The organism is Microvirga medicaginis, assembly GCF_052658925.1.
Map to the genome: position 1 here is coordinate 1 of NZ_JBQWEL010000013.1, position 115,343 is coordinate 115,343.

Sequence of the window (115,343 nt, forward strand, 5' to 3'; positions counted from 1 at the left end):
TGGCACTATGATTTTCATGATGATGCGACCTTACGCAAAATATCGGGAATATTTTTCGCGCACTGGAATCCGAAGCCGGTCGAAGCCTCGACCGCATCGAGCGCCCGTTTCAGCATGGCCGGGTCCTGCCGCGAGGCCCAGAACAGCGGTCCTCCACGGGTCGCGGGAAATCCGTACCCATGCACAAGAACCACATCGATGTCCGATGTACGCTGGGCAATGCGATCCTCGACCACAAGCACAGATTCGTTCAACATCGCTGCGAGGGCGCGCTGCCGAATCTCATCGGCGTTGAAAGACCGGCGTTCTATCCTGCGAGATGCGGAAACCTGCTCGATCAGCGCGCGCACGTTGGGATCGGGCTCTCGCCTCCGCTCGGGATCCAGGTAGCGATACCAGCCTGCACCCGTCTTTTGACCGAAACGCCCCCGTTCACACAGCATATCGGCCACAGGAACATAGCGCTCGCGGGGATCGCGAGTGGCCGCGAGGCGCTTACGGCGGCTCCAGGAGATGTCGAGACCAGCGAGATCTGCAACAGCGAAAGGTCCCATGGCGAAACCGAACGATTCTAGTGCGCTATCGATCTCTTCCGGCAGAGCCCCCTCCTCGAGCATGATCTCGCACTGGCGGCGGTAGGCAGAGAAAATCCGGTTGCCAATGAAGCCTTCGCACACGCCGGCGACAATCGGCAGCTTTCCCAACTTTCGTGCCAGCGCAAGGCCAGTCGCCAGAGCTTCGTCAGATGTAACCATCCCGCGCACGACCTCGAGCAAGCGCATAACATGAGCCGGGCTGAAGAAGTGCAGACCTAGAACGCGCTCCGGCGTGGCTGTTGCTGCAGCAATTGCATTGATGTCGAGATACGAGGTGTTGGTCGCGAGAATGGCTTGCGGCGAGACTATTCGGTCGAGTTGCCCGAACAGATCAAGCTTCACATCGAGATCCTCGAATGCTGCCTCGATCACGAGGTCGACCTTGGCGAGCGCCAGCATGTTTGTGGAGGTGACGAGCGCCTGCCGTTGACTTCGCACTGAATCGGCGGACAATCGCCCGGACTTGACGGATCGGTTGAGAATTTCGTCAATCCGACCGAGCCCCTTCTCAAGCGCCTGCGCACTTTGCTCTACCAAGACTACGAAGAGGCCAGCATTCATGAGCGCTACGGCAATCGCCGATCCCATCGTTCCCGCGCCGATCACGCCTACCATCCCGACCGGCAGAGGCGATGCATTCAAACCTGGAACCTTGGGCGCCTCGCGCTCTGCGAAGAATAGATAGCGGAGTGCTGCCGCCTCCTCCCCATCACGCAATCGGACGAAGGCCGCTCTCTCGGCTGCTAGGCCCTTGACGAAGTCAAGATGCGCCGCATTGGCGACAACCTCCACAGCCGTCTTTGCAGCATCTGACGCGTTGCGCTTGTTCTTCAGGACAGACGCGCGCGCTTCCTCAATTTGCGTGTTCATCTCGTCCGGGACAGCCAAAGAGGAGACGCGTCGCTTCGTGTCCCGGAGCTCCTGCAGCTTTTTCAGACAAGCCTCCACGACGTCGTCTTCAACGACATCGTCGATGAGACCAATGCACGCTGCCTCGGACGCCTTGAGGATTTTTCCGCTGGCGATGAGTTCGATGGATTTTGCAATTCCGATTAGCCTCGGCAGGCGCTGCGTTCCGCCGGCACCCGGAATCAATCCGAGCTTCACCTCGGGAAGTCCGAGAACCGCACCTGCAGCCGCTACTCGCCAATCGCAAGCCAGCGTCAGTTCAAGCCCTCCACCGAGGGCCTGTCCTTCAATGGCTGCAGCAATCGGCTTGGCGCACCGGTCCAGAGCCTCCACCACGTCAGGTAGTGTCGGTGAGATGGGCGGCTTGCCGAATTCGCGGATATCGGCGCCCGCGATGAACCGGCCGCCGCTTCCGGTCAGCACGATTCCTGAGATCGAGGCATCTGCTTCAATCTCCTCAAGCACGGTCGTCAACTGGTTGCGCACATGCGCGGACATGGCGTTTACTGGCGGATTGTCGACCTCGATGATGGCCACGCCACCCTGCCGCCGCAGGTTGACGGAAAGGGTCGGCCTATCATCCTTCGATTGAAGAGTTGTCACCGTCGTCAGGCCTTTCAGCGAGATTCGATATTGATAGCTATCTTGCCGAACTGCTCTCCGGCTTCAAGGCGAGACAGAGCTGCATGGGTTTCGTCGAGACCATAGCGGGAATCGATGACAGGCCTGATATCGCCCCGCTTGCAGAACTCGATGAGATCACGAAACTCAGAAAAATTGCCTGCGGTCGAACCAAAAATCTGAAGCTGTCGGATGAAGAGGCGGCGCAGATCGGATGAAGGATTATCGCCCGTCGTTGCGCCGCAGGTGGCGATGCGCCCACCGCGCACGAGAGATCGCAGAGCTGCGGGCCACACGGCCTCGCCCACGTTCTCGATCACCACGTCCACGCCGCGTCCGCCAGTCAGTTCCATGGCTCGCCGGGCTACATCTTCTGTGCGGCCATTGATAGTCTCGTCCGCCCCCAGGGCACGGGCGCGCTCCAACTTTTCATCCTCCCGCGAGGTCACGATGGCCCTGCTGCCGATAGCCTTGACGAGCTGAAGTGCTGCCAGCGACACGCCACCGCCGATACCAAAAATCAGCACGGTCTCCCACGGCTTTACCTGCGTCTTGGTGAACACCATGCGCCATGCGGTAAGATGATTGACGCCGAGAGCGGCAGCTTCCGCGAAGTCAAAATTCTCGGGCATAAGAAAGACGTTTTCCGCCGGAACGCTGACGAACTCCGCCATGGTTCCGTCCCGATGCTCGCCGAGGTATCGGATGCCGACGCAAAGCACCTGATCGCCCCGTTGGCAGAACTCGCAGCGACCGCACACGATGCCGGGATGAAGCACCACGCGGTCACCGGCCTTGATTGTCTTCTCGTCCGGGCCAACCTCCTCGACGATTCCCGCGCCATCGACGCCCATGATCTGAGGCAATTGATGCGTGATGCCCGCGCCGCTGTCGCGCATATAGAGATCGACACGGTTGAGCGTCGCGGCTTTCATTCGCACCAGGATCTCACCGGATGCCCTGACCGGCTCTGGCCTCTGGCCGATCTCGACCACTTCGTTGCCACCATGTCCCGTGATGAAAGCCGCGCGCATGGCCGTTACTCGCCTTTGGAGTTGGAGGACCTGATGTAGCGACGGAAATTCGGCTTCCGCTTCTCCCGGAAGGCGATGCCGCCCTCCTTTGATTCATCCGTATCGTAATAGAGACTCAGCGCATGCATACCGAGGCTCGCGATGCCGCGGATGCTCTCGGTATCTGCGTTGAAGGAGCGTTTTGCGAGCGCAACCGCGGTCGGGCTGCGCTCCAGCAGTTCGGCGCACCAGCGATCCACCTCGGCATCGAGCTCCGTATGAGGAACGACGGTATTGACGAGGCCCATGCGCAACGCCTCTTCTGCACTGTAGCGGCGGCACATGTACCAGATCTCGCGAGCCTTCTTCTCGCCGACGACACGGGCGAGATAAGCAGTGCCGAAACCCGGATCAACGGAGCCAACCTTCGGCCCGACCTGACCGAATTGCGCACGATCTGAGGCGATCGTCAGATCACACACCGTCGCCAGCACGTTTCCGCCGCCGATGGCGAAGCCGTCAACGCGGGCGATCACGGGCTTTGGCACATCGCGGATCAAGCTCTGCAATTCTTCGACGGGAAGACCGATGGTCCCGCGCCCATCATATTGACCGTCATGCGCAGTCTGATCGCCGCCCGTGCAGAAAGCCTTCTCGCCGGCACCTGTGAGCACGATTACGCCGATGGAGCGGTCCCATCCGGCGCGCTGGAACGCATCAATCATTTCTTCAATGGTCCGCCCCCGGAAGGCATTGTAGCGTTCAGGCCGGTTGATCGTGATCCGCGCAATACCTTCAGGGCGCACTTCGTAGAGAATGTCTTCGTACTGGCTCATTATCTTGTCCTCCCTTGCGGCCCCTGCTGTGTCGTCCAGCGGAGGCCCGTGTCCTGTGATCAAAAATTAGAAAGCCCTCCAATATATGTCAACTCATTGATATATTTCGACGCAGCATGGCAAGAATTATTTTAGCTCTCCGAAAATGAGCCTAAAGCGCGGGCCAAATTCCGCCGGAAACGGGCAGGATATGGCCGGTAATGAAGGATGCCTCGTCGCTCGCCAGGAACAGAGCGGCATTGGCGATGTCGACAGGCTCTCCGAGCCGCTTCAGCAGCGTGCGGTTCGCGTAGTCCCGTCGCTCCACCGCCGACAGGCGCTGCATGACGGACGTGTTGATAAGGCCCGGTGCTATGCAGTTTACGTTCACCGCTGGAGCCAGTTCAATGGCGAGGCTACGGGTCAAAGAGGCGATGGCCGCTTTCGCCGCACCGTAATCGGCAACTCCTGCTTCGCCCGCAAAATTGATAGAGGATACATTGACGATGCGTCCGCGCCTGCGCTCCTGCATGCCAGGCGCGAGCGCCTTTACGAGATGGAAGATGCCCTTGATGTTAAAGGCGAAGGTGTCGTCCCAACGCGCCTCATCCATTTCAGTCATGGGCACCGAAATCTCGGTAGAGCGGATGCCGCCGACTACATTGATCAAAGCGTCCACCTGTCCGAACGATGACAGCGCCAGATCGACAACCTGTAACGCCTCCGCAGCTTGGGTAATGTCGGCACGGAGGGCGACAACTTCAGCTCCGTTCCTCAGGCGAGAAGTCACGGAACCCCGTGCCTCATCAAGACGCCGTCCGGAAATATCGGTAATCACGAGGGTCGCCCCCTCCTCGGCAAACCGCTCCGCTACGCTGCGGCCCATCGGTCCGCCGGCACCGGTGATCAGGGCGACGGTTCCTGACAGTCTCATTCGGCAGCTCCCGTTACAGTACGACGGATCTCATCAACGGCTGATGGGTTGAGAAGCGCGCTTAGATCGCCCAAGGCCTCCCCGGCGAGAACGGCGCGAATGACCCTTCGCATCGTCTTCATGTTACGGGTCTTAGGGAGCTCGGATACGCAATAGACGGCTTTGGGGCGAAACGAACTGCCCAAGCCCTTACTGATGGCTTGTGCAATGGCTGCAGTAACCGAAGCCTCGTTTATGCCGCGGATCGGCACGGCCACGCACACGATGGCAGCGCCCTTGATCTCGTCCTTCACAGCAACGGCGGCGATATCCGCTACAGTGCCTGTTGCCAGGGCCAGCGCTTCGATCTCGGCGGGGCCGACGCGCTTGCCTGCAATCTTGATGGTATCATCGGAGCGCCCGTGGATCGTCCAGACACCATCATTGTCACGCATGGCCCAATCACCCTGCACCCACATGCCGGGGATCTTGCTCCAGTAGCTCTCGATGTAGCGCTCGGGATCGTTCCACAAACCTCGGGTCGTACCGATGCACGGCGCACGCATGACGAGTTCGCCAACCTGGTTGTCGCCGACACTGCGGCCATCCGCATCAACGATATCCGCGCCCGCACCAAGGATGGGCCCCGAAAAACTTGCTGGCTTCAAGGGCTTGAGGATGTTCGTAGAAAGGATGCCGCCCATTTCCGTTCCGCCGGAATAGTTCTGCAGCGGCGCCCTGCGCTTGAGCGCGTGTTCGAAGATCCAGAGCCAGGAGGCCTTGTCCCACGGCTCGCCTGTCGAGGCCGCAACACGGATAGAGGACAGGTCGCGTCCGGACACCAGCGCCTCGCCCGCATTCCGCATGAGGCGGGCAAGCGTCGGGCTCATACCGAGGAAACTGACCTTGTGCGCTTCGACAAGCCGCCATAACCGATCCGCAGCCGGATAATCAGGAACGCCTTCTGCCAGGACCAGAGTCGCGCCTGCAAGCAGCGTCGCCACCAATTGCGCAGGACCCACGAGCCAACCGAAATCGGTCATCCACAGCACCCGATCCTCAGGCTTCATATCGAAATAGATGTGATAATCCTCGCCTGTCTTAACGGTGAAGCCGATATGGGTGTGAACGGTGCCCTTCGGCTTGCCGGTCGTGCCTGAGGTGTAGATCACCATGAGAGCCGCTTCCGCATCGAGCTCTGTGGCGGGAAAATCCACGGACTGGTCGCGGCACAGATCCTCCCAACGGATATCGCGCCCCTCCTCCATCGGCACATCGAGACCAAGCCGCGAAGTGACAACCACGTGCCTCAATGTCGGAATGGATCGCGCGGCTTCGTCGATGATGGACTTCATCGGTACGGTGTTGCCGCGACGCAGGGTACCGTCGGTGGTAATAACGGCCACGGCGTTCACGTCGTTCAGACGAGAGACGATAGCATCAGCCCCATAACCGGAGAACAGCGGAACCACCACGGCTCCCAATCGGGCGAGCGCCAGGAAGGCAACGGCCGTTTCCGGCACCATGGGAAGGTATAAGCCGACCGGAGCGCCTTTCTCGATGCCAAGGCCCTTCAGGCCCGCAGCAAGACGGCAGCTCTCCCGATGAAGCTCGGCATAACTCAGCGTACGCTTTGTCCCGTCTTCGCCTTCCCAAACGATGGCCGCATGTCTGCCCCGCCCCCCCTGTACGTGTCGATCGAGGCAGGCGAGCACGAGATTGGTGGTGCCGCCGACACACCAGTGCGGCCAGGCAATGCCTTCAGACGTATCGAGCACGCGCTCATAGGGCCTCAGAAACGGAATCTTCAGATAACGGATCAGGGCGTTCCAGAACCACTCCGGCTCCGCCACCGTACGCTGGGCCAGCGTTTCATAATCCGGAGCACCCGCAACCTTGAAGAACTCATGCCAGTTCGCTGCGGCACGGAATTCCGGGCTCGGGTGCCAAGCATAGTCCTGAAGGTTTTGATTGTCCTTCATCTTTCAGCGCCTCCCTCCTAGCCGATCATCAGGTGTCGCCGTGCGATCTCCGGATCCTTCAGGAATTCCTGTGCCGATCCTGAGAAGGCGATGGCGCCGCGATCGAGCACATAGACCCGGTCGGCGCAATTCTCGATCAGGCGGATCTGCTGCTCGGACACGAGCATCGCAACGCCCTCCTTCTTCAGCACGTTGATCGCATCGATCACCTGCTCCGAGATAATGGGGGCCAAGCCCTCATGCGGCTCGTCCAAGAGCAGCAGGCGTGGCTGGATCATCAGTGCTCTCGCGATGCTCAGCATCTGCTGCTCTCCGCCGGATAAAACACCCGCTTGGCGTGACATCAGAACTTGAAGCTTGGGAAACAGGCCAAAAACGCGATCGAAATTCCACTCTCGCAACCCTGCTGGTGGCGCGCGGTGTTTGGGGGTTGCAAGATTTTCCGCCACCGTCAGACTGGAGAACACCCGCCGGTCCTCCGGAACATAGCCGATGCCGAGACGAACGATCTCGTGCGGCTTACGGCCGGTAAGTTCCTGACCGAGAAAGCGAATGCTGCCGCGGTGAACCTTAATCTGGTTCTGCACGACGGAGCGCATCGTGCTCGACTTGCCAATGCCGTTGCGGCCGATGAGGCAGACCACCTCGCCTTCCTTGATTTCAAGGGAGATACCATGAAGAACGTTACCCTGATCATAGCCTGCATGGATACCTTCAAGAACAAGCATCAGTGAAGGCTCCTGCCGAGATAAACGTCTTGCACCTGTTTGTTGGCGGCGATTTCCTGCGGCTGCCCCGCTGCCAGAACCTTGCCCTGCGCGAGAACCGTAATGCGGTCCGCAAGCGTGAACACAATGTCGATATCATGCTCAACGAAGAGCAGTGCCACGCTACGCTCCTTGACCACCTGTGTCACCATTCTCATGAGATCCTGGCGCTCGATCAGGCCCATGCCTGCGGTGGGTTCATCAAGGACGAGGAGCTTCGGGTCACCCGCAAGCGCCATTCCGAATTCGAGCCGCTTGCGATCTCCCGGAGAAAGCTTTTCGACGGACAGATGAGTGCAGGTTTCGAGACCTACCGATTGCAAAGCTGCCGTCACCCGATCGCGGTGATCGTCGAGAAGTGACCGGCTCAGGCTGTATCGTCCGGATCCGCTGCCGATAAAGGCGCTCAGCATGTTCTCGTAGACGCTCATGTGACGATAGGTGCGGCTGACCTGAAAGGTGCGTCCGACGCCCTTTCGGGCGATCTGATGGGCAGCAAGACCTGAGATGTCGCGGCTCTCGAACAGGACCTTGCCGCTGTCAGCCGCAATCTGGCCGCACAGCACGTTGACGAGCGTGGACTTGCCCGCGCCATTCGGGCCGATGAGAGCGTGAGACTCCCCTGCAACTACCGAGAAGCTCACATCCGTGAGCGCGCGGAAGCCGCCAAAGCTCTTGCTCACGTTCACAAGTTCGAGGATCGCAGTCATCGCGTTTTTCCTCCTCTGATACCGGGCGAGAGCCGTGACGCGAAGCCCGCTGCGCCTTTCGGCGAGAAAATGATGACGGCGGCAAGGGTGAGACCAATGACGAGCTGCCAATGTGTGAAGTAGTGACTCACGATTGTGTCGAGCAGCTTGTAGATGATTGCGCCATAGATCCCACCGGCAAAGCTGTGGAGACCGCCGATAACGACCATCACGAGCACATCGAGAGAAAAGCCGAGGCCTGCGTAATCCGGGAAGACATTGCCGTGAAACAGCGCGAACAGAGTTCCGGCAATGCCGGCGAAGAAGCCGCTGATGACAAAGGCTGCCCAGAGCGTCATGCGTGGGTCGAAGCCGCTCGCCGCTGCGCGCCGCGGATCCTCGCCAACGGCCCGTAAGGCAATACCGAAGGGCGATTTGACGACGAGCCACAGGAGCGTGAGACAGAGGGTCACGACGGCGAGCACGATCAAGCCGTATTGCGGAGCATCAAACCCGAGACGGGTCGACGTGAAGCTCGCGATGCCCGTATCACCTCCAGTGAAGTCGTACCACTGAAAGATCACCGCGAAGGTGATCTCCGCGCAAGCAAGCGTGAGCATGGAGAAATAGATCCGCGTGAGTCGCACGCAGAGAGCGCCGAATATCGCTGCCGCGAGCGCAGCAATGAGGGGACCGGCCGCAATCGCTATCCAAAGCGGCAGCCCGAACCGGACGACTGACAGGGCCAGACCATAGGCTCCGAGACCGAAATAGGCCGCATGACCGAACGAGATCATGCCGCCGTAGGAAATCAGAAAGTTGAGACTTGTCGCAAACAGCACCCAAATCATGATCTCGGTGATGGCAAAGACCAGCCCTGTCGGCAGGAGGAACAGAGCCACGGCTAGGCCTAGAACGGCTCCCAGAAGAGCAATCATTCCAGCCTGGCGGAGGGTAGTACCGGTGGAGGCAGTAGGAGCGAGACTACGCATGAGCACGTCCGGATGAGCGGAAAATGAGAACGACGGCCATCACGACGAAGATCATCACCATAGAAAGCCGAGGAAACCACAGGAGACCGACTGCCTTGAGCACGCCAATGGCGAGCGCGCTCAGGAGAGCGCCTCTCAGGTTCCCTAGGCCGCCGATGACCACGACGATGAAGGCGGTCACGATCACGGTGGTGTCGAGTAGCGAATTGATGTTTCCGAACGGAGCCGCTAGCCCTCCTGCGAGCCCCGCAAGGAAGCAGCCTACAGCGAAGACGCCGGTGAAGATGCGGGCCTGGTCGATGCCTAGGAGTGCGACCATGCCACGGTCATCGGTGGCCGCCCGCAGGAGAATGCCCGCGCGGGTGTAGCGGATGATCGCCATCATGGCGGCAGATACGGCCATGCCGACCAGAAATACGACGATCAGGTACATGGGAAAGTATTGCCCAGCGATTTCGACCGCACCGCTCAAAGAGTCCGGCAGAGGCGTGGTCAGATCGTTGATGCCCCAGATGGTGCGTACGGCATCGCGGATGATGAGAACGAGAGCAACCGTAATGATAAGTTGAAGAAGCTCGTCACCACCATAGATGCGCCGCAGGATCGCAACCTCGAAAGCCATACCGATCATTGCGACCATGAGGGCAGCGAGAAGAACGGCCAGAAAGAAATTGAGATCGCCGAGCCCGGTCAGAATCGGAATCAACTGATAGGTCAGAAAGGCCCCGAGCATGTAGAAGGAGCCGTGCGCGAAATTGACGATTCGCGACACCCCGAAGATGAGCGTCAGGCCCGAGGCGATGAGGAAGAGCATCATGCCCTCCATCAGACCATTTGCAATTTGAACGAGCATCATGATGATGTTCCCCGCCGCTGCGGCAGGCGAATTTCGCCTGCCGCAGCAAACTGATGTCAGTTGCTGGCCTTGCGCATGGCTTCGACCTCTTCAGGTGTAGGCATAACCTTCTCACCTTCGACTCGCTTGATGTCGACGAGGATGGGGAATGGATACTCGGCGGTTTTCTTGGTGACGCCGACGAAGGTGGGGGCATAGGCATTACCGTCGAGCTTGCGGACTTTAAGCTCTCCGCGCATGACATCCATTCGGATCGACGTCATGGCCGCCATGATCTTGTCGGCATCGACCGAGCCTGCCTCCTTGATGGCAGCGGTGAGGAACTGGATGCCCTCATAGCCCATCACAGCCCAATCATCCGGATAGTCGTTATAGACGGCACGATAAGTCTCACCGAATGCCTTGGCCTTGTCGGTGTTCAGCGCGAACAGGGGAGCGCGCCCGAAGCCGTGAACACCGTCAGGCAAGTCGTTGGCGAGCGCCTTAAGGGTATCAACTGGCAGGAAGGCGAAAAGCTTCGTCTGTTGCAGAAGACCGTAGCTCTTGCCCTGTTTAATCAGGTTGTTCGTCGCACCACCGAAGGTGACCGCAAACACCATGTCTGGCTTTTCGGCCAAGGCTGCCGTGATGTACGACGTCATGTTGGTTTCGCCGAGCTTGGGCCAGAGCGTCTTCACGATCTGCGCATCGGGCTTGAGAGCCTTCAGGCGCTTCTCGAACTGCTCCACCGTCATGTGACCCCACTCATAGTCGAGGCCGATGGTGACGATCTTCTTCCATGGCTGGGTGGCCGCGTATTCAGCGGCAGCAAGCGCCTCCATCAGGGCGTTGGCCTGCAGCTGCACGTAGTAAGGATGCCAGAGTTCGTAATTCGGGCGCTGCGTTGCGCCGATGGTCGTGTAGAATGGAATCTTGTATTCCTTCGCCACCGGTGACACGGCGAGCACGACCGCGCTTGAGCACACGCCCGTCAGAATATTCACCTTATCGGTGACGACGAGATCGCGCGCCACTTTCGCGCCTTCGTCGGGTTTGGTCTTGGAATCACGGATCACAAGCTCGTAAGGACGCCCGAGCACGCCGCCGCCCTTGTTCACCTCCTCGACGGCGAGCTTGATCGCCTTCACCTCGGAATCCGTCAGCGCGCCACAGGGCCCCGACAGATCAGCCACGATGCCGATCTTGATCGGATCCGCAGCCTCGGCAGCGCCTAGCATCCAAGCGCTCACCGTCATCACCGCGGCTGCCGCGACGACGTGGGTTTTCTTCAAGAATTGCTTCATAAGCTTCCTCCCTTTGAAGCGAATGCGAACCACCTCTTTATTTTGTTAGCCAGCGGTCTTCGCCGCTTTTGCTGCAGAGGATTCGTCGACCGATGTCATCCAGACATGGTCAATCCTCCGGAGACACTGAGAACCTGGCCCGTGATGAACCCGGCTTGGTCGCTTGCAAAGAACGCGATGGCGCCCGGCAGATCATCCGGCGTGCCGATGCGTCCGAGCGGGATGGAACGACGGAAAGCCTCCATGAGCTTTTCAGGATTGCCCGCACCTTTTGCATATTCCGCGAAAAGATTGGTGTCGGTCGGCCCCGGGCAGACGACGTTGAGGGTGATGCCGTCGCGTGCGTGCTCGCGCGCCAGGGTCTTCGACAAGGCAACCAGCGCGGCCTTGCAGGCGGCATAGACCGCCTCGCCCGTCGATCCCACCCGTGCCGCATCCGACGCAATGTTGATCACGCGGCCGTACTTCCGCTCAGCCATCCGCGGCAGAACTGCGTGATGCATGTGAAGTGCGCCCACGAGATTGATGGCGATGAGCTTCTCCCATTCCTCGGGCGAGGTCTGGAGAAATGGACGGAAAATGTCCCAGCCGGCATTGTTGACAAGCACGGAGATCGGGCCGAACGCCTCTTCAGTGGCAGCCACCGCGTGATCGATCTGGTCCCGGTTGGTAATGTCGCAGGCGAAGGCCTGAGCAACACCACCTTCCGCCTTGATCGCTGAAACCGTCTTCTCGGCAGCATTCAGATCGCGGTCGTAAACAGCGATCTGGCCGCCGCGCGAGGCGAGGTGGCGCGCTGTGGCAGAGCCTATTCCCCCTCCGCCGCCTGTAATGATAATGGTCTTATCCTGAAAATCGCGCATCGTAGCACTCACCGGCTATATCAACTTATGACAACACTATGATACATTTCCGGTTATGGCAAGCAATTGATATAATTTTGAGGGTTCTTCATGAGTAAAGCAAAGTCCAATCCAGCCGCTGGCGAGCCCTTGAGCGATCCACATTTCGAGGTCGCCAATCGCCTGTTCTTCCGCCTGTATCAATGCTCAAACCTGATGCATAAGAACGGGACGCGCTTCATGGCCGATTACGGCAGCACCACGCAGCAATGGGCGGTGCTCGGCGCTCTCGCGCGCCCCCGGGTTCGGGAACAGGGCATGTCAGTAAAGGACCTGATCGAGTTCCTGCTGCTTAGCCGGCAGAATCTCACCGCTGTGCTGGACAGGCTCGAAACGCGAGGCTGGGTGGAGCGTGTCAAGGATCCGGAGGATGGGCGCAGCCGACTCATCAGGCTCACCACCAAAGGCGAGAAGATCTGGGCGCAGATGCTGAATTCGATCAAGGCGTTCTATGAGGCGGCGCTCGATGGCTTCAGTCTGGAGGACCAAATCCTGCTCTATCGCCTGCTCGATCGCATGAAGGATAAGTTGAGCACGGTATAAGCGCCGCGCAGTCACCTGCTGCGCGGCGGATTACGACTCAGTGCGATGTACCCTTGGCGGCTTCGCGAAGCTTGAACTTCTGAATCTTGCCGCTCGGCGTACGTGGCAGTTCATCCACGATCTCGAGTCGCTCTGGGATATATTGCACCGCCATCTTCTGCTCCTTGAGATAGGATGTCATTTCCTCGAAGGCCAGAGTCGTGCCTTCCTTCAAGGTAACATAGGCGCAAGCACGTTCGCCAAGGCGTTCGTCCGGATAGCCGACAATGGCGACACTGGAGATCTTCGGGTGCTTGAAGAGAATACCTTCGATCTCGACGACGGGAATGTTCTCACCACCCCGAATGATGATGTCCTTCGAGCGGCCGGCGATGCGGATGTATCCGTCCTCATCCATGCGCGCGATATCGCCGGTATCGAACCAGCCGTCGGAATTGATGTTGTTGAGCTCAGACCGCTTGAGATAGCCGACGAAGTTGGAGCAACCTCGCACCTGAAGTTGGCCTTCCTCGCCGCTGGGCAACACGCTCCCGTTGGCATCGACGACACGGACCTCCATTCCCGGCAGCGCCTTGCCATCGGTATTGGTGGTCTTCTCCTCGGGGTCTTCGGGCCTCGTGGTGGTGACGGCTCCGTTCTCCGACATGCCCCAGGCAGAGATGATGGCAGCTCCAAGCGCCTGTCGCGCCTTGGTAACGAGCGCCCGCGGGATAGGAGCACCGGCCGACACGAAGACGCGTAGGGTCGGCGTCGAGGTGCCGGTGCGCTCCACATATTCAGTAAGATCGTTGAGGAAGGGGGTCGCGCCCATCGTGAAGGTCGCCCCTTCCTGCGTGATCTGCGCCGCCATGGTCTGCGCCACAAACACGTCCTGGAGCACAGCCGTCGCCCCAAGCATGATGGGGAGAACAAGCCCGTACATGAACCCAAGCTGGTGAGCCATGGGCGACGGCATATGGATAACGTCGTTTGTGCCCAGATGCAGCCGCTCCGCGAAGGGTACGAGATTGGACAACATCGTATTGGATGTATGCATCACCCCCTTCGGCTCACCCGTGGTGCCGCTGGTATAGAGCAGCTGGATCACATCGTCGGGTGAGAGCTTGCGATCGCGCAGGCGCTTGCGTCCCTCCTCCCCGCCCTTCGGCTTCAGCAAGGTGTCGAAGGATTGCTCCCCTTCCCCACCGACCACGAAGACATGCTGCAGCGAGCGCAGCTGCGCCTGAACGCTTGCGGCCATGGCGGCATAGTCGAAATTCCGGAATTTAGCAGGAACGATAAGCACTTTCGTCTCGGCAAGACCGAGCATGAAATTCAGCTCACGCTCGCGGAAGATCACCATGAGAGGATTACTGATCGCGCCAAGCTTAAGGCAGGCGAGGTGCAGAATCGTGAACTCCCACCAGTTCGGGAGCTGGAATGACACCACATCCCCATGTCCTACGCCGCGCTCTTCGAGGCTGAGCGCAACGAAATCCGACAGACGGTCGATCTCCTCATAGGTAAAGCGGCGCTCCCGCCCCTGTTCGGACTGATTGGCGACCAGGGCCGTCTTGCCTGGCGTCTGCGCGACGGCACGGGCGAGATGATCCAGAAGCGTTATGTCCTGCCAATGACCGCTTTCCCTCATGGCGGCCCGGCGTTTGGGCAGAGAGTCCAGTTCCAGTTTCATGGCGTTTCCTCCTCGCAACAAGCTGGGCGTCTGTCGCACCCATTGAATTCAGGCCGAGAGCGATTTCAGGGTCTCACGAGCAATGATAAGCTTCATGATCTGGGCCGTGCCATCGCCGATCTGCAGGCCGAGCACGTCGCGCAGACGCTGCTCGAACGGCAGTTCGGTGCTATAGCCTGCGTGCCCATGCATCAGCAGGCATTTATGTACCACTTCGAAAGCGAGCTGCGGCGCCCACCATTTACACATAGCCGCCTCGCGGGTGTGTGGCGCATCAGCGTCTTTCGCAGCCAATGTCCGATAACAGAGCAGGCGCGCGGCCTCGACATGCGTCTCACATTCCGCAAGTGGAAAGGTAACACCCTGATTATCCGATAGAGGTTTGCCGAAGGCTTTCCTCTCCGAGACATATTTCCAGGTCTCGGCCAAGCACACACGGGCCACAGAAAGACATTGCAAGCCGATCAGTGCCCGGCTGAAATCGAAACCCTGCATCACCTGCACGAAGCCTTTGCCTTCTCCGCCCAGCAGGCGCGATGCCGGGACGCGCACATTGTCGAAGAAGATCGAGCCACGACCAACGGCATGCTCGCCGAGATCATCGAACCGCGTGCGAATGATACCTGGTGTATCGAGATCGACCAGAAAGGCCGAAACGCCATAGGCCCGTTCCGACTCCGTGCCGGTGCGGGCAAAGACCACGGCGTATTCCGCCTGATCCGCCATGGAGATGGAGGTCTTCTCGCCGTTGAGGACATAGAAATCCCCTTTGCGAGTAGCTTTAAGGCGCAATGCCGCTGCATCCGATCCGCCTTGAGGCTCAGTGAGCGCCAGAGCGATCAGCTTCTCGCCGCTGCACACATCAGGCAGCACCTCCGCCGCAAGCTCCGGCGAGGCATGACGTGCCACGATGGTGCCGCATAGGGACGCAAGCAGCTGAATATAAGCCACGTTAAAATCACCCTCGGCGATGCTCTCGATCACGACGCCGCTGGTAACGTGATCGACACCCAAGCCTCCATATTCAGTGGAAAGCTCCACTCCGATCAGGCCGAGGTCACCCATCTGCTTGCGAAGAGACAACGGAACACGGCCTTCGGACTCAAGACGTCGCGATGCGGGCGCAAGCACGTTCTGCGCAAAACGGAGCGCCGTCTCGCGAAAGCTCCTCTGCTCCGAGGAGAGGCCGAAGAGCGAAGCATTGTCCATGGGTAAGAAGGTAGCGCTCATCGTTGTCAACTCACATTGGCAGCGCGGACGGTGTCTCGCCCGATCTTGAGACGCTGGATCTCCGAAGTACCCTCGTAGATCCGGTAGAGGCGAACGTCCCGATAGTGGCGTTCGGCGGCATAATCCGAAATGTAGCCGGATCCGCCGTGGATCTGCACATTACGGTCGGCAACACGCCCCACCATCTCGGAGGCAAACAGCTTGCAGCAGGAGGCCTCAGTGCCGATATTTAGTCCCCCGTCCTTGGCGCGGGCAGTCTCGAGCACCATGCATCGCGCCGCATAGGCCTCGGTGCGCGAATCCGCAACCATCGCCTGCACGAGCTGGAACTCCGCAATGGGCGAGCCGAACTGCCGGCGGCTTGCTGCATACGCGACCATTTCATCGAGAATACGCTCAGCAAATCCGACGCAGGCGGCCGCGATGCCGACGCGACCGCGGTCTAGAACCTTCATGGCCGTACGAAAGCCCCGTCCCTCCACACCGCCGATCAGATTGGCGGCGGGTACAGGACAATCGTCGAAGATCACGTCGGCTACATGTGAGCCCTGCTGCCCCATCTTGTGTTCAGGCTTGCCGATGGACAAACCCGGGCTGCCAGCCTCAACGATGAAAGCCGAGACGCCGGAGGCTCCCGGCTTGGAGGGATCGGTTCGAGCCATGACGGTGAAGAGGCCGGCGCGGGGTGCGTTGGTAATAAACCTCTTTGTGCCCTTGAGATAATAGACATCCCCTTCCCGCCTGGCGGTGGTCCGCACGGATGCCGCATCCGATCCAACTTCCGGCTCCGTCAGCGCGAAGGACGCGATGATCTCTCCGGAGGCGATCGGCGGCAAGAAACGCTGCTTCTGCTCCTCAGTACCATCGATAACGATCCCCTGAGAACCGATACCCACATTGGTCGCGATCAGAGAGCGGAAAGCAGGTGATGCCCGCCCGAGCTCGAGCATCACTGAGACCTCCTCCTCCATCGACAAACCCAGCCCCCCATAGACTTCGGGGACCGAGAGACCGAAAAGCCCGAGCCGGCGCATCTCCTCAACGGTTGCCTCCGGGATGGCATCTGCCCTGGAAACCCTCATTTCCTCGGGAATCAGCCTTTCATCGACGAAGCGGCGAACCGAAGAGGTGAGAGACTGGAGAAGAATTTTATCTAAAGGCATTGTCATTTCCTCTAGAGGAAGATTATCGAGACCGACATTAATGTCAATACGTTGATATATCTTTTGACGCGTGAGACGGGAGCGAGCCTGCATGCCCAGGCAGAGACCTGAGCGCCCATCACCCAGTGACCTCTTTTCAATGTGATGAAATGGACACTGTCCTAGATGCGGTTTGCAGACGAGCCGGAGAGGATATGTCCGTCTCTACTCGGATGAGCGTAAATTGCCTCTGCACCGAAGCTCTGCTGCAGGCCGGCGACAGCTATACGATTGCCAGATGACTGCCATCCGCAGGCTCGGTTCTTCCTGATGCGTACAGATCCGGCTACGGACCCAAGACTTAGATGTCTCAGCGATTTACGGCCCCTTACAGATCTGCCGGATTGTTTCGAAATTCTCGCGAAAGCCTCGGTATTGCCGTTTGACTGCTCTCGGAGATAAATGCAGCCCGATCAACGAAGCAGAGACTCAGGCACTCTGCATGACAGGTTCCTCATATACCCCCGAAAAGAAGGTATGCTGACCCTTCTGGAGGAGGAGGCCACGGCTTCGTTCGAGACCGCGATCTGCTATGATCAGACGTTGTGCCTACCCCTTCCCGCGCCGCTGCGCCACGTTTTGCTGGGGGGCTGAAATGACCAACGCTTCCGGATCGGATTTGCAGTCTGCTGTATCCCAAATTTTAGAGCGCGAGCAGTCGAAACCCTTACCGTCTCCTTCATCTCTGGACATGAGACTTTGGGACCTTCGTCGCGACCTCAGAAAGCGCCTTCAACCAATGTTTGCCGAGGGAGCATTCGATCTCAACAAAGTCAACGAAGCTCTTACGCACCATCATGACGACGTGACCCGGATTTTGGAGGAGCAAAAGGCACAAGCTGATACTGATTTTGCTGCGCGTATCAGACAGAGCCGAGAGAGCATCGAGAACAGCAGAAGAGTCTATAAATACGTAGGAGGCAAACCGCTCATCATAACTCCGATCGCGGTTGATACGGCTGCTACAATCTGGGTTTCGCCTCTCGAAGTATCCATGGAGCCGCACAGAGAAGCCTTCAATAATTGGGCAAAATTCCTCTACGGCGATAATGTTGATACAGCCTTCAAGACTGTCAGCATCAGCTTCTATTTCGCCTGGAAAAACGACTCGAATTACTACGCCGTCATCAACGCGAAGACCGACTTGATTTCCCAAGGCAATTGCACGGCGCGGGCAGTACCTGGCACAATATTCGGGGGCGCGGTTTCCCTATCCTTAAATGCCTCGCTGACAGTGCATATAGGAGCGACCACGATCAACTACTACGGCAGTCAAACCGCCAGCGTCGCCAGCCTTTATGCAAGCACATGGGGCGATATAGTCGGCGGAGACAGCCAGACCAAGACACAATACGTAGATCGCACATCTAGCCTATCGTGCCCTAACATCTTAGTTAAAGATGGCGAGTGGGTGTTATTCCAAGTCTCTTTGACATCGACCTACTGGATCGACGGCGGGTCAGTTCTGCTTAATTTCGAAGGGGATTATCATGTTAATTGCCCTGTTCTGACTGTCGAACTCCTGACATCTCCAACAGCCACAGGAAACCTCAGCGCAATTAATCCCACGATCCATCCTTGAGAGGTGAAGAACAATAAAGCCTGCCTCTCTACGCAGGAGCGTTTCGCCGGGCTGCTCCAGGAACGCGGCGGTCCCGAAGCCGTTGTCCCGCAGGTTCCATCAGCAGCCGGGGTCATCCATGGTCAGGCTCAAGCTCCTCCCCCTTGCACTCGCGGCAGGCCTGCTCACCTGTGGTCTCGCCGGCAGCGTTTCCGCCCAGCCCCGGATGGATCCGGACCGCGACTGGGAGCGCCGCGACTGGCGCGACCGGGACGGGGACCGCGACTGGGGGCGCGGCCCGCGCTGGCGCGAGCCGGACTGCTATTATGAACGGCGGCGGGAGAGAAACCGCTTCGGCGAGATCGTGATCAGACGCTACCGCGTCTGCGAGGACTGAGGGATCGGCGGGGATCGTTCCCGCCGATCGGCCACCGTTATTGCGGCGCCGGCGGCATCGGTGAGCCGGTGCCCGCGCGAGGCTGCGACTGCACCCGGTCATAGAGCCGTAGCGCTGCATCGACGCAGGCCTGGGTAGACTCCCGATCACCACAGATGACGCGAAGCTGGGTATCGCCGCTGCGCACGAAGAACCGAGCGTTACCGCCCGAACGATCATCACGATCATCATCCTCTCGCATGGCGCGTTCGCGCCGCTCGTCCGGTGCGCCCCTATCTCTGTCCCATCTGTCATAATTATCATGCCAGCGGTCTCGACGATCATCATCGTCCCGCGATGAACTCTGGCTCCATGCTGATGTTCCAACGAGGGCCAGTCCAACTGCCAAAAGAAGGACCTTCCGCATGTCAATCTCCGTTAGGGCGACACCATGGAAAATGTGCGCGAACATTCCCGAGTTTGGGTGGCGTCAAGGGTCGTGCAGTAGTGGCGCCTAGGGGGAACTGAGGGACAGGACCTAGGTTCCAACAGCGAGCATCGCCTGATCAGCGCACCTGGATGCGGCCGAGGTCGTTGACTGTCATCTCATGACGAATGCAGTGGAAGCGTTGCGCTGATCCGGACCTGAAGGCCGTCCGGCGCAAAAGCCATCTCGACACGCCCCCAATTGTCGCCCGAGAGCCCGCTGCAGAAGCCGGCGACCGCCCCCGCTTCGTCACGCACAGGGGGTATAGGAGAAGTGGGCCTCCTCCGGATAACCTCTCCGCTTCAGTACAAAAGAGATGTCGTCCATATGGACCGGCTCGCCCACGCAGGCCTGCTCAACGAGCGGCAGGAGGCTGTCATGGATCTCGGACCACACCTCAAGGATTGGCCGGCCCAAGGCGGCTGGGTGTTTGCGTGCAAGAATCCTGGCATAGGCGTCGTTGTAGAGCTGCGTGCGTTCCGGCCCCCGGCGATGAACATCGGCGGCTTCGAGCTTACCATAACGCCAACAAGAATCTTGAGTGCCTGCGATCAACCCTCGGGTCGGCGGAGCGGCGTCGCGGCCCAGTTGTGGGCGCGGATGCGGGGGCCCGTCTCCCCACTATTCAGGACGAGGTTCAGACTGTCGTTCGGTCCAAAGCCGCCGTGCATAGCATCCTTATCCGTTTCCCGGGGGCTGGGCCTCAGTCCCGACTAACGTCTCGCTCGTTCGTCTCGTTCCGCTCTTTATCACGGTGAGAGGGCGTGGCCTCGCTGCCTGGGCTGCGACGGCACCCGCCGTTGTGGCCTATGAGATTCCTGGCCCGCGTTCCGGACCCGCTCGGGTTGACCCTGTCCGAAAGTCCGCGCTTCACGTGGTCCGGAACGGCAGGCCGAGCCCACCCTGCCCGAAGATGGCATCTGGGCATCGCATTCGTGCGGTTCCGGCGGGATCACTCAGATAGGAAGCATGACCGCCTGATGTGAAGAGGAAGAGGAAGAGCAACAAAACAGCGTCATCGGTCAGGCCTGCGATATCCTCAGGTCTGGTTGCAGGGGTGGCCCGGCTATCAGATCCTGCCGCCAAGCCATGGTGGGGCAAACTCGGCTCTAAACGCGGCCCCGTGACGGTTCGTGATGGAGGGGCTCCTTTACGATGCGGAACAAGGGACGTTGAACACTTCTGTTCGTAGCGCTCAGCGCTGGGAAGATTGATGTCGAGGATCCGGCCGGGAGCTGCGAAGTCTCCGCCTCTACACCCGCAGAGATCTGCAACAGCTCTCCCTCCAAGGCGATCAAGATCACCTATAGTGGGGCCATTCTGGCCCACTCAGCGGTCAATCCTTCTCTCAACGGACGATCGCCATTACCGCCTTCCCCCGCCGCCACCATTTCCGTTGCCGTTCCCGCCCCCATTGCCACCACCGTTGCCGCTGCCGCCGTGGCCACCGCCATTGCCGCCGGAGTTCCCACCGCTTCCACCGGCCGAGTCACCCCGCGAATTGCCGGAATTCCCGGGCGAGTCGTTGCTATCACTGCGCCCGCGACCCGTACCGGATCGGGATTCACCCCGGGGGGACTGAGCAGGACCGAGATCCCGGTCATGCGGTGGGGCTTTGCGCCCTTGTGTGCCGGCGGGCGTGCTGGGGGCACTACGGGTGTTCGGACCTTGTGAAGAGCCGGTTGAACGAACCGGTGGTCCCTCGAGCGAGACCCGCTCAAGGCCCAGTCGTCCTCTCTGATCAGCCACTAGGGTCACCACGGCGGGGGCATAGGATCCCGCCGGAAGCGCCGAGGGGACTTTTCCTGCAACTTCGAGATCCGAACCGAGACGCAGTCCGTTCCGTGTCCGCTCGACGTAAGCCTCAATGGAGAAACGCCGGATCTCGGGTCCCAAAAGATCGCGCTCCTTGGCAGTCCTGATCACATCGAGAACGCCACTCTTGTATGCACCCTCCAGAACAGCCCGGGTACCGACGAGCGCTGGGGCTACTCCGCTGAGCTTTAACTGCCCGATCCCGAGGCTGCCGTCGCGCAGCTTGATCACGCTGCCAATAACCTTCTCTGGCCCCTCGGCCCTGCGTTCGATCAGGCTCGCGACGATGGTTCCATCCGGCCGTCGCAGGCCGAAAACCGCAACACGCTCCCCGCGCCGCCATTGCTGCGTATTGTTCAGGCTCTCGATTGAGACGGATTGGCCAAGCACTCTGAGTGTCTTGCTACCTGTTGCCTCGATGGTGCCGACAACCTCACTGGTCACGTCGATCTGCCTTGTTCGCAGCACGCCGTTCTGAGTCTCGGCAACAACCCGCACCACCTGACCGATCCGGAGATCTGAGACCGCCCGGGGCTGCCCGTCAATCCGCACCGGCACATCTGGCGCGTAAGTCACATGCAAGCCGTTGACGATGATGCTGCCGAACCCACGGATCGTGCCCATCATGCCTGTACCGCCGATGCCTCGATCGCTTTCAGGGTCGCTAGAAACCACTCCGGTGCCGCCAATGCCGCGGTCACGCGGATCTTGGCTCCGCGCCGTCTCCATCGGGACAAGGAGCAGCGCCAGCGCGGCCAGCCAGCAGGCAGTGGTTCGTGCAATCGAAATGGCGCAGCTCCTCACGTCCGCGGCTCCTTGTCGTTGCTGTTGGTGGACGTTCCGGCGGCCGCCGACGGCGCAACCTCTTCGCAATAGACGTAGACGCCGAAGTTCCACCGCCACTCGCCGGGCGTCACTCCATCGCTGGCGGCGTGTGCCTCGCGGTTCAACTTCTGGAGAGCCTGCATCGCAACCTCGCGGGAGCGTTGCTGGAGCTGCTCGGCCACATCCTTCGTCAGGCCGTCGTAGTGCACGGCACGCTCAAGGAATTGAGGCGATTGCGCCTCCACATTCGCGACCGCAGCAGCGATGTGATCGTGCAGGTTGCGCCCGAGATAATAAAGCTGCTGGTCATTCCCTCCCCGCGGAACGTAAGCCGCCTCGACAAGGACGGCGCGATCCTGGTCGTCGATAATCACGAGTTTGCGGTCGAGCCACTCGTCCAGCACAGCGCGGGACCGCACATCGCGGGTGACTGAGGCAACGAGCCGTTCAAAAGACGGCTGCGGCGGCTCCGCAATGCGGGGGAGCGGCAGAGGGAGTCCGTCACTATCGGTGAACTCCGGGTCCGCAAGCCAGCGGGCAAGAATGCGGCTCGTCTGCGAGACGGTCGCTGGAACGACATTGACTGGAGCGCCCGCCCCGCGCAGGCGGCGAACCTCCTTGCGGTGGATGCCCGTGAGGAGACTGACGCGGCTGTCCGTCTGCTCCTTGCCCTGAAGAGCGAAATCATACTCGGCGACGTTCACAAAAAGCTCGCGCAGCAGCTCCGCGAGCATGGGAAACGTGATCCCGCTGCGGATCAGGAGCCGCACGAGCGGACGCAGCAGGCGCGCCAAGGGCGCGTGCAGCCTGGCTGGTTCAAGGGAATGGGGGGCGTCGCCGGACATGCTTACTAGGTAAGCGGATTGTTTGTGGGAAGCAATCCCACATCAAGGTTGACGTGGGAAAATTTCTCACGTAGCCCTTATGAAAGGGATTCGAGAGATCCTAGAATTTGAGATCCCGGAATTTGCTGGAAGGAAACTTTATGACTCGACGTCTTGCTCTCACAGTTTCGGCCTTTGCTTTGGGTCTCGCCGTCAGCCTGCAGCCTCTGTCGCTCGATATGGCTTCGTTCAAGATTGAAAAGTCTCAAGCCTACGCTAAAGGCGGCGACGGCGGAGGAAACGGTGGCGGTAATGGTGGTGGAAATGGCGGTGGAAATGGTGGCGGTGGCGGCAACGGCGGCGGGAACTCCGGCGGCGGTGGAAACGGAGGTGGCTCCGGTGGCGGTTCCCGCGGCGGTGGCGGTGAGAGTTCTCGCGGAGGCGCAAGCGAGCGCAGCGGCCGCAGCTCCGGCGCCAGTGATGCTTCCGCAAAAGGTCAAGCGAGGGCCGAGCAGGCACGCAGCAGCACGCGCGAAACCAAAGAAGCTGGAGTGAAAGTCTCCTCCGAAGCGAAGCAAGCCGCAGCCAGTGCCAAGAGCATCGGCCTGGATACAGCCAAACTCGGTCGCATGAACGCGGTGAATGCCTCAGCGGCGGCCCGGCAGCATGCGGCGCCTCATTCCACAGTCGGCCTGATCGCCACTTACGAGAAGGCCTTGAGCGTCAGTGAGGACACGGAGGATGAAATCACCGATGCCGAAATCACCGAGGCTGCCGAAGCTCTTGCAGCGCTGTCGAAGCAGGGAGTGCCGGAGGAGCCTGTCGAGGCACTCAACGAGAAGCTTGGGCTCGAGATCGAGTCGGACGTGATCGATCGGGTCATAGACGAGGCCCGGGAACTCCAAGCCTCACGTCAGTAAAGACCTGAACGTCCTGCCGCTCACCAGCGGCAGGACGGTTCCCGGAAACCGACAACTCGATCTGTACGAACGGCTCCTGGGATCGAGCGAGGATAGCGTCATTCATTAAGGACATTCGGGCTCACATGCAGGGATCCATACAGCAGGTCGGGAACATCGGGAGAGCGCCTATGCACAATGACCGCAGCCCCCGCGTTCTCATTGTCGAAGATGAGACCATGATCTCGATGCTGATCGAAGACATGGTATGCGATCTCGGGGGACACGTGGTTGGCCCGGCAGCCAAGTTTGAGCAGGCCATGATTCTGGCGCTCCAGGCTGATTTCGACCTCGCCGTTCTCGACGTTAATGTTGATGGCTTAGTGGTCTATCCAATTGCGGACGTTCTGCGGTATCGCGGCATACCGTTCATCTTCGTGACCGGCTACGATTCCAGCGTCGTACCTCAGCGCTACCAGCACAATTGCGTGCTCTCAAAGCCGTTCTCGCACCAGACCTTTAGTGATGCTTTGAGAGAAGTCTTCGCCAACTCGTCCGGTGCACCGGCTGCTTGTTAGGTCCTGGGCGGCACGTCAGCCAGCCTGCCCCGCATCAGTAGCCGATGACAGCCCCTGCAATACGGTGACCGCTCTGCAACACCGAAGATCTCGCCCGCGATTTTCTCTGCGTCGATGTCAATCACGCATCACGTGCAATCAAATATTATGGACCGGAGGCAAATGATGCTCCGGTCCAAAATCGCGGGAAGCGAGATCAGAGACGATCGAGCGAAGGAGTGTCTCCGCCGAACCAATTCTTCTTCATGAGCGCCCTCGCCTCCTCGGCAACCGCATCGTCACCGCGCTTCTCGGCTGCTTGAAGCAGCCCCGCAGCTGCCCAGCCATTGTTGGGCGAGCGCTGCAGCGCGACCCGGAAGGCAGCTTCCGCGTCCTCTACTTTTCCCTCCTGCAGCAAGGCTGCTCCGAGCGACTGGTGCACCGGGTAATACCAGAACGGCGGCTCCATGTAGGGCAGTTGATCCTGGATCTCGGTCGCCTCTGCGAAGTGCGCAGCAGCTTGCGCGTGATCGCCTTTGGCCTGCGCAATCCGCGCCTCAATCACCTTCCCAGCAATGGCGAGCACGCTCGGGCCCGGCACACCGACATCCGGCATTGCCGTAATCTCAGGTGCGCGCGCCAGCTCTGCAATGGCCACTGCTTCTGCGCGGGCATCTTCCTCCCGTCCAAGCCGCGCCAGCGCCACGCCGCGGGCGTAATGCCAGGAGGCCAGCACGAACGGGAAACTCGCATCCGGTGCCGGCAGAGAAAGCACTTTCTCAGGCTCCGAGAAGCGCGCATGGGTCGTATAAGGCGCGGCCGCAATAGGCTGTGTCCAAGGCACTTCGCGCTTGGTGCGGTCCGATACGAGACCGGCGAGCTTCTCAGCCGCCGCGACGGCGGTCCCGCCATCGCCTCCCATGAGGGCCGAGGCCATCACGAAGTGAACGTTATGGGCGTAGTAGCCTTCCGAATAGAGCAGGCTTGCGCCACCTTGCTTGAGCTGCGCTTCGTCGACGGCGGCCGCCTGCACATTCGCGTCCAGGCTCTCGCGCCAGCGACCAAGGCGATACCAGATATGGCTCGGCATATGCACGAGGTGCCCGGCTCCGGGCATCAAGGCCGCCAGTCGGGCCGCATGACTCGCGGCGCGTTCCGGCCTGTCGGAGGCTTCGACGGCATGGATGTAGAGGTGGACAGCCCCGGGGTGGTCTGGATCTGCCTTAAGGGACCCCACCTCTCTGTCACCGAGCACACCTTCGATAAGCTCGATCATGCGTGCGGTCTTTCCCTTCGGCGTACGCCCACCATCCGTCCAGTAATCCCAGGGGCTGAGATTCATGAGCGCGTCGGCGGTCAGGAGCGCGACGTGCGGATCCTCCGGGAAGCGTGCTTGCACGGCCTCCATCGCATCGGCATAGGCCTGATCCAGTGCCTTGCGGTCTGCGTTTGGATCGGAGGAGTGCCGCCGCGAGAGGGCATCGATAAGAGCAATCGGCAATTCGCCGGCGGGAGCAAGACGCCTGGCCTGTTCGAGCACGACAAGCGCACGGGCATTGGCATCGGCATCCATGGGGTAGTTGATGTGCGGTCCAAGCACCCAGGCCTCTCCCCAGAGGCACATGGCGCAATTCGGATCGAGTTCCTGTGCCGCCCGGAATGCACGGGCGGCTTCCGCATGGTTGAAGCCCCAGCCAAGACGATAGCCCTGATCGAAATAGGCTCGCGCATCCTGTTCTGATGGAGCAACGGCAGACCATGTGACCCGGCCAAGGTTTTCATAAATGGGCGGGCGAGCCTCGGCGCTTGGTGCCGCCGCTCCTTTCGGAAGGTCACGACTATAGGCTCCAAGTTCATTGCGTGCTGGAGGCTGAGGATGAGTCTGATGGTCGGCTTGCGCGATCTGCACTCCCGCTACTGCTAACGATTGCCCTGCATGGGTCATTCTGTGGAGGAGTTTCACTCTCGGAGAATTGTGATCGCCAAGAGGGCAAGCCGCGGCCGATGTCGCAACCATAAGCGCTGCCGCTGCGGTGGTGGTCAGGAGACGAATGCGCGCTAGGAGGCGCAGGCGTATCGCAATATGGGTCATGATGGACCTCCCCTGCTGGAGAACCCTTTCAGTATGATCCTGCGGCGAGTGAGGGTCTGTGACCTATCTCACAGTCTCGGAAGGTTCGGGAGCAGGCATGTCGGGGGCAATGCGTAGCCGTCCGAAGGGGGACTTGCAGATGAATATCCCGGCATGTGTCGAAGGCGGCCCTCTAACGCAACCATACAAGGAATATCGTCCGGCTGTTGGATGTGATCAGAACCGCAGCAGTTGCATGTTCGGCGATTTGGGACCACTCTGTCGCAATCGATCGAAACCTGCCGACCTCGAGTTTGCTATGGTGCTTTACTACGCTGACCGAGACCGTGAATTCGGGACACGCGTACGTCTCTTCCCGCAGGCACCTTTTCTCGCTGGGTTTGCCGAACCTGAGATCGTCTGGCTGTCGCCACCTGCCGGGAGCATTGCACCGGGGCCGTCAGATGATCGCATGTATGTCATCGATGCCATCGATAAGGATGAGCCATACGCATTTCCCTATCTCCCCCCCTACGATGGCCCCACGCGTGCGCCAGTCGAGCCGGATGGGAATGGCCACTTCGCCCACTTTGCTCCCGACTCCCGCGAGTTTCTCGCGGTTCACATGTACGGCTCTGTGCGCCGTGTCCTCGACATCTTCGAAAGCTATCTCGGTCGAAGGATCGAATGGCCGTTCCGTCTCGACTATCCGCGCCTTGAGATCATTCCCTTGATCCATTGGGACAACGCTCAATCCGGCTATGGCTATGTCGAGTTTGGCCGCTTCTCCTCGACCGAAGGGGTGATCCACCCCTATGGGCTCAACTTCGATGTCATCGCTCACGAGATAGGGCATACCATTATCTTCTCACTGGTGGGGTTCCCGACAAGCGGCAAGATGCCACTCGCGTTCCGCGCTTTTCATGAGGCCTGCGCCGATGTTACTGCCCTGATTGGCCTCCTGCACTTCGACTCCGTTCTCGACAGGCTGCTGCGTTCCTGCCGAGGCAATATCTATACGCTCAACGAACTCAACCGCCTGGCTGAGATTTCGGAGACGAAGCAGATCCGGATCGCGAGCAATAATGCAAAAATGTGGGAGGTATCTCCGGAACCCCACGACCTGTCGCGTCCTCTCACCGGAGCATGTTTCGATATCATCGTTTATCTGTATGCGGCGGAACTCGAGTACCGTGGGCTCATCCCGCCGGATCTATGGACACGGGCCTTTGATACGAAGACCCATGAACAATGGGCCGATCAGGTCTCAGAAACCTTTGCTCGCCGCTACGAAAACCGCCACTTTGCTTTCAAGGCCGCTCTTATGGAAGCGCGCGATATCTTCGGATACTGCCTCGTCTCAGCCTGGCAGGCGATGTCGCCCGATCAATTGACGTTTGAGACGTTCGGAGCAGCACTCATGAATGCCTGTCGGACAATCGCGGGAGAGCGTCACCTCGACGAAATCCGGGCAATCTTTCAATGGAGAGGAATTGATGTGAGCGGCTGATCTCGCTCACGCCTTTGATGCTGGTTCCTCATCATCAAGAGCAACCAACCCGGTGATGGTCATTCCAGGCTTGAAGTCGTCCTTGAATGTGATGGACACTTTGACGATGAAGCCGACGGACGGAACGGGAGGTTCGATAGGAAGCCGTCGAGAGGCTTCGCCATCCGGGCAGTGCTCGATTTCCGGGAGACATGCATCGAGGGGAACATCAACCTGCTTTACCTCCCCTTCAATAATCTGGTTGGACAGATTTGGATTCTTCAATACATCCCATAGGTCATCGAAGTGCGGATATATATTGCGCGCAAGGATGCCCGGGGCGGTCTGGACAATGGCCGCCACCTTTGCGCTCTGGCCCGTACGGCCCAAGTCAAGAATCCGGACCCGAAAACTCTTCGCGGTCAGCCCGTCCTCGTCGGTTGGAACGAATGCAATGGCCTCCTTGATCTGGAGACTGTCGTCCAGTTCACCGGAGAAGCCGCCGAGAGCCGTCACCATCGCAACCCCTCCTCAGATTATTCCGTCAACTTACCGCCCCGGTGGCTCATCTGGTGCGCAATCGAATAGGCAACCGGCTGTTTGTTGGCATTGATGTTGCGGTTGAGGATGAGTTCCTCAAATGTGTCGCTTTGCGCCTGCAGCTGGATAGTGTGGCTAAGCTTATCGACCTCCCAGCATCGGTAATGAGCAGGATCCCACCCACATCCTTGAGCCTCTACACCTGGTCCATTGACCAGAACAATGACAGGTTCGGGCAGAGAGTAGCAGTGGCCCTGATAACAAAATCCATAGATCAGGGCGAGCCTTCGAGCATTATTCAGCGGAATGCACACGACCGATTCGGTTTGCAGCTGAAGACGAACCAAACGAACGCCGTACAGCATAATTCTCGAGGGGTTATAGGTTCCCGTACTAGGGATAGGCCGTTCCTCGGTAACCTCGACCAGATTGGTCATCGGCGCCTCTCCTGCTGCCAGCTTATGACAGGTGAGGACTATCCTTCAGTCAAGCCATGAGTCCTCGTGGAAATACCTTGTTTCTCGCAGTGTTCGCGGAAGAGATACTCCCGAAGGAGTGCTTTGCTCATATCAGAGACATCAGCGAAACCCATCCTTTGTGCAAGTGCCTCTGACGACATCGTTTGTATCTGTCCGGGATATGCCAGACGCCAGAACCAGCCGACCAAAGCGGCCGGAGAGATATTGCCTGTCTGCGTTGTCGTTGCCTCCTTTCCCATGTCACGGAGAGCGCGCTGCTTGGCCTCGGCACGCTCGATAAGACGAGCTAGCCAGCCATGAGAGCGCAATGTGCCGATGAGCTGGTTCTGTGCAACATCTCCGAACGCTGCGGCAGTCCAGCGAACGAGCACTTCCTCCTCCAGAAATGTATCCAACTCCTCACGACTGATCCGACTTTGTTCAAGAGCCTCCTCCAGACCCATTCCGCACTCGCGAAGCCATGCTCGGAGCACCTTCTCCTTTTCGTCCGGCTCCGCCCCGTTCCTCCGACGTCGCGCTTCGCGAATAGAGAGGAGACGGTTCAATGCCTCCCGCAGCACGCGGGTGTAATCCGTAGGCACCAATCGAAGTTCGTCGAGGATGTCCTGGACGAGAAGCGCATCGGTCCCGCTTCCGATAACTTGCGGCAAGCCGTGCGCCGCCTCGTAATCAAGGTCCCAGACCTCCGTTCGCTCGAATGTGAATCTTGCCTCGAAGGCGGAAGGATCGATTGCGATGAAATCGCGGATTACGGCCAGCATCTCCAGCGCATCACTATGCTTGCGACTGACTCGACCCGTCGGCAGCCACACTTCGAGGGCATCGAGTTCTGTGCTGTCGAGTTCCGAGATTCGAGATCGGCTGATGAGATCTGACCAGCGCCGATCCGCATAGAACAACTGCTTCGCCATATCGTTGAGGTGGTCCTTTGTCTTTTGACCGATGACACCATCATGAAGCGCAGCCTCGAGCGTAGCCCGAATGTCGACCATCGCTTCGCTGAGCGGCAGAAAACCGAGCCCGGCCGGTCCATGCTCCACGGCCACTTCGTCATCATCCTCGATCAGGCCCGAATGGTAGTCAGCGAAGATGGAGCCGATACCCACCATTCCAAGCGCGCAGAGTTCCGCTGCGCGTAAGGCGCCCATGCTGGCGGCACCGAAAACGTGAACGCCCTGATGCAGGGCCCAGAGAATTTCCTTGTGCCGCACGGCCGGAACAGTTCGGAAGGATCCATCGATGATCGCAATCACGCGGGGTTTCGGGGACATTTCGACGGCCCGCAGAATATCGCCATGCTTGGCAGGTGGCAGGCAGATCGCATCAATCTTTTCACGGACCTCAGCAGCGGAGATGGTCGGGCCGCAGAACACAACTACCCTCATGAGACCCGCTCCATCTGAGCACGGGCGCGGCGTCCCAGGGCGACCTCAAGGCCAAGCAGCCCCTCAAGACCCGGCACTACGACGCGGACGACGGCGGCTGGAATGGAATTGTCTGGTTGAAGGTCGGAAACTATCACATCATTGAGCCCTGCTCTCCGGAGGCGCTCCACGATGTGTTCGATGTCCTCGTCCACAGTCGCGTGATAGGCATGGGGAACATCGTCAAATCTGCAGGCTGCCGCATCCGAGCCAAGGCGTTCACGCCAGCGGGCCAGATCCGTCATATCATCAAACCGTTCATAGAGAGCAGGCCCCACGTCGTCCCGGCTACCCGCAATGATCGTGGCGCGGGATTGGACAGCTTCGAGAACCGCTCGCAGGAGCGCGATCCCCTTGTCGGGGTGACACCCATGTCCTTCGGCAGGCAATGGCATGAGGCCTGGGCCACCATGCCGCTCCATGATGTGGCACTTGAAGGCGGCGATGCCGATATCCGAGGTCAGATCCCATACGGCTACGACGAAACCCCTCCCCGCGATCTGCGACAACACAGCCGCTGCGTCCGGATCGTCAACCGATGTGAGATCGAGGCGCCGACTGTCGATACCGTTCAAATCAAGTGAGAAGAGAACCTGTGCATCACGCTCGATCAGCTCGCAGAGGCCATGGACAAGCGCTTCACGGCGATCATTTCCCGATGCGAGGCCATTCGTGCTCGCCACGAAGTAACCACTGCCGGCGGGCGCCGGAAGGGTGAAATTGGTGTGAACGCACTCGAACGGCAGCCAACAGCTCCTTCCACCGGCCAAGTGCTGCCCCTCGAACCAGAGAATGCGGGTTCCCGCCGAGAAGCGTGCCCCCATGCGGAAGCTGAGACGACTGAAATCCACGGTCTGTCGACCTGCCTGCTGCATCTCACTTGCACAGGCCCAGACCAGAGGCCCATGCGTGCGCTCCGCGCAACGGGTCTCAATCGCTTCCATGACCGCGGAGACTTTCGCGGCTGTTCGATCCAATCCCTTGCCCTGGAAGGTGATATTCGAGCGTGAACCAGGACGAATAGCGACGGCGACGGGAAGCCCGATGGAATCGAGGCCCGTGATATCCGCAATGCGGGTGATGCCGAATGCTCCGAAGAAGGGACGCAACCGGTCCAAGGTCTCCCTTGGCTCGACTGCGCGATGTGTTCCTGACCGATAGGCTTTCGACAGCGCCGCCTCGCTCGAAGGACATTCGGTCTCGTTGGCTGTCGCGGCGAAGGTCTTGCTCATGCAATTCTCCGCAGCCGGCCAAGAAGTTCCATCGCCACGGCTTTATCCCGTGTCGCCGTTGCCTCGGGTATTCTCGCAAGAGCAGTTTCTAACTGTGAAACGCCCGGCCCTCTCAGGTCTGTATCTGCGAGAACAGCCGCCCGGCTGGTCGCGGCACGCAGGAGAAGGGCGTTCGCATTCTGGGATTCTGCAGCCGCGATAGCCTCGTCATAACAGCGAAGAGCCTCCTCCCCGCGGCCTAAAGAGGTGAGAAGATCGCCCTTCCGTCGCAGAATTTCCGCGATCCAGTAGCGCAAGCCGGTGTCAGACGCGATGCTGATGGCTTCCTCGATCACCTCAAGTCCGTGAGAAAATTCGCCTGCAAGTTCATAGGCTTCGGCAAGCATCTCCAGGTAGGCGGGGAAATCCTCCTGCGTGCCGATGATCCTCTGGGTCTCGAGACCACGCTCGATCGACGCAATGCCTTCGGTAAGAGCGCCGCTCAGCGATGCCGCCCATCCACCGAAGATCTCTGCCTTCGCAGCAATGTCCCGGAAGCTCAATTTCTCCGCGAAATGATACATGCGCAAAGCCCGGTTCCTCACGGACTCCACGTCACGGCGATAATGAAGGAGATTGATTTCAGCCTCTTCGAAATGGGTCTTGCTGCCAAGATGATCGAGCATTGCAGCGTGGCGGGCACAGGCTTTGATGATGGCCAGAGAACGTCTGGGGAACCCCTGCAGCCAAAGGGACAGCGCCTGTTCGCCTAAACCACAGACCTTCGGATCATGGCCGCCATAGAGAATGGCGTCGTGCCGGTGTTCCACTGCATCATACAGGGCAAGCCCTTCCTTGATATGCTCGCAGCATTTTTCCTGCTCCCCCAGCATGAAGAGCGTCGCCCATTGGCAGTGATGAGCCTGCAGAGCCAGATGAGGATCCGCAAGATCCTGGACGATGGCCGAGAGTTGATCAGCGCGCTCGTGCATGGCTTTGAAATCCGGAGACGTGCGCCACCATCCCCAATATGCCGTGAAGCGACGTTGATCGGTCGGAAGACCGTCTGAAAGAGCAATGGCCTGTCGATAAAGCTCCTGGACCTCATCGGCGCCAGGGCCAACACTGGAAATCAGGAGCGGCCCGAGAGCAAGGCAGATGTCGAGTTCGATCTCGTCCCGTCCCTCTCCCGGCTCAAGATCGGTGCAGAGGGCGAGAGCCCGTCTCAGCAGACTGATGGCCTCGAGATTAGCGGACCGTAACGCGGCACGTTGACCGGCGAGCCGGAGCTGAACGATAGCCTCGCGGGGCATGCCGGCCTCGGTGAAATGACGCGCAAGGATTTCTGGCTCGGCGGCGGCCGCTTCCAGAAGATGGGCCAACCGTCGGTGGATTCTCCGACGAGTAGCCTTCACCATGCTGTCATAGGCGCATTGCTGCAGGAGAGCATGCCTGAAGCTGTAGGAATGCTCTGGCACGTCGTGCTCGGGAGCGATCACACCGCGTTCGTACAACCGGGTGAGACCGGCATTGAGCTCCTCTTCATCGAGCTGCGTCGCCTCCTGGAGCAGATTGCGCGGAAACCTTCGTCCGATCGCGCTTGCCACTTGTGCAAGCTGCTTGCCGGACCCGGACTGATCGAGGCGCGCTGCCAGCACATCCATCAGCGATATGGGCAATTCGCTTGTTTGCCCGGGACCCGGCTGCTGTTCCTTCGCCGCCTGCTGCTCCAAAAACGTTCGTGTCAACTCTTCCAGGAAGAAGGGATTACCCTCGGAGCGGTCGATAATGTGCTTTAGTTCGGCATCCGGAACATGGGATGAACCGGCGATGTACCTGACAAGAGCAGTGGCCTCCTGTTCCGCCAAGGGCGAGAGCTCAATTCTCATCAGATGCCGTGCGTCTGATGGTTCAAGAGCGGTAAAGGTTGGACGCGCTGTCGCGATCAGGAAAACGGGCAGGTCCACGATTCGGGAAATCAGTCGGTCCAGCAGCTCCAGCGAACTCGGATCTATCCACTGCACATCCTCGACGATGATCACGAGAGGGCCTCGAGCGGTCAGGCGCGCGATGATCTCGATCAGAACCGTAAAGGTCTCTTCCTTGATCTGCTCCGCTTTGTCCTGCAGCCCGACCTCCCCCCTCTCCTCCTGAAGCGGGAAAATAACCCCCATGAGGATGGGGGCTGCATTCGACATGGGAGGAACCGGGAGATTAAGAAGGCGGTTCAGCCTCTCCTTTGGAAGATGATGAAGCCGTCCCGTGCGCATCAGCAAGGCCCGTTCGAGAAAGGTCTTAACGGGATGGAGCGGTGTCGACACATGGAGGGGCGAACATTGGAAGCTGAAAACGAAGGTGGCATCGTGGCCCAAGCTCACGCGGACCTCGGCTGCGACACGTGATTTTCCGATGCCAGGATCACCAGCGAGGAGAATAGTCTGCCCCTGCCCGTTCTGCACGCATTGCCATCGTTGCGATATGGCTGCGAGTTCGGCCCCCCTGCCGAGAAAGGGCGTGTCGCCCCGTGAATGAAACCCCTCGAAACGCGTTTGCGGCCGCCGAGCACGCAGGACCGTCCAGGCCTGCTGCAACTGAGAGAAACCGGCCAGCTGCAACTCCTGGCGCTGACCGAAGCGGAACATGGCGCCGACGAGCCGACGCGTCGCTTCGCTGACAAGAACGGAGTTCGGTGCTGCCGCATTCTGAAGGCGGGCGGCAAGATGGGGCGCGATGCCAACGACCTCATCGGTCCCGAAGCCCCGATCCCCCGCCATATCGCCTGCCACGACCCTGCTCGTGGCGATGCCGACACGCACGCTCAATGCGACCCTGCCGCCATCTCCTACAGGGCTGAGATGAGTGCATCTTTCTATGATGGCGAGGCCTGCCTGGATAGCCCGTTCGGCCGCATTCTCATAAGCCGTGGGATAGCCGAAATAGGCCATCCCGCCATCGCCAATGTACCGGTTGACCTTGCCCCCAAACTCCTCAACCGCGGCAGTGCACATTCGGTGGAAGCCCTGGAGGAGTTCGTGCATGTCCTCCGGATCGAGCCGCTCGGCGAGCTGGGTCGAGCCGACGAGATCGTAGGCGAGCGCAGTGACTTGCCGTCTCTCAGCCGTACTTGCCAATTGCGCCGTTGGGACGTGCTGTGGCATCCGCTGCGACCCCGTTGCGGCGCAATATAGCACGATTCATTCAGCAGGTGTCAGGCGGCTCATTCTTAGAGAGCCGTGTCGAACGAGCTTAAGATTTAAGGATGAATTCAGAGGCCGAAGGAGTATCGAGACTGGCTTGGAAGTGCTGTAGCCCTGGAGATCAGAGCTTTTAGAATCCGCCTGAAGCTTCGAGGCCATAGACCTTCAAGCCAAAAAACTAGCGCATTTCGTCTAGGTGATCAGCAGGAATTATTGCCGACCTGGGCCGCCCGCCAGCAGGAAAGTGCGTCCAGGGAACGACTCGGAACGGCGGCAGCGGTGCGGCACAACGCGCTACACCGCTGCCTTGAGGCTTAGATGGATTCCTTGAGATCCTTCGCAGCGCGGAAGGCGATCTTCTTCGAAGCCTTGATCTTCACGGGCTCGCCGGTTTGCGGGTTGCGGCCCATGCGAGCGGCGCGCTTGCGAACCTGCAGGATGCCGAGGCCGGAGAGGCGGATCTTCTCACCCTTCTTTAGGCTCTTGGCGATGAAGTCGATGACCTGGGTCATCATCTCGTTCACCTGGCGCTTCGGAAGCTCGTGGGCTTCGGACAGCGCCTCTGCGATGTGACGCAGCGTCAGGATACCGTTCGTTGTTGCCGGACCCTTGGCAGGCTTCTTCACGGCTGCCTTCGCCGTGGTCTTGGAGGCGGCTGCCTTAGCGGGCTTCTTGGCAACGGCCTTAGCAGCCGTCTTGGCGGTGGTCTTCTTTGCTGCGGTCTTTGTAGCTGCGGCCTTGCGGGCCGGGGCTTTCTTCGTTGCTGCTTTTGCCACTGGAAACTCCTTTCGAGGCCATGCACATACTGAATAGCATTATCTGCATAGTGCTTGGGAACAAAGTTCCAAGTTGTCAGAATCGTGTTTCCACAAGGCAAATGTCGCAAAAACACGTCAACAACCTTAGTTGATGGCATTAGAGGCCGGTAGAGCCCGCCGAGATGCCCATGATCAGGGCTCAAGACCCTTTTCCATCATGATGGGCCCGAGAGCTTTCCCGTCGGAGGTCAGAATCACTGACTGCATCGGACAGGCCAAGCTGAAACGCCCGGTGTGCAACCGCCGTTAAGTGAGCAGGACACGCAATCCGCGATTGGCTTACATGGAGAAGCACCGATGCGTATCAGCATGAAGACCACTCTTGTTGCAGCGACCTTGATATTCCCGACGCTGGCCCTGGCTGAGACTGGAGGTGCCGCAGCGGGAGCGGCGGCCGGAGGCGCGGCTGGCGCCGCAGTTGGAGGCCCCGTTGGAGCAGCGGTCGGCGCCGGCGTCGGCGGTGCCGTTGGCGGCGCGGCTTCCGGCCCGGATCAGCAGAATGTCACGATTGAACATCGGGATGTCGGCACCACAGGAAACGTCGGATGCTCGACGACCACAGAGCAACAGACCGATGTGACGGGCACGACGACAAAGCGGGAGACCAACTGCTGAGCATACGCTAGTGAGGCGGCGCTTATCATAGCGCCGCCCTGCAATCGTCAGCTCGCGATCTTGCCGCCGAGCTCGTCCTCAATGTGCTGGCGGATGATTTCGTCGAAACTCTTCTCTGCCTGGAAGCCAAGGCTCTCGGCGCGACTGGCGTCGAAGCGGCGCGCCCATCCGGACACCATACGCATGATGTCCGGATCAGGCTCACGGCGGATTCGCGCGGCCACTTTCTCACCTGCTATGCGCCGCAGAGCATCGATTTGCTCCGCTACGGTCACCGAGACGCTCGGCATCGTCAGATTGCGCCGGGGACCGATCTTCGCAGTGTCAATGGTGGCCGCATGCATGAGGAAGCCAACGGCGGAGCGCGGCGACGCATGGGCATGTCGCACATCCTCCGGCACTGGCAACACAGCCTCCTGCCCGCTCAAGGGCTCGCGAATGATGCTCGAGAAAAAGCCTGAGGCCGCCTTGTTGGGCCTGCCCGGCCTGACGCAGATCGTCGGCAGACGGATGCTGATGCCATCGAAGAACCCGCGCCTTGTGTAATCAGCCAGAAGCAACTCACCGATGGCCTTTTGCGTGCCGTAGCTCGTGAGCGGCGTAAGGAAGAATTCATCACCAATCGCCTCCGGGAACGGAGCTCCAAAGACGGCGATGGACGATGTGAAAACGAGGCGCGGGCAATAGCCGTCACCAATATGACGAATGGCATCGAACAGATAGCGTGTTCCGTCGAGGTTGATCCGGTAACCCTTCTCCAGATCAGCTTCGGCCTCGCCGGACACGATGGCGGCGAGATGGAAGATGACGTCGGGCCGGCTTGCCACGAGCTTCTCCGCCTCACCCGGTTGGGAGAAATCAGAGGTGAGTGTTGAAATCTCGAAGGGGGCCTTTGGCGCCTGGGGCTCCACCACGTCATGCAGCACCATGTGGGTGATGGCCTGCCCGTTCAGCTGGCCTTCCTTGATGAGCCGCTCGGTGAGCTTGCGGCCAACCATACCGGCCGCCCCGAGAATGAGAATCTGCATCGGTCAAAAACTTCGTTCAAAAACCCCGGCGCAGCGAAGACCGGGAACAGACGGAAAGGACAGGCAAATTGCCCGGGGCGTCAGCACCCCGGGCAGTCTCGTGAGGCTCGGATCAGGATGCCTTACTTTTTGCGCATCTTGTCGAGTTCATCCTGCATCATCTTCACCGTCTCCGGGCCGATGGTGGAGGCGTGCTTTTCCCATACGGACTTGGCCTGCTCGCGCATGCGGTTCGCCTCCTGCTCGTTGAGCTCGTTGACGACGACGCCAGCGCCCTTGATCTTCTCGAGCGAGGCCTGACCCAGCTCGCGGGAGACCTTGCGCTGCTCGTCGCGGCCCACAACGGCGCATTCCTTCAGGGCCGCCTGCTCATCCTTCGACAGCCCGTCCCACAGCTTCTTGGAGTAGAGAACCAGGAACGGCGTATAGGCGTGGCGGGTGACCGACAGATATTTCTGCACCTCGTAGAACTTCGAGGTGTCGATGGTCACGAACGGGTTCTCCTGACCGTCGATGGCCTTGGTCTCGAGAGCCGTGAACACCTCGCCGAAGGCCATCGGCACGGCGTTCGCACCCATGTTCTTGAACGTGTCGAGGAACACGTTGTTCTGCATGACGCGGACTTTCAGACCCTTGAAGTCCTCCCACTTCTCCACCGGGCGGCGGGAGTTCGTGAGATTGCGGAAGCCGTTTTCCCAATAAGCCAGATTGACGAGGCCGACGGTCTCGAGCTTGCCGTTGATGTAGTTTCCGAACGGACCGTCAAGGATGGTGTCGGCCTCCTTCTCGTTGGCGAAAAGGAACGGCAGATCGAAGACGCCGAGATCAGGCAGGATGCCGATGAGCGGCGAACTCGAGGTGACGACCATCTCCTGCGTACCCGAACGCAGCGCTTGCGTCGCCTGGAGGTCACCACCCAGAGCGTTGCCCCAGAAGCCCTGGACCTTCAGCTTGCCGCCGGACTTGTCGGCGAGACAGGCTCTGAACTTCTCGACGCCCTTGCCGTTGGGATGGTCCTCATTCACGCCATTCGACAGGCGGATATTGCGCTCCGTGAACTGCGCAGCGGCCGGCACTGCGGACAGGACCGTCATGGCGACGCCTGCGGCGAGTGCGAGTTTCAATGATTTCATGGTGGTTTCCTCTCTCGGTTCTTCTTTCCCCTCTGCTCACCGCCCCCGCAGCCATGACAGGGGCACCATCACCAAATCCGGGAAGATGATGAGCAGGACGAGCACTATGAGCTGCGCGATCAGGAAGGGATTGACCCCCTTGATCACAGCTCCCATCGGGACGCGGGCGACGCCACTCACCACATTGAGCACGATGCCCACCGGCGGCGTAATCAGCCCGATCGCATTGTTGATGATGAACAGGACGCCGAAATAGACCGGATCGATCCCTGCCTGCTTGACGATAGGCATGAGAACCGGCGTCAGGATCAGCACCGTCGGCGAGAAGTCCAAGGCGGTACCGACAATGACGACCAGGAACATCAGGGCGAACATGAGCAGGGTCTTGTTGCCCATGAGCGGCTGAATGAGACCGCTGATTTCACCTGGGATGTTCGCCTGAGTGATAAGCCAAGCGGAAACCAGGGCTGCCGCCACGAGGAACATCACCACGGCCGTCGTCTTGGCGGCTGTCAGGAAGATGCCATAGAGCATCGACAGCTTCAGTTCGCGATAAACGAACATGCCGATGATCAGCGCATAAACTGCCGCCAGCACGGCCGCTTCCGTCGGCGTAACGATGCCCCATTTGATCCCGCCAAGGATCATCACGGGCATTAGCAAAGCGAAAAAGCCATCGACAAACGCCTTCCCTCGCTCGCGCATGCTGGTGCGAGGGGTGGTCTTCAGCTTGTCTCGCCGGCTGACAATCCACCACGCAGCGACGAGAGAGAGTCCCATCATCACGCCAGGGGCAACACCTGCCAGGAACAGCTGCGAAATCGACACATTGGCGGCAACGCCGAAGACGATGAAGCCAATGGAGGGCGGGATCACCGGCGCAATGATACCGCCAGCGGCGATGAGGCCGGCCGAGCGCGGGATATCATAGCCTGCATTGCGCATCATCGGGATCAGGATGGCGGCAAGCGCCGCCGTATCCGCGGCAGCCGAGCCTGACAGCGCGGCGAGAATCAGTGCCGCGACAATGGCGACATAACCAAGCCCGCCATGGATATGCCCCAGGCACGCAAGGGCGAAATTGACGATGCGCTTCGACAAGCCGCCGACATTCATAATCTCGCCGGCGAGCAGGAAGAACGGAACGGCCAGAAGCTGGAAGTTGTCCGCGCCGATGATCATGTTCTGCGCCACGATCTGGCTGTCGAAGTTGCCGAGCCAGAGCATGAGCGCCAGCGCGCAAACGATGAGCGTGAAGGCAATCGGCATGCCGAGTGCCATGGCCCCAAGCAGGGAGACGAGAAAAACGACGATCGTCACTCGAGACGCTCCCTCAAGGCATGGGCTTCATCATCACTGTAGTCACCGGCGAACGCCCGGAGCTCATGCTCGCTGATTCGACCGGTCAGCACGCGCAGAATTCTGAACAGGGCCATCAGCCCAAGGCCGAGGCTCGTAAAGTAGCCGACGCCGTAAACCCAGAGCATGGAGATTTCAGTGATGGGCGCGTAGTTTGTGGCGTTGATCTCTGCCTGCAGCCAGGTTCCCCAGAAGAAAACGGCACAACAGACGATCACGAAGATATCGGACAGGACCATGCAGACCTTGCGGCCGTTATCGCCGAGCTTGGCCACCAGGGTCTCGACACCCAGATGCGCGTTCTCACGTCCAACCACCACGGCGCCGATGAAGGTCAACCAGACAAAGCAGAAGCGCGACAGCTCTTCGGAAATGTCGATGCCCGTATCGAAGAGATAACGCAGCACGACGTTGCCAAAGACCATGACAACCATGGCGGCCAATAGAAGGACCATGAGTCCCTCTAGGCCCTTGAAAAAGAAGGCCCCAACTCTGTTCACATTTCCTCCACCTGCTTTGCCGGTTCGCCATTATTCTGTTCGCCAAGGCTGATTAATCAAGTCAGCCCCCCAGCGAAGTTGTTCCCGTGCCCAAGCATCAGTCTGTCGAGCGCATCTTGAGCAGATGAGCGCATCTTACGCAAGGATCTCTAGAGTAAGACTTCCACAGGAGCTTTCACCCTCTTCTCTCCGGCAATCCTCTTGCTGGCAATGGAACAAGGGCCGCCATGCGAGCAACACGAAGCGTTTCTTTGTTTCATATTATACTTATGGCTACCTGACTGCCTTCCCCTCGTCAGTGGATATCATGAAGGCTGCATGCATATGGATTGCACAACGAATGGGCAGCAACTCACTTCTGCCCACAGGCCACGATCTAGAGGCTTAGCCATAAGAGGATCCCATGAAGATCATCCGCGTCGAAACCATCCGGCTTCAGGAATTCGCGAACATTATCTGGGTTCGCCTCCACACAGACGAAGGACTTATCGGCCTCGGAGAAACCTTCATGGGAGCTGCTGCGGTGGAAGCGTATATTCACGAAACCGTTGCGGCAAAGCTGATCGGCCGCGATCCGCTCCAGATCGAAGGCATCAATCGCGATCTTCAGAACTATCTCGGTTGGCGTTCCGCGGGAGTTGAAACGCGCGGCAACTCGGCCATCGATATCGCGCTGTGGGACATCTTCGGCAAGGCGCATGGCAGGCCCATCTGCGACATGCTCGGCGGCCGCTCGCGCGACAGGATCCGGGTATACAACACCTGTGCCGGTTATCGATACATTCGCGACAGCCGCGCTCAAAAAGTCGCGAACTGGGGCATTGGACAGGCAGAGGGCGACTACGAGGATCTCGAAGCCTTTCTGCATCATGCCGACGATCTGGCCCACTCGCTGCTGGAGCAAGGCATCACCGGAATGAAGATCTGGCCGTTCGACGTCGCAGCGGAGCGCAGCCAGGGCTATGACATTTCCCCTGACGAGCTACGAACTGCGCTCGAACCCTTTGCCAAGATCCGCAAGGCCGTCGGCGACAAGATGGATATCATGGTGGAGTTCCATTCTCTTTGGAGCCTGCCGATGGCCAAGAAACTGGCCGGCGCTCTTGCGGAGTTCAACACCTATTGGCACGAGGATCCCTTCCGTCTCGACAATATCGGCGACCTGAAGGAGTACGCGCAGCACTCGAAGGCGTGGGTCTGCGCCTCGGAGACATTGTCCTATACACATGCCTTCCGTGAGTATCTCGAAACCGGCGTTGCAGGCGTTGCCATGCTCGACCTGTCCTGGTGCGGTGGCCTCACGGAAGCCCGGAAGATCGCAGCCTTGGCTGAAGCGTGGCATGTCCCGGTTGCCCCTCACGATTGCACAGGCCCGGTTGTCTATGCCGCCTCGTGCCATTTCTCGCTGCATGCCCGCAACGCGCTCATCCAGGAAAGCGTCCGCGCGTTCTATACAGGCTGGTATACCGAGCTCGTGACGGAGCTGCCGACAGTCTCCAAGGGAGAAGTGACAGTGAACATGAAGCCGGGTCTCGGACTTGAACTATTGCCGGATCTCTGGAAACGGCCGGATGCCATCGTGCGTATGACCGACGCCGCCTGATCGTGCCCTGCCCGATTGCCCTCTCCGCAGTTTCAAAACGTGAATTCAATGAGCAATGTAATTGAAGCTCTCGTCACCGCCCTCGGACCTCAGGTTCGTCTCGGGACCGACATCCCCACCCGCAACCATACCGATGCAAGCGGTTTGCAGCCCATTGCCCCGCAGGCCCTGATCCTTCCGCAGACCACGGAAGATGTCGCGACGGCGCTGCGGATCTGCCACGGGCATCGCCAGCCCGTGGTGACCCAGGGCGGTTTGACGGGCCTTGCAGGCGGCGCTCACCCCCAAAGCGGCGAGATTGCGTTGTCGCTTGAGCGCATGACCGGAATCGAGGAGATCGATCCGGCCAGCGCCACACTGACGGCTCTCGCAGGCACCCCTCTCGCGATTGTGCAGCAGGCTGCCGAGGATGCGGGTTTTCTCTGTGGCATTGATCTCGGGGCGCGTGGCAGCTGCACGATCGGTGGCAATATCGCCACGAATGCAGGCGGCAATCAGGTACTGCGCTACGGCATGGCCCGGCGCAATACGCTCGGTTTGGAGGCAGTGCTCGCGGATGGCACCGTCGTCCGCTCGCTCAACAAAATGTTGAAGAACAACGCCGGGTACGACTGGACGCAACTCTTCATCGGCAGCGAGGGAACCCTGGGTGTCATCACCCGCGTCGTGATCGGCCTTCATCCGAAGCCTCAAGGCATGCAAACGGCGCTGTGCGCCGTCAGCAGCTTCGATGATGCCCTTGCGGTATTGCGCAGGTTCCAGCAATCCTACCCGGGACGGCTGCTCGTCTTCGAGGCCATGTGGCGGGAATTTATGACGGTCGCGACACGAATCTGCGGTCTGCCGCCCGCATTCGAGGAAGAGCACGACCTGACGCTTCTGATCGAGGCCGATATGGGGGAAGAGCCCGCAGGAAGCGAAGCCTTCTCCACCCTTTTGGGCGACTTCTACGAGCAGGAGCTCATCAAGGATGCCGTCGTCGCCCAATCGCGGGCTGACCGCAACCGCTTCTGGGGCTATCGGGAAACGCCTTACGAATACGGCCGCTTCCTGCCGGAGGAAATTCGCTTCGACGTCAGCGTGCCTCTTGACCGCATGAAGGAGGCGCTGGACCATCTGCGCCAAGAGATGCCCCGGCAATATCCGGACGCGGTCTGGGTCGTGTTCGGTCATGTGGCCGACAGCAACATCCATATCAACGTGGCCCTCAAGGACATGACGAGCGACACCAAGAAAGGCGTTCAGAATCTCGTCTATGACATGGTCTCAAGCCTCGGCGGCTCGATCTCGGCCGAGCACGGCATTGGGCGCATCAAGCGGCCCTATCTTAATCGAAGCCGCACCGAGCCCGAGCTCGCCCTGATGGCCAAGATCAAGCAGACCCTCGATCCGGAAGGGATCCTCAACCCGGGACGCGTGCTCTGAACGGCGCCTCCATACCCTACGGAGACCGCAAAGCATCCGATACGCAGAGGAACGCGGCATGCGCGCGATGGTGATCACTCAGTTTGGCGGCCCGGACGCATTCAAGCCGCAGGAGCCGGAGCGCCCGGCTCTGGGGCCAGGAAGGTCCTCGTGCGGGTCGTGGCCTTCGGCACCAACCCTGTCGATGCGAAGATCCGACAAGCGGGCTCCTGGGCTCAAATTCCCTTGCCGTCCGTGCCCAGTTATATGACTTGGTATCTCTATCGTAAGCTTGTCGCTTAGAGGGCAGACGCCTTCCCGAAAAAGGCCGGCAAACAGCCGGCCTTTTTGACAATGAGATCAGAGCTTCCTGTCTTAGACCCAGCCGCCGTCGACCAGGTAGGTCTGGGCCGACATGGCACTTGAATCGTCCGAGCCGAGGAACAGGGCAAAGTTGGCGATGTCCTGCGGCACGAGCTTGCGCTTCACGCACTGGCGCTTCAGCAGCTCCTTCTCGCCTTCAGGCGTGAGCCAAAGGTCGATCTGGCGCTGGGTCATGATCCAACCCGGCACGATGCAGTTCACGCGGATGTTCTTGGAGCCCAGCTCACGGGCCAAGGCGCGCGTGAGGCCGACCACGGCCGATTTGGCGGTCTTGTAGGCAGCGAAGGAATCGTCACTCACCATGTAGCTGGTCGAGCCCATGTTGATGATCGAGCCGCCACCCGCCTTTTCCATATCCGTCAGCACGGCCTGAGCGGCAAAGAACTGATGGTCGAGATTGGTGGCGAAGCGCTCGCGCCAGTATTCCGGGGTCACCTGATCGATGGTGTGACGATCATCGCGGGCGGCGTTGTTGACGAGAACGGTGACAGGGCCGAGCCTTTCGCTGGCGCGGCGGATTGCGGCCTGAAGAGCCGGGATGTCGCGCACGTCGTTATGCTCGAAATGAACCCGCTCTCCGAGTTCCTTCGCCAGGGCCTCGCCGGCTTCGGCATTGTAGTCGAGGATAGCGACCTTGCTGCCTTGAGCATGGAAGGACCGCACGATGCTCTCGCCGATGCCGCTGGCGCCGCCGGTGATGAGGATCGTCTTGCCCTTCAAGGAGCCGTAAATCGTCTGGGTCATGGAACTCTCGTTTCGTCTGAGACAGTCTTGGCGTTGCAGAGCTCATGCCCTGCAACGCCAAGATACTAGGATCTTTGGCTTACTCGCTGCCCTTGGTCTTGGGCACGTAGGGTCCGTTACCGTCGAAGACGTAGGCTGTCTTCACCGTGGTGTAGAACTCCTGCGCGTAGCGGCCCTGCTCGCGCGGACCATAGGACGACCCCTTCCGGCCGCCGAACGGCACATGGTAATCCACGCCCGCCGTCGGCAGGTTCACCATCACCATGCCGGCTTCCGCATGGCGCTTGAAGTGGCCGGCATATTTCAGGCTGGTGGTGCAGATACCCGAGGACAGGCCGAATGGCGTGTCGTTGGCAAGGTCGAGCGCCTCGTCGTAGTCCTTCGCCCGAATGACAGTGGCCACGGGACCGAAGATTTCCTCGCGCGCCACGCGCATCTTATTGTCCACTTCCGTGAACAGAGCCGGCGACAGGTAGAAGCCGGGCGCATCGCGCTTCAGGAGTTCACCACCCGCCGCAAGCTTGGCGCCCTCCTCCTGACCGATCTTGATATACTTGAGATCTTGGTCGAGCTGGCTCTGATCCACCACCGGGCCGATATGCGTGCCGCTTTTCAGCGCGTCATCAATCACCAGTCCCTGCATCCTCTCCTGCATCGCAGCCACGAAGCGATCATGGATGCCCGCCGTCACGATCAGGCGTGAGGAGGCCGTGCAGCGCTGGCCGGTGGAGAAGAACGCGCTGTTGATGGCGCATTCGACCGCAACCTTCAGGTCGGCGTCGTCGAGCACGATCATCGGGTTCTTGCCGCCCATCTCGAGCTGAATCTTCTTCATCGGGTCGACCGAGATGCAGGTCTGAGCGATCCTACGCCCGGTCGGCACCGAACCGGTAAAGGAGATGGCTGAGACCTTGGGGCTCTGCAGCATCGCTTCGCCGACCACCGAGCCCTTGCCCATCACCAGGTTGAACACGCCGGCCGGCACGCCGGCACGAATGATGATCTCGGACAGAGCATGCGCGGAGGCCGGCACCAGCTCGGCCGGCTTGAACACCACCGTGTTGCCGTAGGCGAGCGCCGGCGCAATCTTCCAGGCCGGAATGGCGATAGGGAAGTTCCAGGGGGTGATGAGGCCAACCACGCCTACCGGCTCACGGGTGATCTCGACATCGATGGCCGGACGCACGGACGGCACCTTGTCGCCGGCCAGACGCAGGCACTCGCCGGCGAAGAATTGGAAGATCTGGCCGGCGCGGGTCACCTCGCCGATGCCCTCCGGCAGGGTCTTGCCCTCTTCGCGGGAGAGCAGACGGCCGAGCTCCTCCTTGCGCGCGAGGATCTCATCGCCCACGGCTTTGAGGATATCGTGACGCTGCTGGATGGTGGAATGGGACCAGGCCGGGAACGCCGCATAGGCCGCGTCGATGGCGGCCTCAGCCTCGGCCGCCGAGGCGCGGGCGAACTCGCCGATCACGTCATTGGTGTTGGACGGATTGAGGTTCGGGCTCGCTTCGGACGCGCCGACCCACTCACCCGCAATGTAATTCTTCGTCATCAGCATTTCTCCGTTCCGTATGCAGGCTCAAGTATACCCTGCCCGCTGACAGGCAAGGAGGCTAAGCTGCGCCTTTCAGGGCTTGAGCTCCCGCCAAGAAGCGAGGGCTCCCGTGTTACTTCTTTCGATTATATACGTCGAGGGATACGGCTGCGAGCAGCACCAGGCCCTTGATGACCTGCTGATAGTCGATTCCGATGCCAAGAATCGACATGCCGTTATTCATGACACCCATGACGAAGGCGCCGATCACCGCACCCGTGACCTTGCCGACACCGCCTGTGGCGGAGGCGCCACCGATGAAGACGGCCGCGATCACGTCAAGCTCGAATCCGAGACCGGCCTTGGGTGTCGCTGTGTTGAGGCGCGCTGCGAAGATGAGACCGGCAAGACCAGCGAGCACGCCCATGTTCACGAAGGTCAGGAAGGTCAGGCGCTCGGTCTTGATGCCCGAGAGCCGCGCCGCCTTCTCGTTGCCACCCAGCGCGTAGATACGCCGTCCGATCGTCGTGCGATTGGTCACGAAGGCATAAAGGATGATCAGCACCGCCATGATGACCAGCACGTTCGGCAGGCCGCGATAGGTCGCCATCAGATAGCAGAACGCAACCACGAGCAGAGCGAGAAGCACGTTCTTGGCCACGAACAGGCCGAAAGGCGCGGTCTCCACATCGTGCTTCATCTGATTCGCACGGCTGCGAATGCTGAAATAGACGATAGCGACGACGCTCGCGACGCCGATGAAGAGCGAGGTGTAATTGAACCCTTCGCCGCCGAAGAAATCGGGAATGAAGCCGGAGCTCAGGCGCTGGAAGACGACCGGGAACGGACCGACGGACATGCCGCCGAGAAGAGCCAAAGTCAGCCCCTTGAACACGAGCATGCCAGCGAGCGTGACGATGAAGGACGGCACCTTGAAATAGGCCACCCAATAGCCCTGAGCCGCGCCGATCAGGCCACCCACGATTAAGCAGGCGATGGTGGTCGTCACGGGGTCGAAGCCCCACTTCACCATCATCATGGCAGCCAACCCGCCGACAAAGCCGACAATGGAGCCGACCGACAGGTCGATATGCCCGGCCACGATCACCAGCAGCATGCCGAGCGCCATGATGACGATATAGCTGTTCTGCAGAACCAGGTTCGTAAGATTGAGCGGCCGCAGCAGGGTACCGTCCGTCGTGACCTGAAAGAACAGCATGATCACAAGGAGCGCAAGCAACATGCCGTAGTCGCGGAAGTGGGTCTTGATGAACTCCAGCCACGACGTCTTTTGCTGGGGAACGTGAAGCTCGTCAGCCGTTCTCGTATCCATCTCAGCGTCTCCCCGACTTGACGATAGCGTGCATGATTTTTTCCTGTGAGGCCTCGGCGACGTCGAGTTCGGCGATCAGAGAGCCCTCGTTCATCACGTAGATCCGATCGCACATTCCGAGCAGTTCCGGCATCTCGGAGGAGATCATGAGGACGCCTTTGCCGGCATCCGCCAGGCCGTTGATGATCGTGTAAATTTCGTATTTGGCACCCACGTCGATGCCACGGGTCGGCTCGTCCAGAATGAGGATCTCCGGATCGGAGAAGAGCCATTTGCTCAAGACGACCTTCTGTTGATTGCCGCCCGACAGGTTCACCGTTTCCTGGAACACGTTGGGCGAGCGGATCCGCATCTTGGTGCGGTAGTCATTGGCAACCGCAAGCTCGCGAATGTCGTCGATGACAAGATTTTTAGCGACACCCTTGAGGTTTGCCAGGGAGATATTCTTGCGAATGTCCTCCTCGAGAACCAAGCCATAGGTCTTGCGATCCTCAGTGGCGTAGGCAATGCCGTTCGCGACGGCTTTTTCCACCGTGCTGACGTCGATCTCCTCACCATGCAACAGGACGCGGCCCGAGATGTTCTGGCCATAGCTGCGACCGAAGAGGCTCATGGCGAACTCGGTTCGCCCTGCCCCCATAAGACCTGCAATGCCGACGATCTCGCCGCGGCGAATGTTCACGTTGACGTTCTTGACGACCTGCACGTTCGAATGGAGCGGATGATGGGCCGACCAGTTCTCGACCTGGAACATGATCTCCCCGATCTGGGACTCACGCTTCGGGTAGCGGTCTTCCATGGTGCGGCCGACCATGCCGCGAATGATCCGGTCCTCGCTGATTTCCCCGGCGTGGCAATCCAGAGTCTCGACAGTGCTGCCGTCGCGAAGGACCGTGATGGAATCCGCAACTTTCGTAATCTCGTTGAGCTTATGGGAAATCAGGATCGACGAGATCCCCTGCGCCTTGAACTGCAAAAGCAGGTTCAGGAGCGCATCGCTATCCTTCTCGTTCAAGCTCGCCGTCGGCTCGTCCAGGATCAGCAGCTTGACCTTCTTGGACAAGGCCTTGGCGATCTCGACAAGCTGCTGCTTGCCGACACCGATATTGGTGACGAGCGTTTCCGGGGATTCATTGAGCCCTACGATCTTGAGCAACGCCTTGGTGCGCGAAAAAACCGCCGACCAGTCGATCACACCGAACTTGGCCTGCTCGTTCCCGAGAAAGATGTTTTCCGCAATCGACAGGAGCGGCACCAGAGCCAGCTCCTGGTGAATGATGATGATGCCGAGTTCTTCGCTGTCCGCGATCCCCTTGAAGCGCCGCTCCTGACCTTCATAGACGATCTCGCCGGAATAGGAGCCGTGCGGGTACACGCCGCTTAGGACCTTCATCAAAGTCGATTTTCCCGCGCCGTTCTCTCCAACAAGCGCATGGATTTCACCGGCCTTGACGGTGATGTTGACGTTGTCGAGCGCTTTTACGCCCGGAAACGTCTTGGAGATCCCTCGCATCTCAAGGATCGCATTCATCGCTTAAACCTCAGGCAACTCAAGAAACGGGCCCCACGCCCTTTCAGAAGAGCAAGGACCCCGCGCGGGTACGCAGGGCCCGTTTCCGGTTCAAGAGCTTACTTGAACTGGTCTTCCTTGTAGTAGCCGCTGCCGACCAGAACTTCCTTCCAGTTCGAGGCATCGACGCTCACCGGCTTCAGCAGGTAAGCGGGAACGACCTTCACGCCGTTCTCATAGGTCTTGGTGTCGTTCACCTCAGGCTGCTTGCCCGACAGAACGGCATCGACCATGTTTGCCGTAACCTTGGCGAGCTCGCGGGTATCCTTGAACACCGTGGAGGTCTGCTCCTTGGCGAGGATCGACTTGATGGAGGGAACCTCGGCGTCCTGACCGGTGATGACCGGCATGGGCTGCTTCGGCGTGCCGTAGCCGACACCCTTCAGCGACGAGATGATGCCGATGCTGAGCCCGTCATACGGCGACAGAACAGCGTCGACACGCTTGTTGGTGTAGTAGGCGCTGAGCAGGTTATCCATACGCGCCTGGGCGACGGCACCGTCCCAACGCAGGGTCGAAACCTTGTCCATCCCCGTCTGGCCGCTGGCAACCACGAGCTTGCCGCTCTTGATGTACGGCTCGAGCACCGACATGGCGCCGTTGTAGAAGAAGTAGGCGTTATTGTCGTCCGGCGAGCCGCCGAAGAGCTCGATGTTGAAGGGCCCCTTGCCTTCCTTCAGGCCAAGCGCCTTCTCGATATAGCCACCCTGGAGCACACCGACCTGGAAGTTGTCGAACGTGGCATAGTAGTCGACGTTCTTGGAGTTGCGGATCAGTCGATCATAGGCAATGACCTTGATCCCCTTGTCGGCAGCCTGCTGCAACGCGTCGGAAAGCGTCGTGCCGTCGATGGAGGCGATCACGAGAACCTTCGCGCCCTTCGTGATCATGTTCTCGATCTGGGCGAGCTGGTTCGGAATGTCGTCCTCAGCGTACTGGAGATCGACGTTATAGCCTTTCTCTTTCAGTACCTTGACCATGTTGTTGCCATCATCGATCCAGCGCGCGGACGACTTCGTGGGCATCGCCACGCCAACGGTGCCCTTGTCCTGGGCCAGGGCCGGAGTGAGCAGGCTTGTCGCTCCGAGAGCCAGCGCTGCCAATGCAGTCGTTAATGTCCTCAAGGTCGTTCTCCCTTTTTGATCCTATGGCCGGGCGGTCCATGGCTGTGCCGGCTCATATCTAGAGTTCCCACGCAGCAGGCCCAGGCAGCTCACGCTCACCCGTATGGGGCAGCGTTGCCCGAGCACCAGCGGCACACAGGGCCCTTCTTCAGGAGCCCTTGCAGCTCGCATATCAGGCGATCCAAATCTAAAAGTCACGCGCCCAATCGCCCAATAATACTATAATACTATTTTGCTGTAGAGAAGTAGACCTCTTGCATTTTCGAGAGGCTCCAAGCCCTTAAGCCGGCAGGTTTCAGGTACCTGAGAAGGCATGCGTCGGGATGGCCGCCAAGGCAGCTTCGCCGTGTTTGATTCGGACACGCTCGGCCGCCTGCATGATCAGAGAGGACATCGCCGCGCTGGCAGCCGACGGGTTCTGCTGCTCAATGGCGTCGAACACGGTCTGATGCTGCTTCATCACCTCCTCGAAGCGGGCATCGCTCGAGACGGGAGAGCTGATCGTAAAGGAGGTGGCAAGCGCCGCGCCGATCACAGACCCGATGGACTGCAGGAAAGGATTGCCCGAGGCTTCGAGAATGGCCTGGTGGAAGGCCAAGTCCGCCTTGGTGAAACCCTGGCGATTGGTGGCGCAGCCATACATGGCCTGCAGTGCTTTTAGCATGTGCTCCAGCTGCTTCGGGGTCCGCCTCAGAGCGGCCGTGGCGCAGGCGAAGGGTTCCAGTGTCTGCCGGATTTCAAACAGCCAACCAAGGAACTGGGCATCGACGCCCATCTCGAGATGCCATTCGAGAATGTCGGCATCGAACATATTCCAGTTGTTGCGGTCCAAAACCTTCGTGCCGACCTTGGTCTTGGACTCGATGAGGCCTTTCGCGGCCAAGGTCTTCAAGGCCTCCCGAAGAGCCGTGCGGGAGACCCCGAACAGCTCCATCAGTTCGGCGTCGCCTGGCAGTATGCTGCCGACCGGAAAGCGTCCCCTCATGATGTTCTGGCCGATGCCGTGGGCAACGAGATCGTGGGCCGACCGCGTTCTTGCAGGCTTCTGGAGATCGTTTGCCAAAACCATGATGAAGCTCTCAACCCCTACCTAATTTGTATCAGCGCGGGCCACAGCAGCCCTCCAGAGAATGATAACGACGAGCAGAATACGCCGGTCATAGTCCTGGCTTAGCAGTAGCCCTTAGCTCTTTTCAAAGAGAATGTGCGCCCGCTTGCCGCCCGAAAATGACAAGGTTCCGCTCCTTTCCGTTGATCTCCGCAGCTTTCGACTTTAGCAGCCTTAACAGCCATCTATTTATCATATTATATGAAGAGCGGATAGCGGCGGCTCGATTTCGGCTGCAGGCCGCCTTCTTTCTGCGGCGGCACCACTAGGATTTAAGGATTAAGAAAAGTGAGCGAAGACAAGAAACGCCAGCTGCGAAGCCAGGCTTGGTTCGGTCGTCAGGATAAGATGGGATTTTATTACCGCTCATTCCTGAAGAACAGCGGCTTCCCGCAGGACCAGTTCGAGGGACGTCCGGTCATCGGCATCTGCAACACCTGGTCCGAGCTGACGCCTTGCAACGCGCATTTCCGCACCATTGCAGAGCATGTGAAATACGGCGTGCTGGATGCGGGCGGCTTCCCGTTGGAGTTTCCTGTCTCCTCGCTCGGCGAGGTGACGATGCGCCCGACCGCCATGCTCTTCCGGAATCTCGCAGCCATGGACGTGGAGGAGGCCATCCGCGCCCATCCGCTCGATGGTGTCGTGCTGCTCATGGGCTGCGACAAGACCACCCCTGCCCTGCTGATGGGCGCAGCCTCCGCGGACCTTCCGACCATCGGCGTTTCGGGCGGCCCGCAGCTGCGTGGAGTCTACCGTGGCAAGTACATCGGCTCGGGCACCAACATCATTTCCATGAGCGAGCAGCTGCGCGCGGGTGAGATCACCCTGAAGGAATTCCACGAGGCCGAAGGCGCGATGAATCGCTCGGCAGGTCACTGCATGACCATGGGCACCGGTTCGACCATGGCGTCCATGGTGGAAGCGCTCGGGGTCGGCCTGCCGGAGAATGCCGCAATCCCGGCAGCAGACGCGCGCCGCAATCATCTCGCCCGCATGGCAGGCCGCCGCATCGTCGAGATGGTGAACGAGGACCTCGTTCTCTCGAAGCTGCTGACCCGCCAGGCTTTCGAGAACGCCATCCGCACCCTCGCCGCCATCGGCGGGTCGACCAATGCCGTCGTCCATCTTCTTGCCATGGCTGGGCGCGCCGGGATCGAGCTCACGCTCGACGACTTCGACCGTCTTGGCCGAGACGTTCATTGCCTTGTCGACCTGATGCCGTCGGGCCGCTTCCTCATGGAAGACTTCTATTACGCAGGCGGCCTGCCGGTGGTTCTACGGACGCTGGGCGAGAAGGGCCTTCTTCACAAGGATGCCCTGACCGCGAACGGCAAGCCGATCTGGGAAAACGTGAAGGATGCCCCCTGCTGGAACCGCGAGGTGATCACCACCTTCGAGGAGCCCTTCAAGCCGGAAGCTGGCATCGCGATCCTGCGGGGGAATCTGGCACCCAATGGGGCGGTCATCAAACCGTCTGCGGCCTCTCCTGAACTCATGAAGCATACGGGCCGCGCCGTGGTGTTCGAAACGATCGAGGACCTGCACCACCGCATCGACGATGACAGTCTCGATATCGACGAGACCTGCGTCATGGTGCTGAAAAACTGCGGGCCGAGAGGCTATCCCGGGATGGCCGAGGTCGGCAACATGCCCTTGCCCCAGAAGCTGCTGAGAAAGGGCGTGCGCGACATGATCCGCATCTCGGATGCCCGCATGTCCGGCACGGCTTACGGCACGGTGGTTCTGCATGTCGCCCCCGAAGCCGCAGCCGGCGGTCCGCTGGCGCTCGTCCAGAACGGCGACCTGATCACCCTCGACGTGGCAGCCCGCAGCCTCCACCTCCATGTGGAGGCCGAGGAATTGGAACGCCGTCGCGCCGCCTGGATCGCACCGGAGCCGCATGCTACCCGTGGCTATGTGAAAATGTACGTCGATCATGTGATGCAGGCGGACAAGGGCGCGGATCTCGACTTCCTCGTCGGGAAAACCGGATCACCCGTCCCACGCGACAACCACTAACATCGATTTTAAAGAGACGAGATTTCAGGGAGAAAACATGTCTTCGCTTGGAAGGTCTTCAGTCCGCCCTTATCGCGGCGTGTATCCGGTCGCTCCGACCATCTTCAGCGACAATGGCCAGCTCGACCTTGATGGCCAGAAGCGGGCCATCGACTTCATGATCGATGCCGGCTCCGACGGCATCTGCATCCTCGCCAATTTCTCCGAGCAGTTCCTGCTCACCGATGCCGAACGGGATACCGTGATGCACACCGTTCTCGACCATGTCGCAGGACGTGTGCCCGTCATTGTCACCACGAGCCATTTCTCAACCGAGATCTGCGCCGACCGCTCGAAGCGGGCGCAGGAGGCCGGAGCCGCGATGGTGATGATCATGCCACCCTTCTTCGGTGCGACGCTGCGCGTCTCGGAGCCGGGCATCTACGAGTACTTCCGCCGGGTATCGGATGCCATCAGCATCCCGATCATGATCCAGGACGCCCCCATGGCGGGCACCTCCATGTCGCCCGCCTTTCTCGCGCGGATGGCGAAGGAGATCGCCAACGTCTCCTATTTCAAGATCGAGGTGGCCGGCACCGCCAATAAGCTGCGCGAACTCATCGCGCTGGGTGGAGAGGCCATCGAAGGCCCTTGGGATGGTGAGGAGGCGATCACCCTCATGGCCGATCTCGATGCGGGCGCTACAGGCGCCATGACGGGCGGTGGTTATCCCGACGGCATCCGCAAGATCATCGACCCGTACTTTGCCGGAAACCGCGAGGAAGCGGCTGCGGCTTACGAGCGCTGGCTTCCTCTCATCAACCACGAGAATCGCCAGTGCGGGTTATCCGCCGCCAAGGCGCTCATGAAGGAGGGCGGCGTGATCAAGTCCGATGCCGTCCGCCATCCGCTTCAGCCGCTTCACCCCGAAACGCGCAAGGGCCTCATCGAGATTGCCCGCCGCCTCGATCCGCTGGTGCTTCGCTGGGGCCGGTAAGACCGAAACGTTCCGCTGATACGGCAAGGAGAGGGCGCAGCGAGAATGTCTTGCTGCGCCCTGATTATCTTCAGGCCGTCAGCGCGCCCGCCGCCGTTTGAGCGACCAACGTTCGGGCCAAAAAGCCAGTGCAGCGACGATCAGGGCTAGGAGCAGAAGCATCACCATCGTCTGCACGACCCCGTACAGCGGCGCATCCTTGGCCACGAACAGGCCCGTCACGACGCCTGCAACGATCATGATGATCCGCACGACCCACCCGAGCATCATTCCCTCCCGTCATCTGAAGGGTCTCTGTAGCGCTTAAGCCCAAGCCGTTTCTTGATCGGCATCAATGCTTGAAAGCCTTTTTCGGCCCAGTCTGGCCTCGTTCTGCCGAGGTGCCCAACCATTACCACACTACTCTGCTCTTAAAATTGCAGAGGGCCACGCGGGTGGGAGCCACTTCAGGAGTGGAGGAAGCCATGACAACCCACGTCGATTCCCAAGCTATGCAAAGCGCGTCACGGACAGGCCGGGTTTATTCGCCGGATCTTCTGTCTCACATGCAATCCCTCCTGGCTGAAATTGCCGATCTCGCCTGCACTTTCGAGAAGGATCTCCAGGCTGCCGAGAACGGCATCTATTCCGAGTCGCACAAAAGCGAGCTGATCCGGGAGTTGAAGCGCCGACATGACGAGCGACGCACCCCCATAGCCATGGAGCTCACGGCTTTGGAGAAGAAGGTAGCTCAGGAACTTCAGCTGTAAGGCCCTGTCATGAGGGCCATGGTCCTTCGAGAACAGCGCACGCCCCTCGCACTGGAGGAGCGCCCTCTTCCCATGCCTGGCCCTGGCGAGATCCGCATCGGGGTCGAGGCCTGTGCTGTCTGCCGGACCGACCTGCACGTGGTTGACGGCGACCTGCCCGGTCCGAAGCTGCCCCTCATTCCAGGCCATGAAATCGTGGGGCGCATCGAAGCTTTTGGAAGTGGCGTGACGGGCCTCCGGATCGGAGAGCGTGTGGGGTTTCCCTGGCTCGGCCATACCTGTGGGCGCTGCCCTTATTGCCTGTCGAACCATGAGAACCTGTGCGACGACCCTTTGTTCACGGGCTACACGCGGGATGGAGGATTTGCCACCCATACCGTGGCTGATGCCGCCTATGCGTTTAAGCTGCCGGACGATGCCGATCCCGTAGCCCTTGCCCCTCTCCTCTGTGCAGGCCTCATCGGGTGGCGCTCCCTTGGTGCGGCGGGAGATGGTCAGAAGATTGGAATCTATGGCTTCGGGGCAGCCGCTCATATCATCGCTCAGGTCTGTGTGTGGCAGGGGCGCAAAGTCTTCGCTTTCACGCGTCCAGGCGATCTGGCTGCTCAGGATTTCGCCCGCTCTCTTGGTGCGGTTTGGGCTGGCGGCTCGGACGAGTCTGCCCCGGAGCTCCTTGATGCCGCGATCATCTTCGCCCCGATCGGGTATCTGGTGCCGCTTGCCCTGAAGGCTGTCCGCAAAGGCGGCCGGGTTGTCTGCGGAGGCATTCACATGAGTGACATTCCGCAGTTCCCCTATCGGCTGCTGTGGGGAGAGCGGCAGATCCTCTCCGTCGCCAATCTCACCCGCCAGGACGCTCATGACTTTCTGGCGATCGCACCCAAGGCCGGCATCAAAACCGAAACTGTCGTCTATCCCCTCGAAGCAGCCAACGAGGCCCTGGCGGATCTACGTCAGGGACGCCTTCAGGGCGCCGCCGTTCTGGTGCCCTAGGCTCTCAAGTCCTTGATTGCAATCAATGTCGGGGATCGACTCTGGAGGCATATTCTTCTCAAGAGGAGGAAGTTATGCTGCAGAATATCAAGAGCGTGTTGATAGGCCTTTCTCGCGACGAGCGGTCCCAGTCGGCCGCTGTCGATTATGGACTTTCTCTCGCCCGACAGGCCCAAGCCCACGCCTCCATTTTGGCTTTGTCGCCGAAGGTGCCGGTGACCCACGCCTTCGTGAGCCAAATCGCAGATCAGCTGATCGCAGAGGAAAATACCCGTCTCAGGGACCTCGCCCAGAGATTGGCCGACCAAGCTCGGCAGGAGGCTCTATCTCAAGGTGTCGCCTGCACGGCCGAGGTGGTTCAGGAGCATTACCCTGTGCTCACGTCATTGTTCGCGAAAAGGGCTCGCCTCCATGATCTGACGGTTTTCGATGCCGAAACGGATACGCTGAGTTTGAACCGCGGTCTTCTCGAGGAAGCCTTGTTCAATGGTGGCGCTCCGATGATCGTCGTTCCACCGGACATAACCCGGTTCAGCGCAAATCATGTGCTCATCGCCTGGGATGGCAGCGCGAAGGCGGCCCGCGCCGTCAACGACGCCCTGCCCTTCCTGAGAGCAGCACAGCAGATTGAGATTCTCAGCATACTGGGCGAGAAGGACCTGTCGAAGTCTGTCAAAGGAGCTGAGCTCGCACCCTACTTGGCCCGTCACGGCATCAACTGCACCGTCAAGGATATCGGCGCTATCGACGGCGACGTAGGCGAGACCCTGCGGACGCAGGCAGGCTACTTCCGGGCAGATCTCATCGTGATGGGCGCTTTCGTTCATTCTCGTCTGCGCCAGATAATGCTGGGCGGCGTCACCCAATCGATGCTCAAGAGCAGCAAGGTGCCCCTGTTTCTGTCCTGCTAATATGGAAACGGCGGCCTCACGGCCGCCGGATCACACAAGGCAGAAACTAAAGGGCTCTCGATTTCTATTGCTGGATCGATTGCAGGTAGGCGATCACGTCATTGACCTGTGCCGCATCGAGCTGAAATTCCGGCATGGACGGATGACCGGTGATGATGCCCTCAGCCAGTGCCTCTGCAAGATCCTCTAGAGGGTAACGCTTCTGAAGAGTCCGGAAAGGTGGCGCTTCGCTCAAGGGGCTTTCGCCGATGCGTCCGACGGCATGGCACATGGCGCAATTCGTCTGAACGAAGCTACGCCCGCGCTGAACGCGCCCTTCCTGAGCCAGGACAGGCTGAAGGCTCATGGTAAGAGCAAGCAGCACAAGGTACGGGCGCCCCATCATCTCAGCTCCTCAGACCTTCTCAGAGGTTCTCATCGGCCGGGCTTCGACCACCTGGAACGTGTGGAGTTCCTCATCTTCATCCTGGATGGAGACATACTCGCCCACCGCAAATCGATGCTTGTTGAGACGGTATCCCGCTTCGTCGTCGATGGCGCGCTTGGGATCGTAGTCAATGGCCCAGGTCGCTCCGCCGGAGCCGCCGGGGCGATGGATCAGGTAGCCATGCCGATCGGTCTCGCCGCCCCAGAAACGTCTGACACGGCAGAGGGCTCGCTTTTCTTTCCATTCGGCCGCATCCAGCATTCCTGAAGCATCGAGCGGGGCCGTGATCTCATAGCCGAATTTCGAGCTGCCTTCGGGATAGCTCTTGGACCGGGCGAGGTGCAGGGTGAGGTGGTAAAGCATGATTTCCTCCAGGACCGCGCCTGATCATCCTATCACGCAGCCATGCTCAACCCTAGAGGGTCGCCCCCTCCTCACCTTGATCTTCATCAAGCCCCAGCCTCTTCCTTCAGGGCACGGCGCAGGCGTCTGATAATGACGGCCTTCGCCCGCTTGTCGGCAGCCTTGTCGAGAGCCTCGTTGATGTCGATCAGCAGCTTAGAATAATCATTGCTCCAGTCCTGCCGCCCCACGACCGCAGGCTCCAGGCGACGCTCGTGGTCGTCCACCTGGACGGCCCTCTCGCCCGACAATTCATAAATGTCGTCGAGCTCGGGAATGAGCACCCGGTCACCCGGAACAGTTCCGCTCAGCGAGGATTGCAAGGCGTGAAGAGGCCCTTCCTCGCCGTGGACCAGGAAGACACCGCGCCGGACAGGCAGCCGCTCGGTGAGCCAGGTTTTCAGCTCGGGCCCATCCGCATGTCCGGAATAGAGATCGAGGCTCCTCATTCGGGCTCGAACCCTCACGTCCTCTCCCTGGATCCGCACCTGCGACGCTCCATCCTGCAGGATGCGTCCGAGCGAGCCCTGTGCCTGATAGCCGACGAACAGCACCGTCGCCTCCTCGCGCCAGAGCCATGCCTTCAAGTGGTGCCGGATCCGGCCCGCCTCACACATGCCGCTCGCGGCCATCACGATGTGAAAACTGTGAATGCGGTCGATGGCCTTGCTCTGCTCTACACTCTCCGTAAATCGGACCCAGCGGCTCTCGAGCGCCTCGACCAGATCCTTGCCACTCCGCAATTCACGGGCGTGTTTCTTGAAGATGGCGCTCGCCCTGGTGGCCAGCGGCGAGTCGATGAAAACAGGGATTTCGGGCAGTTCACCCGCTTCCATCAGTTCCAGCAGATCGACGAGCAGTTCCTGCGTTCGCTCAACAGCGAAGGATGGGATGAGAAGCACACCACTCGGCCGCATGGCTGCACGCACCTCGTCTCGCAGCATGCGGCGGCGGCGCTCTATGGTGATGCCGGCACGATCCGTATCGCCATAGGTGCTTTCCATGATGACATAATCGAGATCGTTCGGACCGACCGGATCGGGCTGCAGAAGCTTGTAGTCCGGTCCCACATCGCCCGAGAAAAGCAGGCGAACAGGCTTGCCATTCCTGCCGGAAGCGATTTCCATTTCGATCGACGCCGAGCCCAGGAGATGCCCTGCATTCCAGTAACGCGCCTTGAAGCCGGGAGCGACCTCCTGCCATTGTCCATAGGGCACGGGCCGAAACTGATCGAGGGAGGCAACCGCATCTTCGGCCGTGTAGATCGGGGTGACTGTCGGTCGGCCCCGTCGGCTGTTGCGCCGATTGAGCTGATCGACCTCGAGCTCCTGGATATGCCCGGAGTCCGGCAGCATGATTGAGGCCAGGTCCACCGTCGCGGGCGTGGCATAGATCGACCCCTTGAATCCGGCATTCACGAGTTTCGGAATGAGACCGCTATGGTCGATATGGGCATGGGTGAGGCACATGGCGTCGAGCTGCGGCGCTCTGAACGGAAACTGCCGGTAATTCAGCTCTTTCTCCGACTTGGCCCCCTGGAACATTCCGCAATCGACGAGAACCCGGGCCTCGTCCGTTTCCAGGAGATAGCAGGAGCCTGTGACGGCATGGGCAGCGCCATGGAAATGTATGCGAAGGGACAAGGAACACCTCTTCAGAGATGACAAGCTCGCAAGGGAGCGGATACGGCTATGTAGGCAGTCTTTGTGCGGTTAAGTTTGATCCATCCCAAGCGGATTGCCAATTCTGTGGAGGATAATTCATGACATCCCGGGTCCTGTCGTCAACCAATGCCATCTGTCCGATTACAGGCAAATCCTACCCGCAGCGGGAGCTCGTAGTCTTGGATCACCTCCACCCTGCCCTCGTGGATCGGATTCTGAGTGAGCATCCATCACTGACAATGGACGCTCGCATCAGCCGCGAGGCCGTGGACCGCTACCGAATGCTCCACGTGGAGGAGTTGCTGCGGCAGGAACGAGGCGAATTGACCAAGCTCGATCAGGAGGTCACCCGATCTCTTGCCGAAGGGGCTATGGTTTCGACGAATGTCGAGGCCAGTTATGACAAACGCCGCACGATAGGAGAGAAGCTGTCCGACGGGCTGGCAGCCTTCGGCGGCAGCTGGACCTTCCTTATCTTCTTCGGCCTGGTCCTGGCGGGTTGGATTGGCATCAACGCTCTCATCGGACGGGATGCCTTTGACCCCTACCCTTACATCCTTCTCAATCTTGTCCTGTCATGCCTAGCCGCCGTCCAGGCTCCGATCATCATGATGAGCCAGAAGCGGCAGGAGGCGAAGGACCGGCTGCGTTCTCTCAACGACTACCAAGTCAATCTCAAGGCAGAGCTGGAAATCCGGCATCTTCACGAGAAAATCGACCACCTGATCTCGCGGCAATGGGAAAGGCTTGCGGAGATTCAGGAACTGCAGATCGAGCTTCTTCAGGAGCGCCGCTAGAAAGAGATTAGCCTACCGCGCCTTCCGTCCGAGTTCCGCGACGGAATTGAGCCAGGCTTTCCGTTTGGCATCGCTCATTCCCTCGATCATGCCGATGAGAGTATGGCGGTTGGGGCCGATACCCACGAGCGACAGGATGCTGCGCTTGAGGCTTTTAAGGCTGTGCGCGCCGAAATACCACCTGAACGCAAGTCCGGGCATACCCATAGTGATGATGATGCGGCTCGACTTGCCCTTCAGAACCGTCTTCCAACTGGCTCCCGCCCCTGCGCCGCCCGTCATGAAGGCAGGTCGGAGAGACTGCTCGAGAAATCCTTTGAGAAACGCCGGCATGCCACCCAGCCAGAGCGGATAGATGATGACGAAATGCTCGGCCCAGGCCAGCAATTGCTGCGCCTGTTCGATGACAGGCGGCGGGGAATCATTCTCCCAATCGCTTTTGGAGCGAAGAAGCGGAAAATCTAGCTCCGCCACAGAGATGAGGCGAACGTCATGGCCGCCCTTTGCCGCGCCCTGAGCATAGGCTTCCGCCAGAGCATGGCAGAAATGTCGGCCTCCCAGGGTTGGATGCCCCTGAAGGATAGCAATGCGGGTCAACGATGCCTCCCGACCTTGATCATTCCCCAGCCGACAGGGAGTGTCCGGCCGCGTCCTTGACATGCATCAAATAGGCCTCGCCGGCATAGGTCCGCATCATGCGCTGCGTATTGAAAACCGGCCCGATCTTCGCGATGGCCTGTTTCATCATGCCGATCCAACCGGATCTGTTTCTGCAAAAGAGCGGCAGGATGGTGTTCTCCAGTTTGTCGTAGAGAATACGCGCATGATCATCAGGCGCCCCTTCCTGGCCTATTCCCCAGCCCGTGATCCCCTCCTCACATCCTTCAAGCCACCAGCCATCGAGCGTGCTGAAGTTCAGAACTCCATTGAAGGCAGCCTTCATGCCGCTCGTTCCCGAGGCTTCGAGGGGCGGCAAAGGCGTGTTCAGCCAGATATCGCTGCCGGCCACGATGATCTTGGCAAGATCCATCCGATAATTGGGAACGAAGGCAATCGGGATCCTTGCATGATGCGCCTGCGCCGTAATCTCATGGATCACTTGTTTTCCGCCCTCATCGCGCGGATGGGCCTTGCCGGCCATGACGATCTGGAACGGAAAGCGATCATGGATATCCATCAATCTGGACCAGTCGCTGAGCAGCAGGCCCGCGCGCTTGTATCCGGTCATCCGGCGCGCGAAGCCGATAATGGGAAGGGCCGAATCAAGATTTTGATGGGCTGTCTCGCGCACCATGGCAATCAGATCCCCCTTCGCCTCCTCGTGAGCGCGCCAGACGGCCTCATCGCTGAGGTGGACGGCTTTCGCCAGAGTTTCCGGCTGCACATCCCAGTCCGGCGTCAGGCCGTGAAACAGGCGTGCGAATGCGGGGTGCGTCCATTGCCGGGCATGAACGCCGTTGGTCACCGCATGAATGCGATAGCCGGGGAACATCTGCCGTGTCGTCTCCGCATGGCGGAGAGAAACGCCGTTGACGTAGGAGCTGAGATTCAAGGCAAGCCGCGTCATATTGAGTTGATCAGTACCGGCCAGGGCCTTGATCTGATCGACGTCCAGAAACTTCCCGAGAATGTGAGCGGCCTGCTCATAACTGAAGCGGTCATGCCCCGCCTCGACGGGAGTATGAGTGGTGAAGACGCAACGTCTCTTGACCGCTTCGATGTCATCGCCACGGCGCAACAGCGCGAGAGGCAGCAGCGCAGCATGCCCCTCGTTGAGGTGATAGGTTTCGATCTTGAACCCGAGCGCTCTCAGAACCTGCTCTCCGCCGATACCGAGCAGGATCTCCTGTTTGAGACGGTATGCATCGTCCCCACCATAGAGCCTGTGAGTCATGCCGCGATCATGGAGATCGTTCTCATCGACATGCGTATCGAGCAGGATGACCGGGACTTTATAGCCGCGAGGGGAAACCCATTCGTAGAGCCAGGGCCGGACCCAGACATTGCGTTCCTCGATCGTAACCGCCATGACTTCCTGAAGCGGGGTCGCCCAATCGTCCGGCTCCCAAGGATCCGCATGGTCGACCTGCTGCCCTTTGGCGTCGATCTCCTGCCAAAGATAGCCCTGCCGACTTGCCAGCGTCACGAACACCATCGGCAGTTCGAGATCGGCGGCCGAGCGCACCGTATCGCCGGCGAGGACGCCCAGGCCTCCGGAATAGGTGTGCATCTCGCTTCTGAGCGCGATCTCCATGGAGAAATAGGCAATCCGTGTTCGCGACAGGTAGCCTTCAATCACAGACACAGCATTCTCCAAGGCTTTGGTGGTGACGGAAAGGTCGGGAGTGTAGAACTAGTTGCTTCCTATGCTCTTAAGGGGCTCGATGGTCTCCTGAGCAATCCGCTCAGCATAGAGGCGCTCGACGTCTTCTCTGCGGCATAGCCCAGTGCCCGGCGTCATCAGGGTTGCCGCTCCTGCAGCCATGCCGAGGCGTACGGCATGGCGCAGGTCGAGGCCCTGAACGAGACCGAAGCATATGGCCGCGACCATGCTGTCCCCTGCGCCGACGGCACTTTTGATCGGCACTTCGATAGGCGAGAGTTTCTCGTGACCATTGGCCGTAATCAGAAGTGCGCCCTCGGCCCCTTGCGAAACAACCATCACTTCGCTGATGCCGCGATCAATCAATTGCCGCGCAGCTTCGACCTGCTCGGCCTCACTGCGCAACTCCTGCCCCGTCCACTCTCGAAGTTCGCGAATGCTGGGTTTGAGGAGGTAGGCTCCAGATTTGATATGACGCAGGGCTTCGCCCGACGTATCGAGTACGAACCGGCAGCCCAGTCTCTTCGAGAGATCGGCGACATCCTGGACGAAGTCAGGAGACACGCCGGGAGGAAGGCTCCCGCTTAAAACGATGATGCGAGCGCCTTCAGCGGCTCGTGCCAGTTCTTCGAGACAAGCCTGCCTCTCAGCTGCACAAATTTCCGGACCGGGCAACACGAAGCGATATTGAAGCCCGCTTCTCCGCTCGTCGATTGTGAAGCTCTCCCGCGTGAAACCACTGATCGGAACATGTCGGGACGGAACGCCTGCCCGTGCCAACAGCCGCTCCAGCATTAACCCTGCCGGGCCGCCGGCTGGATAAACCGCGAGAGCATGGCCACCCAGGGTCTGAACGACACGTGCCACATTGATGCCGCCCCCGCCTGGATCGTGCTGAACAGCAGTACAGCGAACCTTGTCCGTGGGGACCACGGCCTCCGCACTCGTTGAGACATCGAGCGCCGGATTCATCGTGAAGGTTACAATATCCGGCAATTCCTTCGCCTCCCCTCATCGGCCAATGCCTCGAAAGGCTCTTCTGGAGCCACGAGGATCGTGCTTCATTTATAGGGTAGAGAACAGCAGATCCCCAGCGACTAAGACAGGAAACCCAAAATCAGACTGAGAGTTTTCGACCTTGTGAGATAAGATGGTTCACACAAGGCGCATTACGGTGAGACCAGACATGACATCAGCAGCTCTCTCCACGTCTCTGCCCGACAATCTCGAACCCGACCTCTCCAAGGCACTGGCTTATTGGAAAGATCTGCTCCGCGGCGAGAACCCCATGCCTTTCTCCGATGATGTCGATCTTTCTCAATTGCCGGCGCTTTCCTCAAACCTCATGCTGCTGACCGCCTTCGAGAATCCCGACCGGTTTCGTTTCGAAGCGGCAGGCGCAACGATCGTTCAGGAATACGGAGCTCCCATCGTCGGCGAGTTTTCTGATGAGATCGCGCAAAACGCTCCGTTAGAAGATCTTACTGAACAATGCCGCATGACGGTGTCTCAGCGCGCTCCGACCTATTACCGTTCTCCATCCAATTCTTATGCCCGTCTTGTTCTGCCGACCTGGGGTGAAGGACATGTCACGCTTCTCCTCGGTGCGGTGGCCAAGACATCTTAAGAACCCCCGGATAGGCCGCCTCTAGCGTGCGATCTTCTCGACGGAGACCTCGTGCATCGCGCGTCCGGTCTTCTCGAAGGCAGTGACATTGGCGATCGTCGTTTCCGCGATATTGGCCAGTGCCTCCTTCGTGAAGAAGGCCTGGTGACCTGTAATGAGCACGTTCGGGAAAGTCAGCAGGCGCGCGAAGACGTCATCATTGATGAATCGGTCCGAGAGATCTTCGAAGAACAGGTCGGCCTCTTCTTCGTAGACGTCGAGACCGAGATTGCCGATTATGCCTTCCTTCAGGCCCTTCAATACGGCGCGGGTATCGATCACGGCGCCGCGGCTCGTATTGATCAGCATCACGCCCGGCTTCATGCGCGCCAGGGAGGCCTTATTGATGAGATGGTGCGTCGCGGGAGTCAGTGGGCAATGCAGGGTGATGATGTCGGAGGTTGCGAACAGCTCGTCCGTTGACACGTAAGTAACACCGATATCGAGGCAGGCAGGATTGGGCTGCAGATCGTGGGCGATCACCTTGCAGCCAAATCCCACAAGGATCTTACACACAATTTCCCCGATCTTGCCGGTTCCCACCACACCCGCTGTCTTGCCGGCAAGATCGAAGCCGAGTAGGCCTTCCAAAGCAAAATTGCCTTCCCGCACGCGATTGTAGGCACGATGCGTCTTGCGATTGAGCCCAAGGATGAGAGCCAGCGTGTGCTCCGCAACCGCATGGGGCGAATAGGCCGGAACACGGGCAACGGTGATGTCCAAGACCTTGGCTGCAGCAAGATCGACATTGTTGAACCCCGCCGAGCGCAGGGCGATCAGCTTGATGCCCTTTGCGGAAAGGCTGGCGAGCACATCCGCGTTCACATCGTCATTGACGAAGGCGCAGACGGCGTCGGCGCCAGCGGCAAGGTCGCAGGTCTCAACAGACAGCTTGGCTTCAAAATAGGTGAGTCGGTGTCCGGATCCGGCGCCGGCAGCATCCAGGAAGCGCCGGTCATATGGTTTGGTACTAAAGACCACGATCTGCACGGCAGTCCTCCCTTCTGAGGATCGACAGATATCTCGCCGCTCGGATGTAGCGCCTGGCTCCCCTGAGGCTCGGCACTATTCCTAGCCCCAGGGCTTCCGCTGTGAAAGCTCAGCCGGAAACATCCCGTAGGAAATCTTGATCGGCATCAATTTCATCGATCACGGCTGAGCTTACTGTCTACTCGCATCTTGGCTGGGAGCCCCTTCGCCCAAGAATCAAGCGTGGGACTTCCGCTGACTCCGAATATTCGGCTGGAGAACATCATGATCAAAGACATCCTCGTTCACCTCGACGGCACCTCGCGCGATGAGGAGCGTCTGCAGCATGCAGAGGCCATTGCTTCGGTTTCTCAGGCCCATGTGACCGGCCTGTTCACCAATCCTCTTCCTGACATGCCTCTGATCGCGCCCATGGATGCAGGAGCGGCCGCTGCCGAAATCCTGGTCTCCCTAACCGACGAGGCCAGGGGTACGGGGGACCGGCTTCAGAAGAAATTGACTGATCGCATGGCTCGCTTCAGCGTCCCGAATGAAATCCGGCGGATCGACGGTATGCCCGGAGAAATCCCGAGTGCGGCTGCCAAAGAGGCCCGTTGGGCGGATCTCTTCATCATGAGCCGTCCCTATGACACGGACGGTTCCGAGCAATGGGATTCTCTCTTCGAGGCCGTGCTGTTCGAGGGCGGTCGGAGCATTTTGATCGTGCCGCCCCAACACCGTCCCGCTGACACCATTCGCCGTGTGCTCGTGTGCTGGCGCAATACCAGGGAGGCGGCTCGCGCCGTCGCCGAGGCAGTCCCTTTCCTGGAAAAGGCGACGAAGATCACGATCCTGGTGGTCGATCCGGATCAGGAGAAAACGGACGGCAACAGCCAGCCGACTGCCGATATCGCCAAGCATATCAGCCGCTACGGAGCGCCTGTGGAGGTGACCATCGCTCAGAGTCAGGGGCGCGATGTCAGTGACGTCATCCTCGAACAGGCCCGCAGAACCTCCGCCGACCTGATCGTTATGGGCGGCTATGGCCATTCCCGCGCACGGGAATGGATCATCGGCGGTGCGACGCGCAATACCCTGAGCACATCGGAATTTCCCATTCTCATGGCACATTGAGACGGCTCGACAACCTAGGCCGTTCAAAGACTTAATCGTGTCCTTCAACCGGGCTGCCAAGGCAGCCCGGTGTTGTCAATACCGGTGCTCTGTTGTAAGGCATTCCCGCGCTTCAGTCGCGCGCTCCTCAATCCGGGAGCCTTGCACGAGGCGTGACATCGACTTGATGAGGCAGTCCCGCAGGGCTGCGAAGTCACCGGGCGCAAAGCGCTCCCGATCCAGGCTCCCTTGCCATGATTTCGCACCGAAGCCGCATTACGCGGGCGCTTTCCCGATGTCCGTATAGCCTCTAGAGTGGAAATTCGCGGATGAATGCTCCCGCACCCAAAATCTCGTTCGTGTCCCTGGGCTGCCCGAAGGCCCTGGTCGATTCTGAACGCATCATCACGCAGCTTCGCGCTCAAGGTTACCAGCTGACCAAGGAGCATGACGGCGCCGACGTGGTCATCGTCAATACCTGCGGCTTCCTGGACAGTGCCAAGGCCGAGTCCCTTGAGGCCATCGGCGAGGCCATGGCCGAAAACGGCAAGGTTATCGTGACCGGCTGCATGGGCGCCGAGCCCGAGCAGATCCGCGAGCAATTCCCGAACGTGCTCGCGATCACCGGCCCCCAGGCCTATGAATCCGTGGTTTCCGCCGTTCATCAGGCCGTTCCGCCCGCGCACGATCCGTTCATCGACCTTGTGCCGCCGCAGGGCGTGAAGCTGACGCCGCGCCATTACGCGTATCTGAAGATCTCGGAAGGCTGCAACAATCGCTGCACCTTCTGCATCATCCCGAAGCTGCGCGGCGATCTCGTCAGCCGCCCTATCGGCGATGTGCTGCGCGAAGCCGAGAAGCTCGCCAAGGCCGGCGTGAAGGAGGTGCTGGTGATCTCGCAGGACACCAGCGCCTATGGCCTCGACATCAAGTATCAGCCGAGCCTCTGGAAGGACCGCGAGGTCCGCACCCGCTTCTACGAGCTCGCCAAGGAACTCGGGGATCTCGGCATGTGGGTGCGTATGCACTACGTTTATCCCTACCCGCACGTGGACGAGGTCATCCCGCTCATGGCGGAGGGCAAGATCCTCCCCTATCTCGACATCCCGTTCCAGCACGCTTCGCCGAGCGTGCTCAAGGCCATGCGCCGCCCCGGCAACCAGGAGAAGACCCTGGAGCGCATCAAGAAATGGCGCGAGATCTGCCCGGATCTCGCCATCCGCTCCACCTTCATCGTCGGTTTCCCCGGCGAGACGGAAGAGGACGTGGACGTCCTGATGCAGTGGCTGAAGGAGGCGAAGATCGACCGGGCCGGCTGCTTCCAGTACGAGCCGGTGCAAGGCGCACCTGCCAATGAACTCGCCGGTGCCGTTCCGCCGGAGGTCAAGGAAGAGCGCTGGCACCGCTTCATGCAGATTCAACAGAAAGTCAGCGCCAAGCTGCTCAAAGGTCGCGTCGGCAGGACGCTGCCCGTCATCATCGACGAGGTCGGCGCAACGGTCGCCACGGGCCGCACCAAGTATGACGCGCCGGAGATTGACGGCGTCGTCTACGTGGCCTCGAAGAAGCCGCTGAAGCCGGGCGAGATCGTCGATGTGAAGATCGAGGCTTCAGACGAGTACGACCTACACGGAACGGCTGTCTAAGCCGGCCTCTAAGTCTCAAGAATCTGAGCGCTGCTGATCGTGTGGACGCCGGCAGCGCTCAAATCGTTTTTGGCCCTCGCCCATGAGCCATGGGTATCGATGGGACGCGAGGCATCCTCGATCAGATATGTCTCGAACCCGGCCGCGGCTGCGTCGAGAGCGGTCCACGCCACACAGAAATCCGTCGCCAGACCGGCGCAGAAGACACGCTCGAAACCGCGCTCCTTGAGGTAGCCTTCGAGGCCCGTCGAGGTCTTCCGGTCGGCTTCCTTGAACCCCGAATAGCTGTCGATGCCTGCGTTGTAGCCTTTGCGGATAATGAGCTGCGCGTGCGGGATCAGAAGATCGCGGGAAATCTCGGCACCCGGCGTGCCCTGGATACAGTGGTCCGGCCAGAGCACCTGTTGGCCGTAGTGCAATTCGGTCAGCTCGAAGGGCTGCCTGCCCGGATGGCTGGACGCGAAAGAAGCATGTCCGCTTGGATGCCAATCCTGCGTCAGAACGACATGTCGAAAGGCTTGTGCCAGCCGGTTGATAGGCTCGATGACCGCATCCCCTTCCGGCACGGCCAGAGCGCCGCCCGGGAGGAAATCGTATTGAACATCCACAACGATGAGGACGTCGGTATCACTCAGCTTGATCGCGCCTTGCTCGGCCACTCGCAGCCCTCCTTGTCTTGCGCGCGAATTATAGCGCTCCAAACGAAAAAGGCAGCCGATCGCTCGACTGCCTTTCAGGATTGTATGGAGTCCGCCGCTTATTGCGGGATCTTGTCCTCGATGCCCTTCACGTAGAAGTTCATGCCGAGGATCTGCTCATCGGAGAGTGCACCGTTGCCCTTGCACTCGATCTCCTTGCCGTCCTGGCCATAGACCGGGCACTTGAAGGGGTTGAGCTTGTGGGTCTTGATCGCGGCCTCGGTCTCCTCGGCCATCTTCTTCACGTCGTCGGGCATGTTCTTGTAGGGGGCCATCTGGACCATGTTGACGTCCAGCCCGCCCCAAGTGTCCTCAGACTTCCAGGTACCGTCCAGAACAGCCTTGGTGCGCTGGATGTAGTAGTCACCCCAGTGGTCGACGATGGCCGTCATCTGAGCCTTCGGGGCGAAGCGCTCCATATCGGAGGCCTGGCCGAAGCCGAGCTTGCCGCGCGCCTCGGCCGCCTGCAGAGGAGCCGGGCTGTCCGTATGCTGCGTGATCACGTCCACGCCTTGGTCGAGGAGCGCCTTGGCGGCATCGCCTTCCTTGGCCGGGTCAAACCAGGAATTCACCCACACCACCTTGAGCTTCACATTCGGGTTCACCGACTGCGCGCCGAGGAAGTAGGAGTTGATGCCGGAGATCACTTCCGGAATCGGGAAGGCGCCGACATAGCCGATCACCCCGGATTTCGTCATCTTTCCGGCGATCTGGCCGACGATGTAGCGGCCTTCGTGGAACTTGGCCGCATAGGTCGCCAGGTTCGGAGCGCGCTTGTAGCCGGTGGCGTGCTCGAACTTGATGTTCGGATACTTCTTGGCAACTTTGACGGTCGGCTCCATGAAGCCGAACGAGGTCGTGAAGATCAGCTTGTGGCCCGTGCGGGCCAGCTGCTCGATGGCACGCTCGGAATCGGCTTCCGGCACATTCTCGACGAAGGTCGTCTCGACCTTGTCGCCGAGAGCCTTTTCCATCTCTTTACGGCCCTGATCGTGCTGATAGCTGTAGCCGAAGTCGCCGACCGGGCCGACATAGACGAAACCGACCTTCAGCTTCTCCTGGGCCCCTGCGCTACCGGCGAAAAGGGCCAGGGCTGCTGCTCCCGCCAAGGCCCCGATGATCTTCTTTGAAAACATGCTCGCTCCCTCGAGTTAGGTTTCAGACATCCGTGGCAGTTCTGGATGTTTCTGGCAACTATTCCTGTGGCTAGAATAACACCACTTTGCTTATCGGTCAGGCACGAACGGCACACCCAGAGAGCCCGGAGCACCGATCGCACGCCCATGGCGCAGCGACAGGAGCAGGAGGGCAATGATCGTCGCAAGATAAGGAATAGCCGACAGAGCCTGCGCCGGGACGCCGAATTGAGCCGCCTGAGCATGCAGCTGCAGCACCGTGGCGGCACCGAAGATGTAGGCCCCCACCAACACCCAGGCCGGGCGCCACGCCGCGAAAACCACCAGCGCGAGCGCGATCCAGCCACGCCCCGCCGTCATGCCGGGAGCCCAGAACCGTGTGTAGACAAGGGATAGATAGGCCCCTGCCAGGCCTGCGCAGGCACCGCCGAACAGGATTGCGAGGAAACGGACGCGCAGCACCGGGAGCCCGAGGGCATGAGCCGATCCGTGGTTTTCGCCGATGGAGCGAAGAGTCAGACCGGAGCGAGTCCGGGTAAAATAGAGAGCGACCAGAACCGTCAAGGCGATGGAACCGTAGACGAAGAGATCCTGCTCGAAAAAAAGGCGGCCGATGAGCGGCAGGTCGCTTAAACCCGGGATATCCACTGGCGCGATGGGGTCACGCCTAGACCCGACAAAAGGAGCTCCGATCAGGCCGGACAATCCTACGCCGAAAATTGTAAGAGCGAGCCCCGAACCGACTTGGTTCGCTGCGAATCCGAGTACGGCCAAAGCAAAGAGAGCCGCCATCGCAACGCCAGCAGCGACCCCGGCCAATACACCGATGATCGTCGAATCGAAGGTTACCGCCGCAGCGAAGGAGCATGCCGCGCCCATGATCATCATGCCCTCAACGCCCAGATTCAGAACGCCTGAGCGTTCCGTCACCAGTTCGCCCAGGGCGGCGATGAGGAGTGGGGTGGAAGCAGTGACGATCGTGAGAAGAATGGCCTCGAATGTGGTCACTTGCCCCCTCCTATCGTCACAAAACGAACGCGGTAGCTCACCAAGGCGTCGGCCGCCAGGACGCAAAGCAGCAGGATGCCCTGGAACGCCTGTGTCAGATCGAGCGGCAGTTTCAGGAGAATCTGTGCGCTCTCACCGCCGATGAAGGTGAGCGCCAGCACGAGCGCTGCAACCAGGATGCCGAAAGGATTGAGCCTGCCGAGGAACGCCACCGTAATGGCGGTGAAGCCGTAGCCCGGGGAAATCGAGGGCTGGAGCTGCCCGATCTGGCCGGAGACTTCGGAGATGCCGGCGAGACCAGCAAGGCCGCCCGAAATGGCGAACACGGCCATGGTGGTCGACTTTGAGCTGAAGCCTGCAAAACGTGCCGCGCGAGGAGCATCGCCCGTGAGCTTGAGACGATAGCCGAAGAGGGTTCTGCCCAGGACTACGGCCGTCACGAGAACGGCGATGACGGCAAAGACCGTTCCGTAATTCACGCGGCTTGCCTCCATTACAGGCGGCAGAGTCGCCGACGGATCGAAGGTGACCGATTGCGGGAAGTTGAAGCCCTTCGGATCACGCCAGGGACCGCGCACGAGATAGTCGAGGGTGAGCTGCGCCACATAGACCAGCATGAGGCTGGTGAGAATCTCGTTGACGCCGAAGCGGGTCTTCAGAAAGGCAGGAATCAGGCCGTATAGCGCGCCGCCGATGACGCCGAGCAAGAGCATGGCAGGTAAAACCCAAGCTCCGGCATCAGTCCCATGTGTCTTGAGCGCCAGCCAGCCGCCGAAGATGGCGCCAATCACGTATTGGCCTTCAGCGCCGATGTTCCAGAGACTGGCGCGAAAGCAATAGGACAGGCCGATCGCGATGAGGGCCAGCGGCGTTGCCTTGACCAGCAGCTCCTGCAGCGACCACGGATCGCTCAACGGCTGAAGAAAATAGACGTTGAAGGCAGCGATAGGCGAGCGGCCCATGAGCCAGATCACGAAGCCTGCAATGACGAAGGCCGTAATGAACGCGGCGACCGGTGCGAGCGCCCGCGCAACGGGAGAGACGGTCGTGCGGGGCGTGAGCTCAAACCGCATGAGCGCCCCCTTGTGCTTGAGCCACGCCTAGCATTTCAAGGCCGACTGCCTCCTTGGTCCATGCGCCGATGGGTTTCAGCGGGCTCAAATATCCCTGATGGATCACTGCCATCTGGTCCGCGACCTCGAACAATTCGTCGAGATCCTGACTCACCACCACGACGGCACTCCCCTCGCGGGCCAGATCAACAAGCGCCTGGCGGATGAGACGCGCGGCGCCCGCATCGACACCCCAGGTCGGCTGATCGACAATGAGCAACTTCGGCTTGCGGACGATCTCGCGCCCGATCACGAATTTCTGCAGGTTGCCGCCGGAGAGCTTGCGTGCCTGCGGATCGCCTTCCGGCGTGCGGACATCGAAGCTCTTGATGATTGTGCGCGCGAGCCGCTTGGCAGCATTGAGGAGGATGAAGCCGGAGCGGCTCACTTCGGTGGCGGCGTGGGAAATCAGCGTGTTTTCACTCAACCGATGGGTCGGAGCTGCCGCGTGCCCCAGGCGCTCCTCGGGAACGAAAGCCGCCGAGAGGCGGCGGCGGGTATCGATCCCCACTGTGCCGCAAGCCCGGCCCGCAATGGTGATGGCATCGGCCCGGTCGGCCAACCGCTCGCCGGATAAGGCCGCGAACAGTTCGCTCTGCCCGTTGCCGGCAACGCCTGCGATGCCGACGATCTCACCGGCGCGCGCCACGAAGTTGATGTCTTTAAGGGCAACGCCATGAAGGCCCGCAGGCGGCATGTTGAGATGGTTGACCCGCAGAACCTCTCCCTGGGGGGCGTGAGGAGCATCGGAACGGATCTCGCCGACCTCGTTACCGACCATCAGCGCCGCAATCTCCCGCGCAGAAATCGCGCGCGGATCGATGGTCGCGACCACGCGCCCTGTCCTCAAGATCGTGGCGCGCCGGCAAAGGCGACGCACCTCTTCCAGCTTATGGGAGATGTAAAGGATCGAGCAGCCTTCAGCCGAGAGCTTGTCCAGCGTCTTGAACAGATGCTCGGCCTCTTGCGGCGTGAGAACGGAAGTCGGCTCGTCGAGGATCAGAAGGCGCGGATTTTGCAGAAGGCAGCGGACGATCTCGATGCGCTGGCGCTCGCCGGCCGACAGTGTCCAGACCGCCCGGTCCGCATCGAGAGCCAAGCCATAGGTCCGGCTGATCTCGCTCAAGCGGCCGCGAACCATGGCAAGGTCCCACTCGTCCGAGAGCGCCACCGCAATGTTCTCGGCCACCGTCATCTCGTCGAAGAGCGAGAAGTGCTGGAACACCATCCCGAGACCGAGGGCCCGCGCCTCGACGGGAGAGCCGATGGTGACCGGCCTCCCCTCCCATCGGATTTCACCAGTGCTCGGCTCGATCACACCGTAGAGAATCTTCACCAGAGTGGACTTGCCTGCTCCATTTTCGCCGAGGAGAGCATGGATTTCCCCCGGCTCGATGGTCAGATCGATGCCGTCATTTGCAAGGAGGTCGCCATAGCGCTTGCTGATCCCTTTAAGCTCGACGAGGGGTGGCCCGGATGGTGATACGTCTGCGTTCACGCAAGCGACTCTGACTTAAAAAAGGAAAAAGGTCCGACAAGAAGCATGGATAACGATCATAGGGATGCGCCGCACAGGTCGGCAATGGCGAATCCATGGTTTATTGTGAGTCGGCAAGCCGTCCACAACCAGATGACGGGGAAAGTCCTTGACCCAGAAAAGCTATAGCATTGCCGTCATCGGAGCCGGAGCTGCTGGCCTGAGTGCCGCCATCGCCTTCGCACGCGACGGCTTCGAAACGGTTCTGATCGGCGGTCTGGACGTGCGACGCGATGGGCGCACTGTCGCCCTCCTCAATGGCTCCGTCCGGTTCCTGGAAGCCCTGGGTGCTTGGCCCACCCTGGTTCCGGAGGCGGCTCCGCTCGAGACCATGCGGATCATCGACGACACGGGCAGCCTCTTCCGGCCGCCGCCGGTCTCCTTTTCCTCGCGCGAGATCGACCTCGATGCCTTCGGCTGGAACATCGAGAATGTGACGCTGGTGGAGAAACTCGCCGAAGCGGCTCGGAATTATGAGTATCTGACGATCATCACCGAGCAGGCCAAGGATTTCCGCACTGAGGCGGACCGGGCTGTCGTCTCGCTGACGGATGGCTCGGAAATAGAGGCCAATCTTGTCGTGGCTGCCGACGGCCGCAATTCCAGACTTCGTCAGATTGCAGGGATCGAGGCCCATACTTGGTCCTATCCGCAAACGGCTCTCACCACGATCCTGGCCCACGACCGGGAGCATCGGGAGATGTCGACCGAGTTTCACACCCGCCATGGGCCCTTCACCCTCGTTCCCCTGCCGGGCAAGCGCTCCAGCCTCGTCTGGGTGATGAGCCCGAAACAGGCTGAACGCCTCGCGAAGCTCGAAGATCAGGCGTTGGCTTTAGAGATCGAGCGCCAAGCTCACTCTTCTCTCGGCGCCATGCGCATTGACGGTCCCCGGGGGCTGGTGCCCATGAGCGGCCTTTCGGTCAATCGCTTCGGAGCGCCCCGCCTCGCTCTCGTCGGCGAAGCTGCGCACGTCTTCCCGCCCATCGGCGCCCAGGGGCTCAATCTCGGGTTCCGCGACGTGGCATCCTTGAGGGATGCGGTGGTGGACGCCTTCGACGATGGACGCGAGCCCGGATCGCCCGAAACCTTGCGGCAGTACCAGCGCAGCCGCGATCTCGACGTCCGCCTGCGCACGGCTGCGGTGGATGGGCTCAATCGGACCCTTCTCACCGGCCTCCTGCCGGCCGATCTTCTGAGGGGCGCGGGACTTCTCGCCCTCAGCAAGGTCGGCTTCCTGCGCCGCGCCGTCATGCGCGAGGGCGTGCTGCCCCATATGGGCGCGCCCCGCCTCATGCAGGATGCATCAGCCGCTTAAGGGATGAGATCGTAGGACAAGGTGCCGGTCTTGGTGGTGAGGTAGAGCACTGCCGTCAACGTCAGGATCGACACCAGCGTCCCGATGAGAACGCAGGCAGAAGCCCGTTCCACCCCCACATTGTACTGGGTGGAGATCACGAAGATGTTCAGAGCGGGCGGCAGCGCCGCCATGATCATGGCCGCATAGGTCCAGGTCTGTCCGAAATCGCCGACGGCCGACAGCACCACCCAGACCAGCAGCGGGTGCAGGATGAGCTTAATGAACACGAGGGCCGGCACTTCCCCCGGAATACGCCCCAAGGGGCGCAGGGCCACGGTCACGCCGAGGAGAAACAAGGCACAGGGCGCGGCAGAGCCCGAGAGCCATGTGATCATCTGATTGATCGGGCCGGGCACCTCGAGATGCAGATAGCTTGCAGCAATGCCGATGGCCGTCGCCACGTTGAAGGGATGGGTCGCGACACGCCAGATGATCCGCCGAATGGTGGCCGTCAGATTCAGCCTCTCCACGCCCGCAACCGACATGAGCAGCGGCACCGCCGAGAACAGGAACAGGTTGTCGAACACGAAGATGAGAACGACCGGTGCGCTAGCGGCGGGCCCGATGGCGGCCAGGATCAGGGGTGGCCCCATGTAGCCGATATTGGAATAGGAGCCTGCGACACCCTGCATCACCGATTGGGGAAGGTCCTTCGTGTGGCGCCAGCCGGCTGCCAGGGACAGCAGGAAGGCGCAGGCCGTCGAAAAAGTGGTCGCCGCGATGAAAGTCCAATTCGCCAGCTGGTCCAGAGGCTTATCCGCGATCAGGCGGAAGAAGAGGCACGGCAGCGCCACATAGATCAGGAAAAACTGCATCCAGGCCAGCCCACTCTCCGGCTGCTTGACCATCTTGCCGCAGAAGAAGCCGAGACCGATGAGGCCGAAGAACGGGGCAAGCAGGTTGAAAAGCCCGATCAGGTCGGACATCGCAGGCTCCTGAAGAGTGGGGGAAGGCAGCGAGGACTTGGGGTAACACTTCTGGCAAGGTTCTAACCGTGCAGCAATCCCACCTTTGGAAGGCTGGCAGACCAAGAATGCAGACCTCGCTGACGTCTTCTCTCCAAGATCGTCACTACCGTTTGCCTGCTGTCGTAATAAGCTCTTGGCAATACTCTCTCGATCGTGACGATCGCGGATTTGGAGATTCCGACGCGTGCGCCTATATGCGTGTCCAAGGAGTTAGGACCATGCCTATGAAAGCGAGTTCAGCGAAATTCGCGATCGGCCAGGTGGTCAGACATCGCCTGTTCGACTTCAGAGGCCTCATTTTCGATGTGGACCCTGAATTCGACAACACGGAAGAATGGTGGCTGTCGATCCCCGAGGACGTGCGCCCGCGCAAGGACCAGCCGTTTTACCACCTCTTCGCCGAGAACGCGGAAACCGAATATATTGCCTATGTGTCCGAGCAGAACCTGATGCCGGACCATTCGGACGAACCCCTGCGCAATCCCATGATTGAGGAAATGTTCGTGCGCGAGCCGAATGGCGCCTACCGTGCCAAACCCACCTTCGCCAATTAAATCGGTCGCATAAACGAAAACGCCGGGCGAAAAGCCCGGCGTTTTTTGTTTCCTGGACGTCCAGATTAGGGCTTCGGAGCAGCCTGAGCGCTCGGAGCCGCGGCGCCACCGCCCTGGCTCTGAAGCATCTTCTGGCGCATCTCTTCACTCTTCTTCTGGAGCTCTTCCTGCAGCTTCTTCTGCTGCTCCTCGAGCACCTTCGGGTCGATCGGAGGACCGTCGAAGGCCTTGCCGAAGCCGGCGGCCGGAACCGCGAAGGTGATCTCGCGGCCAACCTGGTTCTGAACGCTGACGTTCAGGTTGGCGCCCTTCTTGAGGGAGGCGATGAAATCATCCTTCACCTGGGCCTCGGCGAAGCAGCCGTTGGGCAGGCACATCACGTAGCGGCCGGGGGTCGCCTGACCCTGGTCGACGGCGAAGCGCAGGCCGGGCTGCAGGAGCAGGCCGAGCGGCATCACGAAGCGGACGACCTTCTGCGGCTGCTGACCCTTCACGTCATAGACGGCAAGAGCGAGAACCGGCTGGCCCTGATCCGACACGAAGTCGCGGGTGGTGTAGCAGATCTCGGTGTTGGTGTTCTGGTCCTTGCCGCAGACCTTCGTCCATTCCGGCTGGGAAGGCTCAGCCTTCACCTGAACGACCGTGGGACCGGACTGCTGCTGTGCCGGCTGGCCCTGCGCAGGAGCAGGAGCTGGAGCAGGAGCTGCGGGCTTGGCCGGTTGAGCGGCAGGAGCCGCCGGCTTCGGCTGAGCCTGAGCGAAAGCGGGAGCGCTGGCGAGAAGGGCCAAGGCGGTAGCCAGGCCACGGGTGCCCCCCAAGCTCGCGATGCGTGTCGCGAATGACATGTCGTTAGATCCTCTTCAGTCGAAAGGTCGGCTCTTGAATGGGCCGTTGGTATCCGGCTTTCTTAAACCTGCAATGGGACGGTGAATCTTTGCCGAATGCGGCGAAGACATGACCTGTGGCGCTCCTTTAACCTTTCGCGTGCTAGGTTTCCAGTCACTTCGGGCAGATTCCTGTACAATATTGCCCGCCGAATTTGCCACCGAGCGCCATTACGCAGCAGGAGCGCCATGAGCTGCACTCTTATACGAATTTTTCGCCTGCTTGCCACTCTTGCCCTGGTGACTTTTGGGGTCATGGTTGCAGCAAAGGCGGAAACCCTGCGGCATGGCATCGCCATGCATGGCGAACCCGCGCTTCCGGCGGATTTCCCTCACCTGCCCTATGCCAATCCTGATGCACCCAAAGGCGGGCGAATCACGCTGGCCATCCAGGGCACCTTCGACAGTCTCAACCCCTTCATCGTTCTTGGCGTCGCCCCGCCCGCCGTTCCCATTTACGTGGTCCAGAGCCTGATGATGCGCTCCCAGGACGAGCCGTTCACGGTCTACGGCCTGGTTGCCCGCTCGGCCGAGATGCCCGAGGACCGCAGCTCCGTGACCTTCAACCTCGATCCGAGGGCTCGTTTCTCGGATGGTCATCCGCTGACGGCGGAGGATGTCCGCTTCACCTTCGAGCTTCTGAAAAAGCACGGCAAACCCTTTTACCGCTCGATCTTCGGGCAGGCGAAGGCCGTCGTCATCGAGAATCCCCACCGGATCAAGTTCGACCTCTCGGGAGCCAACGACCGGGAGCTGCCTTTGCTGATCGCGATGATGCCGATCTTCCCGGCCCATGCGACCGACCCGGATACCTTCGCCAACACCACCCTCACCCCTCCGATCGGGTCCGGCCCCTATGTCATTAGCGAGGTGCGACCTGGCGAGCGTGTAGTCCTGAAGCGCCGAAAGGACTTCTGGGCCGAGGACCTGCCGATTCTGCGCGGGCTCTTTAACTTCGACGAGATCCGCTACGATCTCTACCGCGACGCCAACACCATGTTCGAGGCGTTCAAGGCCGGGCTTTATGACTACAGGCTGGAAGGCGACCCGACCCGATGGGCTTCGGGATATGACTTCCCCGGCACCAGAAGCGGGCGGATCGTCCGCGAAACGATCCCTATCCAGCTCCCCAAGGGTATGAACGGCTACGTGTTCAACACCCGCCGCGCCATTTTTGCCGATGTCAGGGTGAGGGAAGCCTTAGGGTATATGTTCGATTTCGAATGGCTGAACCGCAACCTGTTCTATGGCCTGCTGAAAAGATCCGACAGCTATTTTGCGGGCTCTGATCTCTCCTCGGCCAGCCGGCTGGCCACGACGCGCGAGCGTGAGCTTCTCGCCCCGTTCCCGGGTGCTGTCCGTGAGGACATTCTCGAAGGGCGCTGGGCCCCGCCCGTCGCCGATGGATCGGGGCGGGACCGGGAGATGGCGCGCCAGGCCTTGGCCCTGCTCTCCGAAGCGGGCTGGGTTCTCGAGGAGAATATTCTGCGCCGCAAAGATACCGGAGAGCCCTTTGCCTTCGAGATGCTGGTGAATTCGCGCCAGCAGGAGCGCTTGGCCCTGAATTACGCGCAGACGCTTGAGCGGATTGGAATCAGCGTGAAGGTGCGCCTGGTGGACGATGTTCAGTATTGGCGCCGCATTTCCCGGTTCGAGTACGACATGATCCAATGGGTTTGGCCCGCATCCGCCTCTCCGGGGAATGAGCAGCGCAACCGTTGGGGATCCGAAGCGGCTCAGAGGGATGGTTCCTTCAACTACTCAGGAGCTACCTCTCCCGCTATCGACCACATGATCGATGCTCTGCTGGAGGCAAAAAGTCGTGAGGACTTCGTCTCGGCAGTGCGTGCCCTCGACCGCATTCTGCTCTCGGGCTTTTATGTCATTCCACTCTTTTACGTGGGTGATCAATGGCTTGCCTATGACAGCACTTTGAAGAAGCCAGATCGGACGCCCCTTTTTGGATCCTACATCGACGTCTGGTGGCGCCGCTGAATTAACTCCTTGGGAACCATGGCTACGCCCACTGTTACGCTTCCGTTCAGCTAGCCGATGCAACTAATCTCTTGCTTTGTTCGTTGAGCGAGGTGTCTCCTGTCTCAATGAACGCGTTTTGACGCAAGGGTGTTGCAATGAACGGAATGCAGAAGGTACTCGTCGTGGATAACGGCGAGCGCGCTCCTGACAGCGCTCTTTCGGCAGAACTCGCAGGCATGGGATACGCAAGCGTCACGACTCCTTTCGAAGCTGCGGATGACGTTCTGGCGCTCATCCCGAGCCCTGCCGCCGTCGTGCTGCAGATGCCTCTGCATGCTAACTGGTCCGAACGACGCCGGTTCCTGGAACTCGCCACCCGCCTGCGCAAGACTTTGGCCGCTAGCCATACGCCTGTCATCGTGACGGGCGGAGTGAGCGGCGCAGTCGCAATGTTGCAGAATGAACTGAACACACGTGCTGTCGCTGCTGCGGAACTGTAATCCTCAGGCTGCTTTTTTCTCTGCAATCCGCACCAGATCCCGCAGGATGACGGTCGACGCCTTGATGCGTTCGTCCGGCGTTTCTACGTCGCGCACGAACACGATCTTCATGTCCGGGCGTACCTTCGCGAACGAGGCTTGCTCGGTCACATAAGAGATAAGGCCCGTTGGATTGCCGAAGGAATTGTCGCGGAAGGAAATGATGATGCCCTTCGGGCCGCCATCCACCTTCTCCACATTGGCGCGTCGGCAAAGAACCTTGATCGCCATGATCTTGAGAAGCTGATCGACCTCCGAAGGAACGGGTCCGAAGCGGTCGACGAGTTCCGCCCGGAAGGCTTGGATTTCTGCATCCGTCTCGAAGGTCGAAAGGCGACGATAGAGACCGAGACGCAGCTGCAGGTCGGCGATGTAGCTTTCGGGAATCATCACCGGTGCCCCCACGGAGATCGTCGGCGACCATTGATCCTCGGCGGGCTCTTCGATGCCTGCCTTCAACTGCGCGACGGCCTCCTCCAGCATCTGCTGATAAAGCTCGTAACCCACTTCCTTGATATGACCGGACTGCTCCTCCCCGAGCAGGTTGCCCGCGCCGCGAATGTCGAGATCATGCGAGGCGAGCTGGAAGCCTGCGCCCAACGTATCGAGCGTCTGCAGCACCTTCAGACGCCGTTCGGCCTGAGCCGTGAGATTCTTGTTGGCAGGCACGGTGAACAGGGCATAGGCACGCGTCTTCGAGCGGCCGACGCGTCCGCGCAGCTGATAGAGCTGCGACAGGCCGAACATGTCGGCGCGATGCACGATGAGCGTATTGGCAGTAGGAATATCGAGACCGGACTCCACGATGGTGGTGGAGAGCAGGATGTCGTACTTGCCCTCATAGAAGGCCGTCATGACGTCCTCCAACTGACCTGCCGCCATCTGACCGTGGGCCACCGCCACCTTCGCCTCCGGCACCTCCTTGTCGAGAAAGGCCTTCACGTCTCCGAGATCGTCGAGACGCGGCACCACATAGAACGCCTGCCCGCCCCTGTAGCGCTCGCGCAGCAGTGCTTCGCGGACGAGCAGAGGATCGAACGGTGTGATGAATGTGCGCACCGCCAGGCGATCCACCGGCGGCGTGGTGATGAGCGACAGCTCGCGCACTCCTGTGAGCGCCAATTGCAGGGTTCGCGGAATGGGTGTTGCGGAGAGCGTCAGCACATGCACTTCGGCGCGCAGTTCCTTCAGGCGCTCCTTGTGGCTCACACCGAAATGCTGCTCCTCGTCCACGATGATGAGGCCGAGGTCTTTGAACTTGATCGACTTTCCCAGCACGGCATGGGTGCCGACGACGATATCGACCGAGCCGTCCGCCAATCCTTCCTTGGTTTTCTTCAGTTCGCCGGAAGGCACGAAGCGGGATGCCTGCGCGATATTGAGCGGCAGGCCACGGAACCGATCACAGAAGGTCTTGTAATGCTGGCGCGACAGCAGTGTCGTCGGCACCACCACGGCGACCTGTTTGCCGCTCATGGCCGCGACGAAAGCAGCGCGCAGCGCAACCTCGGTCTTGCCGAAGCCCACGTCACCGCAGACGAGACGGTCCATGGGACGGCCCGAGGCCATGTCGTCGAGAACCGCCTCGATGGCGTTGAGCTGGTCTTCGGTCTCATCATAGGGGAAGCGCGCGGCGAACTCGTCGTAGAGTCCTTCCGGCGGGATCATGCGCGGCGCTTCCTTCAGGATGCGCGCCGCCGCGATCTTCATGAGCGCGCCCGCCATCTCGCGGATGCGCTGCTTCATGCGGGCTTTGCGCGCCTGCCAGGCGCCGCCACCGAGCTTGTCGAGCTGGACTTCCGTCTCTTCCGAGCCGTAGCGGGTCAGAAGCTCGATGTTCTCAACCGGCAGGAACAGGCGGTCGCCGCCGGCATAATGCAGCTCAAGGCAATCGTGAGGCGCGCCGGCAGCCTCGATGGTCTTCAGCCCCTCGAAGCGGCCGATGCCGTGATCCACGTGCACCACGAGGTCGCCGGGCGTGAGAGCCGCCACTTCGGTCAGGAAATCCTGCGGGCGCCTGGACTTGCGCTTCTGGCGCACGAGACGGTCGCCGAGAATGTCCTGCTCGCTGATGACGGTCAGATCGCCGGTCTCGAACCCGTGCTCCAGCGGCCAGATGCCCACCGGGACCTCGTTGCGCGGATAGGCCATGGCCTCCGAGAACCGGCCGATGGGCTTCGTCTGCCTCAGATCATGATCCTGCAGCACATGGCAGAGACGCTCGCGCGAGCCGTCGGACCAGGCACCGAGAATGACGCGGCGGCCTTGTGCCTGCTGATCGCGGATGTGGCGCACCACGGCCTCGAACACGTTCGCGCTTTCATCGGCACGCTCGGCGATGAAATTGCGTCCCTGCCGCGCACCGCAATCGACCACGAGACGCCCGCCTTCCGCTTCCGGAACGGCAAAGGGCGTCAGCCGGGCCAGCGGCAACGCAGCGGTGCGCTCTGCCCACTCCTCAGGCTTGAGATAGAGCTGATCGGGCGGCAATGGGCGATAAGGCGCGACGCCGGGCTGGTTCTGCCCCATGTTCTCACGCCGGGCGTCGTAGTAATCCTTCACCTGCGACAGGCGCTCGGCGGCAGCATCGTCATCCAGCGGATCGAACACGACCGGAATGCCGGGCACATAATCGAGCAATGTGTCGAGATGGTCATGGAAGAGTGGCAGCCAGTGCTCGAGGCCGGGATAGCGCCGCCCCTCGCTGATCGCCTCGTAGAGTCGGTCGTCGCGAGTGGGCGCGCCGAACATGGCTACATAGGCTTGCCGGAAGCGCTTGATGCTCTCGGTGGTCAACTGCACCTCGCTCATCGGCACGAGGTCCAGGGAGCGAAGGGTGCCGACTGTGCGCTGGCTTTCGGGATCGAAGGAGCGGATCGATTCCAGGGAATCGCCGAAGAAGTCGAGGCGCACCGGATTCGGAAGACCAGCGGGATAAAGGTCGATGATGCCGCCGCGTACGGCATATTCGCCCGTATCGCGCACCGTGCCTGTGCGCATGAAGCCGTTGGTCTCGAGCCAGTTGATGAGAAGCGTCGTGTCCACCACGTTGCCCGGCGCGGCGGAGAAGGTTTCCGCAGCGATGCGCGCCCTCGGCGGTACGCGCTGCACGAGAGCATTCACGGTCGTCGAGAGGATGCGAGGCTTGTCCTCGGAGGTCTTCGAACGGGCCAGCCGCGCCAGCGTCGTCATGCGCTGCGCCGTGATCGCAGCATTCGGCGACACACGGTCATAGGGCTGGCAGTCCCAGGCCGGGAAAGTCAGCACCTCGATTTCCGGAGCGATGAAGCCGAGGCCATTCGCGAAATTCTGCTGCCTCTGGCCGTCACGGGCCACATGGACCAGGACGGCCGGACCTTCGATGCTCCCCGAAAGACCACGCGCAAGATCGGCGACCGCCAGCACATCGAACCCGTCCGGAACGCTGGAGAGCGTCAGGCCTTGGCCTTTCTTGAGGGCATCGAGAGCACGGTTTAGGGCAGATTTCATGGCAATGTGTCAGGTCAATGGGGAGAGAACGCGGGCTCTTGGGCCCGGTTCGTTCGATGGTACACAAAGGGTCCGGCTGTCATTCCCGGTCGGAGCGAAGCGGAGGGAAAGGACTCTACTCACACGCGCTGCGGCAGGAATCCCTTCCCGGTTCTTCGGACCGCAGGAGAGGACGGCAGGTCAAGTGTGAATCGGCGAAGTGTGGGTATGGAACGCCTTCAACCGGCGGAACAAAGGCGTTTCGTAGTTCGAGGGCGTCTCGATCTCGCCGGTGATCCAGCCGAGCAGATCACGGTCGGTCACCTCGATCAGACGCTCGAAATCGGCTAGGTCCTCCTCCGAGAGGTCGCCGATCTCGGCATCCGCGAAGCGGCCCATGATCAGGTCCATCTCGCGCATGCCCCGGTGCCAGGCCCGGTAAAGGATCTGCCTGCGACGAACATCGAGGTCGGCGCTGCTGCGTGTCGTCCCGCTCATGAAAATGCTCCGGTGAGATAAAGATAACGTCGCTTCAAAGCGGCTTGGCCGCTATATAACCATCTCCCCTCGACTTACTACCCGTTTGATGTCTTTGCGCCCTTCCATTCTCGATCCCTTGTTCGCCCCGGCAGCCGCCCTGCCCGGCGTCGGACCGAAGATTGCCCCCCTCCTGGACCGCCTTCTGGGCGAGCCGGGGAGGCCCGCGCGCGTGGTCGATCTGCTGTTTCACCTGCCGAGCAGCGGCATTTCCCGGGAAATGAAAGGCTCCATTGCCGATGCGCCCGTTGGCGAGCCGGTCACTCTGTCCGTCACCGTGGTCGCCCATCGCCCGCCCCCGCCGGGCCGCCGCGCGCCGTACCGGATCCTGGTGGAAGATGAGACCGGAGACGTGTCGCTCGTCTTTTTCAACGGCCAGAGGGCGCGTCTCGAAAAGCTCCTGCCGGTGGGCGAGCGCCGCTATGTCTCCGGTAAAATCGAGCTCTGGGACGGCCGCCGCCAGATGGTTCATCCGGACCGGATTCTGGACGAGAGAGGCATCGAGAACCTTCCCGCCGTAGAGGCCGTCTATGGCCTCACCGAAGGTCTCTCCTCGCGCATGGTGGGCAAGTACATCGGTGCGGCGCTGGAGCGCGTCCCGAACCTGCCCGAATGGCAGGATTCCGCCTGGCTTGACCGGAACGCCCTGCCCGATTTCCGAAAAGCCTTGTTCGCTCTGCACAGGCCCGACAGCGCATTGCAGCTTTCTGAAGAGGCGATAGCCAAATCCGCACCGCGTCGTCGTCTTGCCTACGACGAACTGCTCGCCTCTCAACTGGCCCTCGCGCTGGTGAGAAGCCGCATGCGGCGGCTGCCGGGCCGGGTGAATGCGGGTGACGGGCACCTCGTTGAAAAGCTGAAAAAGGCCCTGCCCTTCGGCCTTACGTCATCCCAGACCCAGGCCATCGATGACATCCGCCGCGATCTCGTCTCTGACAAGAAGATGCTGAGATTGCTTCAGGGCGATGTAGGCTCGGGCAAGACCGTTGTCGGTCTCCTAACCATGGCCAGTGCTATCGAGGCCGGCCGTCAGGCTGCCATGATGGCGCCGACGGAAATCCTGGCGCGCCAGCATTACGAGCGCCTCGCCCCCATGGCCGAACAGGCCGGCCTCACCATTGCCCTTCTCACGGGGCGAGAGAAAGGCGCTGCCCGCAAAACGGTGCTCGCCGGGCTCGCGGACGGCAGCATCCAGATCGCGGTGGGGACCCATGCCCTGTTCCAGGAAGGTGTCGCTTTCCAGGATCTCGGCGTCGCGGTGGTCGATGAGCAGCATCGCTTCGGCGTGCACCAGCGTCTCGCACTGGGCTCCAAAGGCGAAGCGGTCGACATTCTCGTCATGACCGCAACGCCAATCCCGCGCACGCTGGCGCTCACCTATTTCGGCGACATGGACGTGTCGGTGCTGAGCGAAAAGCCGGCAGGCCGCAAGCCCATCGCCACGAAGCTGATTTCCACCGACCGGCTCGACGAGGTGATCGGCGGCATCGGCCGTGCCATCGCCAATGGCGATCAGATCTATTGGGTCTGTCCGCTCGTAGGTGAATCCGAGACCGTCGATCTCGCCGCAGCCGAGGAACGCTTCGAGACATTGAAGAGCTTCTTCGGCGACCAGGTCGGCCTCATCCACGGCAAGATGGCGGGCAAGGACAAGGATTCCGCCATGGAGCGGTTCTCGAGCGGAGAAGCCAAGATCCTCGTCTCAACCACCGTGATCGAAGTGGGCGTCGACGTGCCCAATGCCTCGATCATGGTGATCGAGCACGCAGAGCGCTTCGGCCTTGCGCAGCTCCATCAGCTCCGCGGGCGCATCGGGCGCGGTTCGAAATCCTCCACCTGCCTTCTCGTCTACAAGGGCCCACTCGGACAGGTCGCGCAGGCGCGGCTCGAGATGATGCGCCAGACGGAGGACGGCTTCCGCATCGCGGAAGAAGACCTACGCCTTCGCGGCGAAGGCGAAGTCCTGGGCACCCGCCAATCGGGGACGCCCGGCTTCAAGCTGGCGCGCCTGGAGGTCGACGGCGATCTTCTCGCCGCCGCACGGGACGACGCGCGGCTGATCGTGGACAAGGATCCTGAACTGATGAGCGAGCGCGGTCAGGCCCTGCGGACCATGCTCTATCTCTTTGAGCGGGACTCGGCGATCAAGCTGTTGAGGGCGGGCTGAAATCACTCCTTTCGTCATGGCCGGGCTTGACCCGGCCATCCACGTCTTAGGAAACGCAGCGGCTTGAAGACGTGGATCCCCGGCTCAAGGCCGGGATGACGGGCATGAGGGATCACTCCACCGTCACGGACTTCGCGAGGTTACGCGGCTGATCCACGTCTTTGCCCATGAAGACCGCCGTGTGATAGGCGAGTAGCTGGATCGGAATCGAATTCACGATTGGCGCGACGACGGGATGCACGGAGGGCATCACGATCGTGGCCATGGTTTCGAGACCCGTTTCCAGCGCGCCCTTCTCATCGGTGATGAGAATGATACGGCCGCCACGCGCCGCCACTTCCTGCATGTTCGAGACGGTCTTCTCGAAGATGTTGTCATAGGGCGCGATGACGATGACCGGCATGGTCTCGTCGATGAGCGCGATAGGCCCGTGCTTCAACTCGCCCGCCGCATAGCCCTCGGCGTGAATGTAGGAGATTTCCTTGAGCTTCAGCGCGCCTTCCATGGCGAGCGGGTAAGACGTCCCGCGGCCGAGATAGAGCACGTCCTTCGCCTTCGAGAGCTCACGCGCCAGGATCTCGATATCGTGCTCGCGCTTCATGGCCTCGCTCATCTGGCCGGGAACGGCGATGAGCGCATCCACCAGCTCCTTCTCCTCTTCAGGGCTCAGGGTGCCGCGGGCTCGGCCAGCCGCAATGGCGAGTGAGAGAAGAACCGTGAGCTGGCAGGTGAAGGCCTTCGTCGAGGCCACGCCTACCTCGACCCCCGCCAGTGTCTGCGCAACGACCGCACTTTCACGCGCCATGGTCGACGTCGGCACGTTGACCACCGAAAGTGTATGCAGCTTCTCGGCACTCGCATAACGAAGCGACGCCAGAGTGTCCGCCGTTTCGCCGGACTGAGACACGAAGAGAGCAAGCTCGCCTGGCTCCAGAGGCGCCTCGCGGTAGCGAAACTCGGAGGCCACATCGATCTCGACCGGGATGCGCGCCAGACGCTCGAACCAGTATTTCGAGATGAGACCGGCGAGATAGGCCGTGCCGCAGGCGGAAATGGAGATCCGTTTCAGATTCTTGAAATCGAAGGGCAGCGCGAAAGGAAGTTCCACGCGCCCGGCGGTGAAGTTCACGTAGTGGGCAAGAGTGCGCCCTACGACTTCCGGCTGCTCGTGGATTTCCTTCGCCATGAAGTGCCGGTGATTGCCCTTGTCCGCCATGAAGGAGCTGGCGAGAATCTTGTGGCGCTGACGCTTGACCATGGCTCCGGACGCGTCGCGGATATCAGCGCCTTTGCGCCGCAGAATCGCCCAATCGCCATCTTCGAGATAGGTGATGTCGTCGGTGAAGGGGGCAAGAGCCAGGGCGTCGGAGCCCAAATACATCTCGCCTTCGCCATAGCCGATGGCGAGAGGCGCGCCATGGCGGGCACCGATCAGCAGATCGTCCTCACCATGAAACAGGAAAGCGAGCGCGAAGGCACCGCGTAGGCGCGGCAATGTCACGGCCACGGCCTCGATCGGCCCACGCCCCTGGTGCATTTCGTAGGTGACGAGCTGAGCCACGACTTCGGTGTCGGTTTCCGTCTCGAAACGAATACCCTTGGCTTCCAATCCGGCCTTCAGCTCGCGGAAGTTCTCGATAATGCCGTTATGGACCACGGCCAGCTTGTCGGTCGCATGCGGATGGGCATTGGTCTCGTTGGGTTTCCCATGCGTCGCCCAGCGGGTATGGCCGATGCCGATGACGCCCGAGAGCGGGGACTGGTCGAGTTTAGCCTCGAGATTCCGGAGCTTGCCTTCGGCCCTGCGGCGGTCGAGATGGCCATATTCCAATGTTGCCACCCCGGCCGAATCGTAACCCCGATATTCGAGCCTCTTCAGGGCCTCAAGGATTTGAGGCGCGACAGGGGTGTTTCCAACAATTCCGACGATTCCGCACATGCCCTGAGGCTTCCTTTGAGACGGTTAGTTTTATGCCAAGCTCGAGGCTTCCATACAGAGGATGCTGCTCTCATCGGAATCAACTTGCATGACAAATTATGACAGCTAACCCCTATTTTCCTTTAGCTGCCTTGGCTTTAGCACGGAATTCAACGGCCCAGCCATCCTTCAGGACCTGACGTCCGCGCCCCAGAGCAAGGGCATCGGCAGGTACGCTTTCGGTGATCACGGAGCCGGAACCGACGAAGGCTCCATTGCCGATGGTGACAGGCGCGACAAGCGATGAGTTGGAGCCGATGAAGGCCCCCTCGCCGATCTCCGTACGGTACTTATTGTAGCCGTCGTAATTGCAGGTGATCGTCCCCGCGCCGATATTGGCTTCGGCTCCGACACTGGCATCGCCGAGATAGGTCAGGTGGCTGACTTTGGCACCGGCACCCAGGTCTGTGTTCTTGATCTCCACGAAATTGCCGACTTTGGCCTTGGGGCCGATGACAGCACCAGGGCGCAGGCGAGCGAAAGGTCCAACGCCGGCGCCGGACGCGATGCGTGTCCCCTCCAGGTGGCTGAAGCTGTGAATGACGGCTCCCGGCTCCACGGTGACGCCAGGACCAAAAACCACATGCGGTTCGACAATCACATCCTGCCCGAGACGAGTGTCATAGCTCAGGAAGACAGTCTCCGGCGCGACAAGAGTCACGCCTGCCGCCATGGCGGCCGACCGCAGGCGCTCCTGGATCATCCGCTCGGCAGCTGCGAGCTGTGCCCGATCATTGACGCCGTGCACCTCTTCCTCCGGCACAACGGCGACCGCCGTGCGATGTCCGAGCTCGCGTGCGATTTCGACGATATCGGTTAGGTAATATTCACCCTTGGCGTTGTCATTGCCGACCTTGTCCAGAAGCGTCAGGGCGAGATCGCCGCTGATCGCCATCAGGCCTCCGTTGCAGAGGCCGATCGACCGTTCGGTCTCCGTCGCATCCTTATGTTCCCTGATCGCGAGCAACTGGCCATCCGCCATGATCAGGCGTCCATAGCCGGTCGGATCCTTCGGCTCGAAGGCCATGACCACCACCGCGGCACCGCCTGCCAATGGCGCACGCAACTTCGCAAAGGTTTCCGTCCGCACGAGAGGGGTATCCCCGAATGCGACAATCACGTCATCCGTTTTTTCCGCCAGGACCTCCCGGGCACTGAGAACCGCGTGCGCGGTTCCAAGCCGCTCCCGCTGCACGAAGGTCCGAGCATTCGGCAGGCTCCTGCGCGCCTCCTTCTCCACATCTTCGCGGTCAGGACCGATGACCACGGCAGTCTGCGTCGCACCGGCCTCGGTCAGGACGGCCAGGACATGTCCGAGCATGGAGCGGTTCGCTACCTGATGCAGCACCTTGGGCTTATCTGATTTCATCCGGGTGCCTTCCCCCGCAGCCAGAACAATGGCGAGGCAGCTCCGGGCGGTGGAGGTCATGGGGGAATCGCTCGACGTCATAAGGTTTCAATCCGGTAAGGGTTCTGCTGTGCTGCTAGATCAGAAGAGGTAATTCGGCAATCTTTTCATGGGGAAAGGCTTCTCAAGCGAACTGCCTCGTTTACTTCATACTCATGTTTGATGATAAACCATGAGACTTCCTGATTGTTTGGCCAAAGAGCCACGTTCACACAAGAGTATCACTGTGTCGGTTTCGCTGGGGGCCCCGCGCCCTTCTCATCCTCGGCGACGCGATGTGCTGACCTTTCTCAGCGCTTCCGTTGCCGCGCTTAGCCTTGCACCTGCAGTTCGGGCCCAGACGCCCCAAGCCACCATTGCCTCGCGCATGGGGGACAGCCAGCGCTTCGACTCCGCAGCGGTCACCGACATAGCCCGGCAGCTTTCTAAAAAGCCGTTCGTGCAGCCGCCGAGCGATCTGCCGGATGTGTTCTCGAATCTGAACTACGATCAGTACGTCTCCATCAAATCCCTCCAGCCACCGATCTGGAGCACGGAGGGCCGCGGCATTGCCCTGGAGCCTCTTCATCGCGGCTTCGTGTTCAGCAATGCGGTCGACCTGTTCCTCGTCGAGGATGGGGCTGTCCGGCGGGTCGGGTATGATCGCGCGCAATTCAACTTCAATGGAATAAACGTCCCTAGCGACCTGAAAGATATCGGGTTTTCGGGCTTCCGCCTGGTCTCCCATCCGGCCGAGAGCAAGCCTTACGAATTTGCCATCGTTCAGGGAGCAACATTCTTCCGGGCCTTGGCTCGCGGCCAGAACTATGGTGCCATCGCCCGCGCTCTGACCCTGAAGCCTGCGGAGGCGAAGGGCGAAGAATTTCCCATCTTCAGGGCCTTCTGGATCGAACGGCCCAGCATCGGCAGCACCAGCATCACCGTTCATGGCGTCCTTGATTCCGAATCGACGACCGGTGCTGTGCGCATGACTTTCCGCCCGGGCGACATGACCATCGTGGACGTGGAGACGACCCTCTTCCCGCGCGTGAATTTGGAGCATGTAGGCCTCGGAGGCATGGCCTCGACCTATTTCTACGGTCCGAACGACCGTCGCAATGCGGATGACATTCGCCCTGCCGTCTACGAGTCCTCGGGCCTCCAGATGCTGAACGGCCAGGGCGAGTGGCTCTGGCGTCCCCTGCATAACCCCGAGACTCTTCAGATCTCCGCCTTCGTGGACAACTCGCCTCGCGGATTCGGCCTGCTCCAGCGGGAACGCTCCTACGAGACATTCCAGGACGACGACCAGCGTTTCGAGCGCCGCCCGAGTCTTTGGGTCGAACCTCTGGGCGAATGGGGTCAGGGGAGCGTTCAGCTGCTCGAGATTCCAACCGACGCGGAGATCAACGACAACATCCTGGCCTATTGGCGCCCGAAGGCTCCCATGGCTGCCGGATCGGAGGTTTCTTTCGCCTACCGGCAGTACTGGGGCTGGAACTCGCCGGAGCGGCCGCCGCTTGCCACCGTTTCCGGAACCCGCGTCGGCCGCGGCAACGGCGGACGCCGGCGGCGGTTCACCGTGGACTTTTCCGGCGACATGCTGGGTGACAATTGGCCAACGGACCTTAAGTCTGTCCTGACCGTTGGTCCGGGAATGTTCCAGAACCTCAAACTTTTGCCCTATCCGGAGCGAAAGACGGTGCGCGTCGCATTCGAGCTTGACCCGGGCAACGAAAACGCGTGTGAGATGCGTCTCATCCTCGAAGCAGGCGGGAAACCGATAAGCGAGACATGGCTGTATCGTTGGACACCCTAAGTTCCGACCCGGACTCTAAAGTCGCTGCCCTGGGGCGGCCCGAATCCGTCATGCCCCCGGAAAAGCACCTGGACATGCCGACCCAGCACCTCAGGCGCTGGTCGGCCGACCAGGAGCGTAAGCCTGTTCGGCACAATCCCAAGTTCGGCCTCTGGCTCGCCCGCCTGTTCGTGTTCGGCGGCGGATTGCTGCTGACCGGGTACGGCACCTATGAAATGTACCAGGTGGTGTCGGTGAGCCGCACCACGGCCCTCCAGTGGATGTTGGTGGCGCTGTTCACCGTCAACTTCTCCTGGATCGCAGTTGCATTCACGAGCGCCCTGCTCGGCTTCCTCGCCCTTCTCCGGCAGCCGCGCCCGGCCCCGCTGCCGACGTCGCTCCAGGCACGCACGGCCATCGTCATGCCCGTCTATAACGAGCAGACGGCGCGGACCTATGCGGCCCTTGAGGCCATCTATGAATCCGTCGAGGCCACGGGTCTCGGAGAGAACTTCGACTATTTCATCCTCTCCGACAGTACGAATCCCGATGCCTGGATCGCAGAGGAGCGCGCCTTCCTCGATTTGCGTGAAAGGCTAGGCCCCAAGGCGAGGTTCTATTATCGCCATCGGGCGAAGAACCATCACCGCAAGGCCGGCAACATCGCGGATTTCGTTTCCCGCTGGGGCGGTCACTACGAGCATATGCTGGTGCTCGATGCGGACAGCCTCATGACCGGCGAGTGCATCGTTCGCCTCGCGGCGGCGATGGAAGCCGATCCCGATGCCGGCATCATCCAATCGCTGCCGCTCATCATCAACCGCAACACCCTCTTCGCGCGCGTTCAGCAATTCGCGGCCCGCGTGACCGGCCCGGTCATCGCCATGGGTCTGTCGGTTTGGATGGGGCGTGACGGCAATTACTGGGGCCATAACGCGATCATCCGCACCAAGGCCTTCGCAGCCCATGGCGGCCTGCCCGATCTGAAGGGCAAACCGCCCTTCGGCGGCCATATTCTCAGCCACGACTTCGTGGAGGCGGCGCTGCTGCGCCGTGCCGGATGGGATGTCTACATGCTCCCGGACCTCGAAGGCTCGTACGAGGAAAGCCCGCCGTCCCTCATCGACCTTTCGGCCCGCGACCGCCGCTGGTGCCAGGGCAACCTGCAGCACATGCGCGTGATCACGGCGAAGGGCCTGAAGCTGCCGACCCGCCAGCACTTTGCCACCGGCATCATGTCGTATCTGGCCTCGCCGTTCTGGTTGTTCCAGTTGATCGTCGGTATCGCCCTTGTGCTGCAGACGACTTACATCCGGCCGGAATATTTCGCGCGCGACTTCCGCCTGTATCCCATCTGGCCCCGGTTCGACCCTGAGCGAGCCCTTGCCCTGTTCGCGCTGACCATGGGCATCCTGCTCGCACCGAAAGTCTTCGGCCTGATCCTGATGCTGATCCGCGGCAAGGACCGCCGCGCCTCCGGCGGCGGCATCCGCCTCATCATCTCGTCCCTGATCGAGATCATCCTGTCCGCGCTTCTTGCGCCCATCCTGATGCTGATCCAGTCCGGTTCGGTGTTCCAGATCCTGCTGGGGCGCGACACGGGCTGGCAGCCACAGCGCCGTGACGACGGTTCGATCCCGTTCAAGGACATCGTGCGCCGTCATCGGGCTCACACGGTGCTGGGCGCCCTGGCAGGCATCTCCGCCTTCATGATTGCCACATCCCTGTTCTTATGGATGTCGCCGACGATCATCGGTCTGCTTCTGGCGATCCCGCTCTCCTGGCTGAGCGGCCAGCTAGGCGCAGGTCTCGCCCTGAAAAAGCTCGGGCTTCTTCTGACACCGGAGGAACACCAGCCGCCAGCCATCGCCACGCGCGCCAATGAGCTGCAAGCACGCAATGCCACCCTCGGGTTCGATGACGAGGACAGCCTCAGGGCGCTCTACTCGGATGCCAAGCTGAGAGAGCGGCACATGGAGATGCTGCCGCCTGCCGCTCCCCGCAAGCGCGGCATCATCGAAACGGAGCGCGCACTCGCCGAAGCCAAAATCGTCGACGCAGAGACCATCGAGGATGCGATCAGCTGGCTGCATTCGAAGGAGCGCATGGTGGTGCTTCACGATCGCGCGCTGCTGAACATGCTCATTCATCTGAAAGCCAAGCCTGCGGATGCTCAGGCTGCAGAATGATTGTCTTTCGTGAACCGGGGCTCAGGCCTCGGTTTTCATTTTGTAGGCAAGGGAATCCCGCTCGGCGTCGGTCGCGACCTCGCTCAGAATCCAGTCTCGGAACGCCTCGATCTTGGGAGAACGCCTGCGAGCCTTGGGATAAACCAGCCAGTAGCCTCGGTCGGATTCGGCCATGAGATCGAAGGGCTGAACGAGGCGGCCCGCAGCGAGATCATTCGCGAAGAAGAACGGGTTGACCAAGGCGAACCCCTGCCCGGCGACCGCTGCCATGCCCTCCAAGTGCTGAATCCCGAGCGAGTTTTCCAGCCGGCGGGACAGGTCGACATTCGGCATGCCTGCTGCCGAGAACCAATCCTTCCACCAAGGATCGGTCGGCGAAATGATGGGAAACTTCAGAATGTCCTTCGGCTCCTTCAGCTCGACGCCGCGGATCAGGTCGGGACTGCAGACCGGGGTGAAGAAATTGGGAACGAGAGGATGAGCCTCAAGCCCGGGCCAATTCCCGCTGCCACTGCGAATGGCCAAATCGAACTCGCTCTGGCCAAGATCGACCAGCTGCTGGCTGACGGAGATCTGCACGGCGATGTTGGGGAAGAGATGCTGAAAGCGGCCCAGGCGCGGAATGAGCCAGTTGGATGCAAAGGTGCTGAGCGTCGTGACGGAGAGAATCGACTGCACCGATTCCTCGACGCCGGCGAACGCCACCCGTAGAGCATCGAAAGCCTCCCTCACGGCTGGGGCAAGCTGCTGCCCCTTCGCCGTCAACGTCACCTGCCGCGGCATGCGCACGAAGAGCGGCGCGCCGACCCGGTCCTCCAGCATCTTGATCTGGTAGCTCACAGCCGCCTGGGTCATGCCGAGCTCTTCCGCTGCCCGCGTAAAGCTCTGGTGCCGCGCGGCCGCCTCGAAGACTCGCACGGCACTCATCGGAGGAAGTTTGGAAGGCGCTTTCGTCATGACCAATCCATAAGGCTGCCTTATGCCAGCCCCTTGGCTTTCATTTTGTCAAGGCTGCCGAACAGGAGCATCTTTTCCTTACATAAACGAGGCGCTGCGGCGCCCCAACACAGCATGGACATCGTCATGAGGTACGAAGATGCACGCCGCTTGCGTGGCGTTCAGAGCGTTTGGCTGCGTGTAAAGCTCTGGTTGCGCTCTGTCTCCCTGAAAGACCCGCCTCCGATGGCAGACCTGAACCACCTCTCGGATCATGAGAGGCGCGACATCGGCCTGCCCGAGCCGGTCCGCTACATGGACTGGCGCACGCTGAAGGATGAGGCCCGCCTGTAACGTGTCAGGACGAGAGACGGCTGGGTCTGAGTTCGCCGCTCTGCTCCAGCAGGGAATGGCCGGTGGCTGCGATATGCGCCTCGATGCGCTTCAGATCGCGCACGATATCGAGTTGAAGCGCGCTCGTGTCACCGACCGTACGGCCGGAGCGAATCTGCTCCAGCTGCTTCTGGGTCATGGCGCGCTCGAGGTCGCGAAAACGCTCCTTCTCCGAGACCAGCTTACGGGCGGATCCGATATCCTGGAACATGAGCACGGAGGCCGCGAGATGCAGGTGCTCCAGCAGCTTCGCGTGCATGCTCGTGATGTCGTCGAGACTGTCCTTGGGCAGGCGCAGATGGTTCTTGATGCGCTTCGCCGCCAGTTCCATCAAATTCTTGTCGATAATATCGCCGATATGTTCGAGATTGATCGCAAAGGCCAGAATGTCGGAGAGGCGCTTCGCCTCCGTCTCGCTCAAAGCCTCATGGTTGATGGAGCTTAAGTAGCGACGAATGGCGCTGTAGAGACGGTCCACCACATCGTCCGTGCGGCTTACCTCGGCCACGCGGCTGATATCGTCCTCACGGAAGAGATCCTGAGAGCTGCGCAGCATGATCTCCACCGTGTCCGCCATGCGCAGAACCTCGCGGGCCGCATTGGAGAGAGCAACAGAAGGTGTGTCCAGGGCGTCCTTGTCGAGATATTGCGGCATGCCCGGATCGGAGGCCCGCAGCTTTTCGGGGAAAGCCCTCGTGAGAAGCTTTGCGATCCATGGCAGCGGCAGGATGAAAATCGCCGCGATAGCCACATTGAAGAGCGTATGGAAGTTTGCTGCCAACCGGGCCGGGTTAGGATCGAACATCGTCATATAGCTCTGGAAGACATCGATGAGCGGCAGCGCCGCTGCGCATCCGATCACGCGCATGGCAAGATTGCCGAACGGCACCCGGAACTTGGCCGGATCCCCGCCCAAGCCCTCCAGCATCGGATTCACGGAACTTCCGAGATTGGCGCCGAACACCATGACCAGAGCAGCATGCGTATCGATGACGCCAGCTGTGGCTAGCGACATGATGAACAGCATCGCCGCGACGCTGGAATGGGCCATCCAGGCGAACACTCCCGACAGAAGCAACAGGATGAGCGGATCGGACGCGACCCCTCCAAGCAGTTCCTTGAGCACCGCCGAGGATTCGATTGCGCGGATCGTCTCGGTCAGGAGGTGAAGCGAAAGCAGCATCAGCCCAAGACCGATGGCAACGCGGCCCAAATCTTTGATTCTGCTCGATTGCCCACGCTTGTAGCCAATGAAGCCGAAGAAGATCAGCAATGGGAAGATCAGCGTGATATCAAAGGACAAGACCTGCACGATCAGCGTCGTGCCCACATTGGCGCCCAGCATCACGGCCAGCGCGGGAACGATGTCGACAGCGCCGCCCGCGGTAAAGGAAGCTACCATCAGGGCCGTTGCCGTGCTGCTCTGCAGCACGGTGGTGACGCCCACACCAGCCAGGAAGGCGCGCAGGCGGGTACGCAATCCGATACCGAGGATCCATCGCAGATCGCTGCCGAAGGCACGCTGTACCCCGCTGTTGACCATGTTGATGCCCCAGAGAAGCAGGGCAATCTCACCGAGGAGGTGGATCAAAACGGAGGTGGCGGACATCTTTCCTCAGCAATCACAGATACACATCACACCTTGTGCTTAGTCCCGTTATTTCAGGACGACAATAAGGTTGCCGGCTAATAATGGGTGATCCGAGCAGATTTTCCAGCTTTTTGCCATCGGGCATCGGGATTTAGAGACATTTCCCCCTCCAATAGAGAGGATGGCCTATGCCCCGCCTCAGGAATCTTCCGGAGGTCGGCCTTGAGCCGGATCAAGGCTTCCCTGCGTTCAACGCCCTACCCGTCCGACTCAACTGGGCCTAATGGCACCTGCAGGCCGTTGGGGCATCCTTCCAGGCATGCAGACACAAAACGGCTCAACCCGATGCCCCAATAAGAACATTGCATAGGTTGCTTGATGTATCGTGATCGTATTCGCCTCAACACACTTTGGGGCAAGGTGATGTCGCCAGAAGAGGCAGCCATGCTCATCAAGGACGGCATGACCGTCGGTATGAGCGGCTTTACGCGTGCAGGCGATGCCAAAGCCGTCCCGCTGGCCTTGGCCGAGCGTGCCGAGAGAGAGCCCTTGCACATTACCCTGATGACAGGCGCTTCGCTCGGCAACGATAACGACAAGCTGCTCACCAAGGCAGGCGCGTTGGCCCGCCGCCTGCCCTTCCAGGCCGATCCGACCCTTCGCGCCGCAATCAACAGCGGCGAGGTCATGTTCATCGACCAGCATCTCTCCGAGACGGTGGAGCTGCTTCGCTCCCGGCAGATGGGCCCCATCGATTATGCAGTCATCGAGGCTTCGGCGATCACGGAAGATGGCGGGTTGATCCCGACGACCTCGGTGGGCAACAGCGCAACCTTTGCCATTCTCGCTGAAAAGGTGATTGTGGAGATCAACCTGGCCCAGCCGCTCGACCTGGAAGGTCTGCACGATATCTACATTCCGACCCGTCGCCCGTTCCGCGAGCCGATCCCGGTGGTCGCGCCCGAGAGCCGTGCGGGCCTTCCCTTCATCCCCCTCGATCCTGGCAGGATCGCAGCCATCGTGATCACTCAGAAATCGGACAGCACCGCGACCATCGAGGCTCCCGATACCGAGACTGCAGCGATCGCCGGCCATCTGATCGAGTTCTTTCAGCACGAGGTGCGGCAAGGGCGCCTGGGCACCACCCTCGCCCCGCTTCAGGCCGGCATCGGGTCCATTGCCAATGCCGTTCTCCACGGGCTCATCGACAGCCCCTTCCACGACCTGAAGATGTACAGCGAGGTTCTGCAGGACAGCACTTTCGAGCTGTTCGATTCCGGCAAGCTCGCTTTCGCTTCCGGCTCATCGATGACCCTCGGCGCGGAAGCCCATGATCGGGTGATCTCCAGTATTGGCCGCTATAAGAACAAAGTCGTTCTACGGCCACAGGAGATCAGCAACCATCCTGAAGTCATTCGCAGGCTCGGCGTGATCGGCATCAATACGGCGCTGGAATGCGATATCTACGGGAACGTGAACTCAACTCACGTTAACGGCACGCATATGATGAACGGCATTGGCGGCTCCGGCGATTTCGCGCGCAATGCTTATCTCGCCATCTTTGTCACGAAATCCCTGGCCAAGAACGGCGCACTCTCGCGAGTTGTGCCGATGGTCACCCATGTCGATCATAACGAGCATGATGTGGATGTGATTGCCACGGAGATCGGCCTTGCCGATCTTCGCGGACTCGCACCGCGCGAGCGTGCGGAAACGATCATCCGCAACTGCATCCATCCGACTTATCGTGAACTGGCCTCCGACTACCTGCGCCGGGCCATCCAGCGCGGCGGTCATACGCCTCACCTTCTGGAAGAGGCCTTTTCCTGGCACGTTCGCGCCCGACAGATGGGCACTATGCTGCCGTCTCAAACAGCCATCTGATCACCCGCAGGCCAATTCGCTTCTGAGTTGTGAATTTCTCGACGCGAATTGGCTTTTTGCCATCTTCTCGCCGTGCGAGCCGTTTTGGCTACTCCATACGCATGCCTTGTAATATCTTAAGGAACTCTGCTCTTTTCCAGATGCAAAAGTTACGCATGTGAACCGATAGGCCTAAGATCAGGAACGGGTCCAGTGCTGGCAAACGACACATCACCGGCTGGGATGCGAGGAAACGAGATGGGTTTGGATGATCCATTTCCGATCGAGAAGTGCTCGGGACGAGTACGAGGTGCGGTTCTCGCGGAGTTCCAGGGGCGATGTCCCACCATCCGGGAAGTTGCCAGCATCTCCGATGCGCAATGGCTGACTGTTCCCAACATTGGGCCGACGACCCTGGAAGAAATACGCCGCTTCATCAGTGACGCCCCAGCCGAGCAACGCCTGCAAAACCTCCCGACGATGGACGACGGGGAGCTCCTCTCCCGATTGAACCGATTGCAGCGCGAGCTTAATCTCATAGCCAGCGCCATTCGGGCCAGGATCTCAGCCGCCTCGTTTAGGAATTCAGCGAAACGAAATCACCCGGATCCAACATAACCGTGATCTGCGTCATTTGACGACGCACGTTTGATACTTCGGGGAGATAATCCTACGCCTCAGGATTCCCGCACTGGAACCCGCTGCCTGATGTTTTCTATGACGACCTGCTCATCGGCGGCCTGGAAAAGAACGCGATTTACGCCAGAGCATCGCATCGCTCGAGCAGAAAATCTGATCCACTTTTCACTGACGCGGCCCTTCGGTTCCGCACGATGCGCTGGGGTTGGCCTGATCGGCAGCGGCATCGAAGCTCGATCATTTAGATGGAGAATGACAGGACAGCCTTGGTTCCGGCATGGTTCTGATCAAATTCGATGGCCGATTGCAGATTCGACGCCATCGCGCGGACGATTTTCGTACCCAGCCCACTGCCCCGCACCTGTCCCGTCCCTTTCCACCCGATTCCGTCGTCCTCGACGGACAGAAGCACCCTGTCGTCTGAGGCCGACAGAAGCACGCGGATATCGCCTGACGTGCCATCCGGATAGGCGTATTTGAACGCGTTGGTGACGAGTTCGGTGACGATCACTCCAACAGAAACGGCCTTGTCCGTCGGGATCGGGATCGACTCGGCCTTCAGCGAGATCGTGTGCTCCCGCCCTGAAGCCCGCATCGCACCTTCCAGTTCTTCAACCAGGCCTTCCAGGTAGGTATCCATTTCGACGAAACGGACATCGTTGGACGTGTAGAGGCGGCGGTGGATCTGGGCGATGGCGGTGATGCGGCTCTGGGTCTCCGCAAGTATATCCTGCGCCGTAGTATTGCCCGCAACGGCACGCTGCTGCATCGCCACAAGTGAGGCCACAAGCTGCAGGCTGTTCGCCACGCGGTGATTTACCTCGCGCAGGAGCATTTCAGCACGCTCGCGCGCCTCACGCATTTCCCTTTCGGCGGCTTCCTTCGCCCGGCGGAGCTGAGCCGCGGCGAGGGCCTGCTCCGCGGCTGTGTGAAGGAGATCGAGAAAGGCGCCTCCGACATCCTTGATCACATAATCGGCCGCGCCGGCCTTGAGGGCGGCAACCGCGATGCGCCCCTCGTCCGCCCCTGTGACATAGACGACAGGCGGAGGATCGGGCAGCAACTGGATGTCGGACAAGACCTCCAGTCCCTGCTTGCCTGGCATGAAGTGATCGAGTGCGATCACGTCGAAAGAGCCGCTGCTCAGGAGCTGCATGCCTTCGTCACCGCTCAAGGCGTGGCTCACCTGGAAGCCATGGCGCATCAGCGAGCGCTCCACAAGGCGTCCGAGGCCCCGGTCGTCGTCGATATAGAGAAGGCGAATGGGCGGAGTTTCGTTCACAGCGTTTCAGGAACCTGAATGACGGAGAGGAATAGCCCAAGCTGGCGAATGGCCTGGGAGAATGACTCGTACTCGACCGGCTTCGTAATGTAGACGTTGGCTCCGAGATCGTAGCAGCGTTGGACCTCGCGCTGGTCATCGGTCGTCGTCAGCACCACCACAGGCGCACGCTTCAGCTTCTCGTCGTTCTTAAGCTTGGCCAGAATATCGACCCCGTTCATGTCCGGAAGATTGAGGTCCAGCAGCACCAGGAAGGGACCGGCATTGCGGACATCCTCATGAAACAGGTGCTCAAGAGCCGCCGTACCATTCTTGAAGGCGCGGATTTCGTTGCACACGCCGGCGCGCCGGATGTTCTTCTCGATCAGACGGGCATGGCCTTCGTCGTCCTCGACCATGATGATGGTAACGGGTTGCTGCTGGGGCATATTACGCGGCCTCGGAACTCATACTGATGGATTTGGGGAGGGTCACGGTGAAGGTCGAACCCTCACTCAATCTCGAAGCGACTGAGATCGTGCCTCCGAGCCTTCGCACAAGGGCCCTCACATGCGCAAGGCCAATTCCTTCGCCCTGCTGGTCTTGCGTCCCCGAACGCCGGAACAGATCGAAGATCCGCTCGAAATCCTTCTCGTCGATCCCGCGACCATTATCCTCGACCTCATAACGGACGCTCAGACCAAGATCTCTGCCACGCACTACGATCCGACCAGGGCGGTCTGGCTCTAGATACTTAACGGCATTCTCAATCAGGTTGCCGAACACCTGCTCCACCGCTAATCGGTCACTGATCAGATCCGGCACCGTCTCGATGACCAGATCGGCCCCGCGCTCATGCAATTGATGCGCCAGGCTGTGACGCTGTGCCTCAAGCAGCTGGTTCATGCTGATAGGCTCGGGGGCCAGCACGCGCCGCCCTTCGCGGGAAAGCTTGAGAATGGCATTGATCAGCTTGTCCATCTTGACCGTGGACGACCTGATGAAGCCGATTGCTTCCGTAAGATCAGTCTCGATGGCCGCCCGAGCCTCAGGTGTGACCAAGTCCGGCAGTGTCTCGGAGACTCTCATGTAAAACTTCTCGATCTCCTCCTGCGCGTTCTCGAGTTCGCTCGTGAAGCCCATAACATTGACGAGAGGCGCGCGAAGATCGTGGCTCACGATATAGGCGAAGCGCTGGATTTCATCGTTGGCGGCATCAAGCTCCGACACCCGCTCTGCGAGCATGGAAGCCAGACGGAGTGACTCCTTCTCGGACTGGACGGCCTGCTCGCGACTCCTCCTCAGCTCGTCCTGAGCTTGCTTGAGGTCATGAATATCGGTGCAGGTGCCATACCAACGGGTGATCCGCCCCTGCTCATCGCGAACGGGCTGCGCCCGTCCCAGCACCCAACGATATTGGCCTGAGCGATGCCGCAATCGATATTCGATGTGGTAGGGCTCGCCCGTTTCGAGCGAATGGCGCCATGTCTTCCAGGCGTGCTCCCGATCGTCGGGATGGAACATGCCGCTCCATGCAGCACCGTCCGTAGAGCCTTCCGGCACGCCAGTGTATTCGTACCAGCGCTGATTGTAATAATCATGGAAGCCATCCGGCCGCGTGGCCCAGATCAGCTGATCGATCGAATCGGCGATCGCGCGTAAACGTTCCTCGCTTTCCCGCAGAGCGTTCTCGATGCGCCGATGATCCGTGACATCGTGACCCTGCACGAAGATACCAGAGACATCTCCGTCCCGGCTGAAGATGGGCTGGTAGACGAAGTCGAGGAAATGCTCCTCAGGCTGACCCTCGGGACCCTGCAGAATGACGCGCACGCCTCGACCGATGAATGGCTCGCCGCTTCCATAGACGCGATCCAGCAGACGGATGAAGCCCTGCTCCACGACCTCGGGCAAGGCCTCCCGCACGGACTTGCCGATCAAGTTGCCGCGCCCCACCACTTGGCGATAGGCTGCATTGGCCATGGTGAACACGTGATCCGGGCCGCTGACAGCCGCAATGAAGCCTGGAGCCTGCTCGAACAGTTCCTGCAGGTGCTGACGCTCCCGTGCGAGGGTCTGGTTCACCTCCTGAACCGCCTGGGCGCGCCGGAACATATCTGTCTCGATCAGCGCCGAAGGGCCGGACAGGAAAGCCGAGGTCTGCGCGAATTTCCGGAGCTGGTGGAGCTCCGTCACGTCCACCGTGTGCTGCAGGATGGAAATCAGCTCGCCGGCTTCATTGAACAGGGGCGTGTGGGTTGCGCTCCAGAAGCGCTCCTCGAACCCTTTGCCGTCAGGCAGGGGAATGGCATATTCGATGATCGGCAGGTGATCAGGCACCTTCTCGGCGATCACCCGCTCGAAGGAGGCGCGCAGCTGCTTGTGACCTTCGGAATCCGGGTCGCTCGGAAAGGCTTCGAACATATTGCGACCCACCAGCTCTTCCCGGGTACGCATCGTGACGTGCAGGTAGGCCTCGTTCATCCCCATGATATCGAGCGAGGGATTGAGCAGAACATAAGGGTTCGGCGAAGCGTTGAAGAGAGCCTCAAAGTTGATCGATTTCAATGTCTTACGCTGGACGGCTTCCAGCTCCCCTTAAATTCGCCGCATAGAGCTCTGCCTTATGTAGGACCGATCCGCCTCAATGCCAGGTTTCCCGCCACGGCCCAGCTTCGCCAGGGGCAGAGAAACTTGGCCAGAGACGTTCCGCTATGGGACGGATCTAGGGGAGGCCGCTGTTTTGGCGCGCTTTGCATTGCGCCCACGCTGGAGCAAGCCCAAACGTTCTATCACCGCACGACCGAGGTACTCGACCGGGAATGCCACTCCGCCTGAGGCTTCCTCTTATTAGTCTCCGTATCTGATCCGAATTTGTGCAGCGGCCTGACGCGCCCGCTCCCGCGCATCCTCGACCGTCTTGGCCGAAGCCAAGGCCACACCCATGCGGCGATATTGACGCGTGGTCGGCTTGCCGAAGATACGCACTTCGACTTCACTCTCCTCGGAACCCAGGGCTAGCGCATCCCCCAAGCCTTCGATTGCGAAGCGCTCCGCCTCTCGATCCGCCAGGATCACGGCAGACGCGGTTGGTCCATTCAGTCGGATACGCGGGATCGGCAGCCCGAGCACGGCGCGGGCATGCAGATCGAACTCCGACAGGTTCTGCGAGAGAAGTGTCACCAACCCGGTATCGTGCGGTCGCGGCGAAAGCTCGGAGAAAATGACTTCATCCTTGGTGACGAAGAACTCGACACCGAAGATGCCATAGCCTCCCAGATTGTCGACGACCTTGCGGGCCATCTCTTGCGCATCGGCAAGGAGCTTTGGCGTCATCGGCGTCGGTTGCCAGGATTCCTGATAATCCCCTCGTTCCTGCCGGTGCCCGATCGGCTCGCAATAGGACACGCCCTCGCGCGAGCGGATGGTGAGCAGCGTGATCTCGTATTCGAAAGAGATGAACTCCTCGACGATCACTTTCTTGCGGTCACCGCGCATGTTGGCGACGGCATAATTCCACGCCTGCTCGAGTTCATCGGCAGAGCGAATGGTGGTCTGTCCCTTGCCTGACGACGACATGACCGGCTTGATTACGCAGGGCAGGCCCGTGTGCTCCACGGCCGCCCTCACCTCCTCCAGGCTTTCCGCGTAACGGTACTTTGACGTTCGAAGGCCAAGCTCCGACGCAGCAAGTTCCCGGATGCCATCCCGATTCATGGTGAGAGACGCCGCGCGGGCGGACGGCACGACGGTGAAGCCCTTGTCCTCGAATTCCTGCAGCACCTCCGTGCGGATCGCCTCGATCTCCGGCACGATCAGGTCGGGTTTGTGCTTCTCGATAGCCTGCCTCAAGGCCTCGGCATCGAGCATCGGGAACACCTCGGCTTCGTCCGCCACCTGCATGGCCGGGGCATTGGTATAGGAGTCGCATGCCACCACGTGACAGCCGTAGCGTTTGGCCGATATCACGAATTCCTTTCCGAGTTCGCCCGATCCGAGAAGGAGAATTCTGGCTGTGAACACCATTGATGCCTTTCCTCTGTTTGGCACGAAACACCTGCCGCCCATATGCGTTTTGTGGAAGCACGATTGAGGGCATCTTTCCAGCCCCATCCCACCTGCCCGCTGCAAAGTCTGCGCTGAGCGCATTCCTGCTGTCACGGCTGCGCAATACGCAAACCCAAGGTTAATACGTTAAGGGGAGCACAGGAGAATTTGAATGCTTGCAAAAAAGAAAAGTCAGAACCGCTACGGGCAGCGGGTGACCCGGGTCGATGCCCCAACCCTGGAAGAGGCCATTGCCGCCGCCCAGGGCCTCACCGACGATGTCGAAGGCCAGATCGCAATTGCCTCGCAGCTCATGGGCATGGCTGAGGACGAGGTACGGCCCGTTGCCCTCAAGCTCTCGGCAAAGCCAATTCGACCGGAGCGCCTGCCGATTGCAGATCGGGTCATGGCTCGCGGTGAGGGTGCCAAAGTGATCGTTGTCGAGCGCCGCCGCCCCCGCGTCGTTGCCCGATAGCGCAATGCCGACGCGCAGGATACAGATAGACCCTGCGCGAGATGCTCTCGTTTTTGAATTCGATCGTTGAAGATTTTGCCGCATGGTCAAAGGCATCGTCCTTGCTTTCCTTGCCTTTGCCGTCTTCGCCTGGGGCGATGCGGTGGTGAAGGCCATCGGTCATGATCTCGATCCCTTCGAGGTCACCTTCTTCGGCTATCTCATTCCCCTGCTGCTCTCACCCGCCTTCATGAAATCAGGCGACAGGTTGGCAGACGTCCTACGCTGGAAGCGTCCCTGGCCTATGGCTCTCAGGGTCTTCTTCATCTCGGTCACGACGCCGTTAAGCGTCATGACGTTCACGAGGCTCCCGTTCGCCGAAGCCTTTGCCCTCCTGTTCCTGATGCCGAGCCTCGTCACGGTGCTATCCATCCTCGTTCTCAAGGAAAAGGTCCGCTGGCGGCGCGGTCTTGCGGTTGTCGCGGCCTTCATCGGCGTATTGGTGATCGTAAGGCCGGGTTTCAGGGAACTCCTGCCCGGACACTTATATGCCATCGCCACGGCACTCTGCGGCGCAGGCGGCGTCATCATGGGGCGCATGATCGGCACAAGCGAGAAGCGCTACACCCTGATCGGAAGCGTTTTCCTTGGGACTGCCCTCATCGCCGGGGTCCTCATGATCCCCGGCTTTACCTGGCCGACAGCTACGCAATGGGGCCTGCTTCTGGCCTTCGCCGCCACGGCGTTCGTGGCTCAGGCCCTCTTCATCGTCGCCACGACCTATGCTCCGGCAGACCGCCTCGGTGCGGCGCAATACAGTCAGATCCTTTGGGCCCTCGCCATCGGCGCCCTCTTGTTCGATGAGTGGCCGGACGCTATGGCGCTCGTAGGGATTGCCATCGTGGTCGCTGCGGGATTGTTTATCTTCGCGCGCGAGCAGACGCTCAAGAAGACGCCATCTCCAGCGGCACCTTCGGTGCCACCGGAGCAGCTTGGAACCTTAAGCTCATCTCTTCAGAGCAAGTGAGATCGCGAGACAGATCGGTAGAGCCGGCAGGAGAAGGCCGCCACAGTCGAGATAGCAAGCCGTAGGGAAAGTGACGACCATCACCAACACTCCTGCGGCGATGGTATAGACCAGCGTCAGCAGCAGAATGGCATAGACATCCAGCATGCGTACGGAGTTCGGCGCCATCCAGTATCGAGCGACGTCATTATGCCACAACGGCTGAACCGTCATCGGTTGCCTTACTATCGTGCTGGCCAAATGCATCAACCACTCTCCTCCGGTTACTCACGTCGCCTACCCGGTCGTGGTGTTGACGTTGCAGAATGTGCCACGTGAGACCAAGGAGGAAAATTTGTGCAATCCCCACAATCGATAATGACATGTGACTGCCAATTGTCGGAATTGCATCGAATTGCACCCGCAGCTTCATGAACATCTGCAGTAAGCCGAAAGGAGCCATGAAGAAGCCGAGACCGAACAGGATCGCTAACTCAAGCCTGCGACCATGTCGGAGGAGGTCTGGCAGCAGCAGAGCGAAACCTACCCCAAGAATGGGCAGGTCATAATCATAAGCGTAAGGACTGACCATCAACGACGCGAATGCAGTCACCCCAAGTGCCTGCCTGGTTGGGTATTTCCGCTGGCATGCGAGATAGATCAATCCCAGAGCAAAGAGTGCAACCAGGGCCTGGGCAACGAATGCAACTGTCGCCGGCACACCTAGGGTGCGGAGAGCCGCGTAGGCAGAGATCATGCGGAAGAGCGGATACTTTCCGGCCTCGAGAAAGCCCCTCGCCTCATGTACGCTATTGAAAAAAGCGGCCCAGATCTCAGACCCGAAGGCAGCGGTGGCAAGGCCTGAGGTCACGGCGATTGTAGAGAATGCGATGAATGCCGTGCCCCACCGGCGGGTCACAAGGGTATATACGGCAAAGCCGACTGCCAGGTGTGGCTTAATGATCATCAGGCCAAGAGGCACTCCTGCCAGCATTGTGCCTCTTTGCAAACCGATGCAGGTGAGACCAATGAGAGCCCCGGTGACGAACCCGTTTTGGCCACACAGAATCATGGTCCCGAGCGCAGGAAGAAGAATAAGCAGAACTGGGGCGAGGCTTTCCCCTGCGATACGCCTCATGGTCGCTAAGTAGGCAGCAAAAGATATTGACGTGAAGAGACAGTAGGCCGCCGCAAGAGGCAGGAATGCGAGCGGAGCTATCAAGAGATCGAACTGCGGCGGGTAGGTCCAAGGGAGGAAAATATCTGTCCCTGAAATGGCCTTTTGGATCTGTCCAAAGGTTGCGAACGTATAGGCTTCCTCGATCTCGCTACGCCAGGCCATCTGTGCGACGATGTAAAAGGCATCGAAATCGATGATAGGCCGCTGACCTGTCTCCCTTTCCCAGAACCAATGGGTCTTCATGAACACCAGTATGATTGGGAGGAAAAGAGCGGCCTGGATATATGTGATGTTTCGCGAGTGGGACAGCTGTCTTGTCTCGAGTTTCTGCGCGATCATTCCTGCCCCCTGTGTACCGGACTCGTTTCGCCTCCGGTGAGGCCGCCGCGATGCGGCTCCTCGTTACGTTGCTGGAACTGGCAAGGTCGCTGACGGAACCCGTGTCCATTCTGCAGAAAAAGCATATTTCCTGCATCATCCAGACAACGGAAAGAAAGTTGTCATAGTCGTGGACCAAATTACAATCGAACTTTTGCCGATTACGGCAACTCCCCCGTACTAATCCTTACGAAGTACAGGACTGAACCTTCGGTCGGAGATGGTCCATTGTCGACCAACGACGGGTCGATAGAACCAGAACATCCGAAGGTTTGGAGTCAATGTATGTGTGACAGCGCTTGCCCCGGCCCTCGCAATTCACGCGACGCCATTGGAGAATAATTATCGTTTCAGGGAGCGCATTAGAGCATCGGTTGCGCGGAAAACCGGGTCCACTTTTCACTGACGTGGCCCTTCGGGTCGCTGACGCGGCCCTCCGGGTCCGCACGATGCGCTAGCGCAGAACAAAAATGATGCCCCGAGCGCCCGCTCATCGACCCATGCCCTCTTCGGCTTGGCGAGGAGAGGCGAAAGGACTAGTTCAAGGCCACCCAACAGGTATTAGGTGCGCGAGGTTTGGCCATGCCCGACCAACGCGCCCACCTCAATTGTGCAAGGTGGTCTTAGTGCACCACCCTTGACGCCTGGCTCAGAAGATTCAGGGAGCAAGCTTCGTAAGTGCAATGTTGTTGCTGACGGTGCGATTCTGCGGATTCAAAGCAAGAGCCTTCCGGAAGTTCCGCTCGGCCCGGGCCGTATCGCCTCTCAGAAGGTATGAATACCCCTGATTATTGAGCACCTGCGGGGTCTGCCCCTTAATCTGCACTGCTTGACCATAAGCCCGGTCTGCAAGGTCGAAGCGGCCAAGCTGATCATAGCTTGCTGCAAGCCCAAGCCAGGCATCCCCGTTCTGTGGCTCCGCCTCAACTGCGTTCTGGAAATAGCGCTGAGCCAAAGCGTAGTTACCGCGGGCGAACTGCTCCCGTCCGACACGTTCGGGCTGGTCAGTGGCCACAAAAGGCTCTTCGGTTACCGCGCCACCGGCAGATATGCCTCCTCCAGACCCATCAACAGACTGGCAAGCGGTCAACAATGTTACAGCCATCAGAAGGATTAGCTTGTTTAAGTGCCTCATTTACCCCCGCCATTAGAACATAGCTGCGACTCGAGCGAGCCTTATTATTACAGGTGTCATGATTACTATCATAATAACAGGAAAGATGAAGATGCCTAAAGGCAACACAAGCTTCACAGGGAGCGCATAAGCCTTCTGCTCGGCCCGAGACATGCGCTTGTCGCGCATTTCCTCGCTATAGGTCGTTAAAGCTTGGGAAATATCGGTTCCAAGTTCAAGGGATTGCTGGAGCAAGGTCGCCAAGGACCGAGCCTCGTCCAGATTCAACCGATCGGCGAGCCCGTGCAGCGCCTCGATCGTTCCACGCCCGGCCCTCGTCTCTCCCGCCATCAGCGCCAGATTGGCGCGAAGCTCGGGCTGCTTTGCCCCGATTTCCGTGGTCACGCGCTCCAGGGCGGCCTCAAGGCTGAGACCTGCATCGACGCAAACGACCAGCAGATCCAGGAAATCGGGAAAAGCGAGCCGATACCGCTCCTGAAGGATACGCTGCCTGCGGTCGATATATGCTTTAGGAAGATAATAGGCGAGAGTGAATGCACCCGCGAGAACACCGAACTTTTCTAGAGCCCCCCACTGGCTCAGCGCGTTCGCCAACGCAAGATAAAGAATAAATGGAAAGAGGATGACGATCGCAAGCCTGACAACCGTGAAGATGGCGACAGCATCCTGAGAGAAGAACCCTGCTTTGATAAGCTCCGCACGGAGCCTCCTTTGCTCGCCAGCATCAACGCCGATCTTGCCTGGCTCCAGTTTAGCCTGGATGGTTCTGCCGAACGAACCGGGAGCTGCCCCAATGATCGATCCTCCCGTACCGGTGGCCGCAAAGCGCTGTCGCAACCTGCCTCGCCGCAGCACATATGTTGCGCCTCCAAAAGATAGAAGTCCGACACAAGCGAAGACAAGACCGGTAATGCTCCAATAGAGAATGATTTGGTTGGACATCGCGGCCTCAGAACTTGAAATTGACCATTTTGTACATGACGAAGTTCCCAACGATGAGCAGAACTGCGCCTGTCGCAGCCGCAACATCCAAGACCGGATTGCCCCAAACCTCACCGTAATAGTTAGGATTGAGCAGATTGATCACGGCGAACATGATGAAAGGGAACAGGGAAAGTGCCAAGGCGCTGAAGCGACCCTCTGAGGACATGGCCTTGATCTTGCGTTTCATCCGGAAACGCTCACGCAGCATCTTTGCAAGCCGGGCCAGGATATCACCAAGATTGCCGCCTGTTTGATAAGACACGGAAATCGAGGTCACCAGAAAGCCGAGTTCATCGTAGCCGACACGCCGATAAAGATTATCGAGAGCCTCTCGGATGTCGCGGCCGTAGGTCACCTCGTCGAAGACTATCGCGAATTCGCTGCCAGCCGGGTCAGGCATTTCCCGCGAGACAAGCGACAGGGAAACGGGCAACGGATGGCCGGCCCGCAGACTTCGCACAATGATATCGAGGATATCGGGAAGTTGTTCAGCAAAGCGTCCGATGCGCCTGGCACGCATGAACATCAGAAAGCCTGCAACGGTCAAAGACGCTCCCACACAACTCAGGACGATGCTGAGGATGAGCCACGGCAGGAATGAAAGCAGAATATAGTATCCGCCGCATAGCACTATGAACGCCAAACCGCTTTGTGGGAGACGCCGAACCATGCCCGATTGCAACAGGAGGATCCGGAGCGCTCCAGGAGCCTCCGCAGTCAGCGAACTCCCGAGGCCCCTCTGCTTAGCGACATCGATCCTGCGCTCTGCATGCCTGGATCCGACGCCGTCTACCGCTGAGAAACGTTGGTTTGCCCGTCGGCGAGCCATGAGATCGCCGGAGATGAAGCCGTAAGCAAACTGCACGAGCAGGAAGCTGGCCGCGAAGATTGAAAAGTAGATCAGCCAGGGCTCAACCATCATCCTACCTCACAACGCAATGCTGGGGTCGAAATAGCCGCCCGGCAGATCAATCCCATGCGAGCGCAAATCGTGAAGGAACTTGGGACGCACGCCGGACGCACGGAATGAGCCAATGATGTTGCCATGCTCATCCACCCCCTCTCGCACGAAACGGAAAATCTCCTGCATCTGAATCACGTCGCCCTCCATGCCGGTGATTTCCGTCACACTCATGAGGCGCCTCTTGCCGTCGCTCAGGCGTTGCAGCTGGACGATCATCTGAATGGCGGAAGCGATCTGTCCTCGAATTGCGTTGAGGGACATCGGCATTCCTGCCATCCCGACCATCTGCTCCATGCGTCGAACGGCGTCACGCGGAGTGTTGGCGTGAATGGTCGTCATGGAGCCCTCATGGCCCGTGTTCATGGCCTGGAGCATGTCGAAGGCCTCTTCACCGCGGCACTCACCGAGGATGATCCGGTCAGGCCGCATGCGAAGCGCATTCTTCACAAGTTCACGCTGCCTGATCTCTCCGCGGCCTTCCGGATTCGGCGGACGCGTCTCAAGGCGCCCGACATGAGGTTGCTGCAACTGCAGCTCCGCCGCATCCTCAATGGTGAGGAGTCTTTCCTTCGGCGAGATGAAACTGGAAAGGGCATTCAGCATCGTCGTCTTGCCGGATCCGGTTCCGCCCGACACGATGACCGATATTCTCCCCTGCACTGCCGCTTTCAGCACCTCAGCGATCGGCTGCCGGAGTGCGCCGATGTCAACCAGCCGATCCATCGAGAATGGACGCTTGGAGAACTTACGGATCGAGACGAGTGGTCCATCAACCGCGATCGGTCGGACGGCGGCGTTGACACGTGAGCCGTCCGGCAGGCGCGCATCGACCATTGGGGAGGATTCATCGATCCGGCGGCCCACGAATGAGACGATCTTATTGATGATCCGAAGGAGGTGCGCCTCGTCCTTGAAACGTACGAGCGTGGGCTCAAGCTGGCCATAGCGCTCCACATAGACGGAGGCGTGGGTATTGACCAGGATGTCGTTGACGGTCGGGTCCTTGAGAAGCGGCTCGAGCGGGCCGAGACCGAGCATCTCGTCCAAAACCTCGTCCGTAAAGGCCTCAAGCTCCTTCTGATTCAGCGCAATACGTTCGTTGAGCACATACTCGCTTACGAAGCGCTTTACCTGCCTCGCCAGATCATCGGGGGCGACCTTGTCCAGAAGCGCTAGATTGAACTCGTCGATGATCCGTCCATGGAGCTTGACCTTCTGGTCGATGAGAGCAGGCTTGGACGCTACCAGCTCCTCGTAAAATTTTGTTTCAGTGCTGGGTTCAGGCAGCTTCTCCGGTTCGGTCTCTTTGATCTGCGTGGATGTCTGCCGCCATCTATCCGAGATGCTGATACGCATTGTTGTCCCCAACGATGGTTATGTCTTGATCACGATGAAGAGCCCGGACGGGCATGAAGGGTCTCAATCCAATTTCCTACGCGTCGGATGCTCTTGCCGATCGAGCGGCGGGGCCCCGTCTGCATCATGGGGCGACCTGTATTCGCCGCCTCCGCTGCCGAGGCGGTGTCCCGCGGCACATAGAAGACCCGCCGACCTACAAAGGTTCTTTCGATCTCGGACTTTCGCGAAATCCCCCCAAAAAGGTTTGTCGCGCAGGAGTTGACGACAATCGCGGACCGGTCGGCTTCGATGTTCAGTTCATCGAGATGCTTCTGCTTGCTGGCGATCTGCCTGACCGATGGGACCGTCCCCTCGCCGGTTACGACAACTGCGCTCGAACCCTGAAGGACGTTGTCGAACCAGGGCTGCCAGTGATTGGGTAGGTCCAGGAGCACGAAAGAGTATCTCTTTCCGATCTCGTCGAGCAGGGCAAAGATGACATCACCGTGGATGTTCTGGCTCAGGGCAAAGCGTGGCGGGCTTGAGAAAACATCGACTTGGGTCGGATGCTTATTCGCAAGGATCTCGATCAGTTGAGAGTCTAGGCGCTCAGGCCTGTCGATGAACTCGCCTATGTCGAAGCGCGGCTCCAGATCCACATAATCTGCGAGAGTGCTGCTCTGAAAGTTGAGGTCGAGAACTGCCACTCGTCCGTCGCGCTTCTTGGAGGAGGCAAGATAGACACCCGTCTCAAGTGCGAGGGTCGTATTTCCCACTCCTCCCTTGGCGGGAAGGAAGCTGATGATCGTCGCTCCATCGGCTGGTGCGCCTGTCTGCGAAGCTCCTCCAGCATGCAAAACGTCGTTGATTTCCTGGGCTAGACTGTCCCACTTGATCCACTCGCCGGCATTGGCCCGGACGAGCCGCTTGTAGGCCTCCGCAGACATCGTATCGGCGACGTAGACAACATAACTCTCTGGGCTTTCAGTCTCCGCGAAGCGAATTGCGGCATCGACAAGCGACGCATCGCCGGACTGATCAGGCATGAAGACGAAGCTTCTACCTTTTCCATACGCGGAATGCTTACGTACACTTTCGAGTGACTGCGCGACAATGGCTTTACGCCCATGCTCCGACAGAAGCTTAATCAGGAGATCGCTCTGCGATCCGCTCGGGTTTGGATGGACGACAAAGGTATTCACTGGATCAACCTCAGTTATGCAAGGGTCAATGACATGGATACTGCCAGACGGATGAAGTGAATCCGGTCGCAAATTTAGGGGGTTGTTGGGAACTTCGCCCAACTGAGCCCGGCTCAGCCAATGTCTTGCTTAAGGAGCCACACATGCCAGCCTCGTGAGTGCCACTGGTGTGGCTCTGCGGGATCTCACCGCGTCTCCGTCAGGACGGTGTACTCGTCCCGCTTGGAGGCCCCCCGGATGACATTGACAATAACCCGATCATCCGGCTTTGCGAGGGTCGCGATGGGGCTTGGAGGCAAGGGCGCAGCAGCTGCCTTGCGCATTTCCTCCAACCGCGCCTCCAGCTTGGCAAACCGCTCGTCATCCTTGCCATCTTCCTTCTTGGGCGCGATCGTTTCGGACAGACCCAGGTCGGCCATGGTGACGCGGCGCGCATCGGCGCTGCTTGCTTCCCCGGCCTGACGGAGCACGAGGGACAACCGCCCCACGCCCTGCGCCAGAATGACTTTCTGCGATTGCTGAATGTCGAGCTCCAAAGTTACTGCCTTGGCGAGCGTCGGCTTATCTGTCCGCTCATTGGCCACCTGATCGATCGCCAGCACTTTCACGTTCTGCAGAAGCACGTCAGCAACGGGACCGCTTTCGCTGCTCATTCCCCGATCTCCTCGGGTGAGCACGACATCTACCCGGTCGCCGGGCAAAATGAAGCCCGCGACGCCACGGACCTCATCGACGTTGACCGATACTGCCCGCATACCTTCCTCAATCAATGTCGAGAGGGTCGCTCGCTGGTTCGGGCCTGTGATCTTGGATGCCAGGATCGGCTCATTCCGCTGCATGGACACCAGCGTGAGCCGGCGCCCGTCCTTGAGCAGTTCGGCGACCGTCTTAAACGAGCCTTCCAAGGGATCTCCCGGCCACTGGATCTCGCGCAGGTTGTCACCTGTCAGATTCGCTCCGAATTCAAGCGGTTGCGATGCGACAACCATCGTGCTGGCCTTGGGCGCAGGCGCTGGCGTTGCGAGACCCAGGAGGAATTCCCTGGACAGGAAGGCCGCAAGTCCTCCAAAGACGATGGCGACGAGAAGTGCGATAGCGCTGCCTGCTCTCATTGTCGTGCCCCTGTTTCGACGATGCTAAAACCACATAAGAGCCATCCTGCCGGATGGCCTGACCGCTTGTCCCGCCGGTACTGCTCTCAACCTGCGTTCAGCGGGTGGAACTTGAAGGCGCGGAGCACACATTTCCTATAGTGCGCTCCGCGATGACAGGACTTCCTGGTGGAAATTCCATTCTTATTCGAAGCCGGAGCCAGTCATGTTGTTGTTCAGCCTGTTCCAAGCGAAAGTAACCTTGCCGCCGACCGTGCTGATCAGGCCGATGGTAGCAGCGGTCACCAGACCGATGAGCACGGTGTACTCGACGAGCGATGCACCTTCTTCGTCACGGACGAAATTCTTCAGAAACCCAGTCATGTGCAATATTCCCCATGTGACAGCAGGACTGCTGATTGAGATTTACCTGGGGATCATCGTACGGATACTTTCGCCCCCCAGTACGATTATTGAAATACGCGACATGGATGATGGTCAATAAAGTATTCCGCAAATCATCGTCTCTGACGTACTAACCACAAATCAGTACTTCCATAATATGGGTAACCCAAATTCGACAAAACCGTCCTTCTTTAATACCAAAGGGCTAGCTCTAAGGCTGCCTTCATCAAATCCGGAAAGTCGCCCTCCTACTAGGCGCGACACATCAGCCTTTGAGAGCCAGCAATGGCCCTTCAATGATTTCCAAGTGGAAATCCTTGCCGAGTAAGGCTTTTCTGGCCTTTTATTTTAAACGCATCGAACACGGTGCCTTAGACATCAGCGGTTCCTTTCGTTAGCCCATACGCTTGGTTTCGCCCAACGCTGACAATTGGAGAGAGCGGCACTGCTTGTCGAAGCTGCCTTGTCTGCTTTTTGAATTGCTGCCTATATTCAAGAAGACGTCCTACACTCCAGTCGGCAGGCCCAAATGCTTTCCAAAATTCTTTCCTTGCATGAAATTCAAGCATTAGCGGTCGTCACGCCAATCCTGGTTCTTGTCGTTATCGACGATCTTCGAAATTTCCGCATCCGCAATCAGGCGGTTCTAGCGCTTCTTGTGTTGTTCGGTGCCTTTTGCATCGCAAATGGCGACTTCGATGCCTTCAAGTCGAACCTGCTTTTCGGCCTTGCGATGTTCGGCGCCTGCCTCATCATGTATCGGTTCGGAATGATGGGCGGCGGAGATGTGAAACTCCTGGCCGCCGCCTTCCTTTGGATGGGTGTCGAGAATGCGCCGACTTTCTCCGTACTGCTCGGCGCCTTCGCGATAGTCTATGCAACAGGAGCCGGCTTTCACCTCCTCCCCTCCCGCTTCGACAATGGCCGGGTCAAGGTACCCTACGGTCCAACGATTTCGCTGGCCTGGATCGGAGCGTCCATCGCTCCACTCATCATCTGAAGCGCGAACAGCAACACGACCATAGCACACCAAATTCAACGCTGGATCTGTACCCACTCATACGGCTGGGGCCGCGGACCCCAAAGTGGAATCCACTTTTGAGGCTTTCCGATGCTCATTTCATGGAGCAGCGCATCGTTTAGGGCGGAAAACCGGATCCACTTTTCCGCACGATACGCTAGAGTGGCGACGCACTGATCCGCAGCGTCCGCAGGGCGCTGTGGAAGAAACACCGTGCGGTTCCAGGCCACAGTTGAAGCAATGATTGCAGCGTCTCGACTCACGAATTCTTCATTCTGTCCCGTTTCGCCCCAGCGCAATCACCGCCGCCCCTCGTCTTTGACGTTTTTGCTTCCCGTGCTTTGCATGATGGCGGCAACCCACGGACAGGCACAAGGTCTCCAAATTGGACGCAGCGGATGGCTGCTTGAGCGCCCATCGAAAGACTTCGTATTGCTTCGTTCGAATATCACCTTGCTTGAAGGCGAAGGCGCCCCCAATGGGGAGAAGACCCGTCAAGG

100 protein-coding genes (1 of these 100 running past the window's edge) are annotated in these 115,343 nt (G+C 60.0%); 32 read left to right on the forward strand and 68 right to left on the reverse strand.

The genetic code is table 11. The annotated features are described in order from the left end of the window. Positions 1-14: 14 nt before the first annotated feature. From ACUXUR_RS16600 to ACUXUR_RS16650, 11 genes are all read right to left on the reverse strand, one after another. Positions 15-2,108, reverse strand: coding sequence for a 3-hydroxyacyl-CoA dehydrogenase NAD-binding domain-containing protein (locus ACUXUR_RS16600; protein ID WP_445503459.1), 2,094 nt, complete (start codon positions 2,106-2,108; stop codon positions 15-17). A 14-nt stretch (positions 2,109-2,122) separates the two neighbouring features. After that, positions 2,123-3,160, reverse strand: coding sequence for a zinc-binding dehydrogenase (locus ACUXUR_RS16605; protein WP_445503460.1), 1,038 nt, complete (start codon positions 3,158-3,160; stop codon positions 2,123-2,125). 5 nt (positions 3,161-3,165) lie between these two features. After that, positions 3,166-3,975, reverse strand: a complete 810-nt coding sequence (gene badI, locus ACUXUR_RS16610) for a 2-ketocyclohexanecarboxyl-CoA hydrolase (protein WP_445503461.1) — start codon at positions 3,973-3,975, stop codon at positions 3,166-3,168. A 151-nt stretch (positions 3,976-4,126) separates the two neighbouring features. Further along, positions 4,127-4,888, reverse strand: a complete 762-nt coding sequence (locus tag ACUXUR_RS16615; RefSeq protein ID WP_445503462.1) for an SDR family NAD(P)-dependent oxidoreductase — start codon at positions 4,886-4,888, stop codon at positions 4,127-4,129. Next, positions 4,885-6,849 carry an AMP-binding protein gene (locus ACUXUR_RS16620; RefSeq protein WP_445503463.1) on the reverse strand — a complete coding sequence of 655 codons (1,965 nt, stop codon included), beginning with the start codon at positions 6,847-6,849 and terminating at the stop codon, positions 4,885-4,887. Before ACUXUR_RS16620 ends, ACUXUR_RS16615 begins: the two co-directional genes overlap by 4 nt. Before the next feature lie 17 nt (positions 6,850-6,866). After that, positions 6,867-7,577 (reverse strand): ABC transporter ATP-binding protein, encoded by a 711-nt coding sequence (locus ACUXUR_RS16625; protein ID WP_445503464.1) that lies wholly within the window; start codon positions 7,575-7,577, stop codon positions 6,867-6,869. Further along, positions 7,577-8,326 carry an ABC transporter ATP-binding protein gene (locus ACUXUR_RS16630; protein WP_445503465.1) on the reverse strand — a complete coding sequence of 250 codons (750 nt, stop codon included), beginning with the start codon at positions 8,324-8,326 and terminating at the stop codon, positions 7,577-7,579. Before ACUXUR_RS16630 ends, ACUXUR_RS16625 begins: the two co-directional genes overlap by 1 nt. Then, a complete protein-coding gene (locus tag ACUXUR_RS16635; RefSeq protein ID WP_445503466.1) occupies positions 8,323-9,297 on the reverse strand; it encodes a branched-chain amino acid ABC transporter permease in 975 nt (324 codons plus the stop codon). The genes ACUXUR_RS16630 and ACUXUR_RS16635 overlap by 4 nt, the downstream gene beginning before the upstream one ends. Beyond that, entirely contained in the window at positions 9,290-10,153 is an 864-nt protein-coding gene (locus tag ACUXUR_RS16640) for a branched-chain amino acid ABC transporter permease (RefSeq protein WP_445503467.1), read from the reverse strand. The genes ACUXUR_RS16635 and ACUXUR_RS16640 overlap by 8 nt, the downstream gene beginning before the upstream one ends. A 56-nt stretch (positions 10,154-10,209) precedes the next feature. Next, positions 10,210-11,436 (reverse strand): ABC transporter substrate-binding protein, encoded by a 1,227-nt coding sequence (locus ACUXUR_RS16645; RefSeq protein WP_445503468.1) that lies wholly within the window; start codon positions 11,434-11,436, stop codon positions 10,210-10,212. A gap of 95 nt (positions 11,437-11,531) precedes the next feature. Next, positions 11,532-12,299, reverse strand: a complete 768-nt coding sequence (locus ACUXUR_RS16650; protein ID WP_445503469.1) for a glucose 1-dehydrogenase — start codon at positions 12,297-12,299, stop codon at positions 11,532-11,534. A 90-nt stretch (positions 12,300-12,389) separates the two neighbouring features. Between ACUXUR_RS16650 and ACUXUR_RS16655 the strand changes: the two genes are divergently transcribed. Continuing rightward, positions 12,390-12,881, forward strand: coding sequence for a MarR family winged helix-turn-helix transcriptional regulator (locus ACUXUR_RS16655; protein WP_445503470.1), 492 nt, complete (start codon positions 12,390-12,392; stop codon positions 12,879-12,881). Positions 12,882-12,918: 37 nt separating this feature from the next. On the opposite strand, the gene ACUXUR_RS16660 is transcribed toward ACUXUR_RS16655, so the two are convergent. From ACUXUR_RS16660 to ACUXUR_RS16670, 3 genes are read right to left on the reverse strand one after another with little or no spacing between them, the layout of a single operon-like run. Further along, positions 12,919-14,553, reverse strand: coding sequence for a cyclohexanecarboxylate-CoA ligase (locus ACUXUR_RS16660; protein ID WP_445503471.1), 1,635 nt, complete (start codon positions 14,551-14,553; stop codon positions 12,919-12,921). A gap of 48 nt (positions 14,554-14,601) precedes the next feature. Continuing rightward, complete coding sequence (gene aliB, locus ACUXUR_RS16665) at positions 14,602-15,783, reverse strand: cyclohexanecarboxyl-CoA dehydrogenase (protein WP_445503472.1); 1,182 nt, start codon at positions 15,781-15,783, stop codon at positions 14,602-14,604. A gap of 5 nt (positions 15,784-15,788) precedes the next feature. Further along, entirely contained in the window at positions 15,789-16,946 is a 1,158-nt protein-coding gene (locus ACUXUR_RS16670; protein ID WP_445503473.1) for an acyl-CoA dehydrogenase family protein, read from the reverse strand. Between the two features lie 634 nt (positions 16,947-17,580). On the opposite strand from ACUXUR_RS16670, the gene ACUXUR_RS16675 reads away from it, so the two are divergent. Then, a complete protein-coding gene (locus tag ACUXUR_RS16675; protein WP_445503474.1) occupies positions 17,581-18,567 on the forward strand; it encodes a hypothetical protein in 987 nt (328 codons plus the stop codon). Between the two features lie 118 nt (positions 18,568-18,685). Then, complete coding sequence (locus ACUXUR_RS16680) at positions 18,686-18,943, forward strand: hypothetical protein (RefSeq protein WP_445503475.1); 258 nt, start codon at positions 18,686-18,688, stop codon at positions 18,941-18,943. Positions 18,944-18,980: 37 nt separating this feature from the next. On the opposite strand, the gene ACUXUR_RS16685 is transcribed toward ACUXUR_RS16680, so the two are convergent. The 3 genes from ACUXUR_RS16685 to ACUXUR_RS16695 form a co-directional block, all read right to left on the reverse strand. Continuing rightward, positions 18,981-19,349, reverse strand: a complete 369-nt coding sequence (locus ACUXUR_RS16685; RefSeq protein WP_445503476.1) for a hypothetical protein — start codon at positions 19,347-19,349, stop codon at positions 18,981-18,983. Positions 19,350-20,774: 1,425 nt separating this feature from the next. Continuing rightward, a complete protein-coding gene (locus ACUXUR_RS16690; RefSeq protein ID WP_445503477.1) occupies positions 20,775-22,028 on the reverse strand; it encodes a DUF5666 domain-containing protein in 1,254 nt (417 codons plus the stop codon). Continuing rightward, positions 22,025-22,894, reverse strand: coding sequence for a DUF6502 family protein (locus tag ACUXUR_RS16695; protein WP_445503478.1), 870 nt, complete (start codon positions 22,892-22,894; stop codon positions 22,025-22,027). Before ACUXUR_RS16695 ends, ACUXUR_RS16690 begins: the two co-directional genes overlap by 4 nt. A gap of 140 nt (positions 22,895-23,034) precedes the next feature. On the opposite strand from ACUXUR_RS16695, the gene ACUXUR_RS16700 reads away from it, so the two are divergent. Both ACUXUR_RS16700 and ACUXUR_RS16705 read left to right on the forward strand, forming a co-directional pair. After that, positions 23,035-23,793: a hypothetical protein gene (locus tag ACUXUR_RS16700; protein ID WP_445503479.1), complete on the forward strand. Its 759-nt coding sequence runs from the start codon at positions 23,035-23,037 to the stop codon at positions 23,791-23,793. 170 nt (positions 23,794-23,963) lie between these two features. Next, positions 23,964-24,350 (forward strand): response regulator, encoded by a 387-nt coding sequence (locus ACUXUR_RS16705; RefSeq protein ID WP_445503480.1) that lies wholly within the window; start codon positions 23,964-23,966, stop codon positions 24,348-24,350. A gap of 196 nt (positions 24,351-24,546) precedes the next feature. On the opposite strand, the gene ACUXUR_RS16710 is transcribed toward ACUXUR_RS16705, so the two are convergent. Next, entirely contained in the window at positions 24,547-26,421 is a 1,875-nt protein-coding gene (locus tag ACUXUR_RS16710; RefSeq protein WP_445503481.1) for a hypothetical protein, read from the reverse strand. A 139-nt stretch (positions 26,422-26,560) separates the two neighbouring features. On the opposite strand from ACUXUR_RS16710, the gene ACUXUR_RS16715 reads away from it, so the two are divergent. Next, on the forward strand, positions 26,561-27,910 hold the full coding sequence (locus tag ACUXUR_RS16715) for a gluzincin family metallopeptidase (protein WP_445503482.1): 1,350 nt from the start codon (positions 26,561-26,563) through the stop codon (positions 27,908-27,910). Positions 27,911-27,916: 6 nt separating this feature from the next. On the opposite strand, the gene ACUXUR_RS16720 is transcribed toward ACUXUR_RS16715, so the two are convergent. From ACUXUR_RS16720 to ACUXUR_RS16745, 6 genes are all read right to left on the reverse strand, one after another. Then, complete coding sequence (locus ACUXUR_RS16720; protein ID WP_445503483.1) at positions 27,917-28,408, reverse strand: hypothetical protein; 492 nt, start codon at positions 28,406-28,408, stop codon at positions 27,917-27,919. Positions 28,409-28,425: 17 nt separating this feature from the next. Beyond that, positions 28,426-28,866, reverse strand: coding sequence for a hypothetical protein (locus ACUXUR_RS16725; RefSeq protein ID WP_445503484.1), 441 nt, complete (start codon positions 28,864-28,866; stop codon positions 28,426-28,428). Positions 28,867-28,904: 38 nt separating this feature from the next. After that, positions 28,905-30,293: a TfuA-like protein gene (locus ACUXUR_RS16730; RefSeq protein WP_445503485.1), complete on the reverse strand. Its 1,389-nt coding sequence runs from the start codon at positions 30,291-30,293 to the stop codon at positions 28,905-28,907. Beyond that, positions 30,290-31,564, reverse strand: coding sequence for a YcaO-like family protein (locus tag ACUXUR_RS16735; protein WP_445503486.1), 1,275 nt, complete (start codon positions 31,562-31,564; stop codon positions 30,290-30,292). Before ACUXUR_RS16735 ends, ACUXUR_RS16730 begins: the two co-directional genes overlap by 4 nt. Beyond that, positions 31,561-34,701, reverse strand: a complete 3,141-nt coding sequence (locus ACUXUR_RS16740; RefSeq protein ID WP_445503487.1) for an ATP-binding protein — start codon at positions 34,699-34,701, stop codon at positions 31,561-31,563. Before ACUXUR_RS16740 ends, ACUXUR_RS16735 begins: the two co-directional genes overlap by 4 nt. Positions 34,702-35,054: 353 nt before the next feature. Beyond that, positions 35,055-35,516: an HU family DNA-binding protein gene (locus ACUXUR_RS16745; protein ID WP_445503488.1), complete on the reverse strand. Its 462-nt coding sequence runs from the start codon at positions 35,514-35,516 to the stop codon at positions 35,055-35,057. Between the two features lie 339 nt (positions 35,517-35,855). Between ACUXUR_RS16745 and ACUXUR_RS16750 the strand changes: the two genes are divergently transcribed. Next, entirely contained in the window at positions 35,856-36,173 is a 318-nt protein-coding gene (locus ACUXUR_RS16750) for a hypothetical protein (RefSeq protein ID WP_445503489.1), read from the forward strand. Positions 36,174-36,220: 47 nt separating this feature from the next. Here ACUXUR_RS16750 and denD read toward each other — a convergent pair whose 3' ends face one another. From denD to ACUXUR_RS16770, 4 genes are all read right to left on the reverse strand, one after another. After that, a complete protein-coding gene (denD, locus tag ACUXUR_RS16755) occupies positions 36,221-37,201 on the reverse strand; it encodes a D-erythronate dehydrogenase (RefSeq protein WP_445503490.1) in 981 nt (326 codons plus the stop codon). A gap of 122 nt (positions 37,202-37,323) precedes the next feature. Next, positions 37,324-38,334, reverse strand: a complete 1,011-nt coding sequence (locus ACUXUR_RS16760; protein WP_445503491.1) for a TRAP transporter substrate-binding protein — start codon at positions 38,332-38,334, stop codon at positions 37,324-37,326. A 36-nt stretch (positions 38,335-38,370) separates the two neighbouring features. Continuing rightward, on the reverse strand, positions 38,371-39,654 hold the full coding sequence (locus tag ACUXUR_RS16765; protein WP_445503492.1) for a TRAP transporter large permease subunit: 1,284 nt from the start codon (positions 39,652-39,654) through the stop codon (positions 38,371-38,373). Further along, positions 39,651-40,148 carry a TRAP transporter small permease gene (locus ACUXUR_RS16770; RefSeq protein ID WP_445503493.1) on the reverse strand — a complete coding sequence of 166 codons (498 nt, stop codon included), beginning with the start codon at positions 40,146-40,148 and terminating at the stop codon, positions 39,651-39,653. Before ACUXUR_RS16770 ends, ACUXUR_RS16765 begins: the two co-directional genes overlap by 4 nt. A 448-nt stretch (positions 40,149-40,596) precedes the next feature. Between ACUXUR_RS16770 and ACUXUR_RS16775 the strand changes: the two genes are divergently transcribed. Next, entirely contained in the window at positions 40,597-41,796 is a 1,200-nt protein-coding gene (locus tag ACUXUR_RS16775; protein WP_445503494.1) for a mandelate racemase/muconate lactonizing enzyme family protein, read from the forward strand. A 48-nt stretch (positions 41,797-41,844) separates the two neighbouring features. Then, positions 41,845-43,221 (forward strand): FAD-binding oxidoreductase, encoded by a 1,377-nt coding sequence (locus ACUXUR_RS16780; RefSeq protein ID WP_445503495.1) that lies wholly within the window; start codon positions 41,845-41,847, stop codon positions 43,219-43,221. A 354-nt stretch (positions 43,222-43,575) separates the two neighbouring features. Here the strand turns inward: ACUXUR_RS16780 and ACUXUR_RS16785 are convergent, their stop codons facing one another. The 6 genes from ACUXUR_RS16785 to ACUXUR_RS16810 all read right to left on the reverse strand — a co-directional run bounded on the left by ACUXUR_RS16785 (position 43,576) and on the right by ACUXUR_RS16810 (position 50,961). Then, positions 43,576-44,328, reverse strand: a complete 753-nt coding sequence (locus ACUXUR_RS16785) for an SDR family NAD(P)-dependent oxidoreductase (RefSeq protein ID WP_445503496.1) — start codon at positions 44,326-44,328, stop codon at positions 43,576-43,578. Positions 44,329-44,407: 79 nt separating this feature from the next. Continuing rightward, positions 44,408-45,889, reverse strand: coding sequence for an aldehyde dehydrogenase family protein (locus ACUXUR_RS16790; protein WP_445503497.1), 1,482 nt, complete (start codon positions 45,887-45,889; stop codon positions 44,408-44,410). A gap of 109 nt (positions 45,890-45,998) precedes the next feature. Further along, the gene (gene mmsB / locus ACUXUR_RS16795; RefSeq protein ID WP_445503580.1) at positions 45,999-47,144 is read right to left on the reverse strand and encodes a multiple monosaccharide ABC transporter permease; all 1,146 of its coding nucleotides are present in this window, start codon (positions 47,142-47,144) and stop codon (positions 45,999-46,001) included. 55 nt (positions 47,145-47,199) lie between these two features. Next, the gene (mmsA, locus tag ACUXUR_RS16800; protein WP_445503498.1) at positions 47,200-48,729 is read right to left on the reverse strand and encodes a multiple monosaccharide ABC transporter ATP-binding protein; all 1,530 of its coding nucleotides are present in this window, start codon (positions 48,727-48,729) and stop codon (positions 47,200-47,202) included. A gap of 98 nt (positions 48,730-48,827) precedes the next feature. Beyond that, positions 48,828-49,892, reverse strand: coding sequence for a multiple monosaccharide ABC transporter substrate-binding protein (gene chvE, locus ACUXUR_RS16805; protein WP_445503499.1), 1,065 nt, complete (start codon positions 49,890-49,892; stop codon positions 48,828-48,830). A gap of 295 nt (positions 49,893-50,187) precedes the next feature. Then, complete coding sequence (locus ACUXUR_RS16810) at positions 50,188-50,961, reverse strand: FadR/GntR family transcriptional regulator (RefSeq protein ID WP_445503500.1); 774 nt, start codon at positions 50,959-50,961, stop codon at positions 50,188-50,190. A gap of 327 nt (positions 50,962-51,288) precedes the next feature. Here ACUXUR_RS16810 and ACUXUR_RS16815 point away from each other — a divergent pair, with 327 nt between their 5' ends. Together ACUXUR_RS16815 and ACUXUR_RS16820 are read left to right on the forward strand one after the other, a co-directional pair. Then, a complete protein-coding gene (locus tag ACUXUR_RS16815) occupies positions 51,289-53,022 on the forward strand; it encodes an IlvD/Edd family dehydratase (RefSeq protein WP_445503501.1) in 1,734 nt (577 codons plus the stop codon). Between the two features lie 37 nt (positions 53,023-53,059). Continuing rightward, positions 53,060-53,998 carry a dihydrodipicolinate synthase family protein gene (locus ACUXUR_RS16820; protein ID WP_445503502.1) on the forward strand — a complete coding sequence of 313 codons (939 nt, stop codon included), beginning with the start codon at positions 53,060-53,062 and terminating at the stop codon, positions 53,996-53,998. Positions 53,999-54,076: 78 nt separating this feature from the next. On the opposite strand, the gene ACUXUR_RS16825 is transcribed toward ACUXUR_RS16820, so the two are convergent. Then, complete coding sequence (locus tag ACUXUR_RS16825) at positions 54,077-54,265, reverse strand: hypothetical protein (protein WP_445503503.1); 189 nt, start codon at positions 54,263-54,265, stop codon at positions 54,077-54,079. A 197-nt stretch (positions 54,266-54,462) separates the two neighbouring features. Between ACUXUR_RS16825 and ACUXUR_RS16830 the strand changes: the two genes are divergently transcribed. The 3 genes from ACUXUR_RS16830 to ACUXUR_RS16840 all read left to right on the forward strand — a co-directional run bounded on the left by ACUXUR_RS16830 (position 54,463) and on the right by ACUXUR_RS16840 (position 56,651). Then, positions 54,463-54,747 carry a hypothetical protein gene (locus ACUXUR_RS16830; RefSeq protein WP_445503504.1) on the forward strand — a complete coding sequence of 95 codons (285 nt, stop codon included), beginning with the start codon at positions 54,463-54,465 and terminating at the stop codon, positions 54,745-54,747. Positions 54,748-54,756: 9 nt separating this feature from the next. After that, positions 54,757-55,740, forward strand: coding sequence for a zinc-dependent alcohol dehydrogenase family protein (locus tag ACUXUR_RS16835; protein ID WP_445503505.1), 984 nt, complete (start codon positions 54,757-54,759; stop codon positions 55,738-55,740). 74 nt (positions 55,741-55,814) lie between these two features. After that, positions 55,815-56,651: a universal stress protein gene (locus tag ACUXUR_RS16840; protein WP_445503506.1), complete on the forward strand. Its 837-nt coding sequence runs from the start codon at positions 55,815-55,817 to the stop codon at positions 56,649-56,651. Positions 56,652-56,715: 64 nt separating this feature from the next. Here ACUXUR_RS16840 and ACUXUR_RS16845 read toward each other — a convergent pair whose 3' ends face one another. From ACUXUR_RS16845 to ACUXUR_RS16855, 3 genes are all read right to left on the reverse strand, one after another. Continuing rightward, positions 56,716-56,997 (reverse strand): c-type cytochrome, encoded by a 282-nt coding sequence (locus ACUXUR_RS16845; RefSeq protein ID WP_445503581.1) that lies wholly within the window; start codon positions 56,995-56,997, stop codon positions 56,716-56,718. A 48-nt stretch (positions 56,998-57,045) separates the two neighbouring features. Then, on the reverse strand, positions 57,046-57,441 hold the full coding sequence (locus ACUXUR_RS16850) for a hypothetical protein (protein WP_445503507.1): 396 nt from the start codon (positions 57,439-57,441) through the stop codon (positions 57,046-57,048). Positions 57,442-57,527: 86 nt separating this feature from the next. Then, positions 57,528-59,123, reverse strand: coding sequence for an MBL fold metallo-hydrolase (locus ACUXUR_RS16855; RefSeq protein ID WP_445503508.1), 1,596 nt, complete (start codon positions 59,121-59,123; stop codon positions 57,528-57,530). A 119-nt stretch (positions 59,124-59,242) separates the two neighbouring features. On the opposite strand from ACUXUR_RS16855, the gene ACUXUR_RS16860 reads away from it, so the two are divergent. After that, positions 59,243-59,941: a DUF1003 domain-containing protein gene (locus ACUXUR_RS16860; RefSeq protein ID WP_445503509.1), complete on the forward strand. Its 699-nt coding sequence runs from the start codon at positions 59,243-59,245 to the stop codon at positions 59,939-59,941. A 12-nt stretch (positions 59,942-59,953) separates the two neighbouring features. Here the strand turns inward: ACUXUR_RS16860 and ACUXUR_RS16865 are convergent, their stop codons facing one another. From ACUXUR_RS16865 to ACUXUR_RS16875, 3 genes are read right to left on the reverse strand one after another with little or no spacing between them, the layout of a single operon-like run. After that, positions 59,954-60,538, reverse strand: a complete 585-nt coding sequence (locus ACUXUR_RS16865; protein WP_445503510.1) for an NAD(P)H-dependent oxidoreductase — start codon at positions 60,536-60,538, stop codon at positions 59,954-59,956. A 19-nt stretch (positions 60,539-60,557) separates the two neighbouring features. Then, positions 60,558-62,246, reverse strand: coding sequence for an alpha-glucan family phosphorylase (gene glgP, locus ACUXUR_RS16870; protein WP_445503511.1), 1,689 nt, complete (start codon positions 62,244-62,246; stop codon positions 60,558-60,560). A 48-nt stretch (positions 62,247-62,294) separates the two neighbouring features. Then, on the reverse strand, positions 62,295-63,260 hold the full coding sequence (locus ACUXUR_RS16875) for a 1-phosphofructokinase family hexose kinase (RefSeq protein ID WP_445503512.1): 966 nt from the start codon (positions 63,258-63,260) through the stop codon (positions 62,295-62,297). Positions 63,261-63,450: 190 nt separating this feature from the next. Between ACUXUR_RS16875 and ACUXUR_RS16880 the strand changes: the two genes are divergently transcribed. After that, a complete protein-coding gene (locus ACUXUR_RS16880; RefSeq protein ID WP_445503513.1) occupies positions 63,451-63,891 on the forward strand; it encodes a PAS domain-containing protein in 441 nt (146 codons plus the stop codon). Between the two features lie 21 nt (positions 63,892-63,912). Here the strand turns inward: ACUXUR_RS16880 and ACUXUR_RS16885 are convergent, their stop codons facing one another. Beyond that, positions 63,913-64,920 (reverse strand): 2-hydroxyacid dehydrogenase, encoded by a 1,008-nt coding sequence (locus ACUXUR_RS16885; protein ID WP_445503514.1) that lies wholly within the window; start codon positions 64,918-64,920, stop codon positions 63,913-63,915. 264 nt (positions 64,921-65,184) lie between these two features. Between ACUXUR_RS16885 and ACUXUR_RS16890 the strand changes: the two genes are divergently transcribed. After that, complete coding sequence (locus tag ACUXUR_RS16890; protein ID WP_445503515.1) at positions 65,185-66,033, forward strand: universal stress protein; 849 nt, start codon at positions 65,185-65,187, stop codon at positions 66,031-66,033. Between the two features lie 308 nt (positions 66,034-66,341). Further along, a complete protein-coding gene (rimO, locus tag ACUXUR_RS16895) occupies positions 66,342-67,658 on the forward strand; it encodes a 30S ribosomal protein S12 methylthiotransferase RimO (protein WP_445503516.1) in 1,317 nt (438 codons plus the stop codon). An 8-nt stretch (positions 67,659-67,666) separates the two neighbouring features. Here the strand turns inward: rimO and pncA are convergent, their stop codons facing one another. The 5 genes from pncA to ACUXUR_RS16920 all read right to left on the reverse strand — a co-directional run bounded on the left by pncA (position 67,667) and on the right by ACUXUR_RS16920 (position 73,110). Then, entirely contained in the window at positions 67,667-68,317 is a 651-nt protein-coding gene (pncA, locus tag ACUXUR_RS16900) for a bifunctional nicotinamidase/pyrazinamidase (RefSeq protein WP_445503517.1), read from the reverse strand. A gap of 98 nt (positions 68,318-68,415) precedes the next feature. After that, positions 68,416-69,492, reverse strand: coding sequence for a BMP family ABC transporter substrate-binding protein (locus tag ACUXUR_RS16905; RefSeq protein ID WP_445503518.1), 1,077 nt, complete (start codon positions 69,490-69,492; stop codon positions 68,416-68,418). Between the two features lie 90 nt (positions 69,493-69,582). Continuing rightward, complete coding sequence (locus ACUXUR_RS16910) at positions 69,583-70,500, reverse strand: ABC transporter permease (protein ID WP_445503519.1); 918 nt, start codon at positions 70,498-70,500, stop codon at positions 69,583-69,585. After that, positions 70,497-71,573 (reverse strand): ABC transporter permease, encoded by a 1,077-nt coding sequence (locus ACUXUR_RS16915; RefSeq protein WP_445503520.1) that lies wholly within the window; start codon positions 71,571-71,573, stop codon positions 70,497-70,499. Before ACUXUR_RS16915 ends, ACUXUR_RS16910 begins: the two co-directional genes overlap by 4 nt. After that, positions 71,563-73,110, reverse strand: a complete 1,548-nt coding sequence (locus ACUXUR_RS16920) for an ABC transporter ATP-binding protein (RefSeq protein WP_445503521.1) — start codon at positions 73,108-73,110, stop codon at positions 71,563-71,565. Before ACUXUR_RS16920 ends, ACUXUR_RS16915 begins: the two co-directional genes overlap by 11 nt. Positions 73,111-73,258: 148 nt before the next feature. Between ACUXUR_RS16920 and ACUXUR_RS16925 the strand changes: the two genes are divergently transcribed. After that, complete coding sequence (locus tag ACUXUR_RS16925; RefSeq protein ID WP_445503522.1) at positions 73,259-74,467, forward strand: UbiH/UbiF family hydroxylase; 1,209 nt, start codon at positions 73,259-73,261, stop codon at positions 74,465-74,467. On the opposite strand, the gene ACUXUR_RS16930 is transcribed toward ACUXUR_RS16925, so the two are convergent. Next, positions 74,464-75,435 carry an AEC family transporter gene (locus tag ACUXUR_RS16930; protein ID WP_445503523.1) on the reverse strand — a complete coding sequence of 324 codons (972 nt, stop codon included), beginning with the start codon at positions 75,433-75,435 and terminating at the stop codon, positions 74,464-74,466. The genes ACUXUR_RS16925 and ACUXUR_RS16930 overlap by 4 nt on opposite strands. 266 nt (positions 75,436-75,701) lie before the next feature. Here ACUXUR_RS16930 and hspQ point away from each other — a divergent pair, with 266 nt between their 5' ends. Continuing rightward, complete coding sequence (gene hspQ / locus ACUXUR_RS16935; protein ID WP_047189815.1) at positions 75,702-76,031, forward strand: heat shock protein HspQ; 330 nt, start codon at positions 75,702-75,704, stop codon at positions 76,029-76,031. Positions 76,032-76,096: 65 nt separating this feature from the next. Here the strand turns inward: hspQ and ACUXUR_RS16940 are convergent, their stop codons facing one another. After that, entirely contained in the window at positions 76,097-76,876 is a 780-nt protein-coding gene (locus ACUXUR_RS16940; RefSeq protein WP_445503524.1) for an invasion associated locus B family protein, read from the reverse strand. Between the two features lie 228 nt (positions 76,877-77,104). Between ACUXUR_RS16940 and ACUXUR_RS16945 the strand changes: the two genes are divergently transcribed. Together ACUXUR_RS16945 and ACUXUR_RS16950 are read left to right on the forward strand one after the other, a co-directional pair. Further along, on the forward strand, positions 77,105-78,910 hold the full coding sequence (locus ACUXUR_RS16945; protein WP_445503525.1) for an extracellular solute-binding protein: 1,806 nt from the start codon (positions 77,105-77,107) through the stop codon (positions 78,908-78,910). A 137-nt stretch (positions 78,911-79,047) separates the two neighbouring features. Next, a complete protein-coding gene (locus ACUXUR_RS16950) occupies positions 79,048-79,392 on the forward strand; it encodes a hypothetical protein (protein ID WP_445503526.1) in 345 nt (114 codons plus the stop codon). 3 nt (positions 79,393-79,395) lie between these two features. On the opposite strand, the gene mfd is transcribed toward ACUXUR_RS16950, so the two are convergent. Then, positions 79,396-82,920 carry a transcription-repair coupling factor gene (mfd, locus tag ACUXUR_RS16955; RefSeq protein ID WP_445503527.1) on the reverse strand — a complete coding sequence of 1,175 codons (3,525 nt, stop codon included), beginning with the start codon at positions 82,918-82,920 and terminating at the stop codon, positions 79,396-79,398. Positions 82,921-83,100: 180 nt separating this feature from the next. Beyond that, on the reverse strand, positions 83,101-83,397 hold the full coding sequence (locus ACUXUR_RS16960) for an FAD assembly factor SdhE (protein WP_445503528.1): 297 nt from the start codon (positions 83,395-83,397) through the stop codon (positions 83,101-83,103). A gap of 88 nt (positions 83,398-83,485) precedes the next feature. Here ACUXUR_RS16960 and recG point away from each other — a divergent pair, with 88 nt between their 5' ends. Further along, on the forward strand, positions 83,486-85,603 hold the full coding sequence (recG, locus tag ACUXUR_RS16965) for an ATP-dependent DNA helicase RecG (protein ID WP_445503529.1): 2,118 nt from the start codon (positions 83,486-83,488) through the stop codon (positions 85,601-85,603). Between the two features lie 112 nt (positions 85,604-85,715). On the opposite strand, the gene glmS is transcribed toward recG, so the two are convergent. Both glmS and glmU read right to left on the reverse strand, forming a co-directional pair. Then, positions 85,716-87,542 carry a glutamine--fructose-6-phosphate transaminase (isomerizing) gene (gene glmS, locus ACUXUR_RS16970; protein WP_445503530.1) on the reverse strand — a complete coding sequence of 609 codons (1,827 nt, stop codon included), beginning with the start codon at positions 87,540-87,542 and terminating at the stop codon, positions 85,716-85,718. A gap of 112 nt (positions 87,543-87,654) precedes the next feature. Then, positions 87,655-89,031, reverse strand: a complete 1,377-nt coding sequence (gene glmU / locus ACUXUR_RS16975) for a bifunctional UDP-N-acetylglucosamine diphosphorylase/glucosamine-1-phosphate N-acetyltransferase GlmU (protein ID WP_445503531.1) — start codon at positions 89,029-89,031, stop codon at positions 87,655-87,657. Positions 89,032-89,266: 235 nt separating this feature from the next. Here glmU and ACUXUR_RS16980 point away from each other — a divergent pair, with 235 nt between their 5' ends. Next, positions 89,267-90,787: an OpgD/OpgG family glucan biosynthesis protein gene (locus tag ACUXUR_RS16980; protein WP_445503532.1), complete on the forward strand. Its 1,521-nt coding sequence runs from the start codon at positions 89,267-89,269 to the stop codon at positions 90,785-90,787. Then, the gene (gene mdoH, locus ACUXUR_RS16985; protein ID WP_445503533.1) at positions 90,763-92,955 is read left to right on the forward strand and encodes a glucans biosynthesis glucosyltransferase MdoH; all 2,193 of its coding nucleotides are present in this window, start codon (positions 90,763-90,765) and stop codon (positions 92,953-92,955) included. The genes ACUXUR_RS16980 and mdoH overlap by 25 nt, the downstream gene beginning before the upstream one ends. Before the next feature lie 21 nt (positions 92,956-92,976). Here mdoH and gcvA read toward each other — a convergent pair whose 3' ends face one another. Further along, the gene (gene gcvA, locus ACUXUR_RS16990; protein WP_445503534.1) at positions 92,977-93,912 is read right to left on the reverse strand and encodes a transcriptional regulator GcvA; all 936 of its coding nucleotides are present in this window, start codon (positions 93,910-93,912) and stop codon (positions 92,977-92,979) included. A 126-nt stretch (positions 93,913-94,038) separates the two neighbouring features. Between gcvA and ACUXUR_RS16995 the strand changes: the two genes are divergently transcribed. Further along, on the forward strand, positions 94,039-94,245 hold the full coding sequence (locus ACUXUR_RS16995; protein ID WP_445503535.1) for a hypothetical protein: 207 nt from the start codon (positions 94,039-94,041) through the stop codon (positions 94,243-94,245). 4 nt (positions 94,246-94,249) lie between these two features. Here the strand turns inward: ACUXUR_RS16995 and ACUXUR_RS17000 are convergent, their stop codons facing one another. After that, positions 94,250-95,893: a Na/Pi cotransporter family protein gene (locus ACUXUR_RS17000; protein ID WP_445503536.1), complete on the reverse strand. Its 1,644-nt coding sequence runs from the start codon at positions 95,891-95,893 to the stop codon at positions 94,250-94,252. Between the two features lie 360 nt (positions 95,894-96,253). Here ACUXUR_RS17000 and ACUXUR_RS17005 point away from each other — a divergent pair, with 360 nt between their 5' ends. Then, entirely contained in the window at positions 96,254-97,759 is a 1,506-nt protein-coding gene (locus ACUXUR_RS17005; RefSeq protein WP_445503537.1) for an acetyl-CoA hydrolase/transferase family protein, read from the forward strand. A 237-nt stretch (positions 97,760-97,996) separates the two neighbouring features. Further along, positions 97,997-98,356 (forward strand): hypothetical protein, encoded by a 360-nt coding sequence (locus ACUXUR_RS17010; RefSeq protein ID WP_445503538.1) that lies wholly within the window; start codon positions 97,997-97,999, stop codon positions 98,354-98,356. 262 nt (positions 98,357-98,618) lie between these two features. Here ACUXUR_RS17010 and ACUXUR_RS17015 read toward each other — a convergent pair whose 3' ends face one another. From ACUXUR_RS17015 to purT, 4 genes are all read right to left on the reverse strand, one after another. Further along, complete coding sequence (locus tag ACUXUR_RS17015; protein WP_445503539.1) at positions 98,619-99,659, reverse strand: sensor histidine kinase; 1,041 nt, start codon at positions 99,657-99,659, stop codon at positions 98,619-98,621. Continuing rightward, positions 99,656-100,087: a response regulator gene (locus ACUXUR_RS17020; RefSeq protein ID WP_445503540.1), complete on the reverse strand. Its 432-nt coding sequence runs from the start codon at positions 100,085-100,087 to the stop codon at positions 99,656-99,658. The genes ACUXUR_RS17015 and ACUXUR_RS17020 overlap by 4 nt, the downstream gene beginning before the upstream one ends. Position 100,088: 1 nt before the next feature. Further along, the gene (locus ACUXUR_RS17025; protein WP_445503541.1) at positions 100,089-102,206 is read right to left on the reverse strand and encodes a PAS domain-containing protein; all 2,118 of its coding nucleotides are present in this window, start codon (positions 102,204-102,206) and stop codon (positions 100,089-100,091) included. Between the two features lie 282 nt (positions 102,207-102,488). Beyond that, positions 102,489-103,664 (reverse strand): formate-dependent phosphoribosylglycinamide formyltransferase, encoded by a 1,176-nt coding sequence (purT, locus tag ACUXUR_RS17030; RefSeq protein ID WP_445503542.1) that lies wholly within the window; start codon positions 103,662-103,664, stop codon positions 102,489-102,491. Between the two features lie 193 nt (positions 103,665-103,857). On the opposite strand from purT, the gene ACUXUR_RS17035 reads away from it, so the two are divergent. Both ACUXUR_RS17035 and ACUXUR_RS17040 read left to right on the forward strand, forming a co-directional pair. Further along, positions 103,858-104,160, forward strand: a complete 303-nt coding sequence (locus ACUXUR_RS17035) for a hypothetical protein (protein ID WP_445503543.1) — start codon at positions 103,858-103,860, stop codon at positions 104,158-104,160. 82 nt (positions 104,161-104,242) lie between these two features. After that, positions 104,243-105,166, forward strand: coding sequence for a DMT family transporter (locus tag ACUXUR_RS17040; protein ID WP_445503544.1), 924 nt, complete (start codon positions 104,243-104,245; stop codon positions 105,164-105,166). Here the strand turns inward: ACUXUR_RS17040 and ACUXUR_RS17045 are convergent. From ACUXUR_RS17045 to ACUXUR_RS17085, 9 genes are all read right to left on the reverse strand, one after another. Beyond that, positions 105,146-105,334 (reverse strand): hypothetical protein, encoded by a 189-nt coding sequence (locus ACUXUR_RS17045; protein ID WP_445503545.1) that lies wholly within the window; start codon positions 105,332-105,334, stop codon positions 105,146-105,148. The two genes, ACUXUR_RS17040 and ACUXUR_RS17045, sit on opposite strands and share 21 nt — an antisense overlap. 19 nt (positions 105,335-105,353) lie before the next feature. Then, positions 105,354-106,664: a glycosyltransferase family 87 protein gene (locus ACUXUR_RS17050; protein WP_445503546.1), complete on the reverse strand. Its 1,311-nt coding sequence runs from the start codon at positions 106,662-106,664 to the stop codon at positions 105,354-105,356. Between the two features lie 697 nt (positions 106,665-107,361). Next, positions 107,362-107,838, reverse strand: coding sequence for a tetratricopeptide repeat protein (locus ACUXUR_RS17055; protein WP_445503547.1), 477 nt, complete (start codon positions 107,836-107,838; stop codon positions 107,362-107,364). A 12-nt stretch (positions 107,839-107,850) separates the two neighbouring features. Beyond that, a complete protein-coding gene (locus ACUXUR_RS17060) occupies positions 107,851-108,780 on the reverse strand; it encodes a type II secretion system F family protein (RefSeq protein ID WP_445503548.1) in 930 nt (309 codons plus the stop codon). Between the two features lie 7 nt (positions 108,781-108,787). After that, positions 108,788-109,744, reverse strand: coding sequence for a type II secretion system F family protein (locus tag ACUXUR_RS17065; protein ID WP_445503549.1), 957 nt, complete (start codon positions 109,742-109,744; stop codon positions 108,788-108,790). 6 nt (positions 109,745-109,750) lie between these two features. Then, the gene (locus ACUXUR_RS17070) at positions 109,751-111,142 is read right to left on the reverse strand and encodes a CpaF family protein (protein ID WP_445503550.1); all 1,392 of its coding nucleotides are present in this window, start codon (positions 111,140-111,142) and stop codon (positions 109,751-109,753) included. Between the two features lie 29 nt (positions 111,143-111,171). Next, positions 111,172-112,170, reverse strand: coding sequence for a CpaE/TadZ family protein (locus ACUXUR_RS17075; RefSeq protein ID WP_445503551.1), 999 nt, complete (start codon positions 112,168-112,170; stop codon positions 111,172-111,174). Positions 112,171-112,511: 341 nt separating this feature from the next. Continuing rightward, positions 112,512-113,438 (reverse strand): Flp pilus assembly protein CpaB, encoded by a 927-nt coding sequence (cpaB, locus tag ACUXUR_RS17080; RefSeq protein WP_445503552.1) that lies wholly within the window; start codon positions 113,436-113,438, stop codon positions 112,512-112,514. Between the two features lie 183 nt (positions 113,439-113,621). Beyond that, on the reverse strand, positions 113,622-113,801 hold the full coding sequence (locus tag ACUXUR_RS17085; RefSeq protein ID WP_445503553.1) for a Flp family type IVb pilin: 180 nt from the start codon (positions 113,799-113,801) through the stop codon (positions 113,622-113,624). 550 nt (positions 113,802-114,351) lie between these two features. On the opposite strand from ACUXUR_RS17085, the gene ACUXUR_RS17090 reads away from it, so the two are divergent. Beyond that, a complete protein-coding gene (locus tag ACUXUR_RS17090; RefSeq protein WP_445503554.1) occupies positions 114,352-114,822 on the forward strand; it encodes an A24 family peptidase in 471 nt (156 codons plus the stop codon). A gap of 366 nt (positions 114,823-115,188) precedes the next feature. After that, positions 115,189-115,343, forward strand: the beginning of a protein-coding gene (locus ACUXUR_RS17095; protein ID WP_445503555.1) for a hypothetical protein. It continues 406 nt past the right edge of the window; only the first 155 of its 561 coding nucleotides appear in the window; it begins with the start codon at positions 115,189-115,191; its stop codon lies off the right edge, out of view.

What these genes read in the sequence shown, in the direction of transcription:
- gcvA (WP_445503534.1), bottom strand. Translation starts at nt 93,912, where the DNA reads ATGACGAAAGCGCCTTCCAAACTTCCTCCGATGAGTGCCGTGCGAGTC.
- ACUXUR_RS16725 (WP_445503484.1), bottom strand. Translation starts at nt 28,866, where the DNA reads ATGACCAATCTGGTCGAGGTTACCGAGGAACGGCCTATCCCTAGTACG.
- ACUXUR_RS16605 (WP_445503460.1), bottom strand. Translation starts at nt 3,160, where the DNA reads ATGCGCGCGGCTTTCATCACGGGACATGGTGGCAACGAAGTGGTCGAG.
- ACUXUR_RS16830 (WP_445503504.1), top strand. Translation starts at nt 54,463, where the DNA reads ATGACAACCCACGTCGATTCCCAAGCTATGCAAAGCGCGTCACGGACA.
- ACUXUR_RS16835 (WP_445503505.1), top strand. Translation starts at nt 54,757, where the DNA reads ATGAGGGCCATGGTCCTTCGAGAACAGCGCACGCCCCTCGCACTGGAG.
- ACUXUR_RS16930 (WP_445503523.1), bottom strand. Translation starts at nt 75,435, where the DNA reads ATGTCCGACCTGATCGGGCTTTTCAACCTGCTTGCCCCGTTCTTCGGC.
- ACUXUR_RS16720 (WP_445503483.1), bottom strand. Translation starts at nt 28,408, where the DNA reads ATGGTGACGGCTCTCGGCGGCTTCTCCGGTGAACTGGACGACAGTCTC.
- recG (WP_445503529.1), top strand. Translation starts at nt 83,486, where the DNA reads ATGTCTTTGCGCCCTTCCATTCTCGATCCCTTGTTCGCCCCGGCAGCC.
- ACUXUR_RS16615 (WP_445503462.1), bottom strand. Translation starts at nt 4,888, where the DNA reads ATGAGACTGTCAGGAACCGTCGCCCTGATCACCGGTGCCGGCGGACCG.
- ACUXUR_RS17020 (WP_445503540.1), bottom strand. Translation starts at nt 100,087, where the DNA reads ATGCCCCAGCAGCAACCCGTTACCATCATCATGGTCGAGGACGACGAA.
- ACUXUR_RS16880 (WP_445503513.1), top strand. Translation starts at nt 63,451, where the DNA reads ATGACATCAGCAGCTCTCTCCACGTCTCTGCCCGACAATCTCGAACCC.
- ACUXUR_RS16775 (WP_445503494.1), top strand. Translation starts at nt 40,597, where the DNA reads ATGAAGATCATCCGCGTCGAAACCATCCGGCTTCAGGAATTCGCGAAC.
- ACUXUR_RS17065 (WP_445503549.1), bottom strand. Translation starts at nt 109,744, where the DNA reads ATGATGGTTGAGCCCTGGCTGATCTACTTTTCAATCTTCGCGGCCAGC.
- ACUXUR_RS16770 (WP_445503493.1), bottom strand. Translation starts at nt 40,148, where the DNA reads ATGGTCCTTCTATTGGCCGCCATGGTTGTCATGGTCTTTGGCAACGTC.
- ACUXUR_RS16995 (WP_445503535.1), top strand. Translation starts at nt 94,039, where the DNA reads ATGAGGTACGAAGATGCACGCCGCTTGCGTGGCGTTCAGAGCGTTTGG.
- glmU (WP_445503531.1), bottom strand. Translation starts at nt 89,031, where the DNA reads ATGACGTCGAGCGATTCCCCCATGACCTCCACCGCCCGGAGCTGCCTC.
- hspQ (WP_047189815.1), top strand. Translation starts at nt 75,702, where the DNA reads ATGAAAGCGAGTTCAGCGAAATTCGCGATCGGCCAGGTGGTCAGACAT.
- ACUXUR_RS16660 (WP_445503471.1), bottom strand. Translation starts at nt 14,553, where the DNA reads ATGAAACTGGAACTGGACTCTCTGCCCAAACGCCGGGCCGCCATGAGG.
- ACUXUR_RS16760 (WP_445503491.1), bottom strand. Translation starts at nt 38,334, where the DNA reads ATGAAATCATTGAAACTCGCACTCGCCGCAGGCGTCGCCATGACGGTC.
- ACUXUR_RS16945 (WP_445503525.1), top strand. Translation starts at nt 77,105, where the DNA reads ATGAGCTGCACTCTTATACGAATTTTTCGCCTGCTTGCCACTCTTGCC.
- ACUXUR_RS16780 (WP_445503495.1), top strand. Translation starts at nt 41,845, where the DNA reads ATGAGCAATGTAATTGAAGCTCTCGTCACCGCCCTCGGACCTCAGGTT.
- mdoH (WP_445503533.1), top strand. Translation starts at nt 90,763, where the DNA reads ATGGCTGTATCGTTGGACACCCTAAGTTCCGACCCGGACTCTAAAGTC.
- ACUXUR_RS17005 (WP_445503537.1), top strand. Translation starts at nt 96,254, where the DNA reads ATGTATCGTGATCGTATTCGCCTCAACACACTTTGGGGCAAGGTGATG.
- glmS (WP_445503530.1), bottom strand. Translation starts at nt 87,542, where the DNA reads ATGTGCGGAATCGTCGGAATTGTTGGAAACACCCCTGTCGCGCCTCAA.
- ACUXUR_RS17045 (WP_445503545.1), bottom strand. Translation starts at nt 105,334, where the DNA reads ATGGCGCCGAACTCCGTACGCATGCTGGATGTCTATGCCATTCTGCTG.
- ACUXUR_RS16685 (WP_445503476.1), bottom strand. Translation starts at nt 19,349, where the DNA reads ATGCGGAAGGTCCTTCTTTTGGCAGTTGGACTGGCCCTCGTTGGAACA.
- ACUXUR_RS17060 (WP_445503548.1), bottom strand. Translation starts at nt 108,780, where the DNA reads ATGTCCAACCAAATCATTCTCTATTGGAGCATTACCGGTCTTGTCTTC.
- ACUXUR_RS17075 (WP_445503551.1), bottom strand. Translation starts at nt 112,170, where the DNA reads ATGCCTGATCAGTCCGGCGATGCGTCGCTTGTCGATGCCGCAATTCGC.
- ACUXUR_RS16655 (WP_445503470.1), top strand. Translation starts at nt 12,390, where the DNA reads ATGAGTAAAGCAAAGTCCAATCCAGCCGCTGGCGAGCCCTTGAGCGAT.
- ACUXUR_RS16625 (WP_445503464.1), bottom strand. Translation starts at nt 7,577, where the DNA reads ATGCTTGTTCTTGAAGGTATCCATGCAGGCTATGATCAGGGTAACGTT.
- ACUXUR_RS17090 (WP_445503554.1), top strand. Translation starts at nt 114,352, where the DNA reads ATGCTTTCCAAAATTCTTTCCTTGCATGAAATTCAAGCATTAGCGGTC.
- ACUXUR_RS16810 (WP_445503500.1), bottom strand. Translation starts at nt 50,961, where the DNA reads ATGGTTTTGGCAAACGATCTCCAGAAGCCTGCAAGAACGCGGTCGGCC.
- ACUXUR_RS16705 (WP_445503480.1), top strand. Translation starts at nt 23,964, where the DNA reads ATGCACAATGACCGCAGCCCCCGCGTTCTCATTGTCGAAGATGAGACC.
- badI (WP_445503461.1), bottom strand. Translation starts at nt 3,975, where the DNA reads ATGAGCCAGTACGAAGACATTCTCTACGAAGTGCGCCCTGAAGGTATT.
- ACUXUR_RS16790 (WP_445503497.1), bottom strand. Translation starts at nt 45,889, where the DNA reads ATGCTGATGACGAAGAATTACATTGCGGGTGAGTGGGTCGGCGCGTCC.
- ACUXUR_RS16680 (WP_445503475.1), top strand. Translation starts at nt 18,686, where the DNA reads ATGGTCAGGCTCAAGCTCCTCCCCCTTGCACTCGCGGCAGGCCTGCTC.
- ACUXUR_RS16640 (WP_445503467.1), bottom strand. Translation starts at nt 10,153, where the DNA reads ATGATGCTCGTTCAAATTGCAAATGGTCTGATGGAGGGCATGATGCTC.
- ACUXUR_RS16645 (WP_445503468.1), bottom strand. Translation starts at nt 11,436, where the DNA reads ATGAAGCAATTCTTGAAGAAAACCCACGTCGTCGCGGCAGCCGCGGTG.
- ACUXUR_RS16785 (WP_445503496.1), bottom strand. Translation starts at nt 44,328, where the DNA reads ATGACCCAGACGATTTACGGCTCCTTGAAGGGCAAGACGATCCTCATC.
- ACUXUR_RS16825 (WP_445503503.1), bottom strand. Translation starts at nt 54,265, where the DNA reads ATGCTCGGGTGGGTCGTGCGGATCATCATGATCGTTGCAGGCGTCGTG.
- aliB (WP_445503472.1), bottom strand. Translation starts at nt 15,783, where the DNA reads ATGAGCGCTACCTTCTTACCCATGGACAATGCTTCGCTCTTCGGCCTC.
- ACUXUR_RS16905 (WP_445503518.1), bottom strand. Translation starts at nt 69,492, where the DNA reads ATGTTTTCAAAGAAGATCATCGGGGCCTTGGCGGGAGCAGCAGCCCTG.
- ACUXUR_RS16630 (WP_445503465.1), bottom strand. Translation starts at nt 8,326, where the DNA reads ATGACTGCGATCCTCGAACTTGTGAACGTGAGCAAGAGCTTTGGCGGC.
- ACUXUR_RS16710 (WP_445503481.1), bottom strand. Translation starts at nt 26,421, where the DNA reads ATGACCCATATTGCGATACGCCTGCGCCTCCTAGCGCGCATTCGTCTC.
- ACUXUR_RS16695 (WP_445503478.1), bottom strand. Translation starts at nt 22,894, where the DNA reads ATGTCCGGCGACGCCCCCCATTCCCTTGAACCAGCCAGGCTGCACGCG.
- ACUXUR_RS16650 (WP_445503469.1), bottom strand. Translation starts at nt 12,299, where the DNA reads ATGCGCGATTTTCAGGATAAGACCATTATCATTACAGGCGGCGGAGGG.
- ACUXUR_RS17010 (WP_445503538.1), top strand. Translation starts at nt 97,997, where the DNA reads ATGGGTTTGGATGATCCATTTCCGATCGAGAAGTGCTCGGGACGAGTA.
- ACUXUR_RS17050 (WP_445503546.1), bottom strand. Translation starts at nt 106,664, where the DNA reads ATGATCGCGCAGAAACTCGAGACAAGACAGCTGTCCCACTCGCGAAAC.
- ACUXUR_RS16715 (WP_445503482.1), top strand. Translation starts at nt 26,561, where the DNA reads ATGAATATCCCGGCATGTGTCGAAGGCGGCCCTCTAACGCAACCATAC.
- ACUXUR_RS17070 (WP_445503550.1), bottom strand. Translation starts at nt 111,142, where the DNA reads ATGCGTATCAGCATCTCGGATAGATGGCGGCAGACATCCACGCAGATC.
- ACUXUR_RS17055 (WP_445503547.1), bottom strand. Translation starts at nt 107,838, where the DNA reads ATGAGGCACTTAAACAAGCTAATCCTTCTGATGGCTGTAACATTGTTG.
- ACUXUR_RS16750 (WP_445503489.1), top strand. Translation starts at nt 35,856, where the DNA reads ATGCGTATCAGCATGAAGACCACTCTTGTTGCAGCGACCTTGATATTC.
- ACUXUR_RS16735 (WP_445503486.1), bottom strand. Translation starts at nt 31,564, where the DNA reads ATGAGCAAGACCTTCGCCGCGACAGCCAACGAGACCGAATGTCCTTCG.
- ACUXUR_RS16675 (WP_445503474.1), top strand. Translation starts at nt 17,581, where the DNA reads ATGACCAACGCTTCCGGATCGGATTTGCAGTCTGCTGTATCCCAAATT.
- ACUXUR_RS16820 (WP_445503502.1), top strand. Translation starts at nt 53,060, where the DNA reads ATGTCTTCGCTTGGAAGGTCTTCAGTCCGCCCTTATCGCGGCGTGTAT.
- ACUXUR_RS16960 (WP_445503528.1), bottom strand. Translation starts at nt 83,397, where the DNA reads ATGAGCGGGACGACACGCAGCAGCGCCGACCTCGATGTTCGTCGCAGG.
- cpaB (WP_445503552.1), bottom strand. Translation starts at nt 113,438, where the DNA reads ATGAGAGCAGGCAGCGCTATCGCACTTCTCGTCGCCATCGTCTTTGGA.
- ACUXUR_RS17000 (WP_445503536.1), bottom strand. Translation starts at nt 95,893, where the DNA reads ATGTCCGCCACCTCCGTTTTGATCCACCTCCTCGGTGAGATTGCCCTG.
- ACUXUR_RS16890 (WP_445503515.1), top strand. Translation starts at nt 65,185, where the DNA reads ATGATCAAAGACATCCTCGTTCACCTCGACGGCACCTCGCGCGATGAG.
- ACUXUR_RS17085 (WP_445503553.1), bottom strand. Translation starts at nt 113,801, where the DNA reads ATGACTGGGTTTCTGAAGAATTTCGTCCGTGACGAAGAAGGTGCATCG.
- ACUXUR_RS16850 (WP_445503507.1), bottom strand. Translation starts at nt 57,441, where the DNA reads ATGCTTTACCACCTCACCCTGCACCTCGCCCGGTCCAAGAGCTATCCC.
- ACUXUR_RS16860 (WP_445503509.1), top strand. Translation starts at nt 59,243, where the DNA reads ATGACATCCCGGGTCCTGTCGTCAACCAATGCCATCTGTCCGATTACA.
- ACUXUR_RS16635 (WP_445503466.1), bottom strand. Translation starts at nt 9,297, where the DNA reads ATGCGTAGTCTCGCTCCTACTGCCTCCACCGGTACTACCCTCCGCCAG.
- rimO (WP_445503516.1), top strand. Translation starts at nt 66,342, where the DNA reads ATGAATGCTCCCGCACCCAAAATCTCGTTCGTGTCCCTGGGCTGCCCG.
- mmsA (WP_445503498.1), bottom strand. Translation starts at nt 48,729, where the DNA reads ATGAATGCGATCCTTGAGATGCGAGGGATCTCCAAGACGTTTCCGGGC.
- mfd (WP_445503527.1), bottom strand. Translation starts at nt 82,920, where the DNA reads ATGAAATCTGCCCTAAACCGTGCTCTCGATGCCCTCAAGAAAGGCCAA.
- ACUXUR_RS16940 (WP_445503524.1), bottom strand. Translation starts at nt 76,876, where the DNA reads ATGTCATTCGCGACACGCATCGCGAGCTTGGGGGGCACCCGTGGCCTG.
- ACUXUR_RS16950 (WP_445503526.1), top strand. Translation starts at nt 79,048, where the DNA reads ATGAACGGAATGCAGAAGGTACTCGTCGTGGATAACGGCGAGCGCGCT.
- ACUXUR_RS16730 (WP_445503485.1), bottom strand. Translation starts at nt 30,293, where the DNA reads ATGAGGGTAGTTGTGTTCTGCGGCCCGACCATCTCCGCTGCTGAGGTC.
- ACUXUR_RS16915 (WP_445503520.1), bottom strand. Translation starts at nt 71,573, where the DNA reads ATGCGGTTTGAGCTCACGCCCCGCACGACCGTCTCTCCCGTTGCGCGG.
- ACUXUR_RS16840 (WP_445503506.1), top strand. Translation starts at nt 55,815, where the DNA reads ATGCTGCAGAATATCAAGAGCGTGTTGATAGGCCTTTCTCGCGACGAG.
- denD (WP_445503490.1), bottom strand. Translation starts at nt 37,201, where the DNA reads ATGCAGATTCTCATTCTCGGGGCGGCCGGTATGGTTGGCCGCAAGCTC.
- ACUXUR_RS16620 (WP_445503463.1), bottom strand. Translation starts at nt 6,849, where the DNA reads ATGAAGGACAATCAAAACCTTCAGGACTATGCTTGGCACCCGAGCCCG.
- ACUXUR_RS16670 (WP_445503473.1), bottom strand. Translation starts at nt 16,946, where the DNA reads ATGCCTTTAGATAAAATTCTTCTCCAGTCTCTCACCTCTTCGGTTCGC.
- ACUXUR_RS17040 (WP_445503544.1), top strand. Translation starts at nt 104,243, where the DNA reads ATGGTCAAAGGCATCGTCCTTGCTTTCCTTGCCTTTGCCGTCTTCGCC.
- purT (WP_445503542.1), bottom strand. Translation starts at nt 103,664, where the DNA reads ATGGTGTTCACAGCCAGAATTCTCCTTCTCGGATCGGGCGAACTCGGA.
- ACUXUR_RS17035 (WP_445503543.1), top strand. Translation starts at nt 103,858, where the DNA reads ATGCTTGCAAAAAAGAAAAGTCAGAACCGCTACGGGCAGCGGGTGACC.
- ACUXUR_RS16700 (WP_445503479.1), top strand. Translation starts at nt 23,035, where the DNA reads ATGACTCGACGTCTTGCTCTCACAGTTTCGGCCTTTGCTTTGGGTCTC.
- ACUXUR_RS16740 (WP_445503487.1), bottom strand. Translation starts at nt 34,701, where the DNA reads ATGCCACAGCACGTCCCAACGGCGCAATTGGCAAGTACGGCTGAGAGA.
- ACUXUR_RS16845 (WP_445503581.1), bottom strand. Translation starts at nt 56,997, where the DNA reads ATGAGCCTTCAGCCTGTCCTGGCTCAGGAAGGGCGCGTTCAGCGCGGG.